Origin of the sequence: Paraburkholderia sp. RL17-337-BIB-A (assembly GCF_046025895.1) — a bacterium.
In the GTDB taxonomy this organism is placed as follows: domain Bacteria; phylum Pseudomonadota; class Gammaproteobacteria; order Burkholderiales; family Burkholderiaceae; genus Paraburkholderia; species Paraburkholderia fungorum_C.
Genome location: NZ_JARESY010000002.1, coordinates 3,337,255 through 3,452,597 on the forward strand (window position 1 = coordinate 3,337,255; position 115,343 = coordinate 3,452,597).

Here is a 115,343-nt window from a genome sequence, read left to right on the forward strand (position 1 = left end):
TGCCTCGCCTTAGGGGCCGACTCACCCTACGCCGATGAACGTTGCGTAGGAAACCTTGGGCTTACGGCGAGGGGGCCTTTCACCCCCTTTATCGCTACTCATGTCAGCATTCGCACTTCCGATACCTCCAGCGCACTTTTCAATGCACCTTCGCAGGCTTACGGAACGCTCTCCTACCATGCACATAAATGTGCATCCGCAGCTTCGGTATATTGCTTAGCCCCGTTACATCTTCCGCGCAGGACGACTCGATCAGTGAGCTATTACGCTTTCTTTAAAGGATGGCTGCTTCTAAGCCAACCTCCTGACTGTTTTAGCCTTCCCACTTCGTTTCCCACTTAGCAATATTTGGGGACCTTAGCTGGCGGTCTGGGTTGTTTCCCTCTTGACACCGGACGTTAGCACCCGATGTCTGTCTCCCGTGATTGCACTCTTCGGTATTCGGAGTTTGCTATGGCGTAGTAATCCGCAATGGACCCCACAACCATGACAGTGCTCTACCCCCGAAGGTGATACACGAGGCACTACCTAAATAGTTTTCGGAGAGAACCAGCTATTTCCAGGTTTGTTTAGCCTTTCACCCCTATCCACAGCTCATCCCCTAACTTTTCAACGTTAGTGGGTTCGGACCTCCAGTACGTGTTACCGCACCTTCATCCTGGCCATGGATAGATCACCTGGTTTCGGGTCTACACCCAGCGACTGAACGCCCTGTTCGGACTCGCTTTCGCTACGCCTGCCCTAATCGGTTAAGCTTGCCACTGAATGTAAGTCGCTGACCCATTATACAAAAGGTACGCCGTCACCCCTTACGAGGCTCCGACTGTTTGTATGCATGCGGTTTCAGGATCTATTTCACTCCCCTCCCGGGGTTCTTTTCGCCTTTCCCTCACGGTACTGGTTCACTATCGGTCGATCACGAGTATTTAGCCTTGGAGGATGGTCCCCCCATCTTCAGACAGGATTTCACGTGTCCCGCCCTACTTGTCGTACACCCAGTTCTTCCTCGCTGTTTTCGTCTACAGGGCTATCACCTGCTATGGCGGCACTTTCCAGAGCCTTCGACTAACAATGAAGATAAAGAGTACAGGCTGATCCCATTTCGCTCGCCACTACTCTGGGAATCTCGGTTGATTTCTTTTCCTGCGGTTACTTAGATGTTTCAGTTCACCGCGTTCGCTTCTCGTGACCTATGTATTCAGTCACGGATACCTCAAAAGAGGTGGGTTTCCCCATTCGGACATCGACGGATCAAAGCTCGTTTGCCAGCTCCCCGTCGCTTTTCGCAGGCTACCGCGTCCTTCATCGCCTGTGATCGCCAAGGCATCCACCACATGCACTTGTTCGCTTGACCCTATAACGGGTGTGTCTCAACACCGATCCGAAGATCCATGCCTCGCCACAATCGCTACAGGTTGAGTATTCGTGTTGCGCCGTATTCCAAGGCAATCTTTCGATTACCTTTTCATACATTGATACAATCACAACCCTGATTCACCTACTCAACCACCCATCTCTAAGTGATCTTTCGTGAATCTCTTTACTACTTCTTCCTGATTGTTAAAGAACGACAGCCGATATGATGGTCGCTATGACCACCTATCACTCTGACTGGCTCAATCGCCAATGCCTGTTTCACTACACCGCAAACCTCTTGCAAGGTCCGCCGCAGTAAAACCGGCATTGAAGATTGGTGGAGGATGACGGGATCGAACCGACGACCCCCTGCTTGCAAAGCAGGTGCTCTCCCAGCTGAGCTAATCCCCCAGTCACACACAGATATTGCTATCTGTATTGATGCCCCAGGGGTTTCAGTCATTAGCGCAGCCACCGCAGAAACAGTGGTGGGTCTGGATGGATTCGAACCATCGACCCCCGCCTTATCAAGACGGTGCTCTAACCAACTGAGCTACAGACCCCTGAGTCTGTCTTTTTCACAGCCGATAAGCGTGAGCGCTCAACGCATTGACACGTTAGCTCGAGAAAGGAGGTGATCCAGCCGCACCTTCCGATACGGCTACCTTGTTACGACTTCACCCCAGTCATGAATCCTACCGTGGTGACCGTCCTCCTTGCGGTTAGACTAGCCACTTCTGGTAAAACCCACTCCCATGGTGTGACGGGCGGTGTGTACAAGACCCGGGAACGTATTCACCGCGGCATGCTGATCCGCGATTACTAGCGATTCCAGCTTCACGCACTCGAGTTGCAGAGTGCGATCCGGACTACGATCGGTTTTCTGGGATTGGCTCCCCCTCGCGGGTTGGCGACCCTCTGTTCCGACCATTGTATGACGTGTGAAGCCCTACCCATAAGGGCCATGAGGACTTGACGTCATCCCCACCTTCCTCCGGTTTGTCACCGGCAGTCTCCCTAGAGTGCTCTTGCGTAGCAACTAGGGACAAGGGTTGCGCTCGTTGCGGGACTTAACCCAACATCTCACGACACGAGCTGACGACAGCCATGCAGCACCTGTGTTATGGCTCCCTTTCGGGCACTCCCACCTCTCAGCAGGATTCCATACATGTCAAGGGTAGGTAAGGTTTTTCGCGTTGCATCGAATTAATCCACATCATCCACCGCTTGTGCGGGTCCCCGTCAATTCCTTTGAGTTTTAATCTTGCGACCGTACTCCCCAGGCGGTCAACTTCACGCGTTAGCTACGTTACCAAGTCAATGAAGACCCGACAACTAGTTGACATCGTTTAGGGCGTGGACTACCAGGGTATCTAATCCTGTTTGCTCCCCACGCTTTCGTGCATGAGCGTCAGTATTGGCCCAGGGGGCTGCCTTCGCCATCGGTATTCCTCCACATCTCTACGCATTTCACTGCTACACGTGGAATTCTACCCCCCTCTGCCATACTCTAGCCCGCCAGTCACAAATGCAGTTCCCAGGTTAAGCCCGGGGATTTCACATCTGTCTTAGCGGACCGCCTGCGCACGCTTTACGCCCAGTAATTCCGATTAACGCTTGCACCCTACGTATTACCGCGGCTGCTGGCACGTAGTTAGCCGGTGCTTATTCTTCCGGTACCGTCATCCCCCCGGGGTATTAACCCAGAGGTTTTCTTTCCGGACAAAAGTGCTTTACAACCCGAAGGCCTTCTTCACACACGCGGCATTGCTGGATCAGGCTTGCGCCCATTGTCCAAAATTCCCCACTGCTGCCTCCCGTAGGAGTCTGGGCCGTGTCTCAGTCCCAGTGTGGCTGGTCGTCCTCTCAGACCAGCTACAGATCGTCGCCTTGGTAGGCCTTTACCCCACCAACTAGCTAATCTGCCATCGGCCGCCCCTGTAGCGGGAGGTCCTAAGATCCCCCCCTTTCCTCCGTAGAGCGTATGCGGTATTAATCCGGCTTTCGCCGGGCTATCCCCCACTACAGGACACGTTCCGATGTATTACTCACCCGTTCGCCACTCGCCACCAGGGTTGCCCCCGTGCTGCCGTTCGACTTGCATGTGTAAGGCATGCCGCCAGCGTTCAATCTGAGCCAGGATCAAACTCTTCAGTTCAAACCTGTTACTGTTTTTCGGTTCTGTTACGAACCGGTCGCTCACTCAACGTACTGACGAATGATCCCCCTGCCGGCGTGTTTCCACCCCAGCAGGAAAACCTTCCTTTCATTACTGTGTGAGACTTGATACTTTCGCTTCCAGCAAACCCCGAAGAGCTCACTGCGCGTCGCGCATCAAGCGCCCACACTTATCGGCTGTTAATTTTTAAAGATCGAGTCCGCATTCACCACCGGAACCGCACCGCGCGCTGTTGGTATCAAGCTTCAACACCACAACCACCCGGTACCGCTTCGTTCTGCGTCGCTGCATCAGCAGCAGAGAAACGAGATTATGGAGAACGGTCGACGGGTCGTCAACCCCCTTTTGTGAATTTTCTTTTGACCAAGTGCGATTTGACGCCAAAACATGCGCCCCGCTATATGTAGCAAGATGTAGCAAGATCGACGGAAAGTCATCCGGCCGTGCGAGAGTGGCCGACATAGCCTATAGTAAAGAGCCTGCATACGCGCACGACGAGCAGTTGAAGTGCTGCCTTCTGCCCCCACCTGAACCTATGGATGACAGGCGACGAAGGGACCCTGCGACAAGAGCGCATGACAAATTGGTGTGCTCATAATGCGCGCGAAGGCGCAAGCTCGTATATAATGCGAGCCGCGCGAATTTCGCACATTTCTATCGGCCCGCTTCGCGCGGGCTCATCTTTTTTGCTCCCCAGAGCACAGTCAAACAACCGCGTTGAGTCACTCAGGTGATGTTGAGCCATGCTCGAAACGCCTGACGGTAGCGTCTTGCGTCTCATAGCGAAGCCTCTAGAGGAGAATACGTGAACCCTTTTGATCGCGAAGATTCGCAACACGAAACTGCCGGATACGCCACCAAAGCGCCCGCTGGCCGTACAGCCAAGGGCAAAGGCGCTGGCAAAGCGATCCCCGTAGCGGCCGAACTGCCGCCGCAACAGGCCGAAGAGCGCCAGCGCCAGATGCGAGCGCTGATCCAGCTGGGTAAGGAGCAAGGCTACCTGACCCACGCGCAGATCAACGACCACCTGCCTGACAACTTCGCGCAGACAGCGGCGATCGACAGCATCGTCAGCGCCTTCAACGACATGGGCGTGCAGGTCTACGAGCAGGCTCCGGATGCGGAAACCCTGCTGCTCAACTCGAACGCCCCCGCCGTGGTGTCGGACGATCAGGCAGACGAGGAAACCGAAGTCGCGTTGTCGACGGTCGATTCGGAATTCGGTCGTACAACCGACCCCGTGCGCATGTATATGCGCGAAATGGGCGCAACCGAGCTGCTGACCCGCGCGGGCGAAATCGCGATTGCGAAGCGCATCGAAGACGGTCTTCACGAAATGGTGCAGGCGATTGCCGCCTGCCCGCTCGCGATCTCCGCCATTCTGGCGAGCGCCCAACAGGTCGCTGACGGCGAATTGCGCATTGACGAACTGGTCGACGGTCTGAACGAAGACAACCTCGCAGCGGAAGACGCCGCCGCCGGTGCGGACGCCGTAGCGGACATCGACGCCGACGCGGCCGACGACGACAGCGAAGACGAAGACGACGACGACGACGCCGGTCCGGCCGACTCCTCGGCGGCGGACGAAGCGCGCCTGAAGCAGCTCACGAGCGATTGCCTCGAAATTTTCGCCCAGGTCGGCATCCTGTCCGACCAGATGAACGCCTCGCACACGCGCGGCGACGTCAGCTCGAAGGCTTATCAGCGCGCCCGCGAAGAGATCCAGCAGCACCTTGCGAAGATCCGCTTCACGGCCCGTACCATCGACCGCCTGTGCGGCGACGTGCAAAGCCAGGTCGCGCAGGTTCGCGCGATCGAGCGCAACATTCTGCAAATCGTCGTGACAAAGAGCGGCATGCCCCGCGAGCAGTTCATTGAATCGTTCAAGGGTCACGAAGCCGATCTCGGCTGGACGGAGCGCGCGGCGCGCGGCTCGTCGTCGTTCGGCGCGGCGCTCGAGCGTCATCTGCCGGCGATCCAGTCGGAACAGCAAAAGCTGATCGACATCGAGGCCACCGTTTCGCTGCCGCTCAAGCATCTGAAGGAAATCAACCGTCAGATGGTCGCGGCCGAGTCGAAGATGCGCAAGGCCAAGAGCGAGATGATCGAGGCGAATCTGCGTCTCGTGATCTCGATCGCGAAGAAGTATGTGAACCGCGGCATGTTGTTCCTCGACCTGATTCAGGAAGGCAACATCGGTCTGATGAAGGCGGTGGACAAGTTCGAATACCGCCGCGGCTGGAAGTTTTCGACCTACGCAACGTGGTGGGTTCGCCAGGCTGTGACGCGCTCGCTCGCCGATCAGGCGCGCACGATCCGCGTGCCGGTGCACATGATCGAAACGATCAACAAGCTCAACCGCATTTCGCGCGAGATCTTGCAGCAGACCGGTCAGGAAGCCCATCCCTCGGTGCTGGCCGAACGCATGGAACTGTCGGAAGAGAAGGTGCGTGGCATTCTGAAGATCGCCAAGCAGCCGGTCTCGATGGAAACGCCGGTCGGCGACGACGGCGACGCCACGCTCGGCGACATGATCGAAGATTCGGCGGCTTCCTCGCCGGCCGACGCAGCGATGCAGGCCGACTTGCGCGCCGCCATCGACGACGCGCTCGACTCGCTATCGCCGCGCGAAGCGAAGGTGCTGCGTATGCGTTACGGCATCAACACGAAGTCGGACCACACGCTCGAAGAAGTCGGCAAGCAGTTCGACGTGACGCGCGAGCGGATTCGTCAGATCGAAAGCAAGGCCATGCGTAAGCTGATGCATCCGAGCCGCGCCGATCGTCTGAAGTCGTTCCTCGACCGCTAAGCAAGCGGTGCGCTTGTCGTGCGCCATGCACGACAAGCGCATTCCCTCTCCCCCTCTCAAGCAAGCAACGAGATGATCCCGTCAAGGGATGATTCCCGCTGCCAGCCAACGCCCAGCCGCGTAGAACGCATTGCGCTCTTCCTGGCGCGGATTCGAACGTTCGAGACCCAGCGTACCGTACGCAAACGACTTGACCGCCGAGACGCCGGTTGTCGATGCGCCTTCTGCTGAATCGCTTACCTCATCGCTCTGCGCCTTATCTCCCTCTTGCGGCACCTTCGGCGGAGATTGGGAAGGCCTCGTGCTGCCTCACTCGATCGCCATCCCCACGCAATCACTCGAACAAGCCGGCCCTAACGCACGCGGGCTGCGTAACTTTCGCCTGTAACGCTCCCCGCAATTGCCGGTTGGCCGCCCAGCTACCCATGGCCGTACGCGTTCGACGCGCCTGCCAGCGATGACCAATGGGAACGCCCATCCCAACACGCGAACGCCGCTACGCGCCCGCGCAAACCATCCAGACCACGGGCATAGTCGTTGCGGCGCTCCGAGTACACTTTTTACGAGGAGCACATCATGACTACGCTCGATCCCCAAGGGCTCGCATCCGCGGGCACGCAAGGCGCAAACATCGTGGGAACAGGTATTGGCGACGGCCCCGGACCGGACGTCATGGCCGCGTCGACACTCGATGGCAACAAGGTGATGTCGTCCGACGGCGAACATGTCGGCAAGATCTCCGACATCATGCTCGACGTGCGCGGCGGACGCGTCGCTTATGCGGTGCTATCCAGCGGCGGCTTTCTCGGTATGGGCGATACGCTCCACGCCATTCCATGGAGCGCGCTCACGCTCGACACGGACGAAAAATGCTTCGTGCTCGACGCAGCCGCCGAGCACATCAAGAACGCACCCGGCTTCGATAAGGATAACTGGCCTTCCATGGCGGACAGCGAATGGGGCACCTCGGTGCACGAGTATTACAACCGACCACCCTATTGGAGCGCGACGCGAGACGTCGTGGAGGGTCGCGGGCTGGATTCCGACCTTTGATCCTTTCAACTCACCGCAAAACACCATAAAACACCGGGCGTGACGCGACGGGCGCTGTCGGCAACGACAACGCCCATCGCAACGTCAGCCCTTCTCTCGTTCCGCTCAGGTCTTGTCGCCCACCGAACGGCTTCCCACTGCATCGAGCTTGCTCTGCAATGCCTGCTTGCGCGCAGCGATCTTCTTTCCAAGTCCGACGAGATCGCATTTCGTGCGCCGCAACTCCGGGAACAACGCTTCCTCCTCCTCTTCGACGTGGTGCTGAACCATCTCGGACATCACCTTGAAGGTCGCATCAAACCCTTTATCGCCGGCCTTGAGCGTCTCGAACTTTGCGATCAGCGTCTTGACCAGAAAATGCTCGACATAAGCTTCGTCGACGTCGAGTTTGTCGTCGTCCGGCAAGGCTTCCTGCGCGGCCGGATACAGCAATTCCTCTTCGATGATCGCGTGCATGGTCAGCTCTTCGCACGCACGCTGCGCCAGTGCCGCTTTTGCTTCCAGATCGTCGTCGCCGGCTTTCTTGAATGCTTCGAAGAGTTTTTCCACTGCGCGGTGATCGGCTTCGAGCAACGCCAATGCGTCGCTTGCGCCCGTCCCTTGAGCGGTGGATTTTGCAATGGTTTCAGCTGGTGTCATGTCGTCTCTCCCTTTTAGTCGAATCAAATGTCTGTCGCCACTTCCACGTGCGCGTGTCCTATGTGTTGCGGACGGCTCCGGCAACAAAAAAAGCCGGAGCGCCCGTCTGGCACTTCGAAGTCCGCAGGCGAAAAGCACCGAGTCGTGCTGACAGCACTGGCGCAAGGACCATACCGACTCCTTTTTGCGCGCAATGGCGCGCCACGGCAGCTGCAAACACCGCACGGGACGCGCGCGAACCTGCCGTGAACGCCAGCCGTCAAACCTCAACCGTCAGACGGTCGCCTGACCCGCGCCCAGATCGGCGCCGGTGGTCGGATCGCTCGACGTATCGGACGCCGTACGCGACGCCATCGCCTGCAACACGTCGATGTCCTTTTTCGATATCTTCACCGTCGCCGTGCCATCGCCGCCGTCCACCGCGGGTGTCGGCGAGTCCTCAAACTGCCATTCGGGTCCCTCGTTCCACGGTCCGCGCGGCGCGCCATCTGCTTCCGACATCTTGTAATAGACATGGGTGAACTCCGGCATGCCGGGCATGCTTGCCTTGCGGGAAGTTGGGCTGAATCGAATGCAGCGCCTTTTCGAACGACAGTTGATGCGCAATTTCGCGCGTCATCAAAAACCCGAGCGCTTCCTTGATGCCGGCGTCGTCGGTCACGTTCATCAGACGTTCGTAGACGATCTTGGCGCGCGCTTCGGCGGCGATATTCGAGCGCAGATCGGCGGTCGGCTCGCCGATCGTGTCGATGTATGCGGCGCTCCACGGCACGCCGGCCGAATTGGTCAGCGCTGGTCCGCCGCCGTATAGCAGCGCGGTGGTGTGCGAATCGTTACCGCCGCCGGTCAGCGAGCGATAGAGTTCCGCTTCCGACTCGGCCGCTTCGGCAAGTTGCCCCTTGGCGCCCTTGTTCAGCATGGCGACAATCGAGCCGATGATCTCCAGATGGCTGAGTTCTTCGGTCGCGATATCGAACAGCAGATCCTTGCGGCCCGCGTCATCTTCGCCGACTGCCTGGGTGAAGTAGCGGCACGCCGCAGCGAGTTCGCCTTGCGGACCGCCGAATTGTTCAAGCAGCAGATTCGCCAGACCGGGATTCGGTGCGGCAACGCGGACGGTGTATTGCAGACGCTTGTTATGAACGAACATGATGTTCCCTTGGGAAGTGGAGATCAGTTAAGCCAGAGGACACAAGCACGCCGATCCGAACGGCGAACGATCGAGGCGTCGCGCCGGCTGGACGGGAAGAAACCGTGATTCATGGCCTGCCGCATGGCAGTTCCGGACAGCGAAGCGGAAACACGCCGCAGCGTACCCGTGAAACGGGCGTCCGGATCTCAGAGCGAAGCTCTGGCTTGAGCGAGGCAGGAGGCCTCGCGAGAAAAAGAGAAAGCACCCACCTGGTTCAGCATGGGGTGTGCCTGAGGCGGTTCTCTTTGCCCTGACGCAGAGGGTCGTGAGGGCTCTTATCCACACAAATTGTCCATAAGGCTGTGGATATCCTGCGCAAGACTCACGCAAGTCGTTGAGCGCATTGAGATATCACCCTCTGCTCGCACCAGGCACGCAAGCGCCGGACAACGGACTTTCGAACGACGTCAAGGTCGCTTGCGGCCAGGTCCGCGCGAGAATGGCGTCGAAAAGTGAGACCGGTTTGCGCGGACGCCTTCTCTCGATGGAAAATCGATGCCGATTGCGGCCATCGTCCAGGCGGGCAGTAAACGATATCTACGCACTACACATTGCGTTTTCCGCATCTCCTCGAACGCGCACCGCTAAACCACGTTCTTCTCCACGATCGGCCGGTTCTCAAGCACACGCGTGAAGCTCAACGAACCGAGATCGAGCGTTGTGTAACGGCCATGCAGAATCAATTCGCTAATGCCACGGCCCGTTGCCGGACCTTGCTGCAAACCGTGCCCGCTGAAACCATTGGCAAAAATGCAGTTATCGACATGCGGGTGATAGCCGATGATCGCGTTCTGATCGAGCACGTTGTATTCGTAGTAGCCGGACCAGCAGTTTTGCACGCGCAGTGCTTCGAATTGCGGCACGCGATGCGCGAGCGTCGGCCAGATCACGTCGTCGAATAGTGCGTGATCGACTTCGTCGAGCGGCAAATCGTCGGGGTCGTTATCCGCCGACGGCGACGTACCGCAGATGAACGATTGGCCTTCGGGCCGGAAATACACGCCGCTCGGATCGATCAGCAACGGACAATGGTCGAGCCGCGCGGGCGACGTGACATTGAAAATGCTACGGCGTCGTGCGAACACCGGAAGGTCGATGCCGGCCATCTGCGCGACCTTGCGTGACCAGGCGCCTGCGGCGTTCACCACGACGTCGCATGCGTAGCTCTCGCCATTCGCGCTCTGCACTTGCGTGACGTGGTTACCGTCGCGATGCAGCGCGGTAACGTCGGCGGCAACATAGCATGCGCCGAGCGCCTGGGCTTTCTTGCGCAGCGCCTGCACGAGGCCATAGCCGTCGAACCAACCCTCACCGCTTTCGCCATAAGCACCGGCGGCAAGGTCTTCCGTATTGAGCCAGGGAAAGCGCGCTCGTAATGCCGCTTTGTCGAGCAGACTGATATCGGCGCCAAGGCTCTTTTGCAGCGCGTGATTCTCACGCAGCGTCGTTTCGCCGGCAGACGTGGCGAGAAAAAGATAGCCGCCCTCGTGCAGATCGATCGACGGTTTCGCGCCGTCGAGTTCGAGCCGCTCACCGATCGAGCGCAGAAACTCGATGCCAAAGAGCGACATCTGAATGGAAAGCGGCGTAGAGAATTGCTGGCGAATGGATGCCGCCGACAATGCCGACGACGAACGCGCATAAGTCGGATCGCGCTCGATCACCGTGACGCTGACTGTCGGATCGGACAGCCGCAGGAAGTACGCAATCGAGCTGCCGATCACCCCACCGCCGACGATCACGACTTTGGAACTCACGTCTTACTCCACGAGTAGCGTGGCCGCTCAGAAACGGCGGGCGGCGCAAACGGATTGCCGAAAGAGAGTGTGAACAGCGGCGCGTGAATGCGCCGCTGCTTTCTGCTGAAATGCTCTACCGCTTCAATGCGTTACTACTTAACGAATCAGCCGATATTGAAGTCGATGCCCTGCGCAAGCGGCAGCGCCGACGAATAGTTGACCGTGTTGGTCGCGCGACGCATGTAGGCCTTCCACGCATCCGAACCCGATTCACGGCCGCCGCCGGTTTCCTTCTCGCCACCGAACGCGCCGCCAATTTCCGCGCCACTCGGTCCGATGTTCACGTTCGCGATACCGCAGTCGCTGCCGGAGTCGGACAGGAAGCGTTCGGCTTCGCGCAGATCGGTTGTGAACACGCACGACGACAAGCCGTGCACTGCCGCATTGTTCGCCTCGACCGCATCCGCGAAATCCGAATAGCGCAGCACGTAGAGAATCGGGGCGAAGGTTTCCTTCAGCACGACTGCAGTTTGCGACGGCATTTCAACGATGGCCGGACGCACGTAGTAACCGCCTTCATGGCCCGTTACTTCGACGCGCTCGCCGCCGAACACCTTGCCGCCTTCGGCCGTAGCCTGTTGCAGCGCTTCCTGCATGCGGGCGTACGCTTGCTTGTCGATCAGCGGGCCCATCAGCGTGCCCTTTTCGAGCGGATTGCCGATCGGCACCTTGCTGTACAACTGCTTCAGACGTTCGATGGTTTTGTCATACACGCTCTCGTGCACAAACAGACGCCGCAGCGACGTGCAACGCTGCCCCGCCGTGCCGACTGCCGAGAACAGGATGCCGCGCATCGCGAGTTCGTGATCCGCGGTTTGCGCGACGATACCCGCATTGTTGCCGCCGAGTTCGAGCAGCGAGCGGCCGAAGCGTTTCGCCACTTCAACGCCGACCGTGCGGCCCATTTCCGTGCTGCCCGTGGCGCTGACGATCGACGCACGCGGGTCGGCCACCAGCTTCGCGCCGACGTCGCGGCCGCCGTTGATCAGCGCGGTCAGGCCGGCCGGCGCGTCGCCGAACTCCTTCAGTGCCTCGCTGAGAATCTGGTTGACGGCGAGCGCGGTAAGCGGCGTCTTTTCCGACGGTTTCCAGATCACCGCGTTGCCGCACACCAGCGCGAGCGCCGCATTCCATGACCACACCGCTGCCGGAAAATTGAACGCCGAGATGACGACGCACGTACCCATGGGATGCCAGGTTTCAGCCATACGATGGCCCGGGCGCTCGGAGGCGATCGTCAGACCATACAACTGGCGCGACAGGCCAACCGCGAAGTCGCAGATGTCGATCATTTCCTGCACTTCACCCATGCCTTCCTGCAGGATCTTGCCGGTTTCGAGCGTGATGATGCTGCCGAGCGCCTGTTTCTTCTCACGCAGACGGTTGCCGAGCAGACGCACCACTTCGCCACGGCGCGGCGCCGGGACGTTGCGCCAGGCCGCGTACGCTTCTTTTGCATTCGTGAGGGCCGCGTCGACTTCCGCCACCGTGTTGCTGGCCACACGGCCGATGAGTTCGCCGGTAATCGGCGAATGAACCGCGATGTCGCCGGCTTGCGCCGCGTGGGCGATACCGAGGTCGGTGAGGATGGTGGAAGCGTCCATGAGAATCCCTTTAATTTCCGATGCGAAACAAGAGTAAGTTCGGAAACTATACACGCGGGATTTTCTAGCGGCAAGGGTATTTGCCCGGGGCTGGGTGGCGGACCAGGGTGGAAGGGCTTGTGAGCTTGGTGTGCTGCGGGGAATGGTTGGCGTCAGGCGTGCTGCGGGCCGTTGCCGCGGAGGCGCCGGCGGGGCACCGTAGCTCGCTGGCTCGTTTCTTATTGGAAATTATTGGCTTTGGCTCCGGCTCCGGCCTTGGCCTTCTCGGCTTCGGCTTGGGCTAGCACTCCGCCAACGGCGGACGCGATTCAACCCCGCCGCGCTGCTCAAACGCCGGCGACCAGCCTGTCCACCAGCACGCGAGCGAACGGCGGCAAGTCCTTCACGCTGCGCACGCAGATCTTCAGCTTGCGCTCGGCCCACGCGTCTTTAAGGCCGACGATCGCGATCTGCATCGTCTTCTTGTGCCGCAGCGCGACCGATTCCGGCACGATGCCGATGCCCACGCCCGCTTCGATCATCCGGCATGCCGCCTCGAAGTTGCCCACCTGGATGCGCAGCTTCAGACGCGCGCCGAGTGCATCGGCAGCGCTGGTGATGAACGCGTGGATCGCGCCCGACGTGGGCAGGCCCACGAAATTGGCGTCGAGTAATTGCGCGAAATCGACCGAGGATAGTTTCGCCAGCGCGTGATCGCGCGACGTCACGAGCACCAGGCGGTCGTCGCGATACGGCAGCATTTCCAGATGTTCCGCGTGAACGTTGCCCGCGACGATACCGATATCCGTCGCGCTATCCGCCACGCCCTTCACGATTTCGCCGCTCAGCACTTCGCAGATCGATATTGACGTCCGGATGATCCATACCCACAGCAAATTGGTTGACTTCAGCAGAAACCTTATTCGATTGCTCATAGCTCCGTTCTCTCAAGAGTTGGAGCCTCCACTAACTTCGGGGCGGCTCAATGCCTTAGCGACTATATTTCGGCACGCCGGAAATCCTTTCGATGTTATCAAATATTATTTTCGGAGTTCTTTCAAAAACAGGCTATTCGACCGGGTCAGCAAATGAATAATGAAAGATGGTTGTCGAGATAAGTTTCTGCGCAGAAACCTGGATGAACTCAAACCCGACGCCAGCCGGGCAGATGGCAGGTGAAAGAAAGATTACTGCAGTACTTTGTCCCGTCTCATTGAAACCGGGATCAAATGAAATTTAACTCGTACTTATGACCAGATATTACTTGGTGGATATTTACCGAGAGATTACGCAAAGACAATTTTTGTGGCCCATTCACAACAGCGTGGTGGCGATGTCGAGGGGAATGAGTGGCTTGCTCAATATATTTTGATATTGTCTCGGCACTCCTGGTTGACAGAAAAAACCCGCGCAGAGACCAGGAAGACACGATGTAATTTTTAATCATTGGAGATCAATATGAAAAAGTCGCTTCTCGCTTTTGCAGCGCTGAGTACGTTCGCAGGCGTTGCTAATGCTCAAAGCAACGTGACTCTTTACGGCATTATTGACGAAGGCATCAACGTCACAACTAATTCTAATGGGCAGCATCTATACAATCTCTCCAGTGGAGAACTTCAAGGGTCACGCTGGGGCGTGCGCGGCACCGAAGATCTCGGCGGCGGCTTGAAAGCGATTTTTGATCTGGAAAACGGTTTTGACATCAATAGCGGCAAGCTTGGTCAAGGCGGTCTGATGTTCGGGCGGCAAGCTTTCGTCGGTCTGTCGAGTCGGCTCGGTTCGGTCACTCTGGGTCGGCAATACGACTCGATCGTCGACTACGTGGGTCCGCTGGAAGTCGGCGATCAATGGGGCGGGTACATTGCTGCTCACCCGGGAGACCTGGACAACTTCAACAACGCATATCGCACCAACAACACGGTTAAGTACACCAGCGCAAACTATAACGGCCTGACGTTTGGCGGCACATATAGCTTTGGTGGTGTTGCGGGCAGCATCACGTCGAACCAGATATGGTCGTTGGGTGCCGGCTATAACAACGGTCCTCTCGTGCTCGGCGCGGCGTATTTGAATGCGCGTACTCCTGCTGCATCGGGTGGCCTGTTCAATAATGGCGGCGCGGTCGCGGCAGCGTCGGCTGCCGTCACGACATCGATTTACAGCGGCTTCGCTTCGGCGAATACCTATCAGGTGATCGGTGCCGGCGGCGCATATACGTTCGGTGCAGCGACGATCGGTGCGACGTACTCGAACATCCGGTTCGATGATCTGGGCGCGAGCTCAGCTTCTCCGTTCAAGGGGCAATCGGTTTCGTTCAACAACGCGGAAGTCAACTTCAAGTATCAGTTGACCCCAGCATTCCTGGTTGGCGTAGCGTACGACTACACGCGTGGCGCGCAGATTAACGGTGCTTCGCGCGCTCAGTATCACCAGGCTGCGCTTGGCGTAGATTACTTCCTGTCGAAGCGCACCGATGTGTATGTGACAGGTGTGTACCAGCATGCTCTTGGCGAAACGCTGAATGCAGCAGGTCAGACGGTTGCCGCAACCGCAAACATCGATCAGCTGAGCCCGTCGTCGAACCAGAACCAGTTCACCGGTCGCATTGGGATTCGCACGAAGTTCTAACGTCCCAGGTAGTAAAAGCAAGTCAACGAAGGTTCAAGAGGTGCTTGCGCACCTCTTCTTTACTTCATCCGGCCATGAGAATCGCATTTATCCCAGAGCACGGTACGCTGGACAGGGGAAGCGAGCAATGTTTGCCCTCCAGTGCGGACGATCATCGGGAGTTCAAAACGGCGTCATCCCTGTTTCGAAGTTTGAAAGAGTCGCGTTGGAACCTTGTCGTGGCGGGCTGGGATCTGCCCGACGTCAAAGGGGACGATTTACTGCGCTGGATGCGGGCTACTTTTAGCGATTCTCCACCCGTCGTCTTTCTTACGAGCCACGATGCTGCGGTGGACATTGTCAATTCTCTCGATCAAGGCGCAGTCGATTACATACTTGCGCCTGTGGAACCATTGGTGTTGCGTGCAAGGCTGGGCGCGATCTTGAGGCTGCTTTCGTCCACCCACGATGGCCTCGTGAAAGAGGGAGAAGAGGGCCGTTATCAGGACACTCCACCGACTGTACGATTCGGCCGCTATGTATTCCATCAGCGGCATCATTACGTGGACATTCAGGGTGAAAAAGTGATGCTTCGTCCAAAGGAGTATGCGTTGGCGATGCTTCTCTTTGAGAACATTGGGAAGACTCTCAGCAGAGAGTCGATACATATGAAGCTCTGGGAGACAATGGACAATTTTCCGACGAGGACGCTCGACACGCATCTTTCCAGACTACGGGCAAAACTCAAATTGGTTGGTGGAAATGGGTTCGACATCTCTCAAATCCGGGGCGTAGGTTATCGATTGGAGTCCTGCTGAGAGCGAAATGAAGAACGGGAGGCGGGTATGTCGCGCAATTCGTCTTTGCGCTGTGGCGCGCCGTTTTTCCGGAATCAGCCAGATTTAAACTAGTCGCGATCACGATCGCCCTTCAACAGCGTGAGTCGTGTCTGCCCATCGAGCGTGAAGTGGGTACCGAAGCGGACCAGCCCTGCCTGACAAAGCCGGCATTTCATCGTAAAGCTCAGCAACATACCCGGTTCGGTGTCTTCAATATCGATGTCGATCGATTCCAGGCGCGGCTCGTATTTCAGCAGCGTCGTCTCGATCGCCTCCTTGAGCTTGTGCGCGGACGACGGCAAATGGCGATAGATTTCCGACAGGTCGTCAAGTCCGTAATCGGGAAGGTGGACGAGCCCGTTACGACGGCTGTTCAGGATGCGCTGGATATTGTCCTGCACTGAGAAGAAGGTCTGCGTTGCGGGATCGAAGTCATCGACCGCCGAGCCGTTTGCGAAATGACCTGTCACCGCCTCGAAGAGACCGGGCCCACCGCGGGTCATGCCTCTTCCTCAACTATGCTGTCAAACTCCACCGCAATGCCGCTTTCCTCGGTGAACGACAGCGTGATTCCACGCGGCAATTGCTGCGCGGCAACGCGCACGAGCAATTCGCGCGACAGGACCGGCAGGATCTGCTGATCGAGCAGACTGTCGATATTGCGCGCGCCGGAGTCGGGCAATTGGCACGCGCGCACAAGTTCGCGTACCAGCGAGTCGTCGCCTATGAGCGGTATGCCAAACCGGCGCTCGATCCGCTGTGCCACCTTGTCGAGTTTCATCCGCACGATCGACGTCAATGCGGCGGCCGAAAGCGGCCGATATACGACAGTCTGGAAGCGCGCGAGCAACGCCGGCTGGAAGTGCTCGACCAGCAGCGGTCGAATCGTTTCCATCAGCATCGAAGTGATGATGTCGCCGCCTGCCTCTGCGACGGCGTCCGTGGCGGCCATGATCTGTTCGCTGCCGAGATTCGAGGTCATCAGAATCACGGTGTTGCGGAAGTCGATCACGCGGCCTTCACCGTCGCGCATCAAGCCTCGGTCGAACACCTGGTAGAACAGGTTCAGCACATCTCGATGCGCCTTTTCGACCTCATCCAGAAGAACCACGCTGTAGGGGCGCTGGCGCACGGCTTCCGTCAACACGCCCCCCACCCCGTATCCGACATAACCCGGCGGAGCGCCCTTCAGCTGCGAGACCGTGTGCGCTTCCTTGTACTCGGACAAGTTGATGGTGATCAGCGCGCGCTCGCCGCCGAACATCAGGTCGGCCAGCGCGCGAGCCGTTTCCGTCTTGCCCACGCCGGATGGTCCCACCAGCAAAAACACGCCGAGCGGCGCTTCCTCTGACTTGAGGCCGGCTTTGGCGGCGCGCAGACTCTTGCCGAGCGCGGCAAGCGCGTCTTCCTGACCCACCACGACGCGGCCGAGGCGCGTCTCGAGCGCGAGCAGCGTCGCGAGTTCGTCCTCCAGCAAACTGCCGACCGGCACGCCGGTCCAATCGGCGATCACATGAGCCACCGCTGCTTCGTCCACTTCCGCCTGAATCAGCGCGTCGGGGCCGTGTCCGGCCAGGACTTCGTGAACGACGCGGATCGATTGTTGCAGGTCGCGACGTACGCTTTCGTCCGCGGCCGCATGCCATTGTTCACGCAGCCTTTGCAGCGTGGCGACGGCGTCTTTCTGTTCGGCGAACGTCGATTCAAGTGCATCGAGTTCGACCTTGAGATGGGCGAGGCGAAGGTCGATCGCGAGCAGCCGTTCGCCAACATCCGCGGAGGTGGCGGCATGATCCTCGACCAATGCCCCACGTTCGACCAGGAGCGCAGCCTGTTCAGCGTGACATGCGGAGATCGCGACGGGTGTGGCTTCCGAACTCATACGCACGCGCGCCGCGGCGGTATCGAGCAGGTCGACAGCCTTGTCGGGCAACTGGCGCCCCGTCAGGTAGCGACGCGAGAGATCCACCGCGGCCGCGACCGCCGCGTCGGTGATGTGCACGCCGTGGTGCGTCGCGTAACGCGCCTTCAAGCCGCGCAACATCAGGCATGCGCTGTCATTGTCGGGTTCATCCACCTTGACCATCTGGAAGCGCCGTTCGAGCGCTGCATCGCGCTCGAAGTACTGCTTGTATTCGGACCAGGTGGTCGCGGCGATCGTCCGCAGTTCGCCGCGCGCCAGCGCCGGCTTGAGCAGGTTCGCGGCATCCGCGCCGCCTGCGGTGTTGCCCGCGCCAATCAGCGTATGAGCTTCGTCGATAAATAGCAGGATCGGTGTCGGCGACCGTTGTACGGCTTCGATCACATTTTTCAGACGCTGCTCGAATTCGCCTTTGACACCCGCGCCAGCCTGCAGCAGGCCGAGGTCGAGCGTTAGCACGCTGACGTCGCGGAGCACCGGCGGCACGTCGCCGTCGGCGATCTTCAGCGCGAGTCCTTCAACCAGCGCAGTCTTGCCGACGCCCGGCTCGCCGACGAGGATCGGATTGTTCTTACGACGGCGCGCGAGGATGTCGACCATCTGCCGGATTTCCACATCCCGGCCGAAAACCGGATCGATTCTGCCGTCACGCGCTTTCTGGGTGATGTCGATGGTGAAACGTTGCAGCGCGTCAGATGCCGGTTGCCCGGGTAAGGTTGCACGTGCCCCGGCTGCCGACAATGAAGGTTGATCGCCGAATGCGCCGTGAGACGCGGTTTCGTGCATCGCGGAATCGGCCATGGCATTGCCGGGCACTCCACCCACTCTGTGAGGCGCAGTATCGATATCGCCGTCCGGATGTAGGGAAACACTCGCCGCTTCTACCGAAATCCTGTCGAGCGCGGGCATCAAGCGTCCGATCTGCGCAGCCGACACGGAGAGCAGCGGCCAGGCATCCGGCGCGCGTAACAGATGCGGCGCGTCGGCGAGCGCTGCCAGCAGATGCGCCGACCGGATCGACGTGGCGCCCGTTTCAAGCGAGGCACACAGCCACGCTGCTTCCAGCCATTGGCCGAGCCGATGGGACAGGCCCGGTTTGCCGCGCAACGCGTGCGGAAGCCGGTCGATCGCGCTGAGCAGGCCGTTCCAGATGCCGTCCGCGTCGAGTTCATAGTGGCGCACGATCGCCACGAGATCGCCTTCTCCCAACTCCAGTAGTTTGATCAACCAGTGTTCGATTTCAACATCGCGATGGGCGCGCGTCTCGCACAGACTCGCGGCTTCGGCGAGCGCGCGGGCGCAATGATCGTTGAGGCGGCGCAGCAAGGGGGAAAGGTCTCGAGTGTTCATGGCAACGGAAAAGCAGGCGCGATACAGACAGAAAGGCGCACGAACCAAAGTGAGGACGGTCCGTGCGTTAAAAGAGACGCCCTCCGGGAGACGTGAAGAGGCGCCGTGACGATCCTTTTATGAACGTTCGTTCCAGCTATCGGCGTGGATGATGTTGCCGTCCTTGTACGCCCAGGTGATTTTCTCGTAACGCAGTTCGACGTCTTCCAGATGGTTGTGCTTCTCATAGGCCGGGTTCTTGATGTCCAGCATCTTCGGCTTGACCGCCACGACCTTCACGTTGTCGAGCTTCGTGTTGAAGTATTCCTTTTCCTTGCCTGCGTCGTCGATCTTGTACCACTTGATCTCGATGGACTTGAGCGTCTGACCGCTCGTCACCGCCTTGTACAAATACCAACTGCTGCTGGAATATTTCACCTTCCCGGAAAAATTCATGTTCGTGGACCTCATCGGTCTCGACATGCCGGCGATCCCTCTGGCTGCGGAATACTTCGACGTCGAGGTGGTCCTGGCGAAACCGTACCCGGACGACGCACGCTTCTCCGCCGACAACGTGCGCCTCTACTGCACGCCCATCATCAATCTGTTCGCGCTGCAAGCGGACCCGATCACGGCGTCGCAGCATGAGACGGAATATCGCGTACACGCGCTTGAACAACGGGGCGATCACGTCGACATCTATTCGGTCGAGAGCGTGCGGGGTTTCGAAGCGGGCACGGGCCAACGCTTCGAATATGCACCGTTCGCCGCATTCCGTCATCGCGGCGGCATGTTGCGGCATGAAATGCCGGAACGGTATTTCCATACGCGTACGCGACGCGGGCCATCCGGACGCTTCGACACCTGGATCGTCCTGGGTGGTCATGCTTGGGAACAGCAGGCCACGCTAACGCAGGAAACGCTGTCGCTGTCCGTCACCGGCACGAACGGCATGTTGCCGCGCAAAGGCTTGCGCGACGCGGGGATCAACCGTATGCGCGGCGGCTTCACCAACATCGGTGCGGTGCGCAACCTGACCGCGCCGACGCTGCCCGTGTACCCACCCACCGGTGACCGCTTCCAGTGGCGCGTGCTGTCGCATCTCGCGCCGAACTACCTGTCGCTGCTCAATGCGGAAATCTTGCGCGGGAGCCTCGCGCTGTACGACTGGACTCAGGGAGAACTCAACAAGCGCAGGATTGACGCAATCACCGACGTACAACACCGGCTATTGCAAAAGCTCGTCAAGGGCGGCCTGCAACGTGGCGTCGAGATCGAAGTGACGCTCGACAGCGCCGCATTCGCCGGCGACGGCGATATCGAACTGTTCGGCGGGATGCTGAACCGCTTTCTTGCGCTGTACGCGACGCTGAACCTGTTCACGAAACTGGTGATCGTGTCACAGCCCACTGGACGTCGCATGGAATGGCCCGATACGAAAGGCGAAGGAGCACCGTTTTGAACGGACCGCAATGGAAGGCCGCGGAGCAAGCGCTCGCGCTGGCGTTTGCAAACTACGCCGACCGGTCGCTGCTGCCGGCGTTGCTCGTCGACGCGACACGGATGAATTTTTTCCGCTTCTGCGAGCTGATCGAACTGGCCGCACCCGATCGGCCGCCCATCGGCACGACCGATTCGCCGGCGTCGGAGCCGGTGCGCTTTCGCTCGCGGGCGCGACTCGGCTTTCCGAATCGTGAGATCGATGCGGTCGAATACGACCTCGATCATCCGGCGATGCCGCCCGTCGTACGCACGACTTTTCTCGGACTGTACGGTGTCGATGCACGCATGCCTTCGTACTTTGTCGACGAAGTCGCGCAGAATCGCGAAGGTGCCGAATCGATGTCGGCATTCCTCGACATCTTCCATCACCGGGTGGTCACGCAGTATTACCGCGTGTGGCGCAAGTACCGATATCCCGCTGGTTTCAGGAACGACGGAACCGATGAAATCTCGCGCTATTTGCTGAGTTTCGCCGGCCTCGGCATCGCTTCAACTGAGCCCGCCGCGGTCGGCTCACAAGAACTTCCTTCGGGCCTGGGCACGCGCAAGCTGCTGTCGATGCTGGGACTCGCAAGCCAGAAGACGCGCACGGCCGAAGGTCTGATTGGCGTGTTGCAACACGCGGTGCCGGACGCGCGAATCACGGTGGAGGAGTTCTACCCGGTATGGATCAGTGCGGCCGATTATCCGCGGACTCCGCTAGGTGAGGCATGTCTGCTTGGCCGTGGATTTTTCGACCGCGCAAACGCGGTGCGGATCGTCATCACCCCGCAAACACGCGAATCGGTACTCGGGCTGATGCCCGGGCGGGCAAATCACAGTGAGGTGATGGCGTTGCTGCGTTTTTACCTGGGATACGAAGCGCGGGCACGACTCGAAATGCATGTGGCTCCCGAGTTGATGCCGGCGCAGGCGCTGAATTCAAATCAGGTCAGTCTCGGTTATACGAGCCAACTCCCGCGGCCTCGTATGGAGGATCCGCCTGCCCCGGTTACGCGAGTGCAACTGGGCACGTGGACGGGAAGCAGCGACCGGCACGCCGCTCGACAATATTCGATGCACTGATGCACTGATGCACTGATGCACTGATGCACTGATGCACTGATGCACTGATGCAGCGAATTATGAACATGGACACGAAAAAAGGATCGACAGAATGATGCGGGTATTTCGAATCGGCGCCACGGCGTTGATCATTCTTGCCGTCGCAGGTTGCGGCGCAGGGCAGGCTGTGAAAGACGGCACGGTGGACGCTGCGAAATGGGCGTTCACGACGCAGATCAAGATGATGAACGTGGATCTTGTCAGCCGGTCTTCATTGAACCCAAACGGCGGTGGCCAATCGCTGTCGACCGTCGTGCGGATCTATCAACTGAAAACATCACCGACGTTCCAGCAGCTCGGCTACGCGCAACTACAAACGAACGATGTCGAAGCGTTGAAGGCCGATCTGCTGGCAACGACGGATGTGGTGCTCCGTCCAGATGCAAGCGCGAGCATCAGCGAACCGATGAACAGCGATGCGGAGTATGTCGGCGTTGTCGCGTTTTTCCGGAACGCCGGCAAGGATTCGGCGTGGAAGCTGATCATTCCCAAAAAGCTCTGGAAGAAGACCGACCCGGTGAAGATCGAGGTGCGGGGCAGCACATTGCAATTGGTGGGCGCGACGGCAGGCACGACCAGGCAAAACGCGCCGCGGCAGAGCCTTCCGAATCCGCCTAAGCCAAAGCCGGCTACGACGACGGAGTACGGGACGCAATCGGGTTGAACTCGGGTTGAACTCGGGTGCGCCCGCCTTTCCCTCGGTTTCAGATCGAAGGGAAGGACTTACCGTTGCACGGCGTCTTCGAGATCGAGAATCACCGCGTCCGCGCCCGCTACCTGTGCTTCCTCGAAGCGCTCCGGCCGGTTGCCCGGCACGAACAGATACGAACGTGGCAATCGTGCGCTCATGCTGCCACCGTTGCGCTAGCCTCAGTACCGAACACCGCTTCGACGCACGCCTGTCCGGCGATTTTCCATGCGTTGCCAAGCAAGGCTGCCGCCTCGCCTTCGGTCGCCGCCCCGGAAAACGCTGCCAATCGATGCAGCTTGGTCGCGATTTCATCACGCGACAACGTATTGCCGAGGTCTCCCTTCGGTTCGTCGACCCGGCCCTTGAACATGGCCGTCGGTCGTCGTGACCGTCACCTTGCCGATCCAGCGCGCGGGATGCTGTCGAAGTCGAGTTGAGCTGCGAAGGTCGCAAGCGTAAGGCTGGGATGATCGGTCATGATTAGGTAGCTTTAGGGTCGCGTGTCAGGTTTGTTCAGACCGCCGGCGCGGCACGAGCCGCACACCGGACGCGAAGGCAACGAGGGCAAAGAAGGCCGTTCAGATCGTGCCGGCTTTGCGCAGCGCGTCGATCCGAGCGCTGTCGTAACCGAGTTCACGCAAGATCGCGTCGGACTGTTCGCCGAGCGCGGGCACGGGATCCATGCGCGGATCGAAATCCGTCGGCAATCCTGGCGGCAATAACGCGGGCACCGTACCCGCCGACGTACCGATTTCGCGCCAGCGCTCACGGGCCTTCAACTGGGGATGCGCCCACACGTCGCTCAACGTATTCATCTGCGCGTTGGCGATCCCTGCATGATCGAGCCGCTCGATCACTTGCGCTGCCGTCAATTCGGCAAACGCCGCGACGATCACCTCACGCAACGCCTCACGCGCTGAGGTGCGTTTCGAATTCGACGCAAAGCGCTCATCGGTGGCGAGGTCGGGTTGCATGAGCACCTGCTCGCAGAAGAGCTTCCATTCGCGCTCGTTTTGCAGACCGAGCATGACCGTCTTGCCGTCGCCGGCGGGAAACGGCCCATACGGATAGATCGTTGCGTGCGCCGCGCCGGAGAGCGCGGGCGGTTGTTGGCCATCCATCGCGTAGTACAGCGGATAGCCCATCCATTCGACCATGCTCTCCAGCATCGACACATCGATGCGGCAACCGCGCCCCGTGCGGCCACGCAACAACAGCGCGCTGAGAATGTTCGAATACGCGTACATGCCGGCCGCAATATCCGCAATCGAGCAACCCGCTTTAGCCGGCGCACCTGGCGAACCGGTGACCGAAAGAAAGCCGGCTTCACTCTGGATCAACAGGTCGTAGGCTTTCTTGTCGCGGTACGGGCCATCCGCGCCATAGCCGGAAATATCGCAGACGATCAGCTTCGGATATTTCTTGCTCAACGTGTCATAACCGAGCCCGAGCCGATCCGCCGCGCCGGGCGCGAGATTCTGCACCAGTACGTCGGCATCGGCGACCAACGCTTCGAGAATCTCCGTTGCGGCAGGCTGCTTCAAATCGAGCGCGAGGCTTTCTTTCGAGCGATTGGTCCAGACGAAGTGCGACGACAGGCCATGCACGCGCTCATCGTAGCCACGCGCAAAATCGCCGACGTGAGGACGCTCGATCTTGATCACGCGCGCGCCGAGATCGGCGAGTTGGCGCGTACAGAACGGCGCGGCGATGGCGTGTTCGAGTGTGATGACCTTGATACCGTCGAGTGGTCTCATGTTTATTCCGGCCCGGAAATCAGAACGAACGCGGCAAGCCGAGAATATGCTCGGCCACGTACGACAGAATCAGATTGGTGGAAATCGGCGCAACCTGGTAAAGACGCGTCTCACGGAATTTGCGTTCGACGTCGTATTCGCAGGCAAAGCCGAAGCCGCCGTGGAATTGCAAACATGCGTTGGCCGCTTCCCACGAAGCATCGGCGGCGAGCAGTTTTGCCATGTTCGCCTGCGCGCCGCACGGTTCATGCGCATCGAAACGCCGCGCTGCTTCGAAGCGCATCAGGCTGGCTGCTTCGACGTTGATGAACGAGCGCGCGATCGGGAACTGCACCCCCTGGTTCTGACCGATGGGCCGGCCGAACACGATGCGTTCTTTCGCATACTCGGTGACCTTGTCGACAAACCAGTAACCGTCGCCGATACATTCCGCAGCGATCAGCGTGCGCTCTGCGTTCAAACCGTCGAGGATGTACTTGAAGCCCTGCCCTTCCTCGCCGATCAGATTCTCGGCGGGAATTTCGAGGTTGTCGAAGAACAGTTCGTTGGTCTCGTGATTGACCATGTTCAGAATCGGCTGCACGGTCATGCCGTGGCCGATCGCCTCGCGCAAGTCGACGATAAAGATCGACATGCCCTCCGATTTCTTCTTCACATCCGCGAGCGGTGTGGTGCGTGCCAACAGAATCATCAGGTCCGAATGCTGGACGCGCGAGATCCACACTTTCTGGCCGTTGATCACATAGCGGTCGCCGCGCCGCTCGGCGGTGGTTTTGATCCTGGTGGTATCCGTGCCGGTACTCGGCTCGGTCACGCCCATCGATTGCAGCCGCAGGTCGCCGCTCGCGATCCGCGGCAGGTACTTGTGCTTCTGTTCTTCCGAACCGTGGCGCAGCAGTGTGCCCATGTTGTACATCTGGCCGTGACATGCGCCCGAGTTGCCGCCAGCGCGATTGATCTCTTCCATGATCACCGACGCTTCCGTAAGCCCCAGCCCCGAGCCGCCGAAGTCCTGCGGAATCAGCGCGGCGAGCCAGCCGGCTTTGGTCAAGGCATCGACGAATGCTTCGGGGTAGCCGCGGGCTTCGTCGATCTTGCGGAAATACTCGCCGGAAAACTGCTGGCATAAATCGCGCACTGCTTCGCGAATGTCCTGGAACGAATCCTGTTGCGTGGTTTGCATAGTCGAATCTCTTGGCGTTCTTGGCGTTCTTGGCGTTCTTGGCGTTCTTGGCGTTCTTGGCGTTCCTAGTGTTCCTGGTGTTCAGGCGAGTGCTGCTGTGGCGCGCATGGTCAGATAGCCTTCGTGGTCTTTGGCCCACAGGTCGATGGTCTTGCCGTCGGCGGCGGGTTTGCCGCATACCGTGAACGGCTGCCCCGCGAAGGTAGGACGCAGCGCCTTGAACGCGAAGCTTTGCAGCGTCGCATTGGGCTGTTCGCGGCGCACCAGATCGACCAGAAGGGTGGCGATCAGCGGACCATGAACGATCAGGCCGGGATAGCCTTCCACCTCGGTCACGTACGGGTAGTCGTAATGAATGCGATGGCCGTTGAAGGTCAGCGCGGAGTAGCGGAACAGCATGACGGCATCGGCGTCGATGGTGCGCCGCCAGGTTTCGCCTTCGGGCGCGAGCGCCGGTTGTGGCGGACGTGCCCCCTCTTGCGGCGCGTCGCGATAGACGATGTCGTGCTCTTCTTCGAGCTTCAGTTCGCCGCCGGCTTCGATCGCGTGCTGCACCGTCACGAACACGAGACGGCCCGAGCGGCCGGTTTTGTCCTCGATATTGGCGATGGTCGACGTGCGTCTCGCATGCTCGCCGACTTTGAGCGGCGCATGAAACGTGAGACGGCCACCGGCCCACATGCGACGCGGCAACGGCACCGGCGGCAGAAAACCGCCGCGCTTCGGATGGCCGTCGGGTCCGACCTCGGACATCGGCGCAATCGGCAGAAAGTATAGCCAGTGCCACAGCGGCGGGACCGTATCGTTGCTTTCTTCCCGGTCGAGCGTGGCGGCCATCGCCGTCAGCGGAAACGCGGTGATGTCGTCTTCGGTCACCGTCTCCTTGTCGAGCCAGTCATCGAGTTTCTGCGGGGAGGCAGACATGGGCAAAGTCTCCAGGTACGCGTATTGAGCTAAATAGGGTCTTACTATGAACCCGGCGGCGGGTTTCGCGAAGTTTGTATTTTCGAAGCGTGCCTTTGCTTTTGCTTAAGACGGCTGGAACGCCCGCGCGATGGGTTAAAGCGGCGCGGCCGGGCGGAGAATTGGTGAGCAAGAGTCGGAGTGCGTGGGCAGAGGCACGTGTTTACACTGAGTCATCGCTTGCTGATTGGCTTATGGAGGTTATTCATGAATACGGTTGCGAAGGATCCGCGCTCGCAGTCACTGGAATTGGGGTTGGGATTTGCGCCGGAGCTGGAGCCGGAGCCGGCGACTGAAGCCGCGGCTGAGGCCGAGCCGAAACCGCAACGCGCCGCAGCGCCGGGTGCGGCAGCCGGCCCGCTCGAGCGGCGCGTCGACGCGATCGACTGGTTCGGTGTCGAAGAAGAGCTGAACGGCTATGGCTGCGCGATGCTGCGCAATCTGCTCAGTGCGCAGGAATGCGACGCGCTGACCGCGCTATATCCGCACGAAGCGCTGTATCGCAGCCGCGTCGTGATGGCCCGGCATGGCTTCGGTCGTGGTGAATACAAATACTTTGCGTATCCCCTGCCACCGCTGATTGCGGAATTGCGCACGGAGCTCTATCCGCGCCTTGCGCCGGTCGCGAATCGCTGGAATGAAGTGATGAATATCGATGTGCGTTATCCGGCCGCGCACGGCGAATTTATCGCGCGCTGCCACGCCGCCGGCCAACTGCGCCCGACTCCGTTGATTCTTCAATACGCCACCGACGACTACAACTGCCTGCATCAGGATCTGTACGGCGAGCACGTGTTCCCGCTTCAGGTCGCGATTCTGCTGTCCGAGCCGGGCGAGGATTTTACGGGTGGCGAGTTCGTGATGACGGAGCAGCGTCCGCGGATGCAGTCGCGCACGGAAGTCGTACCGCTTCGCAAGGGCGACGCGGTCGTGTTTGCGGTTCATCACCGGCCGGTGCAAGGCACGCGCGGCGTGTACCGGGTGAATCTAAGGCATGGCGTGAGCCGCTTGCGGTCGGGACATCGGCATACGCTGGGGGTGATTTTTCATGATGCTAGTTGAAGTGGGCTGATTCAGGTTGCGCCGTTGCATGCTCGCGGCAGAGCGTCACCCTCGCCGGTCGCCGCACGGCTACGGCGCCTGCCCCACCATTGTCCTTGTTCTCTCCAGGTACGGCGCTGCGGCTGCCACCCTCGCCGGTAGCGGCACGGCTGCGGCGCCCGCCCCACCATTGTCCTTGTTCTCTCGAGGTCCACCTCTGCGGCTACTACCCTCGCCGCTTGCGGCACTGCTGCGGCGCCGCAAAAATTCGACAACCGCAATTTTGACCCGGTATCATTCGGGAAAACCCGAACCCACCAGACACGCTGCGCCACCCGTTGCAGCGCGTCCGGCGTGCCGGTTCGCGTGTTATCGCCCGTCGTCGGACGGGGCTTTCAGCCGGTGATCCCGGCATGGCAGCCCAGTTCGGCGATACGAAGGTGGCGGGCTCGCAGTCCGCCCTGTCGCGATCGGCCAAAAGCCGGTGGCGGCCATTTAGCCTGGATATCATCGATCATGATTGCTGCCGCGTTTTCGCGTGTCGCCGACCGCCTGCTGGTTGCGGATCCGGGTCTCGTGCGTCTCCACACCGCGCTACGCGTTGCCCTTGCCTGCCTGCTGACCGGCATTGCCAGCATCGCGTGGACCGTCTTTCATCACCAACCGGTTACCCTCGCCGCGCCCGGCATCCTCTTTGCGATGGTGGCGCCGCTGTTCGTGCGTGATGCGCGACGGCCTGCATGGTTCGTCACACTCTTCTGCCTTTATCTCTGCGCCTGTGCGTGCTTTGCCGTGGCGAGCGTACTAAGCAGCTATCCGCTCGCCGGGGATGCGGGCTTCCTCGTCGTGATGTTCGTCGGCATGCTGTGTCAGGCATGCGGTCCGCGCGCGTTGGGTTGCGCGATGCTGGGCGTGGTGTGTTTTTACCTTGGGCTGTATCTGCATCCTTCGTCCTTGCACCTTGTGCAGTCGCTTTCGCTGTCCTTGTTCGGTCCGCTGATGGTCGTGCTGGTCGGCCGTGTGATCGTGCCAATGCGGGCGATTGCCAGCTTCCGGCTTGCCATTCATACCGTGACGTTGCGCGCGTCGCGTGTACTCGCCGCGCCGAGCGTGGTGCATCTTTCGGCGCTGAATGAAGCCGCGCTCTCGCTTGAAGAGCAGTTGACGTTGCTGAATCCGCCGGACGCCGAGACCATTCGGGAGCGAATCGTCGAAGTGGAAGTGGCAGCTGGCCAGCATGCGTTTGCTTCGGCTCCGGCACACAGCGGCATGCACGCGAGTGGAGATGTGTTGCGTCAGGCCATTACCCGGCTCAAAGAACTCGGGCATCGAGGCGATACGCGACGCGCTTCGCCTTTTCTGCCCGGCGGCGCTGTTGCGCTTTCCGCAGCCCAACGCTTCGCCGATCTACGCACCAAGCTCTGCTGGCTACCCGCCACGCGTGCCACGACGGCTGCATTTCTCGCGATGCTGGTCGGCCACTCGCTGTCTCCCGAGCGCTGGTTCTGGGCGGTCATCACGACCTTCGTGGTGTTTCTCGGCACACGGTCCCGCGCCGACACGATCTATCGCGGCGCGCAACGCCTGATAGGGACGTTAGCCGGCGCGTTCGTCAGTGTGTTGCTGGTTGCGCCACTGCACGACTCGCCGATGCTGCTTGTTGCTGCGATGGTGTTGTGCTTGTTCGGTTGGGCTTACTACATCCTGAGTGCTTATGCGCCGGGGGTGTTTTTCATTACAGTGCTCGTCGGCCTCGTGTATGGCGAGTTGGGTTTCGCGATGGGGCCATTGGTCGCGTTGCGGATCGAAGAAGTGCTGGTCGGTTGTCTCGTGTCGTTTGCAGTTGCGATTTTGATGATGCCGCTGGCGGCGACCCGGCATGTCGAGGCGAGACTCGGGGCTGTGCTGGGGGCGTTGCGCGGGGTGGTGAGGCTTGCAGCTTCCGCAGTGCAAACGCCTGAGACGGCGCCGGCCATGCGCAAACTCGATCGCGCCTGGCATGACTTGCGGATCGCGTTGAAGCCGCTGCAGACGCAGCGCGTGGTGGTGTGGAATCCCGATGTCGAAATGGCTACCGGTTCGTTGCTTTGCTGTTTGCATTGGGCGCGAGTGTTGAGTGATTCTTCGCCGTGTCGTCCGTCGTCGGGCGATGTAGCGCTGAATGCGGCGGAGGTTGGTGCTGCGCATGTGGAATCGATTGTGGCTCGGCTGGATTCGTTGATCGCGCGGTATCACGGTGGGGTGGCGGGTTCAGTGGCTGGCGAGTTGGATGGGCGTCAGTCGGTGACTTCTGCTGTTGAAGCTACCGTTGAAGCTACCGTTGAAGTTGATCCGGCGAAGGCATCGGCACTCGCTCAGCTAGACGGCGCCGTCGCACAGTTGTTTGAGCGGCTGACGCAGCCGGTTGCCGAAACGCGACGGATGTTCAATTGGGCGCTTCGGGGGAGGAGTGCGTAGGTAGCGATGGGGGTTGGGGTTTGTTTGTCCGCGGCGTTGGAGAACTATTGCTTCCGAGAACTTATCGACGGGCCGTTCTGGCGATTGCGTCTTGTGCCGTATCGACGAGGCGAAGCGGACGGACGCGACGCGCACGTTGCCACCATGAATTGGGGTGGGCACGACCGCTATTACCGACCGGGCACGCCGCCCATCGCCTTGAATTGCGCGTAACTGATCATCTGAAAATGCTCGTGGCCGGTCAATTTCAAAATCATCTTTGAGTCGTCGGGCGGAATTTCTCCGAACATCTGGTAGTGAGATGCGAGCGTGCTCACGTAGTTCACGGTTGGCACGATTGAGTGGATACGCGTATAACCGCCGGTTTGCACGGCGTTCCAGAATAGCCTGTCGCCGACGATGCTTTCGCGCGCGTCCTTGAAGAGCCACGCCGCACATGCGGGAAAGGCAGTGCGCGTGAGGAAATAACAATTGGTGTCGATGAAATCGACGCCGTTGGACTCTTTACAGATGCCAAGCATACGGCCTTCGGCAGTGAAAATATTCCGAGCCGCCGTGATCACTTGCCCACCCGTCTCCTCGACGATCATGCGCATCGTTTCGACGTGGTTTGGTTCATACCAGTTGTCGGCGTCGAGAAAACAAATCGCATCAAATCCGTTGGCGGCCGCGCAAGCGGCACCTACACCACGAGGTGTATCCCCGTAGTCGGCGTGATTGGGAATCTTGATGTGGACCACACCCGCCCAGCTATCCACTTCGGAGACGGGAAATCCATCTGCGATCATAAAGTGCGTCACGTCACCTAGCTGCGCAAGGACGCTTTCGTGACATCTTCGTAAGACGTGAGGCGGCTCTTTGTAGTAGGCGCTAATGACGGCGACTCGCATGAGGGTTCTTTGTGACTAGGTGGAGCGGCCGATTATATATATCGGCAGCCCACTCAAGACTATCTCAATTATTGGCCGTTCGAAGCACGATCACGCATTAACGCAAGCACCGTCATCGGGTGAGTCGTACTGGCGGCTACGCCACGCGTCGCATCCCGTCTGCTTTGCTGCGTCAATTGTTCCGGGAAATTGCCGGGCATCCGGCAGGCACCGGCGTGCGCGCCGCCGGACAATCGTGATAGGGGACAGTTGCACCTCGCCTTCGAGTAGCAGCCGAGGCGCTATGACCAAACGTCAGCCGGCCATACCATTCAACCTCTGACCAGCTATTGTCCTGACGGCCTCTCGATGGGCTCTTGCGTAACGGTCATGTATTGTTTGATTTCAGGCTGACCCAGCGCAATCGCATTGAGCATTGCGACTCCGAGCCGACGCGCGAATTCGTCGTCAAGCCTGAAATCGAAATCGTCTAGAAGGATCGGTACTGCGAATACTCCCGCCAAGATCGGGGTCAGCCTGGCTAGCTCAACTAATTTCACGGTCAGGCATTGACTCTCCTGGTCGTAGTTCAGAACAGCGCAACGCAGCGGATCAATCGCAATCAATATCCTCTGCACTGTTCGGCTCGTCGATTGGATGTTGCGTGACGTTCAGGCGTTGTCTGATGTCAGGTCGGCCCATTGCGATTACATTGAGCATTGCGACTCCAAGCTGTCGTGCCAATTCGTCGTCAAACTCGAACTCCTCTTCGTCCAAAAAAATGGTACTGCCATTTTTCCGGCGACGAGTGGCGCCAAACTTGCCGAATCCACTGCCTGCATTATCAATTAACAAGGATCGTCGGTGTAGGTCAGAACCACGGAATACGGCGGATGCTTAGCCATCAGTATCCTCTGCATTTTTGTCGATCGGCCCTTCTGTGAACGTCATGTACCGCGTGATGTCAGGCTGACCCAGCGCAATCGTATTGAGCATTCCAACTCCAAGCTGTCGCGCAAATTCGTCGTCCAGTTTGAAATCTTCTTCATCAGCCATCACCACGCCCATTCTCCCTGCAACGAGCGGGGCGAGCCGGTTTGGATCAATGGTATGCACAATTAGTTGCTGCAAATCTTCGTTGTAGGTCAGAACCACAGAATACGGCGGATGTTTAGCCATTAGAGACCTCTGCATGCTTGGTATCTTTCGAATGCTTTCTGCCTGCACAGCGCGAGTAAGCGCTTATTCCTCGGGCCCGCAAGTGTGGTGCACACGTCCTGATCGTACTCGAATAGGTCATGACATTTACTCTCGCGATCTTCTCGCCCGCCACACTTTACCATTCCACCGTCGCCACTTCCGGCTCCGAAGAGAGCGCCGTAAAGCATCGACCTCTTCGCAGAGCCGGTCAGATCCGGCACAAGAGCAGGGTAAGGAACCTGCGACTGATCGCTCAGCATCAGCTCCGTTGTCTCGCCCCACGCTGGCAGTGTATCGCTCAGTTCACTACCGAAAAGTTTCGCTGCGAACTGTGCCTTCCACGCCATATAACATTCAACGCACATATCGGGAACGAAGGCTCCGGCATCGGCCTTGATTCCCGTGAGCGTTGGCGGTGGCGCAACTGGGTCATTGCCCAACTCCCAGTTGGTCAGCCACACTCCTAGCTCAGTGTCACTGATCGGCTGCCACCACGCGCCGTTAGTCGAGACCTTCGCTGAACGTGAGGATACTGTGCCATTCGCAGCATACTGATAGTCGACTGCCAGTACGCGGGAGAGTCCGCCATTTACCGGACTCGCCGGTTCGTTGTACTGAAACGAAGATACGCGACCGCGCTCGTCGTAAGCGATGCTCGCCTGACCGCTGTTGCCCGCTATCTGTGTTGCGCGGTTCGCGGCGTTACGCTCGAGCGTTCGCATTGCCCAACCCGACACAGCATCCTTCGTCGTGGCGATGTTGCCTTTTATGTCGTAGGTATAGGTCCAGTCCTCAAGCTTCTTCCCGTCCTGGATGACTGTGGCCGACAGGAGACGCCCCCCGCCGTCGTAACGAGCGCCGACCGTCATCTTGCTGCCCGTCCCGGCCGCCTACATCCCCTGTTCGCCTGTCAGGTCAGTCGTTTGCAACTCCGCGTAACCTGTGGCGTTCCCTTGCGCGTCATAGACGAACGCACGGATCTTGCCCGGCGTTGCGACGAGATGCGGACGCAACGAACTGGCATCGGCGTACTCAATCGTCGTAACGGTCCTATTTCCGGCAACTGTCGCAATTGCCTTCGTTGGCCGGTTCGCGCTGTCCCAGGTGTACTGGACACCACCATCGGGTGTCTGCCTCTGCTTCAGATTCCCTGCCGCATCCCACGTCCTCGATACCGCACCGGCTGGCGTAGTAATTGACCGGGGACGCAACGTATCTCCGACATCAAAAGCGTAAGTGCTGATACCGGACATGTCGCTGAGCGTCGTCGTGCCGGAAAGATAGCTAAGCGATACATTCCGTGTCGTGTCCGGATGAGTGACAGAAATTGCACGTCCGCTGGAATCGTACGTCCACGTTGCAACCCGCGAGCCGGATTCGTCCTTTACACCGGTCAATGCGTTTGGAAAGCGGGCATCCTCATACAGATACTGACGAACGTGGTCATAGGGTGCAGTTACCGAAGCAAGATTGCCCTTTTCCGTCGTACGCATAGTCCGTGGGCATTCCCAAAGGATCGACCAGCTCAACGATACGGTTGCTACTGTCGTATTCAAATCGAATTGATGTCGCTGCTGCCGGTGTTACGTTATCAGCGGGCCACTGGGCGATGACTGACAGCCGCTGCATGCCGTCATAGAAAACCTTGCGGATCACACCCGTGCGGGTTGTTTCGGAATAGAACTTACCGTTGGTATCCGAGTAGGCTTCCGTCGTACCAAGCAGTTCGTCCTTCAGGTAGAAGTACCCGTCGCCAGCTTTCGTCAGGGAAAGACCAGCGGTTCCCGGCACGGCCCACGCTCCGCCAATCCACTTGAACGTCAGAGGTTGCCCGTTACCACGATAAGCAGCGATTTTCGGCGTGCTCGCATTAACCGCCGACAGATCGAGCCTTCGCTGCCAGTTGTTGACCCAGTAGCCGCCCATCGCAGTCTGCGTTTTGTCGTAGGGCTTCGAAAGATAGGTGCGCCTGAAGACGAGTGGAGACGTGTCGCCGCTTGCAAAGTCAACTTCAGAAAGCGTGACGATGCCGTTCGCTGGAAACACCGGGTCTGCCACCGGGCAGGAGTCGTCAACCGGAGTTTCGGTTGCGTTGCACCACTGCTCAATCAGGGCGAGGTCGTTGACACAGGCGTAGTTGCCCATGCCGCCTGGCGTATTGCTAGTCACGTCAGACTTGCAGCTTTTTGAACCGGGCGTAGCGCCAGATTTTGAGTAAAGAGTGAAGCAATCGTCCGCGTTGGCGGCAAATGCGACCACGAGCAGCATGAAAGCTGCAAGCAGGCGTGCCGCCATGCCCGCTGATCCCTCAGTGAGTCTTTTTCTTTTCATAGTCATCCTTATTAGTTGTACTTGTTTGAAACTCAAGCACCCTATAAGGAAGGCTCCGTCGCGGGAATCCGACAAATCCTAAACTTACGACTTCCTTGGCCTCTCACACCGAGGCTCTCGATACGGTCAGAACAATCCCTGAGAAATCACGAAAGACCATGTAGTCGATCAACAAGTAGCGACGACGGCAACGAGAAAAATAGACGCAGAAAAGCCCTCGCGACTAATCCAGTCACGAAAAATTTCTGTGCAAAATCAGATGGAGGCTAAAAGGCCGCATCGGGCCGAGAAGAAAAGAGACTGTGAGTCCCCATGAAAACGAAGCTATGCGTCAGCGGCTAGCGTTTGAGCGAACACCAAGGAGTTATCCCCGGTTTTTGTTCGCAAGGCTGTGGATAACGTTCCGACAACAACCCTAAGTATTTGATCTGCCTACATTCCTGCACGCTGCGCGCGATAACACCGCCCCTTCACCCCGCAGCGATCTCAAACCATGCACCATGCGTCCGCTCACGATCGAGCACCCGCGACTCCGCGTGCCCATCAGCGCGCAGCGCAACCCCAAACACCCCTTCCCCGCGCGTGGCAAGTTGCCGACGCAACGCCGCGCCTTCGGTGGCGACACTCGCGGCATCGACACGCACAGGGCTCAACAACACAACCGACGTGTCGCCAACCGAAACCGTCGCCGACACCGCCCCGAGCCCCGGCAAAGCCACCACCCGCGTCTCCTGCTCGCTCACCCCGAGCAACGCCCTATACCGCTGCAAACTTACCTTCAGATCCTCCACCGCGACCGTCAAACTCGCCACCCCTCGCACGCCGTTCGCATGTTCACGCACCGCGCCCTCCGCGACACGCAGTTCACGCGGCGTGACATCCCCGCACAGGAACGGCAAATCACTGGTCCGCGGCCGGCCAGTCTGCCACTCCAGCCGCGCGCCATCGGGACGCACACGACCACCCGCCTGCGGGCCGTCGTATTGCAATCCGCGCCCGTGCGCCGCATCGATCACAGCACCCACACTCGACGGCAGCAACGCGTAGTCGACAAAGCCATCGCCATGACGCTGCCCCACGTCCCACCAGCGACGCTGCGGCGCCGGCTGCAAGAAAGCGATCAGCTCGATGTAACTGCCGTCGGCGAAACCGATCAGCGCGTTGTGCGTCACGCCGTCGGCGTGCGTGCCGCCTTGCTGCACGGTGAAACCGAGCGCGGTGAAATCTTCAATGGTCTCCGTCAGGTCGTGGACGCGAATAACGATGTGATCGAGTAACAGGCTCATGGCGCAAGTGTCACGGATGTCGTGGATGTCGTGATTGATCAGATAGTTCAAAGGACACCGTGACACCTACTTCTGCACAACCGTTGCCTTGCTCTCAAGCAACGCCCACTTGTCGTTCTTCACCACCACGTTGATGTTCTTCACACCGATCACACGACGCGTCACCGGATCGAAATTAGCCTTGCCGAACACGACGCTCGGAATATCGTGCAGCTTCGGCAGCGCATCGCGCACGGCTTTGCGGTCGGGGCCACCAGCACGCAGCGCATAGGCCGCGATGATGACGGCGTCGTACGCATAGGCATTGAATGCGTCCGGCTCGCGATGATATTTCGCCTCGAAGCGTTTGACGAAGCTCTGTACCTCAGGCCCGGATTCGCCAGGGAAGAAACTAGTGTTGGTTGCCACGCCGTTCACGGCCGGACCGCCGAGTTCGAGGAATTTCGGCGAATACACCGAACTGGCTGCGGCGATCGGCAGGTTGATGCCGCTCGTGCGCGCCTGGCGGGCGATCTGCGCGCCATCCGAGTAGTACGAGATCAGCACGATGCCGTCGGGGTTGGCAGCGCTCACGCGCACCAGCGTCGCGCGGAAATCTTTCTCGGCCGGCTGATAGCCTTCGGCCGCAACGACTTGCGCGCCGCGTTCGTTGGCGGCTTTGACGAAGACGTCTTTGCTGGTGCGTCCCCAGTCGGTGTTCAGATAGAGCACGGCGACACGCTTGAGGCCGAGCGTCTTCACGGCGAGGTCGGCGAGCAGCGGCTGGGCGTCGGCCTGGCTGACGGACGGACTCCAGATATAGTCGCCGCCTTTGGTGAAGTCAGGATGCGAGTTGGTAAAGCCGAGTTGCACGAGGCCGGCATGCTGATAAATCGGCGAGGCGGCCATTGAAGCGGGACTTGAGAAGTCGCCGAGTTCGATCAGGATGTGCGGATCGTTGACGAATTTTTGCGCGATCGTGATGGATTGGCGTGGGTCGCTCTGGCTGTCCTCGAAGACATAGTTCAGCGGGCGGCCGTTGATGCCATTGTGGCTGTTGATTTCATCCAGCGCGAGATCGAAGCCGGCCTTCCACTGAGCGCCGTACTGAGCGTTCTGGCCGGTAAGCGGGCCGCTGACGCCGATCAGGATCGGCTCGCCCGAAGGTGGCGCGGCGATTGCCGTTGACGTCGTGATTGCCGATGCGGCCAGCAGCAGAACTGCCGCGATATGAATGGCCCACGATGGGCGCAGGCTTGACGTGTTCGACATGGCTCCAGCCTCGATATGCATGAGATTGGAGTGAGTGTCGGATGTGTCCCGGCTTCGGGCAACCAAGCGATTCACATATCGTTATGCGGCCGGGGAACTTGTCCACAGAAAATGTTCGCAAGCCTGTGGATAACATTCTGGCAAGCGCGCCAAGTACTTGATGTATTGGGCTTCTCTCGTACTGCACGTCGGCGTGACCGCTGGCGCGGTCGCGCCTTTGCATCGGGCGTAATCGGACTTCACCGCGGCGTTCGCGGCCGCTCTTCATCAAAAAGTAAGCGCCTTCGTCGCGGCCTTCACGGCCGCGCCTCTCACATCAAAGGTAAGCGGACTTCGCCGCGCTGCGGTTCGCGGGCGCCAGCAGCTTGCTCCGCTCGACTATTGCGCCGAACAGCAACCCAATGGTCGTCCACATAACCACCTGCATCCCGATTGCCGCGACGCGAAACTTCCACAACAGCACCGCCGGGAAAGCCGCGGGCACTTCGTTGATCACCGGCATCGACAACTGCACGGCAGCAATGATCACGACAAACACCGCAGCAGCCACAATCGAGCCATTCCACGCGCCCAACGTCAGCGCCATCCGACGCCGCACCTTCAGCGAAAACACCATCGCGGCCACCGAGATCGCAATCATCAGAAAGAACAAGCCCGTCCGCATCCCGATCGTCTCGGGGTCACCCACCGAAGGGGGATTCGCCGGGTATTTAATGTTCGGGACGATGACCAGTGTGATAAACGCGCCAAGCGCCAGCCACGCAGACAACGCGCGGGCACTCAACGCACCAACGCGGCCATACGCAAACGCGAACACCAATGAGAACAGCCCGCCGAAGGCGGCGCCGTACGTCACCACGCCGGTCAACAATCCGAGCCCCGCTTGTGTACCGCGGCTCACCAGCTCGGGTTCGGGCGCTTCGCCTTTGGCGGCGTCGGCCTTTTCCTCGAAGGAAATCGCCTGATCCACCTGCGGCTCGCCCACCACTCTGGCGAAGCCGAACGTGAGCAATCCCGCGGCGATGCCCGCAAGCATGCCGCGTACCAACAATTTACCAACCATGTTCGACTCCGTTAGTGACAGGGAAAGCCGAGCAGATGGCGGCCGTCGTGCACGAATTCATGCACATACATGCCAGGCACGAGCGACGTGGCGCCTTCTTCGGCCCCAACGAAATAGATCGCGAGCAACAGCAGCAAGCCGCCGAACACGACCCAAGGCAGCAACTCACGCAGCGGAATCGGCGTGGGTTGAGCGACGGGCTGGGTCGCGGAATCGAAAACAGCGTTGGACATAATGGACATCTCCTGGGGGTAACGCGCCCCGATAGTCGATTGAAGAGGAATGGTGCGAAGCTCAGGTCTGGCTTTCGGCTTGTGAATGCCGATTACAGTGGCGCGACCGCGCCGGGCTCTCACCGGCTTCCGTGCTTCGCAGTGCCGCTATTCTACGCGCTAAACTTGACGTCCCGGCTACGCAGAGCATGCGCCTCATGCGTCTTACTTTAGTCTGGGCTCCACGGAAATCAACTGAATGGATACAAGGCTGTTACTGATCAGCCACGCAGCGACCGCGGCGATGCGCGCGGGCCGCTTCCCCGCCGACGATCCGCTCGACGCACGCGGCCTCGCCGAAGCAGGCGCCGCGCGTGGGCGCCTGTCGATTCCGGAGGATGCGGCGGCTTTCGTCAGCCCTTCGGTTTGCGCGCGCGAAACGGCCTCGGCCTTGGGTCTCGGCGCGGCGGTCCACGAGGGACTAGCGGATATCGACTACGGTCTATGGCATGGCCGCCGCCTCGCCGATCTCGCCATCGAAGCGCCGCAAGATCTCACCGCATGGACACACGATCCCGACGCCGTCGCGCACGGCGGCGAGTCCTTCAGTCGGCTCGTGAAACGGATAGGACAGTGGCTCGATGCGTTGGACGAAGAAGCGCGCGATACGCAAAATGTCGTAGCCGTCACGCACGCACCGGTGATCCGAGCCGCCATCGTTCGTGCACTCGGGGCGTCGCCGCAGGTGTTTTCGCGCATCGAGATCGCGCCGCTTTCGATGGTCGAGTTGCGACGCACGCGACGCGGTTGGACATGGTGGCCGGCGTCGCAATAACAGTCGCCGAAGTCTCCCCTTTGCCGGGGAAAGTACGATGACAATAGATAAATGGGCCAGATGGGTATGGCGCGCCGCGCACGCACAACCCATTCGAACCCGCATGGGCTGACTTATTTCCCCGATACAACCAACCTCAGCTTGTTCGAATCAGCCCGCGTCAACGCAATATCAGTCCGCTTGGCCCGCGTCCCGAGATAAAAATGCTGACGTCCCGGCGAATTCTGGTCATGCGTCGCGTCCGGCAAACACGACGCGATGTCCGCCGCGACAGCCTGCAATGCATCCGCACTGGAACCGGCGTCATGGTGCGGCGTCCACGTACATTGGTAATTGCCACCGCTCGCTGAACATTGCGCGTCGTCGCCATAGGGTTGCGCGACGCCCTTGCCATCGTCCGGCGTCAGCGAGGCCAAACCGTCCGGGGCCGCCGCGACGATTCGTTTGAGCGATGCGCACGGGCTAGGCGCATCGTCGGCATTCGCGCTGCACGGCAGCAACGCGCTCAGCGATACAGCGGCAATCGCGGCGGCGAGCATTCTGGTCTTGTTCATGTCGGCGCAGTCCTTCGAAAGGTGGCTCACAGATGGCATTAGCGCGACAGCACGCTTCGTGCCCACGCATACCGACAACTAACGCCTTCGTCGGCGAAGTCCATTGCCCTGCATAGCCCGTTTTTGCGCCGCGCATCATTGCTCGCATCCTTTGGTGTCGAACATCGCCGACAGGGCGCAGACCGACGTCAGCATGCGCGCACCGTTGTGGCCCACGCCCGGCACGATATGAAAGCTCTGCTTCAGGCCTTCCGGATGACGCGACTGGATATAGCGGTGATACGCTTCGGCACGCGCCACACGCTGCGGACCCTGCGCTTCGGCGGCACAGGTTTTGTCGAGCGCGCTTTGCTGCGGATCGTCGTCCGCGCCGCCGACCAGGTAGTCGATCCGGCGCGACGCATAAGTCGCTTCGAGTTGCGCGGGCGTACGGTCGTCGAGATAAGACGGCCGATTATCCATGCCGTATTTCCATTGATTGAAGTCGGCGCACTGCGCGGCATCGAACGGCGCCGCCAGCCCTTGCGCATTCGGCCGTTGCGCGTCGAAATACGCATACGTCGACGGACTCGCCACCACATAGCGCACGTCGATGCCTTCAGCGGTCAGCACGGCGACGTTACGCGCCGCCACCGCGTAACGTTGCACCACCTGCCCGCCGCCCGAATGCCCGGCGAACACGACATGCCGCAGATTTGGAAACAGCTTGCGATCCGCGAGGCGCGTCACGATCGCGTCCAGCACCTCGTACGAGCTGATGGCCAGCGGCGCCTGCGCTGCTTCGCCGCCCAACCACGCGTTGCCGGTCCAGCGCAGCAGATCGGCCGGTTCGTCATGCACGCGCAAGTCGAGCGTGGCGAGAAATTGCGGCGCGATCAGGAGCGTGCTGTCCGCGTCCGCGTGGGCGGCCTCGCGTGCATTCTGCGCGGTGCGAAAGTACACGTCCGCGTTGCGCAGTTTGCCGTGAATCACGATCACCGCACGTGTCACCTGCGGCTGTGCGACGTTCCAATCCTTCGACAGATACAGCGGAAACTCAGCTTGCCCTTGCGGCGTGACGATCGTGAACCGCGTATCCGAGACCGTCGCCACCGGCTTCAGATGCGGCCCGTAGGCGTGCACCGCGAAGGCCGGTTGCGTGAGCAAGGCCAGCATTGCAGCCCCCGCTATTGCGCACCCCACCGCCCGACGCCGGGAAAGATTAAATGTCATTCAGCTTGCTCCTGATCACCGTGCACTGCCTTGAACGCAGCGCATCGTCAAATCCGTCGTTGAAAGCCCAAAACTCAGAACCGGTGGCGAATGCCGAGCGTCACGCCGGTCTGGCGGAAACCGGTAAAGCCGCTTTGGCACAGCCAGACCGGCGCGCGTAGGCATACAAATTGCGTTCGATCCGGACCGGCTCGGAAGACAACACCCTCATCGACGCAGACGCTACGCCATGCCCAACATACCTGCTGCCGCTTCGCCGGCCCGCCTCTCCTCCGGAATCGAAGGTATCGACGACATTCTCGGAGGCGGCTTCACCCCCCACCGCATGTACCTTGTCGAAGGCGCGCCCGGCACAGGTAAAACTACCCTTGCGTTGCAATTCTTACTCAAGGGCGTGGCAGAAGGCCAAGTGGGCTTGTACATCACGCTGTCCGAGACACGCGCCGAGTTGATCTCGGTCGCGGACAGCCACGGCTGGGACCTCAGCCGGTTCACGATTCTTGAACTGCTGTCCGACGAAGGCCTCGATCCGCGCTACGAGCAAACGGTGTTGCACCCGGCCGAAGTCGAGCTCGGCGAGACCGTGCGCAACGTCATCGAGCAAGTCGACGAACTCAAGCCCGCGCGCATCGTGCTCGACAGTCTCTCCGAGTTACGTCTGTTGTCGCAAAACCCGTTGCGTTATCGCCGGCAGATTCTCGCGCTCAAGCGCTATTTCGCCACCCGCGAATGCACGGTGCTGCTACTCGACGACAATTCGTCGGACCCCGGCGATGTCCAGTTGCACAGCATCGCGCATGGCGTGATCGCCCTCGACAATCTCGTGCACGACTACGGCGGCAACCGGCGGCGCATGCGCGTCGCCAAGATGCGCGGCATCAAGTTCCGCGAGGGCTATCACGACTTCACGCTCGACACCGGCGGCATCCACGTTTATCCCCGGCTGGTAGCGGCCGAGCATCACGCGGCGTTCAAGACCGACGTGCTCAGCACCGGCACGGATGGCCTCGACGCGCTGCTCGGCGGCGGCCTGATTCCCGGCACCAACGCGCTGATGATCGGCCCATCGGGTGTCGGCAAAACCACCACGGTGGTGTCGTGCCTGATCGCGGCGCTCGAACGTGGCGAGCGCTGCGTCTACTACGTGTTCGACGAAACCCTCACCACGCTGATGATCCGCTGCGCGACGCTCGGCATGTACCTCGCGCCGCACGTCGAAAGCGGCTTGCTGACGCTGCGCCAGATCGATCCGGCAGAAATCTCGCCCGGCGAATTCGCGAGCGACGTGCGCGACTCGGTCGAAAAGAAAGGCGTGAAGTACGTCGCCATCGACAGTCTGAACGCCTATCTCCAGGCCATGCCCGGTGAGCGCTATCTGCTGCTGCAGATGCATGAATTGCTCGGCTATCTGAACCAGCAAGGCGTCGTCACGATGCTGGTGCTCGGTCAGCACGGCATCATCGGCGAAGTGCAGAACGATCTCGACATCAGCTATTTGAGCGACGTGGTCGTGCTGTTCCGCTATTTCGAACATCATGGCGAAGTACTGACGGCCGTGACCGCCGTGAAGAGCCGTGCCAACGCGCACGAACGCTCGATCCGCCAGTTCCGGCTCGGCCGCGGCGGCGTGGAAGTCGGCGAGGCATTGCGCGACTTCGAAGGCGTGCTCTCCGGCCTGCCTGCCTATCGCGGCAGCACCGCCCTGCTAGGCGCGCAGGATCGTCTCATCGACACGTCCCGGCAGTAACGATATGGAGCAACGCGTCCTTATCCTGGCGCCGTTTGGCCGCGACGCCGATGTGATTGCCGAAGTCCTGCAGAAGGACGCCCGTACCTCCGTTGCATGCCGTGACGCCAATGTCCTCGCCGAAGCGCTGGGCATCGGCGCGGGCAGCGCGCTGATCGCCGAGGAAGCCCTCGCGGACGGCCATGCATCGCGTCTGTTCGACTGGCTCGAACAACAGCCGGCGTGGTCCGACTTCCCCTTCATTCTGCTCGCCGCCAATCGCGTCGGACGCCGTTCGGCTCGCAGCCTCGAAGTGCTCGAGCGGCTCGGCAACGTAGTGGTCCTCGAGCGCCCGCTGAACTCGGAAACGCTGCGGCGCGCGGTAGGCTCGGCGCTGCGGGCGCGCTCGCGGCAGTACGAGTCGCGCCGCCATCTGGCCGAGCTGATCGAGGCGCAAGAGGCGCTAGTGCAACTCAACGATTCGCTGGAGAGCCGCATCGCCGAGCGCACGCACGAGCTCGCGTCCGCCAACAACCGGCTGATGATGGAGATTCACGAGCGCGCCAAAGTGCAGGCCGTGCTGGTGCAATCGCAGAAGATGGAAGCACTCGGGCAGCTCACCGGCGGCATCGCGCACGACTTCAACAACCTGCTGAACGTCATCATGGTCAACTCGGAGTTGATCGCGCGGGTGGGCAGCGACGATCGCATTCGCGCCATGGCTGCCACCGTCAAACGTGCAACCGAGCGAGGCGCGAAACTGACGGGGCAGTTGTTGACCTTCTCGCGCAACAGCAATCTCGATCTGAAAGCGGTGGACGTGGTGACCTTGCTGCAAGGCATGCGCGACATCATCACCGTGTCGCTCGGCTCGAGCATCCGTTACACCACCGAATTCGATTGCGAGGAAATGTGGACCCATGCCGACGCCAATCAGCTCGAACTGGCCATCCTCAATCTGACGATCAATGCGCGCGACGCGATGCCCAATGGCGGTCAGCTCGCCATTCACGTGAAAGAGCGCACAGCCCCCGATCAAACGCTCGAGGAGGGCCGGTATATCGTGCTCGAAGTCGCCGACACCGGCTCGGGGATCGCCCCCGACGTGGTCTCGCGCGTGTTCGATCCATTCTTCACGACCAAGCCGATCGGCAAAGGCACGGGCCTTGGCTTGAGCCAGGTCTACGGCATCGCGCGGCAAGCCGGCGGCACCGCACGTCTCTTTAGCGAAGAGCGTGTGGGCACCACGGTGGAGATCTGGCTGCCGTTGCGCGAGCGCGTGACCTCGCAGACCGAAGCGGTATCCGACGTCGAGGAGAATGCGGTCGGCGTGAAGCGCGTGCTGGTCGTCGAAGACGACGGCGAAGTGCGAGCAATGCTGGTCGAGTGTTTGCGCATGCTCGGCTACACCGTGACCGAAGCCGCTGACGGACAGGCCGGGCTGAATCGATTGCAAGACGACAACCCCGACCTGCTGGTGGTCGACTTCGCGATGCCCGGCATGAACGGCATCGACGTGATCGCCGCGGCGCGCAAGATGCGCGAGGACCTGCCGGTGATCCTCGCGACCGGTTATGCGGACGTGGACATTTCCGGCCTCGCCGTCAAGCGTTGCACGATCTTGCGCAAACCCTTCCAGCTCGACGACCTGGCGCGTACCGTCAGGCTCGGCCTCGCAGCCTGAAAAGAAGCCGCGGGGGCGGCCTTTAGTGCACGCAGTCTGAAGCTCGCCTTGGACTGTAGCGGGCGCCCCCCCCCCCCCCCGCTACAGCCACTACACATAGCGCGTCTTCACAAATATTCGCAATTCAATAGTTTGCTAACGAATATTTTGGAAATACAATATCGGCCATGACGAATCTCGATGCCTTGCGCCGCACCGTCAGCAGCACGTTGGTCGTCGCCGCCAGAAAATGGCGGCGCACGAGCCACGGCGTGCTCGCGGCCTTCAACGTCTCCGAAGCGTGCGCCACGCCGCTGCTCACCGCCAGCCGTCTCGGCGAAGCGGTGCGGCAGGTCACGCTGGCCGAATACATCGGTATTGAAGGGCCATCGCTGGTGCGGCTGCTCGATCAGTTGTGCGCGGCCGGCCTGATGCGCCGTGACGAAGATCCGGAGGACCGGCGCGCCAAGACGGTGGTGCTCACCGATGAAGGCCGCGCCGTCACGGCAAAAATGGAAGAAGAGCTCGTTACGCTGCGGGCACAAGCGTTGAAAGGTATCTCGCGCAGCGATCTCGAAGCGACCTTGCGCGTGCTGAAGGCTTTCACGGCCGAGGCAGCGCCACCGCACAATGGCGGGGATTCCGAGTAACGGTTTATGGTCTATCCCTCCATTCGCGACTGGTTGTTCTCCGTCAAGACTTTTGCGGCGGCGATGATCGCGCTCTACATCGGTCTCGCGCTCGAGTTGCCGCGCCCCTACTGGGCGATGGCCACCGTCTACATCGTGTCGAATCCGTTTGTCGGCGCGACCCGCTCCAAGGCGCTCTATCGTGCGCTCGGCACTGCGCTCGGCGCCTCGGCCGCGGTGCTGCTGGTGCCGCCGTTCGTCGAATCGCCGTATCTGTTCAGCGTGATCGTCGCGTTATGGACCGGCACGCTGCTGTATCTGGCGGTGGCCGACCGTACCGCGCGCAGCTACGTCTTTATGCTGGCGGCCTACACCATGCCGATCATCGCGTTGCCTTCGGTGACCAATCCTGCCGGTGTGTTCGATCTGGCGATCAGCCGCACCGAAGAGATCACACTCGGCATCGTGTGCGCGAGCATCGTCGGCAGTGCGCTGTTTCCCAGCCGGCTCGCGCCCACCATCATCGAGCGGACCGACGCGTGGTTTCGCGACGCCGCGTTCTATACGACCGAAACGCTCTCCGGGCGCATTGCCGGCGCGGCGATTTCGGGGGCCCGCCAGCGGATCGCGGTCACGATCAACGGGCTGGAACTGCTGCTGAGCCAGCTCGCTTACGATCACACCCGGCCGGACATTCTGGCCCGTACTCATGAGCTGCGCGGGCGCATGCAGTTGCTGCTGCCCATGACGTCGGCGCTGGCCGATCCGCTGATCGCGCTCTACAACAGCGGCCGGCAGACATGGCCCGAGGGCCTCGAAGCCTTGCTCAACGACGTCATCAAGTGGTTCGAGGCGCCGCTGCCCGCAGCCAGCCGCGGCATCCACCCCGACCTCGCCGCCGACGCGCTGCGCGCGCGCATCGCGGCGATGCAGCCGCCGCCGGCCGCGCTCGCGAACTGGGACAGCGCGCTGCTTTCGAATGCGCTGTGGCGCATGAAACAGGTGATCGACGTCTGGCAGGACTGCCGCTCGCTGCGCATCATCATCACGCGCGAAGAAGGCTCGTGGCGCCCCCGCTTTCGCCATTGGCGGCTGGGCGGCACCGAGCGCTTCTTCGACCGCGGCATCATGTTGTTTTCGGCGGCTTCCGCGGGTGCCGCGGTGATCATTGCGTGCAGCCTGTGGATCAGTTCCGGCTGGGCAGACGGCGCCAGTGCGGTGACGCTCGCGGCGGTGGCCTGCTGCTTCTTCGCCGCGCTCGACGAGCCCGCGCCCATGGTGTTCAGGTTCTTCGTCGCCACGGCGATCGCCGTAGTGGCCGCCGGCATCTATCTGTTCGTCGTGCTGCCGCACGTGCATGATTTCGCGATGCTGGTCATCCTGTTCGCCGCGCCGTTCATTCTGGTGGGCACCTTGATGCCGCGCCCGCAGTTCAACCTGGTCACGGTGCTGGTGGCCGTCAACACCGCCACCTTCATCAGCATTCAGGACGCCTACTCGGCCGACTTCCTGATCTTCATGAACAGCAATCTCGCGGGCCTCGCCGGCTTGCTCTATGCCTATCTGTGGACTCGCGTGACGCGGCCGTTCGGTGCCGAACTCGCGGCCTCGCGGCTATTGCGCTCGAGTTGGGCCGACGTGGCGCTGACCGCCTCCACCCGCACGATCGACGACCCGCGCAATCTCGCCGCGCGCATGCTCGACCGCCTGATGCAGCTGATCCCGCGTCTTGCCGCCACGGACGACCATCGCCATCCGTCGATCGAAAGCTTCCGCGATCTGCGCATTGCTTTCAATGCACTGGATTTACGCCGCTTGACCGCCAAACTCGGCGGCGATGCGCCGGCCGCGATCGCGCATGTGCTTGAAGACGTGCAGCAATACTTCGAATCGTGTGTCGATCTGCGGGTGCGCCAACCGGTGCCGCAAAGCTTGATGTCGTCGATCGATGCAGCCGTGGCGCGCGTCACGGCCCAAGGGCTCGCCAATGCCGACGCACCGAGCGCGACCTCGGCAACCTCGGCGCGCCGATTGCGCGACGCGCTGCATGCCCTGGTCGGCTTGCGTCTTTCGCTGTTTCCGGCCACGCTGCTCATACCCACGCCGCCCGAGCCGGAAGCCGCTGCCTGATGCGCCCGTCCCGCCATCCCATCCATCCCTTTGCCCATTTCCGCGATGATCGGTGAAATCGATATCTTCGGCGTGTTCGTGCCGGCCGTGCTCGTGCTGATGTTGATCGCCTATCTGATCAACCTGGGCATCCGCACGGTGCTCGCACGCGTCGGCTTTTACCGCTTCGTCTGGCACCGTTCCATTTTCGATCTCGGCATCTATGTGCTGGTGCTGGGCCTTGTCGTTGTCGTTTCGCACAGACTAATAACGTGAAAAAAACCTGGTTCTCCGTCGGTCAAATTCTGCTGACCCTGATCGTCGTTGTGGTGGCAGCCTTCGTGCTGTGGAAACTGGTCGCCTATTACATGTTCGCGCCGTGGACCCGCGATGGCCACGTGCGCGCCGACGTGATCCAGGTCGCGCCGGATATCTCAGGTCTGATTTCATCGGTCGAGGTAGCCGATAACCAGCAGGTCAAGCAAGGCCAGGTGCTGTTCGTGATCGATCAGGCCCGCTATGCGCTCGCACTGCGCCAGGCGCAGGCCACCGCGCAGCAGCGCCGCGCCACCCTCGACCAGGCGCGCCGCGAAGATGCGCGTAATCGCCAGCTCGGCAACCTCGTTGCGGCGGAAGTCTCGGAAGAAAGCCGCTCGCGTGTCGAAACGGCGGAGGCCGCACTCGCCGATGCGAACGTCGCGATCGATACCGCCAGGCTCAATCTGCAACGCACCACGATCGTGAGTCCGGTGGACGGTTATCTGAACGACCGCGCGCCGCGTACCGGCGAGTTCGTCTCCGCGGGGCACGCGGTGCTGGCGGTGGTGGATATGCATTCGTTCCGCGTCGACGGGTATTTCGAAGAAACCAAGATGCGCGGCATCGACATCGGCCAGCGAGTCGATATTCAGGTAATGGGCGAGCCGACTGTACTGCGTGGTCATGTGCAAAGCATCGTCGCGGGGATTGAAGACCGCGACCGCACGCAAGGGTCGAATCTGCTGCCGAATGTGAATCCCGCCTTTAGCTGGGTGCGGCTCGCGCAGCGGATTCCGGTGCGCGTGGCGCTCGACGAGGTGCCCACCGACTTTCGTCTGATCGCCGGCCGCACGGCGACGGTGTCGGTGCGCGAGCTGTCGCCGACCGGTAAGCCACGTCCGGCTGCGGGGGCTTCGGGCGCGGTGGATTCGTCGGCGGCTTCGGCTTCGGCTTCGGCTTCGGCTTCGGCTTCGGCTTCGGCTTCGGCTTCGGCTTCGGCTTCGGCTTCGGCTTCGGCTTCGGCTTCGGCTTCGGCTTCGGCGGCGGCGGCGGCTTCGGCTACGTCTGCTGTTCCGGCGGTCTCAGCTGCTTCGGCTACGCAGCCGGCATCTGCTGCCGTCATGTCGGGCGCATCGCAATGAAGCTGTCGCGTGCCCTGCCCTTATTGCCGCGGCTGCCGTTGTTGCCGCTGTTGCCATTAGCCGTGGCGCTCAACGGCTGCGTGAACGTCGGCCCGGATTACTCCCTGCCGAAGCAGGCTCTGGTCAACGCGCCCCTCGCCAATGCGCCGATCGAAGGCGCCGATGCCAAACTGACCACTCGGCAGGACGTGCCCGCGATCTGGTGGAAGCTCTATGACGATCCGGTACTGAACAGCCTCGTCGACGAAGCGCTGCAATCGAATACCGACTTACGCGTCGCGGCGGCCAACCTCGCGCGTTCGCGTGAAGCGCTCGGCGTCGCGCAGGCGCAAGGCGGCTTCTCCGGCAAGACGTCGGCGGCCTTCGAGCGGGCTCAGGAATCGGCCGAACAGTATCTGCTGTTCAACAAACTGCCGGTCGCTAACGAAGGCGACATCGGCATCAGCATCTCGTACGAAATCGATCTGTTCGGCAAGCTGCGGCGGGGTGTCGAAGCAGCGGCGGCCGATACGGAATCCGTGCAGGCGGCCGGCGATCTCGCGCGGATCACGGTAGTGGCCGACGTGGTGCGCTCTTACGTCGAACAATGCTCAGCCGCCGAGGAACTCCGAATCGCGCAACAGTCGCTGGCGTTGCAAAAGCAACGCGTGGACGTGTCGCGCCGATTGCGCGACGCGGGCCGCGGCAATCAGCCTGACGTGACACGCGGGCAGACTCAAGTCGATACCTTGTCGGCGGATATCCCACGCTATACGGCGCGCCGCCAGATCGCGCAATACCGGCTCGCGGCACTGCTGGCGCGCGCACCGTCCGATTTGCCACCGGCCGTGCTGGCCTGCAACACGCTGCCGCAAGTCCGTCAGCCGATCCCGGTCGGTGACGGCGCCGCGCTGCTCAAGCGCCGCCCGGACGTGCGCGAGGCCGAACGCCAACTGGCGGCGTCGACGGCGCGCATCGGCGTTGCAACCGGCGCGCTATATCCGACGGTGAGCATCGGGGCATCGGCGGGTTTGACCGGGATTCTCGAGGACCTCGGCACGTCACCGACGGCCCGTTGGGCCTTCGGTCCATTAATCAGTTGGACCTTTCCGAGCAATGGCGCGCGTGGCCGGGTCCGCGAAGCGGCGGCGTCGAGCAACGTGGCGCTGGCGAAGTTCGACGGCGTGGTGCTGACCGCGCTGCGCGAAACCGAGACCAACCTCGCGACCTATGCGTCGGATTCAGCCCGCGCCGATGCTCTGCGTGCCGCGTTGAAATCGGCCACGGAGTCGGCGGATGAAACGCATCGGCTGTATCAAGCGGGACGCGAGTCGTTCATTTCGGATCTCGACGCGACGCGCACGCTGACTTCGACGAAGTCGCAGGTCGCGGCCGCGGAAGGTCAGGTGGCGATCGATCAGGTCAATCTGTTCCTCGCGCTTGGCGGTGGGTGGGAGATCGATGCGCAGACGGCGCCGGGGGCTGCGGGGCCTGGAGCTGCGACCCCCACTGCTGCCGCGGCGGCTAAGGTCGTGCCATCGGCGGCCACTAAAGCGCCCTGACAGGGTTTCATCGACTCGGGTGGGGTCTTGGATGGCCGCTGCAATGCCAATCCAGTGCTCGGGGATATCGCTGCTTTGGAAGGCGCCGTTTTCGGGCAGGTGGGCGGCAAACCGGCGATGGCCTGAACCCTTCCGCCTCGCCTCATCCGGGTAAATCACTATCACCGGAAAGCTTTCTTTTACCTTTCAACTCAGGTTAAATACGAGCCTCAACACCACGTTATGGGGTCACGTATGTCGCATTTTCTGCAAGGCGCAGCCACACTGGGTGGATGTATCGGCGTTTTCACGGTAGTCGTCGCGGTCGTGGAGATGCTGGCGAATTGAGTTCGCCTGGTGCCTGATTGGCTCGTGATTGACGTGATTGCCGCGTGATTGGCGAGTGACCGGCTTACGCGGGCGCCTGTGCCCGCCGCAGCGTTTTTCAGCCCCTAAACAGGCCGCCGCTTCGCAGCCGCCTGGTGAATCGCCGCCCGCACCCTCGGATACGTGCCGCAACGGCACACGATGTTGGACATCGCCGCGTCGATGTCCGCATCGGTGGGATCAGGCTTCTGCTTGAGCAGCGCGCAGGCGGCCATCAACTGCGCGCTCTGGCAATAACCGCACTGCACCACGTCGAGATCGATCCACGCCGCTTTTAGCGCCTGCGCTTCGGCGCCCTGCACGCCTTCGATGGTCGTGATCTTCTGCGAGTGCAAGCTCGACATGGGCGTCTGGCAGGCAAGACCCGCCTTGCCGTCCAGATGGATCGTGCATGCGCCGCAAATGCCCACGCCGCAGCCGAACTTGGTGCCGGTCATGCCGAGGTCGCAGCGCAGCACCCACAGAAGCGGCATGTCCGGTTCGGCTTGCACGGCCACCGCCCGGCCGTTGATGTTCAGCGATCCCATGCTTGTCTCCGTCAATCCGATGCGTTTCATGCAAGCCTCAACGGCAATGCGCGCAAGCGCTGACCGGTCAGCGCGAATATCGCGTTGGCCACCGCCGGCGCGACCGGCGGCACGCCCAGTTCGCCGACGCCTTGCGGGTGCATCTGGCTCGGCATGATGTCGGTTTCGATCACCGGGCAATCGTTCATCCGCACGACGGGGAAGTCGACGAAGTTCTGCTGCGTCACCTGTCCGGCGTTGATGGTGATTTTGTCCTGCAACGCTGTCGAGAGGCCAAACACGATGCCGCTCTCCATCTGCTGACGAATCAGGTTCGGATTCACCGGCAGTCCGCAGTCGATCACGCAGACCACCCGATGCACGCGAATCTGTTTATTCGGACCGACCGATACCTCCGCCACTTGCGCGACGACACTGCCGAACGCTTCGTGCAGCGCAACGCCACGCGCCTGCTTGCTGCCGTCGGCGCGGTGAGCCATTGGACGGCCCCAATCCGATAGCGCGGCAACGCGCCTTAACACGGCCAGGTGACGCGGATGCTGCGCGAGCAGCGACGCGCGAAACGCAATCGGGTCCTGACCGGTGGCTACGGCGAGTTCGTCGGTAAAACCCTCGGTGAAAAACGCCTGATGCGAATGGCCGACCGATCGCCAGAATCCAATCGGCACCGGCAATTCGACGATCTTGTGTGCCACGCGCGCGGTGGGCCATTCGTAGGGCTGATCGAACGCGCCTTCGCAGGTAGTCTTGTCGATCGGAATACGGGGCGCGCCGTAGTAACGCGCGAGCGCGTCCGGCACGATCGCCTGACTCGCGGACGTGGCATGCCACGCGACCAGCTTGCCGTCCTTGTCGAAACCGGCCTTCAATCGCGATACGCACGCCGGACGATAAAAATCATGAGTGAAGTCCTCCGCACGCGACCAGATTGTTTGCACCGGGCGACCACCGCCCTCGCGCGCAATCGCCGCGGCTTGCGCGATGAAATCGAGTTCGAGACGGCGCCCGAAAGCACCGCCGAGCAGTTGCGTTTGCACGTCGACCTTGTCGGTGTCGATGTCCAGCACCTTCGCCACGTGCAGCCGCGCGAGGGCCGGCATTTGCGTCGAGACCCAGACGGTGGCCGCGCCGTCCGCCACCTGGACCGTGCAATTCACCGGTTCGACCGCGCCGTGCGCGAGATACGGTGCGTGATACTCGGCGGTGAGGGTTCGCGCCGCGCCGCTCAATGCGGCGTCGGCGTCACCGCGATGGTAGTAGGCGTGGCCGTCGCTGCTGTCCAGCATTTGCGCGAGGTGGGCGTCGACATCCGCGCTCGATAGCGTGGCCGCGGGACCGTTGTTCCACACTACGTTGACGGCGCTGACCGCGTTCATCGCGCGGAACGGGTTGTCCGCGATAACCGCGACGGCGCCGCTGCCGCCGGCGTAGGGCGGTAACGCGAACGCCTTGATAAAACCCGGCATTCTGGTGGCGGGCGTGGCGTCGAAATGCGCCACCGTGCCGCCCAGTGTCGGACACATCACCACGCTCGCATAGATGAGACGGTCGGGCAGCGCGTCGATGCCAAACCGGGCAGTCCCGTTGATTTTCGACGCGGCTTCGATGCGTCGCATCGGCTTGCCGATCAGTTTGAAGTCCGCAGGATCTTTCAGCGCGACCTTGCGCGGCAGTGGTTGTTGCGCGGCCAACGTGGAGAGTTCGCCGAAGCTCACCCTGTGGCCTGATGTGTGCAGTACGTAGCCGCCTTCCGTTCGGCATTCGCCGGGCGGCACCTTCCATTGACCGGCCGCCGCGCCGACCAGCATCGCGCGCGCCGAGGCACCGGCTTCGCGCATCGGCGTCCATAGATCGTTCATGCTCGATGAACCGCCCGTCATCATCGTGCCGGCGTCGCGCACTAGCTTGCGGGTCAGCCAGACCGTGGCGCGCTTGACCGTGCTGTCGTCGTCCGGACGAAACGGCAGATCGTCGATGATGTTCTGCACGCTGTTGTAGATCTTGTCGATCGGCGAGTTTTCCACTCGAACGTGCGACCAGTCGGCATCCAGTTCCTCGGCCAGCAGCATCGCGAGGCCGGTGTGGATACCCTGGCCCATTTCCGCTTTGCACATCATGATCGTGACGCTGTTGTCGGCGGCGATTTTGACCCAGCCGTTGAGCGCGAGCTGGCTGCCTTCGGCCGGCAGCGGCGTGGCGGTGGTCAGGCGCTGGCCCGGCGGCAACACCGACCAGCCGACCAGCAACGCGCCGAGCGCGCCGGCGCCGCCTAGCAGGAAGGTTCTGCGCTTTAACATCGTATGACTCGATCAGCTTGCACGATGGCGGGGAAGCTGTGGAAGCGCGGCGCACGCTCGGGATTAGTACTTCAGAACACTAATAAGACGGGCGAGCGGGGGTGCAACTGAAATTCGGATGTTTAAGTCATTCAGTGCCATAGGGGCAGATGAGCGCTGAAGAAGGTGGAAGCGCCCGCGCATGCCGTGTGATGTTCCATTAAATGCCATCCGACGAGCAGCGACACGCTGCAATGCAACCTCGCCAATCCACGGTTGGACAAGATGCGACGTATTCCCCTGAGGGTGCCATTGTTGATCGATCGCAAATGGAGCCGCTATACAACCCTCACGGTCCACGCGGTCGGGATATAAACAACGGCTTCCCGGAGTGTCCGATTTCCCCATTCATACAAATTTTTGTATAATCTCATGATCGATGCGAAACCATTGAGGTTCTGCGGCAGCGCACTGGACGACTTGCGCGAATTCTCGCTCTCGGCTCGACGTGACGCGGGCCACCAACTCGATCAAGTCCAGCGCGGTCGGGATCCCGACGACTGGAAACCAGTGAACACGATAGGCCAAGGGGTGCGGGAAATCCGAATTCGAGACGCGAACGGCGCATTCCGTATCATTTACGTGGCCAAGTTCGCCGAGGCGGTTTACGTGCTTCATTGTTTTCAGAAAAAGACTCAGAAAACCAGCAAAGCAGATCTGGATCTAGCCACCCAGCGCTATCGCGACTTGAAAGGCATTAAGCCATGAGCAATCAAACATATTCGAGCGTCTGGGACGCCATCGAAGACACGCCCGAACAGGCGCAAAACATGAAGCTTCGTTCGGTGCTGATGATGGCACTCAAGGACCATATCACCCGTGCCGGAATGAGCCAGGCAGAGGCCGCCAGGCACTTCTGCGTCACCCAGCCACGTGTGTCCGATCTCATGCGCGGCAAGATCAATCTGTTCGCGCTCGATGCATTGGTCAATATGGCGGCAGCGGCAAACATGCGTATCGAGATGCGCGTGTCGGACACCCCTGCGAAGCGCAGTGCCGGCACCGCGAGCGTGAAGACCGTAGCGCGCAAAAAGCCTGCAACACCAGTCAAAAAACCGGTAGCGCCAAAGAAGCCCGCGGCTAAAGCACCAGCGCGACGCAGTAAGAGTGACGCAGCAGCTATCGCGCACCTCCGTTGACCGGCGACTCAATCGGAGCGAGCTATAAAGCTGTAATGCGGCCTTGTCCGTCGAGGCCGCATCACTGTCACGACATACTCCGGTGCTAAACGCACCCTGAAATCATCCGTTCTCCCGAATCATCTCAATCAACGCCCGCAGTCCCGCCGGCACATGGCGCCGCCCCGGATAGTAGAGACACAGCCCGTCGAACGGCGGCGTCCAGTCTTCCAGCACGCGCTGCAGCGTACCCGCCTTCAGGTCCGCAGCCACGTTCCATTCGGTCATATACGCCAACCCGAAGCCCTCGCGGGCCGCCTGCATCACCAGCAAAGGTTCATCGAGCGTCAGCGTGCCCTGCACATCCACGCTGCTCGCCTCGCCACGCCGCTCGAATTCCCAGTGATAAATGCGCCCGCTCGGCATGCGCAGCCGGATACAACGGTGCGCGCGCAGATCGTCGGGCGTGCGCGGCTTGGGATGATCGGCGAAATAAGCTGGACTCCCAACTACTGCAAAGCGCTGCGGTTCGTTGAACGGGACCGCGATCATGTCCTGCGGCACGGACTCAGCGAGACGAATGCCGGCGTCAAAGCCTTCCACCACGATGTCGATCATGCGCCCCTCCGTGACGAGATCAAGCTTCATCTCCGGATAGCGGCGCAGGTAGTCCAGCAATAAGGGCATGACCTGCCGCGCCGCGCCTGTCGAGGTGTTGATGCGCAGCGTACCCGCAGGTGTGTCGCGATAGCTGCCGGCCTGCTCGATGGCCACGCGTATCGTCGATAGCGCGGGCGCCACGCTGTCGACGAATTGCGCGCCCGCTTCGGATAACGACACGCTGCGCGTCGTGCGATTGAACAGCCGCACCCCGATGCGCGCCTCCAAGGCCGCGACCGCATGGCTGAGCGCCGACGTCGACACGCCCAGTTCCGTCGCCGCCGCGCGAAAGCTGCGATGGCGCGCCACCGCCAGCACGCCTTCCAGTTCGCTCAAACCGGGCGTTTTCATTATCCCATCCTGTTCAATGAATCATCCTTGATTATATGGCTAGTCAACCTAATCCCTTGAGCCTATCTTTGATGCAACACGACTTTCTGGCCAGGAGCTTTCATGCAGCAAATCGACAAGGTGTATATCGACGGCGGGTTCGTCACGCCGCACGGCGAGGAGTGGTTCGAGCTGTTCAATCCGGCTAAGGAGACGGTCATCGGCAAGGTGCGTCTCGCCGACGCAGAAGACGCGCGCCGCGCCATTGCCGCCGCCAAACGCGCCTTCCCGCAGTTTTCGCGCACGAGCAAAGAGGAGCGCATCACGCTGCTCGAACGCATGCACGACGCGGTTCACGCAAGAGAGGACGAGCTCTTCGAAGCGATCGTCGACGAATATGGCGCACCGGTTTCACGTGCGCGCTGGATGGCGAAGTATCCGGCCGACGTGATTGCGAACGTCGTCACGGTGCTGCGAACCTACGATTTCACGCGGCGCGCCGGCACGGCCGACGTCGTCATGCAACCGCTTGGCGTCGCCGGACTGATCACGCCGTGGAATAGCAATGGCGGCTTCATTTGCGGAAAACTGGCGGCGGCCGTGGCGGCCGGCTGCACGGCCGTGATCAAACCGAGCGAGATGAGCGCGATCCAGACGCGGATCGTTACCGAGGCATTGCACGAAGCCGGTTTGCCGGCTGGCGCATTCAACATTGTCACGGGCCGCGGCGAAACCGTCGGCGCGGAAATCAGCGCGCATCCCGATGTGGCGAAGATTTCCTTCACCGGATCGACGGCTGTCGGCAAGACGATTCTGCGCACCGGCGCCGAGACATTGAAGCGTGTCACGTTGGAGTTGGGCGGCAAATCGCCGGTGCTTATCCTCGACGACGCCGATTTCGCTGAAGCGGTGCCCCTGGCGCTCCAGGCCGGTTTTATGAACAGCGGCCAGGCATGTATTGCCGGCACGCGCATTCTGGTCCCGCAAAGCCGCCTCGCGGAATTTGAAGAGCGGGTGCGGGGCGAAGTCGCTCGCACGCAAGCCGGTGATCCGCGCGATCCAGTTACGCAGATCGGCCCGATGGTCAGCCGCAAACAGTGGGAACGCGTGCAGCGCTATATCCGCACTGGCATCGACGAAGGTGCGCGCCTGATTGCCGGTGGCGAAGGCCGTCCCGAAGGACTGGAGCGCGGCTGGTTCGTGCGGCCCACCGTGTTTAGTGGCGTCAACAACGACATGACGATTGCCCGCGAGGAGATTTTTGGGCCGGTGCTGTCGATCATTGCGTATCGCGATACCGAGGAGGCGATCGCGATCGCCAATGACACAAGCTACGGGCTGCAAGCTTACGTACTCTCAGCCGATGCGGCGCGAGCTCGCGCAGTGGCCACTCGCATCGACGCGGGGCGCGTGCTGGTCAATACGTTGGCACACGAACCGGCTGCACCGTTCGGCGGCTTCAAGCAATCGGGCATCGGCAGGGAATACGGTACGTTCGGGCTGGAGGCCTTCATGGAGCCGAAGTCGCTTCTCGGTGTGAACTGACAACGGGTCTTTGAAAGCGCTGGGTTGCTCCGCAGGCGGTGCGTCGGCATTTGCACGACGCATCGCCAGATATCTCACCGCCGGTTCGACCCCGACACGACATCGATCCACACAGCCAGCACCAGAATGCTGCCCTTCACGATCATCTGCCAGTAAGCGTCGACGTCGAGCATCGACATGCCGTTGTCCAGGCTCGCCATCACCAGTGCGCCGATCAACGCACCGTAGACCGTTCCGGAACCGCCACGCATCGAGGTCCCGCCGATAAAGCACGCAGCGATCGCATCGAGTTCGCCCATCGATCCCGCCGACGGCGAACCGGCCGCGAGCCGCGCCGTATTGACGATCCCGGCGAACGCGCACATCAGTCCCATCAATGCGAAGATGGCGAGCTTCACGCGATTGGTATTCACGCCGGAGAGCCGCGTTGCTTCCAGATTGGAACCTACCGCATAGATGCGCCGCCCGAAAACGGTCTGTGTGGCGATCCACGTGAAAATACCCAGCAGCGCGAGCAGCAGCAGAACCGGTACGGGAATCCCGCCATAACGATCGAGCGTGGCGACAAACGCGGCCAGAATCACGCCGGCACCGATAACCTTCATGACGTCCTGCCATACCGGCACCACGCGCAACTTATAACGCTCGCGGTTGCGCCGTTGGCGCAGCGTCAGAAACGCCAGCACCACAAATAGCACGACAGCGAGCGAGTCGCCCGCGAGGCGCGGCAAATACCCTTGGCCGACGAACACAAAGCCGTCGGAAACCGGCGCAATCGTCGAACCGCCCGTGACGCCGAGCAGAATGCCGCGATACGCGAGCATGCCGCCCAGGCCGACAATGAACGAAGGTACTCGCCGATACGTCGACCACCATCCGTTGAACATGCCGACAAGTACGCCGAGCAGCATCACCACCGGCACGGTGACGCCGATCGGCCAATGCCGGTTCACATCGAGAATCGCCGCCACGCCGCCGAGCAAACCAAGCAACGATCCGACCGACAGATCGATCTCGCCTGCGATGATCACGAACACCATGCCGCACGCGAGCATGCCGGTAATCGACATCTGCCGCAGCAGATTCGACAGATTGCGCGGCGTGACAAACGCACCGTGCGTCAGAAAAGAAAAGAAAATCCAGATCGCGGCCACGGCGATCAGCAACGCGAGAATCTTGTAGCGCGCGAACAGTTGCTGAATGCGCTGCGTGCCACCGAATGCGCCTCGCGGCGCGGCGCCTTCTGCGGATTGGGAAGTGACGTCGGGAGTCATGCGGCACTCGCTTCGGTTGGTGCGCTCGGGTTCAGGGATCGCTGCACAGGACGGATCGCGGCGCTGAGAATGTCCTCTTGCGTGAGACCGTCGTTGACGAAATCGCCACGCAATTCGCCTTCGCCGATCACCAGCACGCGATCGCTAATGCCGAGTACTTCGGGCAATTCGGACGACACCATCACGATCGACATACCGCGCTGGGCCAGTTGAAAAATCAGTTTGTAGATTTCGTATTTCGCACCGACGTCGACACCGCGAGTCGGTTCGTCGAGGATCAGCACTTTTGGGTCGGTCAACAGCATGCGCGTGAGCACAGCCTTCTGCTGATTGCCGCCCGACAAGCTCGCGATCGACAACATTGGATGCGCCGCGCGCACTGAAAGCCGCTTCATCTCCGTGTGAATCGTGTCGAGTTCGGCGGCCGAATCGATCCGGCCACCCTTCGCGAAGCGTTGCAACACAGCAAGCGTGATGTTGTGACCGACGCTCAGACCCGGCACGATGCCATGGCGCTTGCGATCTTCCGGCACCATACCGATACCGGCGCGAATCGCATCCACGGGCGCGCGGATCTTCAATGGCTTGCCTTCCATCACCACCGCCGCTTCGCTCACACCGGGATACGCGCCGAAGATCGCCTGCATCAGCTCCGTGCGTCCTGCGCCCACCAAACCCGCAACGCCGAGAATCTCGCCGCGCCGCAGCGCAAACGACACGTCGTTCACCCGCTTGCGGCGTGAATTGTTGAAATCGAAACAGGTCACGTGGCGCGCTTCGAAGATCACGTCGCCGATGGGATGAGGTTCGCGCGGAAACAGGTTCTTGATCTCGCGGCCCACCATCAAGGAAATGATGCGGTCCGTGGTCAGGGCACGCATCGGCTCGGTTGCGACATGGCGGCCGTCGCGAATCACGCTGATCGTGTCGCACACGGCCGCTACTTCGTCGAGCTTGTGCGAGATATACACGCAGGCGACACCGCGTCGCTTCAGATCGCGCACGATATCCAGCAGAATATGGATCTCCATAGCGGTCAACGACGACGACGGTTCATCGAGGATCAACAGTTTCGCGCGCTTGTTCAGCGCCTTCGCGATCTCGATCAATTGCTGGTGACCGCCGCCGTAATTCATCACCGGCTGCGCGGAGTTGATGCCGCTTATGCCGAGTTCGCGCAGCAGTTCATCGGCGCGCTGATACATCGCGGCGTAATTCATTCTGCCGCCGGGCAGCGTGATTTCATTGCCGAGAAAGATATTCTCCGCAACCGAGAGCTCGGGCACCAGCATCAACTCCTGGTGGATGATGATGATGCCCGCGCGTTCCGTGTCCCTGATGCTCGCGGCCTTCAGCGGTTCACCTTCCCAGATGATTTCGCCATCCCAGGTACCGTGGGGATAGACGCCGGACAGCACTTTCATCAGCGTCGATTTGCCTGCGCCGTTTTCTCCGCACAAGCCCACGCACTCGCCTGGGGCCACCGTCAGGTCGATGCCGTCCAGCGCCTTCACGCCGGAAAACGTCTTGACGATGCCGCGCATCGTCAGTAATGGTTGGGTCATTCGCTATGCCTCGCTGCAAGGCGCGCGGTGACGCCGGTGTGCCTGACGCGTATCAGGCACACCAGCTTTTACCGCACACACGTTACGCTCATTGGCTCGCGAGCTGGGCCTGGGTGTAGAAGCCGTCCTGGACGACCACGTCGACATTGCTCTTAGTAAGTAATGTAGGTTGCAGTAGCACTGTGTCGACCTTTTTCTTGCCGTTGTCGTACTGGGCATTAAAGGCCGGCTTCTCGCCCTTCGCAAGTGCGACGGAGAGCTTTGCCGCTTCGCCGGCGATCAGTTTCAGCGGCTTGTACACGGTCATCGTCTGCGTGCCGGCGATCACACGTTTCACTGCGGCCAGATCCGCGTCCTGGCCCGACACCGGCACCTTGCCCGCCATGTGTTGCGCAGCGAGCGCCTGGATCGCACCGCCCGCGGTGCCGTCGTTCGAGGCAACGATTGCATCGATCTTGTTGTTGTTCGCCGTGAGCGCGTCTTCAGTGATGCGCAGCGCCGTCGACGCGCTCCACTCCGGCACCCATTGCTGACCGACCACCTTGATGTCGCCCTTATCCATTGCGGGCTTCAACACTTTGAGCTGACCTTCGCGCAGCATCTTCGCGTTGTTGTCGGTCGGTGCGCCGCCGAGCAGGAAGTAATTGCCCTTCGGTTGCGCGTTGTAGACGCCTTGGGCCTGCAGTTCGCCGACCTTCTCGTTGTCGAACGAGATGTAGGCGTCTACATCGGCATCGAGAATCAGGCGGTCATACGAAACGACCTTGATGCCCGCTTTTTTGGCTTCGGCGACCACATTGCCGAGCGTCTTCGAATTGAACGGCACGATCACGATCACGTCCACGCCGCGCGAGATCAGGTTTTCGATTTGCGAAATCTGTCGCTCTTCGCTCGCATCGGCGGATTGAACCGATACTTTGGCTCCAAGCTTTTCTGCTGCGGCAACGAAATAGTCACGATCGCGCGACCAGCGCTCGACACGCAGATCGTCGATACAGAAACCAATTTCGGGGTGGTCCTTGCTCGCATGCGCCAGCGGCGCGACAAGCGACAGGCTGGCGAGCATCGCTCCACACACGAGCGAACTCAGTACAGTACGACGCGTTGCGAATTTCATGTCTCACTCCTCGTTCTGATAGCCGGAATACCGGATTGGACGGTCTGTGCTGCGAGCCACAGAACCGGACAAGCGACAACCCAACGCTTCTTGTTTCGCGCGGTCGACGTGGCCGCGCGATTTTTATGTTTTACTGCGTGCCCTGTTTGGGGGTTACTTCGTCACGGCCTTTTAGCGCTTGCTGTAAATCGCCTGATTCACAACGTTTTCCAACTGCTCCTGCCGCCCGCTCGCATGCTGCGGATTCAAACCACGGGTCAATGCATCCGTGGCCAGCGTGGAGAGCGAATAGTCGCCCGCCAGGATCTTGCGGCCGAATTCCGACTCCCAGCCCGCGTAACGCTGACGTTTGAACTGCTCGAGCCTGTCGTTTTCGATCAGCGTCGCGGCGCGCTCGACGGCGAGTGCCAGATTATCGATTGCCCCGATGTGGCCGAAAAACAGATCTTCCGCATCGACGCTCTGCCGCCGCACCTTGGCGTCGAAATTCATCCCGCCGGTCGTGAAGCCGCCGTGTTTGAGAATTTCGTAGAAGGCCAGCGTCAATTCTTCGACGCTGTTTGGAAACTGGTCCGTATCCCAGCCGTTTTGCTGATCGCCACGATTCGCGTCGACGCTGCCGAAAATGCCCAGCGCGTAGGCGGTCGCGATCTCGTGATGAAACGAGTGGCCGGCAAGGGTCGCGTGATTGGCCTCGATGTTCACGCGAATCTCTTTCTCCAGCCCGTATTGCAACAGGAAACCGTGTACGGTCGCCACGTCGTAGTCGTATTGATGCTTGGTCGGCTCCTGCGGCTTCGGTTCGATCAGCAAGGCGCCGTTGAAACCGATCTTGTGCTTGTGCTCGACTACCATGTGCAGGAACCGGGCAAGCTGATCCCGTTCGCGCACGAGGTCGGTATTGAGCAGCGTGTCGTAGCCTTCCCGGCCGCCCCACAACACATAGTTTTCGCCGCCGAGCCGTTGTGTTGCGTCGAGCGCGTGACGAACCTGCGTGGCGGCAAACGCGAAAATTTCCGGATCGGGACTGGTCGCCGCGCCCGCGGCGTAACGCGGATGCGAGAACAGATTGGCCGTGCCCCACAATAGTTTGATGCCGGTATCCTGCTGCTTGCGCGCCAGATAGTCGGCGATACGCGTGAAGTTCTCGCTATAGTCCTTCAGGCTACTGCCTTCCGGTGCGACATCGGTATCGTGAAACGTGTAGTACGGGGTACCAAGCTTCGAGAAGAACTCGAATGCCGAGTCGGCCTTTTGTTGCGCCCGCTCCATGGCGCCGCCGGCTTGTTGCCACGGACGCCGAAACGTCCCTTGCCCGAAGATATCCACGCCCGGCCAGACGAACGTATGCCAGTAGCACACGGCGATACGCAGGTGTTCTTCGAGTGTCTTGCCGAGCACGCGTTTGCTCTTGTCGTAATGGCGATACGCAAGCGGGTTATCCGATTGCGGGCCTTCATAGCGGATCTCTGGAATGTGTTCGAAGTAGGACATCAGCGTCTCCTGTGTGTCGACCTGAGTTAGCGCTTTAGTGCTTACCCAGGTCCTATGCTGCACTGCAACCCGTGCGACATCGCCGGGCCGTCGACAAGGTGACGCCATGCTGCCGCTTGCTGGAGGCATCGGCAATTGCGAAATTGCGCAGCGTGCTTAACGTTTCTTACTGCCCATGCGTTTGTTTCACACCGGCGCGAACTTCGGGGCCTAGAATAACCAGACGCTTAAAAAACGGTGCCGCCTTCCGCGCGCACCCTACAGGAGACGAAGGCGCCGCGAGTCCTGACGATCCGCACGCCGCCCACTGCCATGACCCGTCCGCAAACACCACAGACGACCCATCGGATCGCGCTGCTGTTCAACGCGAACAAGGTGTATGACCGCGAGATCATCACCGGCATCGGCAATTACCTGCTGTCGACGCGCGTGGCGTGGGATCTCTTCCTCGAAGAAGATTTCCGCTGCCGGTTGATGGGTATCGAGCGTTTCGACGGCGACGGCATCATTGCGGATTTCGACGATCCCGCTGTGGGCGAAGCGCTGCGTGATTGCGCGCTGCCGGTGGTGGCGGTCGGTTCGTCGTTTGAAGATCCGGCGCACTATCCTCCGGACTTGCCCTATATCGCGACCGATAACAGCAAGCTCGTTTCGCTTGCCTACACCCATCTGATCGGCGCGGGGCTCGAGCACTTCGCGTTGTATAGCCTGCCGCAAGCGCAGGAAAATCGCTGGGCGCAGCAACGTGAGTTGGCATTCGCTCATCTGCGTAGCGCGGACGGCCACAGCGCCGAGCAGATCGGCACCGAGATCTATCGCGGACTGTCGACCAGCGCGCCGTCGTGGAATCAGGCAACCGAGCAGCTCACCGCGTGGTTGAGCCAATTGCCCAAGCCGGTCGGCATCATCGCCGTTACCGACGCCCGCGCGCGGCATCTACTGCAGGCCTGTCTGATCGCGGGTATTCCTGTACCCGAGGAAGTAGCAATCATCGGCATCGACAACGATCCGCTCACGCGCACGCTCACCCGCATTCCGCTTTCCTCCGTGATTCAAGGCACCGAAGAAATGGGCCGCACCGCCGCTCACTTGCTGCATCAAATGCTGCATGGCGCGCGTTTTCCGGGGCGGCGCATTCTCGTGCCGCCGGTTGGCATCAACGTGCTCGAATCGACCCGACACCAGCCGCTAGCGAGTCCGTATGTGATGCGCGCGCGGCACTTCATCCGCCAGTACGCTTGCCAGGGTATTCGCACCGAACAGGTTGCCGATTACGTGGGTGTGTCGCGTTCGTCGCTCGAAGAGTATTTCCGGCGCGAACGGCAGTGCACCGTGCATCAGGAAATCCTGCGACACAAACTCGACGTCGCGAAGGCGCTGCTTGCGAAACGCGATGCGTCGAGCGCCGAGGTGGCGATCCGTTGTGGCTTCACGTCGCTGCAATACATGTACGCGGTATTTCGCCGCGAACTCGGTTGTACGCCGCGCGAGTACCAGGAACGCGCGAATTCCACGGCAACGCCCGGCTGAGCATGCCTTTCATCTATTTTATCGACCGACGACATGATCAGCATTGCACCGCTTTCTTCTGAGCCCTGGGGCACACTGCCCGGCGGCGATCCTGTGCGGCTCTTCACGCTGCGCAATGCGCACGGCATGAAAGTCGCCGTTAGCGACCTGGGCGCGACGCTGGTCTCCTGGCATGCGCCGGACCGCGCGGGACGTCTCGGCGACATTCTGCTCGGCCACGACACGGCCGCCGAATATGTTGCGGCCACAACCTACATGGGCGGACTGATCGGCCGGTGGGCGAACCGCATTGCCGATGCGCGCTTCACCCTCGACGGCATCGAGTACACACTCGATCGCAACGAAGGCACGAATCTGCTGCATGGCGGCACGCAGGGTTTTAATCGCACAATGTGGGACGCCAGCGAAGACAATGGCGCGCTAGTCATGCGTCTGGAATCGCCCGAAGGTGACGCCGGGTTTCCGGGCAACGTCACGGTGCAAGTACGCTATACGCTCGACGACGACGGTACCTTGACGATCGCCTATGAAGCCATCACGGACGCAGCGACACCGCTCAATTTGACGAGTCATCCGTACTTCAACCTCACGGGGCGCCGCGGCGCGGATATCCGCGGACACGTGTTGTCGATCGACGCCGACCGGTTCTTCGAAGTGGATGCGTCGATGATTCCTTGCGAGCTTGCCGAAGTGGCGGGCAACGCGTTCGACTTCCGGCAAAGCGCACCGATCGGCGCGCGGCTCGATTGGCCGCACGCGCAGCTTGCGAGGGCCGGCGGCTTCGATCACTGCTATATGCTGCGTGACGTGCCTGATGCCGCGATGACCGGTGGCGCCACGCAGATGCGCCAGGTGGCATGTGCGTACGACCCCGGCAGCGGGCGTGAATTGACCGTCTCGACCGATCAGCCCGGCTTACAGTTCTATACCGGCAATTTCCTGAATGGCGATACGGGACGCGGCGGCATTGCATACCAGCAGCACGCCGGACTCTGCCTCGAAGCGGGTGGCTTTCCAAATCAAGTCAATATGGCTGAGCAGGAACAGGTCATCGTGCGGCCCGGCAACGCATACCAGCAGCGAACGGCGTATCGGGTTGGGATACGTTCTGGAGTCTGAAGTAATTCTTCATATCTTACGGATGGCATTACATAACGCCGACTTATCATTTGTCGCAAGACTGAATTACGGGTTTAGGGGTTTGCCCTGGATCCCCCGCTTCCTAGAATTGCGGTACCGGCACCGAGCACATGTCGCGGCGCCGAACAAAACAATTCTCGAAGGAAAGCATCATGAAATCGCTGATCAAAGCAGTCGCGCTAGTTGTTGTTCTCGCAGCCCCGGTGGCTGCGTTCGCACAGTCCGAGCAACCGTTGACCCGCGCGGAGGTCAAGGCGCAGCTGGTTCAGATTGAGCAGGCCGGCTACAACCCCGCAATTGCAACTGATGCGACCTACCCCGCGGACATTCAGGCCGCTGAAGCACGTGTAGCCGCTGAGCATGACACTACCGGCTACGGTTCCCCGGCAAACGGGTCGTCGCAAACCGGCACTCCGGTTCGGCCCATGTCAATGGACAGTCAGTAACACGCAACCGCTATCTGCTGTTGCCTATCGTGGCGTCGTTCGATGCGAACCGTGCTGGTTCAGGCACGCGCTCGCATGAACGTATTCCACTGTGCATGACCATGACGGCTCAGTGCCGCCGCAACACCGCCGCTGTTTAGTCGAACCCCGATCGGGACTCGCGTCAGGCGTTGACGACCTTGAACACCGATACCGCGGTCTGCAGCTGTCCCGTCTGATCCGCCAATGAATTGGTCGCTGCGGTCGCCTGCTCCACCAGTGCTGCGTTTTGCTGCGTGACCTCGTCCATCTGATCGATCGCCCGGCGCACCTGTTCAATGCCCGCGCTCTGTTCGCTCGATGCGGCCGATATTTCGGTGATCACCGCTGTCACACGCCGGATTGCGCTAACGACTTCAGCCATGGACTGTCCCGCACGGTCTGCCGTGCTCGAGCCGCTCAAAGCCGTGCCCGCGGACGCGTCGATGATTGCGCGCGTCTCTTTGGCAGCGGCGGCGCAACGCTGCGCGAGCATACGTACTTCACTTGCCACAACCGCGAAACCGCGCCCTTGCTCACCCGCGCGGGCCGCCTCCACCGCTGCATTCAACGCCAGAATGTTGGTCTGGAACGCGATGCTTTCGATTGTGCCGACAATGTCGCCGACATGTTTCGATTGCTCGCCGATTGTATGCATGCTCGCGACAAGGTCAGCCACAAAGGCGCTACTGCGATCCGTGAGTTCGGAGGCATTCTGTGCCAGCAAGCTCGCCTCATGCGCGTGCTCCGCATTCTGTTTCACCGTGGCAGTCAGTTGTTCCATGCTGGACGCGGTTTGCTCCAGCGAGGCGGCTTGTTCCTCGGTACGCGCCGACAGATTGTTATTGCCGGTTGCCAGCTCACGCGAAGCGACATCGATTGCGTTCGCGCTCTGCCGCACCAATCCCACTGCCGTTGCGAGGCTCCGCTGCATTCGATTCATACCCGCCAGCAGACTACCGTCGTGAATAAGCGAACCGTCCACGTGAACCGACAAGTCGCCCGCGGCGATTTGCTCGACAATTCCTGCTGCATAAGCCGGTTCGCCGCCAAGACTACGCTTGATGTTGCGAATGATCACGAGCATCACCGTGGAAACAACCCCGCCAATACACGCGAGTAGCACCAGATAACCGATCAGATCTGCCCTGAACGCAGCGTCGATATCCGATAAAAACACCCCTGATCCAACGTACCAGCCCCACGGCTGATAAACACCTGCATAGCTTACTTTTGGAACCCGCGCGCCCGTATCGGGCGCCACGCCGAAATAGTCCACGTAACCGCCGCCATCGGCCGCGACTTTGGCTAACTCGAGGTAATACTTCTTGCCGGTAGGATCAGCGCGCTCGCCAACGTTCTGGCCAATGAGCGACTTGACCGATGCATTACCAATTGCCAGAACGACCGGGCGGGAATCAAACACGAACAGATAGCCGTCCTTTCCATATCTGATCGATGCTAGTTCCGCCAGTGCTGCGCTTTGCGCCTGTTCAAGTGACATGGAGTGATCGGTGACTTTCGCTCCGTAAGTCTGCACAACACTGAGTGCGCTTTGAACGACGTTTCTTACACCGACCTGTCGCTCTTCCAGCATCGACCGCCGGCTTTGCAGCGCTGCCCAACCCCCCAGCACGAACAGCCCGACCCACATGATAATTAATGCGGTCCATAGTTTTCCAGCTACTCCCAGCCGCCCCATCTTCTTTTCCCCCAGTGAGTTTTCCCGTTCGTGTATTAACGGCCGTCTTATGGGAAAACTTAATAACTATTCTTGCTCGTCACTGCCTTGATTCAAAAGAATTGGGGTGCTGCATCGGCATGTGAATCTAACGGACAAACGCCTGCAGCGACATCGAACGTGTCGCATTCTTGTTGTTGCATTGGCTGCGTGCCTGGATCTCGCGGCGGGGCGTTGTTCGTCAATAAACACGCCCCGCCGCGAATGGACCACTCCTTATTGATCGACAACGAACCCGTCGAAATGCGGCCGCATGGAGATAGGCTTGGACAACGGCGGCCGGATGCGCTGAGCGTCGGGCAACAGCGCCATGCCGAGACCCGGTCCCGTCGGAATATCGACGAAACCATCCTTGGGCAACGGCACCTTGTCGACAATGTTCGTTCCCAAATGCTCTGGACGCGATTCGAAGATGCCCGCTTCGAACCCGGTCGCGTATTCCTGTATTGCAAAGTTCGGAATGGCTGCATCCAGTTGCAGGCAGGCGGCAAGGCCAATTGGCGACAACGGATTATGCGGCACCACCTGGACATGATGCGCCTCAGCCATCGCGGCCACCTTGCGTGCGCCGGTAATGCCGCCGCACAGACACAGGTCCACGCGCGCGTATTCCATGCCACCGCGAGCCATCAATGCCTGAAATTCGTAAATAGTCGAGAAGCGCTCGCCCGTTGCGATTGGAATGTGGATCTTCTCAGCCACGCGCGCCATTGCGTCCGGGCCTTCGGGGCGAATGGGATCTTCGATGAACATCGGATGCGTGTCTTCAATACCGCGTGCAAACACGATCGCCTCGGCCGGCGTCAAGCGCCGATGCAACTCGATCAGAAGATCCACACGATCGCCTACCACTTCGCGCATGCGGTGCACGTTATCGATGGCGTCGCGCATCTTCTTGATATGCGTCTTGAAATAGACGTGATCGTTGCCTTCGTCGAGGAACGGGTTCAGGTGACCGAATGCAGTGAAGCCCGCTTCCATTTTCGCCTTGCACTCCACGAGCATCTTTTCGATGTTGCTCTCGTAGATATGCCCGTAGATACGCGCTTTTGTACGGACCGGTCCACCCAGCAACTCGTAGATCGGCGCGTTCAGCGCGCGGCCCTTGATGTCCCATAAGGCGATGTCGATGGCCGAAATGGCCGCGTTGATTGCAAGCCCCTGGAAGTAGCTGAAGCGATGCATCACGTTCCAGTGATGCTCGATCTCAAACGCGTTTTTACCGACAAGGTATTCGCCGAAACGCCGGATTGCCGCACCGGATGCTTCAATATGTCCCCAAGCGCCGGCCTCGCCATATCCTGTGATGCCTTCATCTGTGTCCACACGGACGAACATGAACTGACCGACGTGCAGCGGTTCCACCTTGGTGATTTTCATTGATACTCCTGACTGATAAAACAAATGGTTCTAATGCGAGGCCTGAATGCTTTCTGCGTGAGGCAATACAGTTTCAGCGCTGGCAGGATCGTCATCGAGAGACCGGCCGCGCGTCTCGGGTCCCATGAAGACCGAGAACGCAGTGATCACGCCGAGGCGACTACATACCAGGCTACGTACCGGGGCGACCCATGCCCGGCCGCGAGGAGTGCGACTGCGATCATCGGCGCGATGCCGCCCGAGATTGGCGAGGTCACTTCGCGTGCGAGCGAAAAGCCGGTGTAACGCACTCGCGACGGGAACATTTCGGCGAGCCACGGACTTTGAGCCGAGGTCATCATTGTCTTCGCGATGGACGAGACGAGGAACAATCCCGCGTAGATCCAGACCAGTTCGCCGGTTTGGAGCATGCTGAAGAACGGGAAAATGGATAGGCCCGAGATCAGTGCGCCGCCCATGTAAACAGCTTTGCGGCCGACCTTGTCCGACACCCAGCCAAACAACGGTACGGTAACGAACTGCAGCGCCGTACTGACCATGAGCGCTGTCACGATCACGTCGCGCGCCATGTGCAGTTGCTGCGTGAAGTAGACAATCACGAACGACTCGTAAATGTAGGCGAGCGAGTTGTCGCCCAGACGCGCGCCCCAGGCGCACAGCATGGGCCTCATCGACGTTCTGAAGACTTCCTTGACGGGCGCTTTGACGGTCGCGTTCTTCTTCTGCATCTGCAGGAACACCGGCGTCTCTTTGAGCGAGCTGCGCAGTACGAGACCTAAGGCCACCACCACGGCGCTCAACAGGAATGGAATACGCCAGCCCCACTCTTCGAATGCGCCCTTGGAAAGACTCGAGGAAAGGTGAAACGTCGCAAGCGACATGAGCAGCCCGAGCGCAACGCCGATATACGGCATCGAGCCATACAGCCCGCGGCGTTTGGGCGGCGCATTTTCTATCACCATGAGCACGGCGCCCGCATATTCGGCACCAGAGCCCAGCCCCTGCAGCGCCCGCAGCACGCACAGCAACAGCGGCGCCCACGCGCCGATCATGGCGTAGGTGGGCAACAATCCCATTAGCGTGGTCGAGCCGCCCATGAGCACCAGCGTGATTATCAGCACCTTTTTGCGTCCAAGGCGATCCCCCATCCGCCCGAAAAGCAAGCTGCCCGCGGGCCGGACGAAAAAGCCGATCGCAAAGCTCGCATAGGCCAGCAACGTGCCTGTGAGGTGATCGTAGGAGGGAAAGAAAAGTTTGTTGAACAGCGTCGCCGCGGCGGTCGCGTAGAGGTAATAGTCGTACCACTCCATGGCGGTACCGACTATTGCGCTCAATATTGCGTTTCGGATGGCGCGCCTGACTTCGGATGTTTGATGGACTGCACTCTGCAAAGGTCACCTCTGTTCTATTTATTGGATGAGCCACGCGCGCCTGCGCATCGACGATCATCCCTTTGACAAGGACCGCAACTGGTCTTCTCTCGCAGCCATCACCCTCTGGCCCCTCGCGGGATTGGACTTTCCAAGCATCACATCTTTGGGAAACGTTTCCGGAAACGTTTCCCAAAGATAGGTGATGTAAACTAAGATGTCAAGATCAAGAGGAAACAATGAGTAAGAACACGTCGGGCACTACGCGCGGACGATCTGGCATCAAGGCGGTGGCCGAGCTTGCCGGCGTCGGCATCGCGTCGGTTTCACGCGTGCTATCCGGACAGCCCGGATCGAGCCCGCAATTGACGAAGCGGGTGCTCGATGCTGCCCGGCAGCTCGGTTATGCACCCAATGCGCTCGCGCAAGGCCTACGCCGCCGTACTACACGCTCAATCGGCTTCGTCGGATCGGACATTACCAATCCACTGATTGCCTCAATCGTGAGCGGTGCGGAAAGTGTGCTGAGTCTGGCGGGTTTTTCAGTTCTTTTGACCAATTCAGGCGGCATTCCGAGCGTGGACGCGGAGCGCATCGAAGTGCTGTTGCAGCGTCAAGTCGATGGACTGATCGTCCTGCCTGCTCTCGAAGATGATCCCGGTACACTCGCCGCGCTGCGCAATACGCAGACGCCGATAGTGCTGATCGATCGAACCTTACCCGCGGACATTCCCGCGCATTACGTGCTGTCGGACCATTACCGTGGCGTCGGTGATGCCGGCCGATATCTATTGGCAGCGGGACATCGGCGTATAGGACTTGTTGTGGGCCGGGACGTGCGGCCAACAAGGGAACGAGTCCGCGCGGTAGAAGACGCATATGATGCGTCGGGTATCGCGCGTGACCTGCTGGTGCACCGCGGAACACTGTCGCCGGAGCATGGGGAAGAGGCGTTGGAGGAAATGCTTTCTGACGCCGTTCCTCCTGGCGCAGTCATTCTTGGGGGCAATCAATTGCTCGAGGGTGCGCTGCGCGTGGTGCACCGTCGCGGTTTGCAGCTTGGGAAGGACCTGTCCCTTGTGTGCTGTGACGACGTTCCGCTTGGCCGTTTCCATCAGCCTCCTATCGCAACGGTCATGCGTGACTCGGCGCTGCTGGGCAAGCGGGCGGCGGAATTGTTGCTCGCGCAACCAGAAACGCCGGGCGCGAACGAGCCTGTCTGTCTTCCAACCTGGTTTGAACCGCGCGCAAGTTGCGGTCCGCCAGCAACGGCTACTTCGGACACCAATCGAAAACGTACTGCCCGATAGTGAGAAACGGCCTGGTTCGGGAAGGCTTTCTTCCCGGGCTCGTGCCGAACTCATTCCACCGAATCCATTCCCGATTGCTGGTAGTTCTGAATGCCCACCTTGTCGATCAGCGCCAGATTGGTCTCAAGCCAGTCGATATGCTCCTCGGTATCGTCGAGGATATGAACAAGAATCTCGCGTGAGACGAAGTCGCGCACCGTCTCGCAGTACGCGATGGCTTCCTTGCAGGTGCTCTGCGACATCTTTTCCAGCTTGAGATCGCACTCAAGGATTTCTGTCGTTTCCTCGCCGATCAGCAGCTTGTGCAGATCTTGCAAATTAGGTAGGCCATCCAGCATGAAAATGCGCTCGATCAGCAGATCGGCATGCTTCATTTCGCCGATCGACTCATCGTACTCATGTTTGGCGAGACTTTTCAGGCCCCAGTGGCCATACATTCTCGCGTGTAGAAAGTACTGATTGATCGCGGTCAGCTCATTCTTCAGTTGCGCGTTCAAGTATTCGAGAACCTTGGCATCTCCTTGCATATAGCCTCCCAAATTAGCTACGCCACGCCTCGAATGCGGTGCAGGCGGCGCTCAAACATCCCCACGTGTGGTCCTGTTTTTTGGTGCGCAGCAGCACGCCGCGCATGTGCTAGATACGTTAGCGCAGCATAGTGCATACCTCAGTGGACACTACGAATGAGAATTGAAATCGTTTTCGGATGGTCCGTCGCTTAAAGCGAAGTCGTCGTCGCATCGCCCTTTACGTTGCGAATACCTCGGCGCACGCATGACGGACCCGTTCAATAACCGTAGGCCATTTTCCCGCCCAGAAGTTGGCGAGACAGGCGAATCGTATGGGGATACCAGGGAGAGTCGGTGTGTTCGTGCATCCAGCGCGCGTCACCGATCGAAGGTGCCACGATACTTCTCGTCGGCATCCGAACGGGTGTTGATTTCGACGAGTACGCCACCCGGTACTTCACAGAAGAATCGCGAGCCCCGTTCATGCTTGAACACGCCGGTTTTCATCACGACATCCGCTGCAATCATCCGTTCGTAAAGCGCGCGAACCGCATCGAGGGTCGCCAGTTCGAAGCCGATGTGAAAGTTGTTGGGCCACTCGACCGGATGGTCGGCGGCGTCATCGATCACGATGTCGAACCCGGGTCGTTTCAGAAGCCAGCTCGCGCCACGCGCGGCGATGGTGCAGCCTAAATGTTCCTCGAAGAAGGTCGCCGTGGCGCCCACATCGGACGAGGGGAAGCTCATGTGATTGAGCTTCATGGTGGTGGTGATGTCGGTGGTCATGTCGATCTCCGTTAATGCGGACCGCTTGTTGCGTTCCGTACGGAGAATATTATGAGTAAAAGCTCGCATTCAATACTCGCATCGCCGCGCTCGCGCCGATCGCCGCTCAGGCCCGTACTACGGGCGTTTCAGCCTGGGCGGCGCTTGCTTGCGGGCGGCCTGCTCGCGTTTGCCCACCGGTTGCGGCGCTTAATCAATTCGTCGACGTCATCGTCGCACCTCATTGCATCGCCAATGACAGATGCTCCCCAGCGAGCGATTCCAGAAAGTCACGCGCGTCAAAGGCTTCGCCGGCGGTAAGCACACCCGTCCCGTTGACTAACCCGCCGATGACTCGCCGTGCCGCTTCAACCACCAGCGGCGCACTAATCGCATAGATATCCTGACCGCTTGCCGACGAACGACGTTCGATGCCTCCCGAGCGCGCGACCACCTCGACCAGAAAGGTTTGCGAGGAGCGTCCAGTCTCGTCGACCGCGACCGGCGACGACAGGTCCGGGTCCGAGAGACCTTTAACTGCCGCGACCGTCATGTACGAGCGTATCTCGGGTGTCTTCAGATGGTGCGTAATCGTCACCGTATCCGCCATCGTGAATTCCCCGACGACCGGTTGCGTTCCGAGCGGGGCACGGAACGTCCATTCGGTAATCGGCGCTGTGTCCGTGCGGAACGCCATGTGCCCATTCGTGAAGACAATTCGCCGCCCATCTCTACGCTGCCTCGAAACCTGACCCGCGGCCCGCGTGCCGGGCGTCGGCTTCCAGTTGCTGAGCCCATAAGCGATGGAGATTTCGTCCGCGGACGCCCAATCGCCCATTGCCGCCGTGGCAAGAAGATCGCCCAAGCCGCCGAAGAATGCCATGGCCGGCACGATCACGATGCCCGCGTCCCGCGCTCGTTCAGCGTAATGCCCGAACGTATCCAGATTGGCCTCTATCTCGGCGGCGACATCCAGATACGGAAGCCGCGCTCGCAACGCAGCTTCGATCACGGGCGCAGACGTACTGGCGAAGGGGCCGGCGCAATTGATGACAGCAGCCGCACCCGCAAGCGCCCGGTCGAGCGAATCCGGGTCATCTATCGACGCAGGTCGAATGTCCAGCCCAGGATAAGCGGCCCCGAGGGCGTTCAGCTTGCTGGCATCGCGCCCGGAAAGGATCGGCCTCCAGCCGCGCCTGACCAGTTCCGACACCACGAAGCGGCCGGTATGGCCATAGGCGCCGAACACGGCCACGGTTTGATTTGACGTCATTGCAGACCTCCAGTTGGTTTGTCAGGGTGTTTCTTCGAACGGCGGGATAGCAGTTCTCGTGAAGCAACAACGCTACAGACCTGTATGTTTTTCGAAGAATAAGATACAGATCTGTAGCGTGTCAAGAGATAACCTGGTAAAGTAATCAGGACGCAAAAGTTTCCGTCTCTCAAGAGGACTCGCCATGAGCAGAGGCACACCCACCACAGCAAAAGAAGCCGGAACCGCCAGTTCCGCCAGCGTTCGGGACCGCATACTCGACACCGCTGCTGATCTGTTCTACCAGGAAGGCGTCAGAGCCGTCGGCGTCGATCTCGTCGTCGAACGGTCAGGGGTTGCGAAGACCAGTCTCTATCGGCACTTCACGACGAAGGACGAGCTCGTTGCCGCGGTGCTTGAGCGGGATGACGCGGACTATTGGATCGCCTGGGACAAGACCGCGACGCGCCACCGGGCCGCGCCCAGAGATGAACTCAGGGCTCACCTGCAGTGGATCGCTCGTGACATCGCTGCACCGAAATACCGCGGCTGCCCATTTATCAACGTGGCAACCGAGTTTCCGGCGCCGGATCATCCGGCGCGGGCGGTGGCCCTCAGGCATAAGGCCGAGTTGCGCCGCCGTCTCGGTGCGCTCGCGAAGCAAATCGGCGTTGCCAGGCCGGATAGCCTGGCCAATCAGATCGCACTTCTTATTGACGGCGCCTACGTTTGCGGACAGCTTGCCAGGGAGACGGCGCAAGCGCTCGTGCCGGCGGCGCTAGCCCTGATTTCGGTTGCCGACAAACCTGGCTGATCCGGGAGGACCGCCATACTTTGGGTCAGCCGCTTTTGGTCAGAACCGGCTTGCCCCACGCATGCCTCTCGTGGGAAATAAAACTCGTCGAGTGACAAGACGATTGACAGAAAGGCCGCGCCGCGCCAACTTTGCAAGGCGTCCTCATCTGCGTATTTGCATCCGCGAAGCAGACGAACCATAGACGGGCGCCCACCCATAACGGAGACAGGCCATGCAAACGAAGCACACCGCCCGAAAACTCGGCGGCATCGGTTTCTCGTTGGTCGTTGCACCAGTACTTATCATGCTGTCGCTAAGTGGTTGCGGCGACAACAATGTCAACTCACCCACGGCGACGCCCCTCAGTTGCGCCCAGCTTGCAGGCAAGACCGTGCCGGCGTCTTCCATCGGCTTGCCCACTACCGGCGCGACCGTGACCGCAGCAACCACCATGCCCGCTGCGGGCAGCGGCGCGCAGGCGACGGGAGAATATTGCCTGGTGAGCGGCGCGATCAATCCTGTGAATCCGGCGGCGCCCCAAATCAAATTCCAGATTGCCATGCCCACCGTCTGGAACAACAAAATCATGATGTTCGGTGGCGGCGGCTATGACGGTACGATTCCTGCGCCGACCGGAAACGTGCCGGCCGGCCCTACGACGCAACTCACCCCGCTCGGGCGCGGTTACGCGACCTTCGCGAGCGATTCGGGGCATCAGGCCAACGCGCTGGGCAGCGAAGACGGTTCGTTCGGCGTCAACGACGAAGCCGTGCAGAACTTCTCCGGCGACGCGCTGAAAAAGACCCGCGACGCCGCCGTCTATCTGATCGACGCCCGCTATGGGGTCAAGGCGCCGAAGCGCGCCTACTTCGCGGGCGGATCGTCCGGCGGCCGCGAAGCGCTTGCTGTGGTGCAACGCTGGCCACAAGACTGGGACGGCTCGATCGTCCTCTATCCGGCATGGGCCGCCGCCAGTCTCGACCTTCAGTTCGGCCGCATCACACGCGCGCTCGCGGCACCCGGCGCCTATCTGGATCAGGCCAAGCGCAAAGTCCTGCTCAACGCGGTGCTAGCTACCTGCGACACGCTCGATGGTGTCGCCGACGGCCTGATCAGCAACGTTGCAGCCTGCAACGTCACGTTCAATCCCTCTACGGCGACGGTCAACGGCACCGCGTTACGTTGCGCCGGCGGCACGGACACGGGCGACACCTGTCTATCGGACGCGCAGATCGCCGCGCTCAACGTGTACAACACGCCGATCACCTTCGGTTACTCGCTGGCCAGTGGCGAAACGCAGTATCCCGGCTTCAACGTTTACGGCGCGGACCTTGGCGTCGCGAATGCATCAGCCTTGCAACCCACGGTCACGACGCTCGCGCTGGGCACGTCGCAACCGGCCTCGCCGATGCCCACGACCGCCCCTTATCTCAGCGTGTTCTGGGATCAATGGATCCGCTACTTTGTGACGCGTAACCCCAACGCCAACTCGCTGAGCGTCGACCCGCAGAATCCGGGCAGTCTGCAAGCGCGTATCAGTCAATTGACGGGGTTGCAGGACGTCAACAAGACCGATCTGTCGGCGTTCAACGCGAAAGGCGGCAAGATCCTGATGGCGCACGGCATGGCCGACGCGCTCGTTAGCACGCGCTCCAGTGAACAGTACTATCAGCGTTTGCAAGCGACCATGGGCGCGTCAGCGGTGGCCAACTTCGTGCGCTTCTACGAGATTCCCGGCTATGGGCATGCGGTCAGCACGGTGTACAACGCAGCATGGGACTCGCTCACGACCTTGGAAAACTGGGTCGAAAAAGGCGTGACACCGCCTGCGCAGACCGTCGCGGATACGGCGGGTGTGCCGGGACGTACCCGGCCGCTTTGCGAATTTCCGAGCTTCCCGCGGTATAACGGTTCCGGCGATATGAACGTTGCGTCGAGTTTCACCTGCGCAACGCAGTGATCTAGCGAGCAATCCGGGTTTGCCTCGCTACCCATCACGCGAGGCAAACGCTCTGGCATTGTGCTTAAAGGCCGACGTCCGGCAGCGCCGGCCGCGTTGCGAGCGCCTTTTCTACGATGCGCTTGACCTCGTCCAGCGTCTCGCCTTGCAGCGCGAGGCGCGGCGGCCGGGTGACCGCGCTACCGCGACCGAGCAGCGCCTCGCAGAGCTTGATGCACTGCACGAGGTCGGGACGCGCATCGAGATGCAACAGCGGCATGAACCAGCGATACAGCGCCAGCGCTTCATCAAAGCGCTTCTGCTTCGCGAGGCGGAACAATGTTTCCCCTTCCTTCGGGAAGGCATTGGACATACCCGACACCCAACCCTGGGCACCCACCGCGATACTTTCCACGACCACGTCGTCGAGTCCCGCGAACAGCACGAAGCGGTCGCCGACCGCATTGCGCAGATCGATAAAACGCCGCGTATCGCCCGACGAGTCCTTGAAGCACACGATGTTCTCGCAGTCCTGCAAAGCGACCAGCACGTCCGGCGTGACGTCGTTCTTGTAGATCGGCGGGTTGTTGTAAATCATCACCGGCAGATCGGTGCCGGTGGCGACCGCGCGGAAATGGGCGGCGGTCTCGTGCGGCGTGGCTGAATAGACGAGAGCCGGCATGACCATCACGCCGTCGACACCGACGCGTGCGGCTTCGCGCACCGTCTGGCGCGCGAAGTCAGTGGTGAACTCGGCGACGCCGGCAATCACCGGTACCTTGCCGCCGGCCGCGTCGCGAGCGGCTTCGATCACCGCCATCTTCTCAGCGGTGCTGAGCGACGTATTCTCACCGACCGTGCCGCAGACCACGAGGCCCGACACGCCGTCCTTGACCAGGTTGCTGACCACACGATGCGTCGCATCGACATCGAGCGAAAAATCCGGCTTGAACTGGGTGCTGACGGCGGGAAACACCCCGCTCCATTGGATAGCGTTGCGGCTCACGGTACAAATCTCCTTCGTAAAGGTCGGTCATGCCGACACATGTTGAATATGTGAATGAGTATCGGGTTTTATCCGGGTCGGGGCTTGGGGTTTTTCGCGCGCGAAAGAGATGAAATCTGCACAGTCGAAACTCAGCTCGGATCGGGAAGCACCAGGTCGGGCACGCATGTCAGAAGGTCGATTGGAGGAAAAATTACACGTCGGACCCGACTTGCAGCAGCGTTTCAATGCGCACCGGCGAGAACGGCGGACGCGACATCTCCTCACCGCTGTGCTGCCAGCCAAAACAGAACGCGGCTGCGGCACCGCATACTTTTCCCTGGCATGGACCCATGCCGCAACGCGTGTGCAGTTTCGCGTCGCGCCATGAAGTGTGCTGCGCCATCTCCCGATAGGGCACGTCCTCGCAGCGGCAAAACAGCGTGTCCGGTGTCGGGAGCGTGCGCAGGCGCGGGTTCAATTCGAATGCCTCGTGCATGTGCTCGGCAAAGCGCCGATAGCGCGCCCGTTCGGCAAAAAACGGCCGAGCGCGCTCAGACTCGCCGACGGCCGCCAGCGCGGCAATCTTGCCCTCCACCGCCGACAACTCCATGCCCCCCACACCCGTGCATTCGCCCGCGGCGAACACGGCCGGCACCGAGGTGGCCTGCCATTCATCCACCGCAATCGCGTCCACCTGCCCTTGCGTGTCGACGCGGCATCCTAGCGCGGCCGCGATTGCGGTATTCGGCAGTAGGCCATACGCACAGGCGAGGCGATCGCAGGCAATCAACCGGTCGCTGCCCGCTTGGGCGACGCGCACCTCACGCACACCTGCGTCGCCGGTCGCTTCGCTGACATACGCGTCGAGCAGATATGGCGTCCTCCAGAGGCCGGCACGCATACGCGCCGCCTGCAACAATTTGGCCGGCGTTCGGACCAGCGAGCGGGCAAAGCGCCCCACCGACGCCGAGGAGGCCTGCTCGACCAGCGCGACGACGTGCGCGCCCTGCACACGTGCCGTCGTGGCGGCGGCCCACAGCAGCGGACCGCTGCCGGCGATCACAATGCGCTCGCCTCTCACTGGTGTGCCGCCCTTGATCAGCGCCTGCAACCCTCCCGCACCCGTGACGCCTGGCAAGGTCCAACCAGGAAACGGCAGAAAGCGTTCACGTGCACCGGTCGCGACGATCAGTTTGCGATAACCGATCGTCAACGCGCGTCCATCGCGCTCGGCGAGCAGGGTGTGTGCCGATAGCGCCTGCACGATGCGCGCGCCGCTCAACAACGCTACGTTCTGACGCGCGCCCAGGTCTTCGAGCAAGGCACGCGCCGTTCCGCTCGCCGGATACTGCGGCCCTTGTCGCCAGATCTGTCCGCCTGGCAACGCGTTATCGTCGACGACGCCTACCGTTGCATCATGCATCGACGCGGTCTGCGCGGCGCTGAGTCCGGCGGGGCCGGCGCCAATCACGAGCACGTCGACGTTCATCATGCCGCTCCTGCGGTTATTACCGACATACCTGCTGCACAGATCGTCTGGCAGGCGAGCCGATGACGTACGCCGTCGATCGTGACCCGGCACTCCTGGCAAATACCCATCCCGCAGAGTGGCCCGCGCAACTCGCCGCTAACCGAGCGGCGTGTCACTGCCATCGTGTCCCTATGAGCGATGGCGATAGCGGCGGCCACCGTGCAGCCGTTTGTCACCCTGACGTGCTGTCCGTCGATGTCGAGTGTGATCGGCTCATGCATAGACGCTCCCCGAGTGGGTAAACCGTGCGGGCAGATAAGGGTTTGCGTCGAACGGCGCCGGTTGGCCCAGCATCTGCGACGCGATCAGCTTCGCCGTACCGAGCGCGGTGGTCACGCCTAATCCCTCATGTCCAACCGCAAGCCACGTCGCTGGATGCATTACGTCGTCTGCAAAGAATCCGGCCGGGCCGATCAACGGCAAACCGTCGCTGGATGCCGGACGAAAACCGGTCCACGCACGAATGGCATTCAGGCCGGCCAGTTCCGGCAAGTAGTCGACTGCACGCTGTAGCATGCGCGTGAGAATCGCCGGTTCGACCTTCGGATCGACGCTGTCGAACTGACGCGACGAGCCGATCAGCAACTGGCCAGTTGGACGCGGCTGCACGTTGAAAGCGACCGATGTGCCGCTCTGGTTGTGCGCGCTCTTCATGTAACCCAATTCGAGGATTTGATGCCGGATCGTGCCGGGGTAGCGATCGGTAATCAGCAGATGGCCTTTCTTTGCCTGCAACGGCAAGCTCGGCAACAGTGTCGCCGCCTGCAAGCCGTTGGCCAGCAGCACGGCGCCGGCGGCGATGAGCCCACCGTCCGCGAGACGCACGCCTTCACGTTCGACGCCAATTACTTCGGTATCCAGACGTTTCACGATCCGTCCGGCAACAGGTTGCGCGAGCAACCAGGCCGCAACGGCCGGCGCGTAGACCACCGCGTCGTCAGGCACGATCATGCCGCCGCGCAGGTCGTGCCGCAACGCGGGCTCGGCCTCGCGCACTTGCTGCGCGTCGAGTGTCGCGCAATCAATGCCCTGCTGCCGCAGCGCGCGTTGGCGGCTTTGCGCCAGCGCGAACTCCTCGTCGTCGGCGGCAACCCATAGCGTGCCGCTGCGCACAAACGCATGGCGCACATCGAGGCGCGGCGCCAGCGCGAGCCACAGCGCGCGCGAATAGGCGCTGAGCACGAACTCGGCAGGCGAATCGTCCATCACCACGAGGTGGCCCATGCCGGCCGCCGTCGCGCCACCGCCAACGCCCGCACGATCGACCACCAGCACGTCGAGGCCCTGCAATGCCAGCTCGTAGGCACAAGCCGCACCGACGATACCCGCCCCAATCACCACGACGTCCGGCTGACCGTTCGACCGCTTCATGACGCGCGGATGCCCCAGGCGAAAGGATCGTCGTCGGAAAAGACCAGCCTGGATTCCGCATTGACATGCGCGGTGCCCCGGATGCGCGGCCGGATCTGCCCTGCGGGCAGGGCCGGATCCGCGTCGTAGTGCGCCTCGAACACGCTGCCGATAATGCTCTCCTGGCGCCACAGCGCGCCCGGCGCCAGCACGCCGTCCGCCGCGAGACAGGCGAGCTTGGCGCTCGTGCCGGTGCCGCACGGCGAGCGGTCATAGGCCTTGCCCGGACACAGTACGAAATTGCGGCTATCGATGCGGGGCCGATCTGAATCGGCGAACAGTTCGATGTGATCGATCAGCGCACCGCCTTCGCCGGTGATACCGTTGGCTTCCAGCGCGCCTCTGATTGCCCAGGTGGCGTCCGTCAATGCGTCGATGCGGCTGTGATCCAGCATCTGCCCATGATCGGACACGAGGAAAAACCAGTTCCCGCCCCACGCGATATCACCGTGCACGCGACCAAGGCCGGGCACATCGAGCGGCACCGCATGACGATAGCGATACGCCGGCACGTTGCGCACAGTGACGCTGCGATCGGCATGCAGTTCAGCTTCGACGACACCCACTGGCGTCTCGATCCGGTGCACACCCGGCTCGATCCGGCCCAAATGGGCCAGCGAGACCACGAGGCCGATCGTGCCGTGCCCGCACATGCCAAGAAAGCCGACGTTGTTGAAGAAGATGACGCCCGCCGAACAAGCCGGATCATGCGGCTCGCACAGCAGCGCGCCGACCATGACGTCGGAGCCGCGCGGCTCGTTGACGACGCCCGCGCGGACGCGGTCGAAATCACGCTGGAACACGGCAAGGCGTTCCTGCAACGGTCCATGACCCAGTTCGGGGCCGCCGGAAATCACCAGGCGGGTGGGTTCACCGCCGGTGTGGGAGTCGATTGCGGTCAGTGTTTTCATGGCAGCCATCGTAGGCCTTGGCGCTCCGTGCTGTCTTGCGCTATCGCCCCGGTTTCGATGACGATTTCGGCATAGCGCGGGCACTGACCGCATATCAATCTCGACGCGTCACGTTTCCGATGAGAAAAGTTGCTCGATGGTCGGACGAAACGCTCGCCAACCAGGGCGGCACCAGCCAAATGTTATTATCGGAAACATCGATCGCCCCTAACAGCGTGCATTTGAAGCAGCAAGCCCCATGGACACCCACCTCACCAAATCCGCCGATCAATCGATAACCGACCTCGGCCGGCGCGTGCGCGCTGCCCGCCAGGCGCAGGACTTGACGCTGGAAACCGCGAGCCGCCTCTGTGGCGTCTCGCGTTCCACCCTCTCCAAAGTCGAAAACGGCCTGATGTCGCCCACTTTCGACGTCCTGCAGAAAATCGTCCTCGGCTTGAAGATCGAAATCGGTGAGCTATTCGGTTCGACGCCCAAAGTCAGCGCGAGCGGCCGCCGCGCGTTGACGCGTAAAAACGAGGGCCAACGCCACGCCTATCGCGGCTATCAGATGGAGTTGCTCGCCACCGACCTCGCGCACAAAGCGATGTTGCCGTTCCGCATCCGCATCTCGGCGCACACGCTCGACGCGTTCGACGATTGGGGCCGTCACGAAGGCGAAGAATTTTTGTACGTGATCAGCGGCAGCGTGTGCCTCTATTCCGAGTTGTACGCACCGACGCATCTGAACGCCGGCGACAGCTTGTACTTCGACAGCCGCACCGGCCATGCCGCGGTATCCACCAGCGACGAAGACGCCGAAGTGTTGTGGATGGCGACCAGCGCTGATATTCCGCAGACACTGGCCACCGTTGAATCGGCGAAGAAATAGCGGAGGCGTCTGCGCGGCGCCGCAACTCAACTCAACGCAAAAAAAGCGGAAGTCAACGCCAATGGTCGCGGCACAGTCAACGCCAATGGCGACGTCATCTCCCCAGCCCGTTAACGACGCGCCGCCAACGCCCTTTGCGCCAGTTGCGCGATATGCATCGCGTGTTGCCCGGTTCCCTGTTGGATCTGCTCACGACAACTGAAACCATTCGTCAGCACGATCGTTTCCGCATTCGCCGCGGCAGCAGCGCGCACAGCTGGAAACAGCCTGTCTTCGCCGATCTTCTCCGAAAGCGCGTGATGCTCGTCGTTAAAGCCGAACGATCCCGCCATCCCGCAGCATCCCGTATCGAGCAACGTCCACTTCACCCCGAGCTTCTTCAGCAGCGCGGTATCGCCCTGCATGCCGAACAGTGCCTTCTGATGACAATGCCCATGCACGACCACGTCGGCTGCAAGGGTCGGCCACTCGAACGGCTGACGTGCGACGAAATCGGAAAACAGAAAAGTCTGCGCCGACAACTGCTTCGCCAAAACATGACCGGGGAATTGTTTCAACAACTCATCCTTGAATACCGATAAGCAACCCGGCTCGAGCCCGACCAGTGGCACACCGGCGGCAATATCGTCCCCGAGGTCATCGAGAATCGTGGTCAGCAATTCGCGCGCACGCTCCAGCAAACCGAAGTCATACAGCGGACGACCACAGCACAAACGATTCTTCGGCAGCACGACATGCCAACCCATTTGCGTCAGCACATCGGCTGCGGCCTGCGCGATCTCAGGCGTGAAGTGGTCGTTGAACGTATCGACCCACAGGATGACTTTCCTGACCTCATCGCCAGAGTGAGCAGCACGCGCAGCCTGAGGCGCGCGCCGCGCGATCTGCCGGTACGTCTGTCCAGCAAACTTCGGCAATTCACGCGCTTGCGCCACCCCGGCAAGCCACTTGCCAACCGCGGCCAACCCCGGCGCCGACGTCATAAAATTCGTCAGCCGCGGAAACCTCGCCGCCCACGGCGCCCACTCACCAATCCGCCCCATGAACAGCGCCTGACGTGGCCGGCGATTCGTCTCGTAGTAATGCGCAAGAAATTCCGCCTTGTATGAAGCCATATCCGTATGCGTCGGGCAATCGGATTTGCAGCCCTTACATGCCAGGCACGTATCGAGCGCTTCTTTCACTTCGCGGCTTTGCCAGCCATCGGCAATCACGTCGCCTTGCAGCATTTCCCAGAACAGATGCGCGCGGCCACGCGTCGAATACTTCTCTTCACGCGTCGCGCGATAGCTCGGGCACATCGTGCCGCCTTCGAGCGAGCGGCATTTGCCCATGCCGATGCATCGTTCCATTTCGCGCTGAAAGCCGTCGCCTTCCTGGCTGGCAAACGTGAGCCTGGTTTGCAGGGTCACCGGCTTGTACTCCGGACCCATGCGCAGGTTTTCATCGGCGCGATAGGCGTGCACGACCTTGCCGGGATTCAGTCGATTGGCCGGGTCCCAGATCGCCTTGAACTGCTCCATCGCGTGCATCAGTTCAGCGCCGTACATGATCGGCAGGAACTCGGCTTTAGCCTGGCCGTCGCCATGTTCGCCCGAGAGCGAGCCACCGAATTCGACCACCAGTTCCGCTGCCTCGCGCAGAAACTTGCGCCACGTCGCGACGCCTGCAACGCTGCGCAGATCGAAGGTAATGCGCGCGTGCACGCAGCCATCGCCGAAATGGCCGTACAGGCTCGTCTCGTAGCCGTAACGATCCACCAAAGCCTGAAACGCGCGCAGATAATCGCCAAGGCGCATGGGATCGACCGCCGCATCTTCCCAGCCGACCACCGGATCGGGCATGTCCGAATCCACTGACAACGCCACCGCCGACGCTCCCGTTTCGCGGATCGACCACACCTTCGCCTGCAACGCGCGATCTTCGACGAGTATCGCCGAGACATTCGGCCCCGCTTCACCCGACAGGAAATACGCCGCAGCAGTTTCCGCCTGACGTACCGCATCCTCGTGCGTGTCCGCGCCGAACTCGAGCACGACCCATGCATCGCCTTCCGGCAGCAGCGCGATCTCGTCCTTCTTCAAACCGCGCGCCTGCAAGCCGCGGATGATCGCGCGGTCGAGTCCCTCGATCGCGATCGGAGCACAGCGCATGAAATGCGGCACGGCGTCCGCCGCGGTGTAGATATCGGTGAAGCCGACCACGACGATCACGCGTTTGGCCGGACTCTTCACGAGCCGCACTTTCGCCTGCAAGGTCACGGCGCACGTGCCCTCGGTGCCGACCAGCGCACGCGCGACGTTAAAGCCGTTTTCCGGCAGCAGTTGATCGAGGTTGAAGCCCGACACGCGCCGCTTGATCCGCGGGAATTTCGCGCGGATCTGATCGGCGTAGGTGTCGCGCAGTTGCTTGAGCGCTGCGTAGATTTCGCCCTGACGGCCGCCTGCTGTGATGATGCGTTCGAGTTCGTCGTCCGAAGTAGGGCCGACCCAGAAACGCGCGCCGTCGAAGGTCGCGATTTCCAGCGCTTCGACGTTTTCGACCGTCTTGCCGGCCATCACCGAATGCGCGCCGCACGAGTTGTTGCCGATCATGCCGCCGAGCGTGCAGCGGCTGTGCGTCGCGGGATCGGGTGCGAAGGTGAGGCCGTGCGCCTCGGCGGCGTCGCGCAAGGTGTCGCACACCACGCCCGGTTCGACGATCGCCACACGCGCTACAGGATCGACCGAGACGACGCGGTTCACATACTTGCTTGCGTCGGCCACCACCGCGACATTCACGCATTGGCCGTTCTGCGAGGTGCCGCCGCCGCGCGGGAGAAAGGGCACGTCATTGCGACGGCAGGCAGCGAGCGTTTCCAACAGATCGTCGACGTCCGACGGCACCACCACGGCGAGCGGGACTTGCCGGTAGTTCGACGCATCCGCGGCATACAGCGCCTTCGAGCCCTGATCGAAACGCACTTCGCCGCGCACATTGCGGCGCAGGTCGGCTTCGAGCGTCTGCATGACGGCAGCGGTACTCGAAAAGGGCGCGGCGATGCGCGGCTTTCTTGACGTGCTATCAGCCGCGTCGCTCAACAGAGCATTCACACCCGCGCCTTGTTCTTCCTCTAATGACGTTCCCACTGCATTCCTCATGTCTCGTGTCCAACGCCCGCGCGGCCCGAACGCGAACGCTCGACTTCCGGCTTCATCGGACGACCCTTCGCCTTTTCGTCGCCGGAGAGTGCGAACATGTCCGCGACGCGATCGGAGGCGTTGCCCTCGGGCGCGATCCGCGCCATTTCCGCCGACTCCTTCAACAACACTTCGTAATCGGTTTCGCGTGGCGTCTCGTGCTGACGCGCAAACGCGCCGACAATCACCGGCAGCAACGCGTGTGCCGCAGTAAGCCGTCAGCCGTCAGCCGTCAGCCGTCAGCCGTCAGCCGTCAGCCGTCAGCGGCAAATGCTAAGCGCCGGCTTGCTCGCGTGCCTGCGCCAACGCGCTCAAATTGCCTTCGCCAAAGCCATGATGCCCTTGCCGCTGCACGATCTCGAAGAATATCTCGCCGGCGCCGCGTCGCACGAAGGTCTGAAAGAACAGCATCGGCACGCCATTGGCGGCGATCTCGCCATCCACCAGAACATGCGTGCGCTTGAGCCGCTCGACATCGAGCCCATGACCCGGCAGGCGCGCACCGAGTTGCTCGTAATAGCGCGGCGGCGGCTCGACAAATTCGACGCCATTCGCCAGCAGCTGCTCGACGCATGCAAAGATGTCGTCCGTGGCAAGCGCAATGTGCTGCACGCCTTCGCCCGGATGATCCGGCAGATACTCGTGCATCAGATTCGTGCGGCGCGTGCCCTCTTCATACAAAGGCACGCGGATCGCGCCGCACGGCGACACCATCACGCGCGATTCCGCCGACACATGCCAGTTCGCGTGCAGTTCGTGAATCTCGCGGAAGTTGAGCAGGTCGCGATAGAAGTCGAGCCACTCCTGCATGCGGCCCTCGCCGACCGTTTGTGTCAGATGATCGACCGCGATCAGACCAGTGCCCGCGTGATTCAGATCGGCCTGCGCGGTGTCGATCTCGATCGGACGGAAGTCGATGTCGAAGATCGAGATGTCGCCGAGACCGCCGCGCTGGCCACCGCGGCCGCGCCAACGGTCGACGAAATAGATGTGCGAATCGCCAATGCCCTGAATCGCTGGAATCAGCAGTTCGCCGGCACCGAGGCGTTCGCCTTCGAACGCCCACGCGCCGAGTTCGATCGCGCGGTCGAAGGCGCGCTGCGCGTTGGCCACGCGAATCCCGATCGCGCAGATGCCGGCGCCGTATTCCTCCGCGTAGCGCTCGGCGAACGAATCCGGCTCCGCGTTGATCAGGAAGTGCATCTCACCCTGGCGATACAGCGTGACGTCCTTGCTGATATGGCGCGCAATCGCCTTGAACCCGAGTTTCGTAAAGGTCTCGCCGAGCGCCTTCGGCTCGCGCGAGGCGAACTCCACGAATTCGAGGCCGGCGGTGCCGAGCGGATTGTGCTCAGGCGCCGACACGGCGCGCAACGCGGCGTCTGGAGCGGGCAAGTCGCTGGGCATGGCAATCTCCTTGTACAGTCTTTCGTACGCTGTTGCGCGTGTTCGTGATGTTTCTGCTGCTCGGTGCGTGCCGTCAATCACTCGTAGTGTGACACCGCTTGCGTGGTGTGCCGCAGCAACGTGGCGCGCGACGGCTTTCGCACCGTGTTTGTACACCGGGTAGCAGGGCGTTCGCAACCTTCATTTTGTACCGGATGGTTCACGCGCGGTATGTGATGTTGCAGCGTGGGTCTTTAGAGTTTCTGCCTTCTGCCGCTATGTCGGCTACGACACCGCTACTGCGCTGCGCGGCAAGCGTCAGACCTTCGGCGTGCTGCCGCGGCCACGTTTCGATGCACCTTTGGCCACAGGCTTGCCGGCAGCCGCCGCCATGCGCTGCCGCGCAACCTCGCGCACGGCATCAATGAACGCCCGGCCCACCGCCGACGGCTGCGTGTCCGAGCGCCGGATCAGTCCCACAGGCTCGCCCGTCCCAGCGAACGGCAACGGCAAACGCACCAGCATTCCGTGCGCCAGCTCATATTCGACTGCGCTCAGCGGCACGAACCACACCGCGTCATTCTCGAGCGTCAACGCGCGCCCCGTCGACACCGACAGCACCTCGATAAACCCGGACAACGGGGGCACGCCCCACGCGCTCAACAGGCTCTCAGCCGATTGCCGGATCAGCGTGCCGAACGGCGGCAGAACCACCGGAAAATCATCCAGCGACGTGGCCGGCAAGCCCGCCCCCAACGCCAACGGATGCCCGGCGCGGACCACGGCAATCAACGGCTCGCTGAAGAGCTGTTCGAAACTCAGCCCGACCATCCTTTCCGGGTCCGCCAGACGCCCGATCGCGAATTCGATCGTGCCGGCCTTCAGGCGTTCGAGCAATTCGGGGTTGGCGCCAGTGGCAAGGCGCACGATCACGCGCGGCCAAAGCGCGGCAAACCGCTTCAACACTGGCGGCACCAAGGCCGCCGCGACGGTCGGCAGTATGCCGATCTCAAGCGTGGCGGCGGCTGCGCCTTCCGCGCGCGCCAACAGGTCGACGCCCTGCCGCAACGCGCTGACACAGGCGCTCGCGTGCGGCATGAAGAGCTGCCCCTCGCGGGTCGGCACTGCACCGTGACGGCCGCGCTCGAACAGCTTCACACCGAGAATTGTTTCCAGTTCAGCAACCGTCTTGGAGACCGCGGGCTGCGTGATGGACAGGCTTTCTGCCGCCCGCTGCACACCGCCGAACTGGGCGACGGCCAGAAAGCACTGGAGATGACGGAATTTGACGCGGCTGTCCGCGAGGCTGCGTTGCATAACGGCAGGTTATACGAAAAGGGCGAAAACGTCATTTTGCATAACCGGCCAGTTTAGATAAAGTCGCTCCATAGGCTGTATCTCACAATTCCTCGAAGGAGACACTGATGGACGAGTCCTTTCTCTCCGCACGCGATTTCGCGTCCCACCCCGCTTACGTCTATCCCGGCTACGGTTCTTCGGTCAAACGCGGCCCAACGCGCCCGTTGATTCCGTTGAAGGAGAAACTGCGCGACCAGCGCGTGCCGGTCTATGGCACGGAAGACCTCGGCGCGCTCGATCACGATCTGACGCGCAATGCGGTGCGCAATGGCGAGCCGCTTGGCGAACGCATCATCGTGACCGGCCGCGTGCTCGACGAAGGCGGCCGTCCGGTGCGCAATACGTTAGTCGAGATCTGGCAAGCCAATGCTGCCGGCCGCTACGTGCACAAGGCCGATCAGCACGACGCCCCGCTCGACCCGAACTTCCTCGGCGCCGGCCGCTGCATTACCGACAACGAAGGCCGTTACCGCTTTCTGACGATCAAACCGGGGGCCTATCCTTGGGGCAATCACCCGAACGCATGGCGTCCGAATCACATTCATTTCTCGCTGTTCGGCGACCATTTCGGCTCGCGCCTCGTCACGCAGATGTACTTCCCGGGTGATCCGCTACTGGCCTTCGACCCGATTTTCCAAGGCACGCCGGAGCGCGCACGCGACCGCCTGATTGCAAACTTCTCGCTCGATACGACGCAAGAGGCCTATGCGCTCGGCTACGACTTCGACATCGTGCTGCGCGGCCGCAACGAAACCCCGATGGAGCGCTAAGCCATGACGACCCTCAAGCAAACGCCTTCGCAAACGGTTGGACCGTATTTCGCCTACGGTCTGTGTCCGCAGCAATACGACTTCGACTTCAAGAGCCTGTTCACGCCGGTTCTGGCCGACCGTGAAGCGGCTGGCGAGCACATCACGATTGTCGGCCAGGTATTCGACGGCGACGGCAAGGTGATCGGCGATGCCATGCTGGAAGTGTCGCAAGTGGACGCGCAAGGCCACTACCCGGAATCGCGCGAGGAAATCCTGAAGACAGGTTTCCGCGGCTTCGCCCGCGTCGGCACGGGGACGGACCCGCAAAAGCGCTTTGTAGTCGAAACAGTGAAACCCGGCCGCGCCAGCCCGGACGAAGCGCCGCACTTGAATGTCATCGTGACGATGCGCGGCATGCTGCTGCACACCTTCACGCGCGTCTATTTCGAGGACGAAGCCGCGGCTAACGAACGGGATGCCGTGCTGGCAGCGGTTCCGGCGGACCGGCGCGGCACGCTGATCGCGCGCCGCGAACCGGATACGGCCAATGTGTACCGGTTCGATATCTACATGCAGGGCGACAAGGAAACCGTCTTTTTCGACCTTTGACGCGGATTTTCTATACTTTCATATAGCTTTCACATACACTGGAGATGATCCGTCTAGCGACTGGATCGCGAAACTCCGAGTAGGTTAAGCCCGCCCCGCGCGGGCTTTTTTTTGGTTTTCGCGTCTGCGCGTCAAAATCGTTCATTTCAATGAACACCGCAGACGGCTGCGGAATCTCGTCATGTCGGCGGTGGTCAGTTTGGATATCGAAGCAATCGGCATGACCCGGTCAGCCTGTCCTTCATCCAGCGAGGTACCAAGCCGCGCTCAGCAACGGAAATGGTCGATGTTCTGTCCGGCGTAGATGGCGCGCGCGAGCCAATCCGGCTTATCGCCATGACCGTCCCACGTATTACCGAAGGCATCGCGATACATCACGACCGGGATCGCGGCTTTGTCGGCTTCGATTGAATCGGCTAGCGCTTCCATCGTAATGCCGTATTCGTCCATGCGTCGGCGGATCCACACGATCAGGCGCTCACGCGCATTCCCGTCGAGGTCGAACAGCCGTTGTTCTTCTCGCTCTTTCATAACGTACCGGTTTCGCGGCTGATTGTGCTCGCGTTGGCAAAACAAAGGCTTCGCTAAACAACGCGAAGCCTATGCCTGAATCAGATGGGTTGAGTGCAAATCGAACTCACGATGCCTCTCCCGATGCGGGACAACTTGCATCTGGAGATCATGCCCGGTAAATCCGGGATTTCAGGGGAATTCGACGGCAAACAATTCGGTCGCGCTCGTGATCGGCCTCGGTGCTGCAAGGCTGCTTCAGCGTATGGAAAGCGATTCTAGCATCCAATTTCCGCTGCTTGCAGCAACTGATTGTTTGCCCGCCATGAGGGGCTTTCCTGGTTGTTCTGTTTGCGTTCGGCAGGGTCTATTCAATTCTTAAAGGTTCTATTAGCGCTGAGCTGGTGTGAGGCAATGCTAATAACCCAATAGCAAAGCAGGGGAATGGAAGCGCTGTAGAATGACAGCAGGCAGCGCCAGGAAGGCAAAAAGAACAAACCCGCGCCCTCTCATGCCATGTTTAACCGACCCGCATCACCGCCCGCAGGAGACTCAAGAATGCCCGCGTCGACAGCCATCATCACAATTCTGGCCGCACTACTGCTCGGTGCCATGAGCCCTGGACCCAGCTTCGTCATCGTTGCCCGCAATTCAATCGGACTCTCGCGCGGCGACGGCCTCGCAACGGCGGTCGGCATGGGCATTGGCGGCGTGTTCTTCAGCGGGATCGCCTTGCTCGGTCTGTACACCTTGCTAGCGACTGTGGAGTGGCTGTATGTCGGTTTGAAAGTGGCCGGTGGACTTTATCTGATCTACCTTGCGTCGAAGATCTGGCGCGGTGCGGCCAAACCACTCGCGTTCGATGCCACGCAAGCGGCCGCCACCAATGTGCGCAAATCCTTCTGGATTGGTTTGAGCACGCAACTCAGCAATCCGAAAACAGCGGTCTACTACGGCAGTATCTTCGCCGCCCTGCTCCCGCAACATCCGCCGCTGTGGTGTTACTTTGCATTGCCCCCCGCGATCTTCGCCATCGAAGCCGGCTGGTACACCGTGGTCGCCTTGTGCTTTTCGAGCAAACGGCCGCGTGAAATTTATCTGCGGTGGAAGGTCTGGATCGATCGCGTCGCCGCAAGCGCAGTGACCGCGCTTGGATTGCGCCTGATCCTGACGGCACATAAAGTGGGCATCTGAAACAGCAACCCGCTTGCGCGGCATATCGTGTCGTGCCACGAGACACGACATGCCGGTGACGAGGGTCGTATCGCCATGCACTCGGCCCGAGCAACATAAAGCCCGCAACAAAACAGTTACAAGATAAGTGTTGACGCTGATAGGCCCCGGCGGTTACTGTGGCACCCGAAGTTCAAGAAGTTCGATTGCTGTTCATCAATGTCTCGCTCCTCAGCGGTATTCGTTGTCCTCTCCCTCCTTGACGCTTCACGCGCTCCTCAACAGAGCAAATATTTCTATTTTTACCTCAAGGATTCTTCATGGATACCGGTACCGTTAAGTGGTTCAACGACAGCAAAGGCTTTGGCTTCATCACCCCGGACAAGGGCGGCGACGACCTGTTCGCGCACTTCTCCGAAATCAGCGGCGACGGCTTCAAGACGCTCGCTGAAAATCAGAAGGTGAGCTTCGAAACGAAGCAAGGCCCGAAGGGTCTGCAAGCGGCTAACATCAAGCCGATGTAAGTTTGAAAGGCTCGGTGTCCGGCAACGGACATCGGGCTGCAGCGACATCCTCGCGGAGCTTTGTCTCCCACAGTTGGCGCGATCGCTTTTTAGTTGCATGTATTTCAAAAGCAGCTAGCTCAAGCGCCAGACGCCTCGTTGCACCTCATTCTCCCCTCTGGCTTCAACGCCCTTTTTAGCTTTCCGACTGCGTTTGGATTCGGCTCGCAATGGCTTGAATCGGCTCGTCCGCGTAACCCGTACAACGGTTCGCACGGCAGGCGCGCACTCGAATATTATTAAAATACAAAATGCAAAACAAACATATTCATCATTACAACGGCTATGCCGTCAAACCCTCGGCGCATCGTTTGCCCGACGGTAGCTTTTCATCCAACCTGTTGCTCGAACGCGCTGACAGCGCGCGTGCCGAAGGGCGCTACCAGTTCTATTCGCTCGACTACTTCACGAACGAAGAACAGGCACTGCAGCACTCGGCACGCTGGGCACGCCACTGGGTCGACACGCGCGGTTAAGCGCGAGTCGAATCTGATGCGCGTCGGGATACCGGCGCTTGCATCATTCAGCACCATATAGCGCGCCATTGGGTGCGCTATACAATTGCGCGCGATCTATTTGGTTCCTTCCGCCTTGATCCGCGCGCGCAATTCGAACTTCTGAATTTTTCCCGTCGACGTCTTCGGCAATTCGCCGAAACGCACTGCCTTGGGCAACTTGTATCCCGCAAGGAACAGCCGGCAGTGCGCGATGATCTCTTCTGCGCTCACCTGAGCGCCCTCCTTGAGCTCGATGAAGGCGCACGGTACTTCGCCCCATTTCGGATCGGCCATCGCCACCACGGCGGCAACCGACACCGCAGGATGACGGTACAACGTGTCTTCGACCTCGATGCTCGAGATGTTTTCGCCACCCGAAATGATGATGTCCTTGCTGCGATCGCGAATGCGAATATAGCCGTCAGGCATCCGCACGCCCAAATCACCGGTGTGGAACCAGCCGCCGCGGAAGGCTGTTTCCGTGGCGCGCTCGTTCTTCAGATAGCCTTTCATGCAGATGTTGCCGCGGAACATGATCTCGCCGAGCGTCTCGCCGTCGTCAGGCACGGGCGCGAGCGTGTCCGGGTCGAGCACCGTTACGGCTGCCTGCAGGTGATAGCGCACGCCTTGCCGCGCGTTCATTTCAGCGCGAGCGCTGTCGTCGAGCGTTTCCCATACCTCCTGTTTCGCGCAGACCGCGGCCGGGCCGTAGGTCTCGGTGAGTCCGTACACATGCGTCAGATCGAAGCCGATCTCCTTCATCTTGGCGATCACTGCCGGCGCGGGCGCGGCGCCTGCCACCATCGTCGACACCCGATGCGTGATGCCCTCACGCCACTCGGCCGGCGCATTGGCGAGCGCGCTTTGCACGATCGGCGCGCCGCAATAGTGCGTGATGCCTTCGCGGCGAATCAGATCGAACACCGTCTTCGCGTCGAATTTACGCAGACAGACGTTGACGCCGGCACGCGCGGCGACGGTCCATGGGAAACACCAGCCGTTGCAATGAAAGAGCGGCAAGGTCCACAGGTAGACCGCATGCCTGGGCATATCCCATTCGAGGATATTGCTCAGCGCATTCAGATAGGCGCCGCGATGGTGGTAGACCACGCCCTTCGGATCGCCCGTCGTGCCCGAGGTGTAGTTCAGCGCGATGGCGTCCCACTCGTCGGCTGGCAGGGTCCACGCGAATTCAGGGTCGCCGGATTGCAGGAACGCTTCGTAGTCGGTCGCGCGGATGAACTTGCCGGCGTCGGCGGGCATTGCGTCCGCCACGCTGATCACGCGTAACTCGGGGAATTCCAGCGCCGCGCGGTGCGCCAATTCGCTGTACTCCGTATCCACGATCAACGCCTTCGCCTCGCCATGGCGCAGCATGAACAGCAGCGACGAGACGTCAAGGCGCGTGTTCAGCGTATTGAGCACTGCGCCGGCCATCGGCACGCCGAAGTGTGCTTCTATCATCGGAGGAATATTCGGCAGCAAGGCAGCCACCGTGTCGCCGCGTTCGATGCCGGCACGCTGCAACGCGCTGGCCAAACGTCGCGCGCGCTCATAGGTTTCGCGCCAGTTACGGCGAATCTCCCCATGGACGACCGCCAGCCGCTCACCGTAGACTTCCGCCGCGCGTGCGATGAAATCGATGGGCGTCAGCGGGACATAATTGGCCTCGCGCCGCTCAAGGCCTTCTTCGAACATGTGCTTCATCGTTGTCTCCTGAGGCGCTGGCCGCGCCGTCGCTTTTTCTGATTGATGCATCTAGCCTAGCAATTGTCATGGTGAACTGTCTCTCATTCAAATGACAGAGTGGCGCGCCCTGGCTCTCCTCAACCGCAGGGGGCTCCGGGCTGTGGGCTGTGGGCTGTGGGCTGTGGGCTGTGGGCTGTGGGCTGTGGGCTGTGGGCTGTGGGCTGTGGGCTGTGGGCTGGCTGCAGGCTAACCATCAGCTCGCCGTGGTTCCCCACGATCTTCTCCAGATTTGGTTCCACTTTTCCTCAATTTTCCCCGCCGTTTCCCGTTTTCAGCGACCGCCTCATACCGGATTCGCACTCCTGGAAGGAATTTCGGATGCCGGAATAGAGAATCCGGCGCAAAGGCCGTTATGCCGACTATGCAACGCAGATTGCAGCTCCTTCCTAGTCCAAGTTCAACGTACTGCCGAGGGCAGCGGCAATCGCTATACGTTCGTGGCGCTGGCTGTGTATGCGTTGTCGAAAACGTACCGAGGTCTACGGTACGGGCGATTTCGACAAGGTATCGGGTGCTGCCTCGGTCGAATTGCCGGGCAAGAGCAACCAGACCGGCGTTGCACTCGGTCTGCGTACGATTTTCTAAGCCACGTACGTCCCATAGATTCATCAAAGCGCGCGACATCTGGCATTCACGCCGAATGTCGTCCACCAATGTGGCGCGCCCATAAAAAAAAGGTGCCGCGAACGGCACCTTTTCTGCAACAACCAGCTTCTGCTGAAGCTTAGAAGCGGTGACGCAGACCGACCGTAGCAGCCGTCTGGTTCTTCGACGACGACGGCAATTGCGTGTTGTCGCCGCTGTAGATCGAAGCGACACCGCCGTCGCCCATTGCGTGCTGGTACACGGCTTGAGCGTAGACGTCCGTACGACGCGACAGCGAGTAGTCAGCTTGCAGGCCGATCTGGTGGTAGCGCACCGACGCCGAACCGCCGTCTGCAGCAACGCCGTAGCCCTTGCCATCCGTGAACGTGTAAGCAACGCCCAGGCCCAGAGCCGGGGTCAGGTTGTACTTGCCGTTGACTTCGTAGTTGTTAGCGCGCAGCGATTGTTGCGTGCCAACGACGTTGTCGATACGCGACTGCGTCCATGCAGCACCGACGGTTGCCGGGCCGAACGAGTACGAAGCAGCTGCACCGAATTCCCGCTGACGGAAGTTGCCGGCCAAGCCCAGGATCGAGCCGTCCGAAGCACCGCCGTTGCTTGCCGTGCCTGCTGCGTTCGTTGCACCCGGGTTGTTCTGCTGTGCGTAAGCAGCGCCGAGGTGCAGGCCTTGCCACTGGTATGCAGCACCAACGCTGTATTCGCGGTTGTTTGCGAATGCGCCAGCCTGGTTCGAGAAGCCGTACGTGCCGCCGAACGTGAAGCCAGCGTAGTTAGCGCTCGAGTACTTGATCGAGTTGTTGACTGCGTAGCCGCCGTTCGTGTTCAGGTTGTCGTTGTTGAACGGGTGAGCGAAGTACGTACCGCCCCAGCTGCCCGTTGCGGTCAGCGGTGCCAGGTAGTCTTGTGCCGCATCGTATTGACGACCCAGCGTGACCGTACCGAATTGTGCGCTCGACAGACCGACGAACGCTTGACGGTTGAACATGCCGTTGTTGTTAGCGAACTTGCCGTTGTTGATGTTGAAGCCGCTTTCCAACGTGAAGATTGCCTTCAGACCGCCGCCCAGATCTTCCGAACCACGCAGACCGAACATGCTTTGGTTGATGCCACCGCTACCCGCTGCCCACTTTGCGTTGCCGTGACCGACGCCGTTGGCAGGGGCAACGTTGCTGGTGTACGTCAGGCCTGCGTCCAGCAGACCATACAGGGTCACGCTGCTTTGTGCGTGAGCGACGGAAGCGAACGATGCGGCAACCGCGACGACGATGAGACTCTTTTTCATGCTGGGACTCCAGTTCGATAAATTTACGCGGGGAGCGGGACCTGCCTCGGCAGCGCATGCTTCACTCGCTGCCGCCCTGTTGGCCGAATCGTTTCGGATCGGCCGGGCACCCTAGAACGAAGCGTGAGTGTAGGGGGACACCCTGGTAGGGACGCCGGTGATTTACGCAACAGGATTTTTCATAATTCGCAACAATCCAATCCTCAAAGACATTAAGTCTTTGTTTTTTAGGCATTTATCGCAAAATCAGCGCGATGGCACGTCAGCTCTCGACAAAATTTATTTGCAACATATCAATATCAAAGTTGTGCGTATGCAACAGCGTTTAATATATGCGTCGTAATCGGGTCGGAACGTTTGAAAACTGAGAAACGTCTGATTGCTCGAAAATCAGGCGATTGCAATGCGCCATTTCGACGCGGACTAGATTTGTTTCAGAAAAGTGGGAACTTAATTGAGTTAACGCAGTCGTCGGATTTAATCATTCGATCGCCGCGCAATAGAATCTTTGCATTAGCCGTGGTTAAAGACGAGGACGAATGGCTGCATGCTTTATTTCAAGTTACGGCGCCCGGATACAACGATTCATCCGATGCCGCCCTCATCGCCCTCCTCGACCGCCTAGGGCAGCCGATCGGCGAGCCGAGCCCGGGCTCCATGTGAACGGCGGCCCCAACAAAAAACCGCCGTCCGGCGGTTTTATGGAGTCCAGTTGTAGCTTTTGCCAACAGAGCGCTCGTTTCGCAAAGGCAATCCCGCGGGGAAGAGGATGCCTTCAACACGGGCGCTGCCCGGAGGTAAGTTGCGGCGCCGACCGCCGCGTGACAAAAACCCGCGCTGAAAGCGGACGGCATCCATCGAACAGCCTTCCGTAATCATTTAACGGCACAGGCGTGCGTTTTTTCACACGGAGTTTCCCCTACTTCCCGTTCGTTGGCCGCTGTGAAGCGGTCTGCGGCGGGCGGAACGCCTCGTCCTCAGGAGCAGCCCCTGGCGCCAGCGGATCGGTTTCCGGCGGGGTGCCAGGCAACGGGCGCCGCTGCTCTCCGGGTTCGTCGAGCGGTTGGTTGGCAGGATCCGCCACGGGATCGATGGTGGGATCGGTTTGCATGATAGGCGTCCTGTAGATGGGAAGATGTCCCACCTTGCCGAGGCGCAACGCCTATTCCCGAGGACGCGCGTCGCGCGCGACGAGTCCGTTCGCCGCATGAGAGCGCCTGGGCTCGCGCGGTTGTGGCCCGCCTCCCCCAGGCTGTAGGAATTGCCCTCTTGCGCCGCGAAACTTTCAATGTCCGTCGATGCGGCGTCGCCTATGCCCTGGATGACCCGCGATCAACGGCGATCGCCCCTGGAGCGCAGCACTTCGTCGACGGCCCCCGTCAGAAACGGCTCCAGGCCGAATAGCCATGCAAAACAGAAGGTGACGCGCGCGAATGCATTGACCGGCCTCTGCGGCGGGCTCCCCTCAGCGTCTTCTATCGGCGCGGCAAGCACCGGTTGCGGCTGGGCGAAATCATGAGCGGTGTGGTCGGGTCGCATAGTGGTTCTCATTATTGATGTGGCTTGGAAGCCGAGCCTACGCAAACGACGTGCCACGCACGCGGAGCGGACTTCTAAGTGTCAGTTGCCGAGATTAGCGACATGCCGCAGGCGAGTCTGTGCGCCTTACCTCGAAGAACATGCTGTACTGGCCCACGATCCGGATATTGTAAATAGCAGGAAGAAGGCGATTAGACCGCGGAGATTTTGCCGCAGTGACGGATAAAGCGAACCGCGATATCGCCGACGGATAACGCGACGCCTAATACGTGTGTTTGAACGAGAGAGGATGAATGCGGAATGTCGTTTAAGCCGCTTAAGGCTGCGACAAAAGTGTTTCTAACAAGCCGAGCCGGAAACGGCAAAGCCGGATTAATAACACAGCGGAAGTGACATATTGCCGCATCATAAAGGTTTCTCACCACCAAACAAAAAGGGTTCCGAAAACTCGGAACCCTTCTTTACAACTATGGTGGGCCGGGTCGGATTCGAACCGACGGTGTCCTTTCGGAGGCGGATTATGAGTCCGCTGCCTGCAACCAGCACGGCGTCCGGCCCAAGAAAAAGACCCGGTCATGAAGGCCGGGCCAATTCGTTGATTGGCCGACATACTACACGAAAAAAGAGCCCCCGCAACCGCTTCGCTTAAAACGAAACAACCGGGAGGCCCCCTTCAAACCGCTACATCATTTCCCACGACCCGCCAGCCTGGATCAATTCCCTTCGAGGAACGACTTCAGCTTGTCCGAGCGACTCGGGTGACGCAGCTTGCGCAGCGCCTTTGCCTCGATCTGACGGATCCGTTCACGCGTCACATCGAACTGCTTACCGACTTCTTCGAGCGTGTGATCGGTGCTCATCTCGATACCGAAACGCATACGCAGCACCTTCGCTTCGCGCGGTGTCAGCGAGTCGAGCACGTCTTTCACGACATCGCGCATGCTGGCGTGCAAGGCTGCATCAGCCGGCGCCACCGTGTTGGTATCTTCGATGAAGTCGCCCAGATGCGAATCGTCGTCGTCACCGATCGGCGTTTCCATCGAGATCGGCTCCTTCGCGATCTTCATGATCTTGCGGATCTTGTCTTCCGGCATTTCCATCTTCTCGGCCAGCGTTGCCGGATCCGGCTCGAGACCGGTTTCCTGCAAGATCTGACGCGAGATGCGGTTCATCTTGTTGATCGTTTCGATCATATGAACCGGAATCCGGATCGTACGCGCCTGGTCAGCAATCGAACGCGTGATGGCCTGACGAATCCACCACGTGGCATACGTGGAGAACTTGTAGCCGCGACGGTATTCGAACTTGTCCACCGCCTTCATCAGGCCGATATTGCCTTCCTGAATCAGGTCGAGGAACTGCAGACCACGGTTCGTATACTTCTTCGCGATCGAGATCACGAGACGCAAGTTTGCCTCAGTCATTTCGCGTTTGGCCTGACGCGCCTTCAGTTCGCCGGCCGCCATCTGACGGTTGGTTTCCTTCAGGTCCTTCAGCGGCAGTACGACGCGCGCCTGCAGATCCAACAGACGTTGCTGCTGTTCGCGAATGGCCGGAATGTTACGCGTGAGAATCCCGCTATACGCGTGCCCCTCACCGACGATCTTGTCGGCCCACTCGAGGTCCGTTTCGCTGCCCGGGAAACGCGCGATGAATTCCGCGCGCGGCATACCGCACTTGTCGACCACCGTATGCAGAATCTGACGCTCGACCTGACGCACTTCGTCCACTTGTGCACGCAACGTGTCACACAGACGCTCGACGGTACGCGCGGTAAAGCGGATCGTCATCAGTTCGTTCTGGATCGTTTCCTGCGCCTTCAGATACGACTTGGACTTGTAGCCTTCCTTTTCGAACGCGCGACGCATCTTGTCGAACCATTCGCTGATCATGGCGAACTTCTCGAGCGACGCACGCTTCAACGCTTCCATCTGCGCTGCGTTGGCCGTGGCTTGCGCCGTGCCGTCGTCTTCTTCCTCGTCGTCCGCGTCCTCTTCCTCGACTTCCTCGTCTTCGCTTTCGATCGCTTCCGCTTCCTGCGCCGAGAAGCCGTCCGCATCTTCCGCGTTGGCGTCGATCAGGCCGTCGACCAGTTCGTCGATACGGATTTCCTCGTTCGCGACACGCTCAGCCATGGCCAGAATGTCGGCGATCGTGGTCGGGCACGCGGAGATCGCCATCACCATGTGCTTGAGGCCGTCTTCGATCCGCTTGGCGATTTCGATTTCGCCTTCGCGCGTGAGCAGCTCGACCGTACCCATTTCGCGCATGTACATGCGGACCGGGTCGGTGGTGCGGCCGAATTCGGAGTCGACGGTGGAAAGCGCGACTTCCGCTTCCTCTTCCACTTCGTCGTCTGATGAAGCAGCGGGCGCGTTGTCGTTCAACAGCAGCGTTTCAGCGTCCGGCGCCTGCTCGTACACAGCCACGCCCATGTCATTGAACGTGCTGATAATGCCTTCAATCGCCTCGGTCTCGGTGAAGTTGTCCGGGAGGTGGTCGTTGATTTCCGCGTACGTGAGGAAGCCGCGCTCCTTGCCGAGCTTGATCAGCGCGCGCAGTTTGGAGCGGCGCTCTTCGAGTTCCTCGACCGTGCCCGGCTGCGACGACGCGAACGCGTCTTTCAACAGCGCTTTTTCCTTAGCACGACGATCGCGAGCCTTGACCTTTTCCACCTTGCCCGGAACGGCAGCAGGGGTTTCTTCGCTTTGGGTTGCGTCGTCATCGACGGGTGTTTCGTTCAGCTTTTTCGTCATGGAGTTCGTCGTACCGGCTGTAGTCTCGACTCGCGGCTGTTGGACAACAGCCGGTTGAACCGTGGATACTGGAGTCTCACGCTCTACCGCATCGTCCTGCGCGGCAGGCGCTTCCCTTGCGCTTCTGACACCCGGCCCTTTTGTGGCCGGCGGTGGTACAGCTTTCGCCGCCCTGACCGGCTCCGCTCGCGCAGCGGAAGTGGTCGAGGGTTTCTTCCCGGCAGCAGGTGTGACGCTCGTGGCAGACGTTTTTCTGGAGGAAGAAGCTAATTTGGCCTCGGTGACCTTTCTGGTCGGTTCGTTCGAACCTGTGCCTGGTGCTTTTTTTCCGCCTGGTGTCTTTGCCATCGCAATCGCCTTTTCGCCTTTGCTAGGAAAACCATTGAAAAAACAAACCGCTAGAAACCTTTTATTATAGCACTCCGGCTTTCGCCACCTTGCTTACAGCCCGAGCTGGCGCTTCATCTCAGCCCGCTTCTGATTCAGGCTCGTCAACTCCGCGAACTCCTCCGGCGTGTGCCGGGATTGCCGCGAAAGCTGCTCGAGACGATCGCAGTAAGCGTCGTACCGCATCTTCAGAATCGCCGCTTTCAGCTCCTCTCCGACGATCCGTTCCTGCTCGCGCCGCTCCTCGATGACGGTCGCGTCCTCCGGGTCCTTCAGGAGTAAATCCCGGACGTTTTCATCATAGTCTAGAATTTTGCGAAAGATTTCCTCGAAAGTTGGGGCATTCGCGCCGTTTCTCAATAGGTCGGACAGCAACTGAAACTCCGCCGAATCGCCCAGTGCGCGTGCATGCGTCGTCACTTCCTCGAACAGCTCGCCGTGCCGCGTCACACTCAGAAGCGCCTGTTCGGCTTCCTCGTCGAGGACCGCCACCGTGCGCGGATACATCACCAGATTGCGCAGCGTCTTCTCTTCGATCCCGGTCACGCTACGCCGGTCTTTGCGGGCGGGCGCGGAACGGGCAGCCGCTGCGATCCGGGCGTCGACTTCGCATAACGCGGCGACTTCGTCGAACGGCACGTCGAGCCGGTCGGCGAACATATGCATGATCTGCGCGCGCAACGCATTCGCCGGCAGTTGCTGCAGCAGGGGCTTCGCGTCGAACAGCGCGCGGGCCCGGCCTTCCGGCTGGTCCAGCTCCTTGCCGGTCAGCACCTCGTTCAGCATGAACTGCGACAGCGGCATGGCACGCTCGACCTGATCGGCGAACGCCTCCGTGCCGAATTCGCGCACATAGCTGTCCGGATCGTGCTCGGACGGCAAAAACAGGAAGCGAATGGTCCGGTTATCCGCCGCATGCGGCAAACAGGCATCCAATGCACGGCGAGCGGCGCGGCGCCCGGCCGAATCGCCGTCGAAACTGAAGATGACCGTATCGGTCTGCCGCATCAGTTTCTGCACATGAATCGGCGTGCAGGCCGTGCCGAGCGTGGCCACCGCGTTCTGGAACCCCAATTGGGCCAGCGCGACCACGTCCATATACCCTTCCACCACCAGCACGTAATGCTGTTCGCGAATCGCCAGACGCGCCTCGAACAGCCCGTACAGCTCGCTGCCTTTGTTAAATAGCGGCGTTTCGGGTGAATTCAAATATTTCGGCTCGCCGCCGTCCAGCACGCGGCCGCCGAAACCGATCACCTGCCCTTTGACATTGCGGATCGGGAACATGATCCGCTCGCGAAAGCGGTCGTAGCGGCGGTTCTGACCCTGCGCATCCGACTTTTCGCTAACGATCACGAGACCCGATTCGACCAGCGCGTCGTCCCGATAGTTGGGGAACGCGGGCTCGAGGTTCTGCCAGCCGTCCGGTGCGTAGCCGAGGCCGAAGCGGGCGGCGATCTCGCCAGTCAGGCCGCGCTTCTTCAGATACTGGATCGCCACCGGCGCGCCGCGCAGCTGCTTGCGGTAGAAATCGCACGCGGTCTGCATGACATCGGATAGCGCCGTGGTGACCGCCTTGGACGCCGCCGGCGAATACCCGCCAGAACCGCCGCCATATCCCGGCGAAGGCTCGTTCGGCACGGTTAATCCGACCGATTGCGCGAGTTCGTTGACCGCCTCCGGGAACGTGGAACCGACATGCTCCATCAAGAAGCCAATAGCCGTACCATGCGCGCCGCAGCCGAAGCAGTGATAGAACTGCTTAGTCGGACTAACCGTAAACGAAGGGCTTTTCTCGTTGTGAAACGGGCACAGCCCCATGAAGTTCGCGCCGCCCTTTTTCAACTGCACAAACCGGCCGACCACGTCGACGATATCGACGCGGTTGAGCAGGTCCTGCAGGAATGACGGTGGAATCACAGTGAATGACGCTACCTAAAAAGCTCAAGACTGCGCTCGCTGCTGGACAACAGCGGGCGCAGACCGGAAATACAGGAATTACTTCGCGAGCGCGGCTTTGACTTGCGCCGAAACAGCGGTCATGTCGGCACGGCCGGCCAGCTTCGGCTTGAGCACGCCCATCACCTTGCCCATGTCCTGCGGGCCGGCAGCGCCGGTTTGCGCGACCGCGGCCTGAACTTCGGCAACGATCTCGGCTTCGGACATCTGCGCCGGCATATAGGCGGACAGGATGGCCAGTTCGGCCTTTTCCTTGTCGGCGAGATCCGTGCGGCCAGCGCCTTCGAACTGGCTGATCGAGTCTTTGCGCTGCTTGATCATCTTGTCGATGACGGCGGTGATCGCCGTGTCGTCAAGGGTGACGCGTTCGTCGACTTCGCGTTGCTTGACCGCGGCAAGCAGCAAGCGGATCGTGCCGAGACGCTCGGTCTCACGCGCGCGCATGGCTGCTTTCATATCGTCGTTGATCTGGTCCTTGAGACTCATCACTCACCTGAATACGTTGAAATTTAAAAACCGGCCGCTAATGAAGCAACACGCCAAACCAATCCGCCAGGTTCGCACGCGGCATCCAACACAAACGCCCGCTTGGGACTGCTTCCTCAAGCGGGTTGGCGCAATTTTGCGTTGTGGATGCGACCCTGCCGGCTGGCCCGAAGGGCCGTATTTTCCGTGACGGCACCTGCTGTGCCTTCACCGGTTGGATGTCGCCGCTCCCTTCGACGGAAACCGCGGCAACGCCAGAATCAGTAGAACTTCCTTGGCAGCATCTGGCTACGCAGACGCTTGAAATGACGCTTCACCGCAGCCGCCTTCTTGCGCTTGCGCTCGGCCGTAGGCTTTTCGTAAAACTCTCGAGCGCGAAGTTCCGTCAGCAACCCGTTTTTCTCCATCGTGCGCTTGAAGGGGCGCATGGCGACTTCAAACGGCTCGTTGTCTTTTACGCGGATGATCGTCATTTTTCAATAACGGAACTTTGTAAAGGTTCAGGAGTATAGCAGAGCTTTCTCACAAAGCTAACGCGCCGTCAAGCCCCCAAAACGTAATCCGCGGCCGCCTGGCCAGCCGCCACGCCGGAAGCCCACGCCCATTGAAAATTGTAGCCGCCGAGCCAGCCGGTCACGTCGACCGCTTCGCCGATGAAGTACAAGCCCGGCGTGCGGGCGCTCATCATCGTCGCCGACGAGAGGTCGCGCGTGTCGATACCACCGCGCGTGACTTCGGCCTTGCGATAGCCTTCGGTACCGCTCGGGGTGAGCGTCCAGCGCGACAAAGCCTCTCCGACGCGGCGCAGCGTTTTGTCGGGCAGATCGGCGACGCGTGCTTCGGCGGGAATCTGGTGGGTTTCCAGCCAGACATGAGCGAGCCGTTGCGGCACCCATTCCGAAAGCAGATTGGCGATCTGGCGCCTGGTGCCGGTTTTGGCCTCCAGCAAGGCCGTCGTGGCGTCCTGCTCGGGCAGCAGATTGATGTGAATCGGCTCGCCCGGATGCCAGTAGCTCGAAATCTGTAGCACGCCGGGGCCCGACAGGCCGCGATGCGTGAGCAGCAGGTCTTCGTTGAATTCGGCGCTGGTCTTTTTATTGCCGGTCGTCAGTTGCACTTCGAGCGACACGCCGGAGAGCGCCGAGAACGGCTCCCAGTCAGCCGGAGCGAAGGTCAGCGGAACGAGCGCGGGGCGCGTGTCGATCAGCTTGTGGCCGAATTGCTTGGCGAGGCGGTAGGCAAAATCGGTAGCGCCAATCTTGGGAATCGACAGGCCGCCGGTCGCCACCACGAGCGCGCGGGCCGTGATCGGGCCCGAGTGGGTGTCCAGCGTAAATCGTCCTTCGACGTCATGCCGCACCTGCTCAACCGCAAGCGGCGTGCGCCACGCAATGCGGCCCACGTCACACTCTCTCTTCAGTACATTGATGACCGCGTCGCTCGATTGGTCGCAAAACAGCTGCCCCTTGTGCTTCTCGTGCCACGTCACGTGATGGCGCTTGAGCAGCGCCATGAAGTCACGCGGCGTATAGCGTGCCAGCGCCGAGCGGCAAAAGTGGGGATTGGCCGACAGATAGTTGGCCGGCCCGGCATACAGATTCGTGAAGTTGCAGCGGCCGCCGCCGGAAATGCGGATTTTCTCCGCGAGGCGCTGCGAGTGGTCGATCAGCACCACGCGACGGCCGAGTTGCCCGGCCACGGCCGCGCACATCATACCGGCTGCGCCTGCGCCAATCACTGCGATATCGAAGGATTCCATGGGGCCGCATTGTACCCGTGCGCCCGCGGCCCCCCGCCCGCGCTGCTATACTTTCAGGCTTGCCTCTTCACTTTTGGGCGCCTCGGTGTCTTCACTCGCGCGCCTGCTCAAGCGACCCATCATGCTCGTTCTCGGCATCGAAAGCTCCTGCGACGAAACCGGTCTCGCGCTCTACGACACAGAGCGCGGCCTGCTCGCGCACGCGCTGCATTCGCAAATTGCGATGCATCGGGAGTATGGCGGCGTGGTGCCGGAACTGGCGTCGCGCGATCACATCCGCCGGGCGCTGCCGCTGCTCGAAGAGGTGATGGAGCGCGCCGGCACGGTGCGCGGCGATATCGACGCAATCGCCTATACGCAAGGCCCTGGCCTCGCGGGCGCGCTGCTGGTCGGCGCGAGCGTCGCCAATTCGCTGGCCATGGCGTGGGACAAGCCAACCATCGGCATTCACCATCTCGAAGGGCACTTGCTGTCGCCGCTACTGGTGGACGAGCCGCCGCCGTTTCCGTTCGTGGCGCTGCTGGTGTCGGGCGGCCATACGCAGTTGATGCGCGTGACGGACGTGGGCGTCTACGAGACGCTCGGCGAAACGCTGGACGACGCCGCCGGCGAAGCCTTCGACAAAACCGCCAAGCTGCTCGGCCTCGGCTATCCCGGCGGCCCGGAAGTATCGCGGATGGCCGAATTCGGCACGCCCGGCGCAGTGGTTCTGCCGCGTCCGATGTTGCATTCCGGCGACCTCGATTTCAGCTTCAGCGGCCTGAAGACCGCGGTCCTCACGCATGCCAGGAAGCTCGGCGGCGCGAATATCTGCGAGCAGGCGAAAGCCGATCTGGCACGCGGGTTCGTGGATGCGGCCGTGGAAGTGCTGGCGGCAAAATCGCTGGCCGCGCTCAAACGGACCAAGCTCAACCGGCTGGTCGTCGCGGGCGGTGTCGGCGCGAACCGGCAACTGCGCGAGGCGCTTTCAGCTGCAGCGAAGAAACGCAATTTCTTCGTGCACTACCCGGACTTGTCGCTGTGTACGGACAACGGCGCGATGATTGCGTTGGCCGGCGCATTGCGGCTGCAACGCTGGCCCGATCAATCGGCCAAAGATTACGCCTTCACGGTGAAGCCGCGCTGGGATCTGACTTCCCTGGCACGCTGAACTTCAGCGACGTGAGGGCGTAAAAAAGCCGCCCGGAAGAGCGGCTTTCTCATTCAAGCAACGAAACGCGCGACTCAGGCCGCCCGCTTATCCCGCTCGATCACTGCGTACGCGCTGTGATTGTGAATCGATTCGAAGTTCTCAGCTTCGAGCACATAAGCGACGATGCGCTCGTCCTCGTTCAGACGCTGTGCGACATCGCGCACCAGATCTTCGACGAACTTTGGATTCTCGTAAGCACGTTCGGTGACGAACTTCTCGTCCGGACGCTTGAGCAAGCCCCAGAGTTCGCACGAGGCTTCTTCTTCAGCGATACGAACCAGTTCTTCCACTGCCACGTCGCTCGCCAGTTCGGCGTTGATCGTGACGTGCGAACGCTGGTTGTGCGCGCCGTACTGCGAAATCTTCTTCGAGCACGGGCACAGGCTCGTGACCGGCACCAGTACCTTCAGAAACAGACGCGTCGCGCCATGGCGAGTCTCGCCCGTCAACGTCACTTCATAGTCGAGCAGACTTTGCACGCCCGACACTGGCGCGGTCTTGTTCACGAAGTACGGGAACGATACCTCGATGCGACCCGCCTGAGCCTCGAGCTTTTCGAGCATCGCGGCGAGCATGGTGCGGAACGTGGCCGCCTCGAGCGGCGCCTTGTTCTCTTCAAGCAACGCGACGAAGCGCGACATATGCGTGCCCTTCTGATCGGCGGGCAGATGCACATCGAGATTCCATGTGCCGACCGTGGGCTGCACTTCGCCGCCTTGCGTGCGCACTGTCAATGGATGGCGCACGGCCTTGACGCCGACGCGTTGAATCGGAATCTGACGCGTATCGAGCGTGCTCTGCACGTCGGGCATCACAAAGGCGGGATTCATCTGGTTCATATTCTTGTCCTTTCAAGAAACCGCCGGGCGGCCCCAGGTTTTTCGCTCCGCGGGAAGTCCCCCCGAAGGAAATCTCGCGCCCCGCAGGAAATCCCCTGGGGGATTGCCCCGTCAGGGGCCGTCGCGAAGCAGCAGGTTTAGGGGTTCTCAGCGACCGCGCGGATCAGGCTGCGCAACGGCAAACGCCGGCCCCTGCCGGCGCTGGATGATGGACCCGAAGGTCCATCGATTCAAGTTAGAGATTGCTATGGCCGCTATCACCGTGGCGAAGCGCACGGCAGAGCAGCTGGACGACTCAGCAATCGGCGCAGAGTCAAGTGACGCAAGTAAGCGAAGCTATCAAGCGCCACAAACAAGCGACTCAACTACGCGACGCGCTTCACCGAGGAATGACCAGCGACCGTGCCGCCGGAAAGAAAGCGCTCACGAATCGACTTGGCGATGCCCGCTGCGTCCAGACCGCAGGCGGCGAGCAGCTTGGCCGGATCCCCATGATCGATGAAGCGATCCGGAAGGCCCAATTGTAGTACGGGTCGCATAACCCCACTCTCAAGCAGGGCTTCGACGCAAGCAGAACCCGCACCGCCCATCACGCAACCTTCTTCGACTGTGACGATGGCGTCGTGCGTTTCGGCCAGTTGGCGGACCAGTTCGGCGTCCAACGGCTTCACGAAGCGCATGTTCGCCACCGTGGCGTCCAGTTGCTCAGCAGCCGCCAGCGACGGTGCGACCATCGTGCCGAACGCCAGGATCGCAATCCGCCTGCCGACCGGTTGCGACGTCTCGCGACGGATCTCGCCCTTGCCGAGCGGCAGCGCCGTCATCTGCTTGACAGTTGCGACACCCGTGCCGGCGCCGCGCGGATAGCGCACCGCCGTCGGGTTCGGCTGCTGCAATGCGGTGTACAGCATCTGACGGCATTCGTTTTCGTCCGATGCCGCCATCACCGTCATGTTCGGGATGCAGCGCAGGAACGCCAGATCATATGCGCCCGCGTGCGTGGCGCCGTCCGCGCCGACCAGACCCGCGCGGTCGATTGCGAACACCACCGGCAGGTTTTGCAGCGCGACATCGTGGATCAGTTGGTCATAAGCGCGTTGCAGGAAGGTCGAATAGATCGCGACCACCGGCTTCATGCCGTCCGCAGCCAGACCGCCGGCAAACGTCACCGCGTGCTGCTCGGCAATGCCGACGTCGAAGTAGCGATCCGGGTAGCGCTTCTCGAACTCGACCATGCCCGAGCCTTCACGCATAGCCGGCGTGATACCGACCACGCGCGCGTCCAGTTCGGCCGCGTCGCACAACCATTCGCCGAACACTTGCGTGTAGGTTTTCTTCGACGGCGTGGTGGCCGGCTTGATGCCTTCAGCCGGGTTGAACTTGCCCGGGCCGTGGTACAGCACCGGGTCGGCTTCGGCCAGCTTGTAGCCCTGGCCCTTCTTCGTCACGACGTGCAGGAATTGCGGACCACGCAGTTCCTTGATGTTCTGCAGTGTCGGGATCAGCGAATCCAGGTCGTGACCGTCGATCGGGCCGATGTAGTTGAAACCGAACTCTTCGAACAGCGTGGCCGGCACGATCATGCCCTTGGCGTGTTCCTCGAGCTTGCGCGCCAGATCGAGCATAGGCGGTGCAACGCGCAACACGCGCTCGACGCCCGCACGCGCGGCAGCGTAGAAGCGGCCCGACATCAGGCGCGCCAGGTGACGATTCAGCGCGCCAACCGGCGGCGAAATCGACATGTCGTTATCGTTCAGGATGACCAGCAGCGGCACGTCGTCTTCGACGCCGGCGTTGTTCATCGCCTCGAAGGCCATGCCGGCCGTCATCGCGCCGTCGCCGATCACCGCGATGCCCATGCGGTTCTCGCCCTGCAGCTTGCTGGCGACCGCCATGCCTAGCGCGGCCGAGATCGAGGTGCTGGAGTGCGCGGTGCCGAAGGTGTCGTATTCCGACTCGTCGCGCTTCGGAAAGCCCGAGATGCCGCCGAGCTGACGCAGCGTGTGCATCTGGTCGCGGCGGCCCGTCAGGATCTTGTGCGGATAGGTTTGATGGCCGACGTCCCACACGATCCGGTCACGTGGCGTGTCAAACACATAGTGCAAAGCAATGGTCAACTCGACCGTGCCGAGGTTGGACGAAAGATGGCCGCCCGTCTGCGATACGCTGTCGAGCACAAAGGCACGCAACTCGTCGGCAAGCGGTTGCAATTGGCGGCGATCGAGGCGGCGCAAGGCTGCCGGGTCGTCGATGGTTTTCAGCAAGTCGTACATCGTCGTTCCATTGTAGGAAAACTTACGCGCCCGCACTTCATACATGCACCTCGAATCAGCGATGCAAGGCGGCGGGCTTTCGCGTTTAGCTAACCCGGTTCACCACCAGGTCAGCCAGTTCGGCAAGACGCTGCGCGCGCGCGCCGAACGGCGCAATCGCAGCGTGGGCGTCGCTGCGCAGTTGCGCTGCGAGCGCCCGCGACGCATCTAGCCCAATAATCGACACGTAGGTCGGCTTGCCGTCCTTCGCGTCTTTACCTGCCGTCTTGCCGAGCGTCGCGGAATCGGTCGTGACATCGAGAATATCGTCGACGACCTGAAACGCGAGACCGACAGCGGCCGAATACACGTCGAGCGAACGCATGGCGTCCGCACCCGGCGTTTCGCCCGCCAGCGCGCCCATGCGCACCGCGGCACGCAGCAAGGCGCCGGTTTTCATCCGGTGCATGGTTTCCAGTTGTGCGCGCGTCAGCGTATGGCCGACGCTCGCCAGGTCGATCGCCTGACCGCCGCACATGCCGATCGAGCCGCTCGCCAAGGCCAGTTCGCGTACGAGCGACGCCTGTTGCGCCGGCGCCAGCACGTCCGACGTCAGCGCGACGAACGCCTGCGATTGCAGCGCGTCGCCCACCAGCAATGCCGTAGCTTCGTCATATTTGACGTGTACCGTGGGCTTGCCGCGACGCAACGCGTCGTCGTCCATGCAGGGCATGTCGTCGTGCACGAGCGAATACACGTGGATCATTTCCAGCGCCGCCGCTGCCGCATCCAGGCACTCGGCGCGCGCGCCGGTCAGCTCGCCGGCCGCGTGGCACAGCAACGGGCGCACCCGCTTGCCGCCGCCCAGCACCGCGTAACGCATGGCCTCATGCAGTTTGGCCGGCTCGGTCGCTTCCGTGGGCAGGTAGTGTTCCAGTGCCGCTTCGACGCGCTCGAGCACCGAGCGTGTCCATTGTTCGAATGTCATAGGTCGTCCCCGCTTTCAGTAGCGGCTGTGCCTGCGCTATTCATAGGCAGCGGCTTGAGCGTCTCGCCGTCGAGCACGCGCACCTGCTGCTCGACCTTTTCGAGCTGCTGCTGGCAAAACGCCACGAGCGCCGCACCGCGCCGGTAGGCGCCTAGTGACTCCTCGAGGCTGAGATTGCCGCTTTCCATGCGCGCGACCAGCCCTTCCAGCTCCGCCTGGGCGGCCTCGTAGTTCTCGGGCAACGGCGTGGTATCGACGCCTTCAGCAGGCGCAGCAGCAGTATCTTTCGACGCGGTCTTCGCCATGAATAGTCGCAAAATTAAAACAAGTCGAACATTCTACGGCAAAAGAGACATTTCCGATCCGCCCACCAACCTATACCCCGCCTTTGCCCTGTGCGCCGCACTAGCAGTCTCGCAGAAAAAAATCGATCGGTCTGCGGCGAAAAACGTGAACTTCCTTGACATTTTTGACCCAAATCAGGCACTTAAGCGCCCCAAGGAAGGGGAAACGGGTATAATCGCGGGCTCCCTAAATCGAATCTTCGATGGTTGGGTTGTTCACTGCTTTCACGTCTTCATCGGGAGTGGGAATGTCCAATCTGAGCAATGCATTGCAGTTGCGGTCTGTTCACAGCCAGCTGCCAGTCACGGCTTACTTTGACGAAGCGCTCCTAACGCGCGAAATCGACACCCTTTTCAAGAAAGGTCCTCGCTACATCGGCCACGATCTCATGGTGCCCGAAGCGGGAAATTATTTTGCTTTGCCGAGCGAGAGCGAAGGGCGCGTGCTCGTCCGTAACCCGCAGTCGCAAGTCGAACTGCTGTCGAACGTGTGCCGCCACCGGCAAGCCATCATGCTCAACGGCCGCGGCCAGACGGAGAACATCGTCTGCCCCCTGCATCGCTGGACGTACGACCTGAACGGCCAGCTCCTCGGTGCACCTCATTTTGCGGATAACCCCTGCCTGAATCTCGGCGCCACGTCGCTGCAGAACTGGCAAGGTCTGCTGTTCGAAGCGCAGGGGCGCGACGTCGCGCGCGATCTGGCAAGGCTGGGCACCAAACAACACTTTGATTTCTCGGGCTTTATGTTCGATCACGTCGAGGTGCACGAGTGCAACTACAACTGGAAGACCTTTATCGAGGTCTATCTGGAGGACTACCACGTCGCGCCATTCCATCCGGGCCTCGGCAGCTTCGTCAATTGCGATGATCTGACGTGGGAATTCGGCGAGTGGTACAGCGTGCAGACGGTCGGCGTTCACAAGGATCTGGAGCAGCCGGGCAGTCCAACCTACCGCAAATGGCACGACGAAGTGCTGCGCTTCCGCGGCGGCAATCCGCCCGATTTCGGCGCGATCTGGATGGTGTACTACCCCGGCATCATGATCGAGTGGTATCCACACGTGCTGGTGGTGTCGTGGCTGATTCCGCGTGGCCCGCAGAAAACCACCAATGTGGTGGAGTTCTATTACCCTGAGGAAATTGCGCTGTTCGAACGCGAGTTCGTTGAAGCAGAACGCGCCGCCTATATGGAAACGGCCCGCGAAGACGACGAGATCGCCGAGCGCATGGACGCAGGGCGTCGCGCGCTGATGGAACGCGGCGAATCTCAGGTCGGCCCGTATCAGAGCCCGATGGAAGACGGCATGCAGCATTTCCACGAGTTCTTGCGGCGCGAACTCGGCGCGATCTGATCCGCGCGGTCCGCGCGTGCTCCCTTCATGCTCCGCATCCATCGGCGTTTGAGCAGATCCCTGCGTGAGTTGTGCACGAGCCGCAGCAAAGCGTGGAAAGACGGGCTTCGGCCCGTCTTTTTTGTTTAGACTAACAACATCGCCCGGTCATCCGCCCGCCGCGCCAAGCCGCCGGACCGGAGCCGCAATCGCCCGCATCGAGGAGACGTCATGCCGCACACTCACTACACCACACTCATCTCCGCGACAAACCTCGCGGAGCGGCTGGCCGCCGCGCCGGGCAGCGTGTTCGTCATCGATTGCCGTTTCGATCTGGCCGACACCGAGGCGGGCGAGAAAGCCTATCTGGCCGGGCATCTGCCGGGCGCACATTATCTGAACCTCGATCGCGACCTGTCAGGACCGAAGACCGGCCACAATGGCCGCCATCCGCTGCCGGACCGTGCGCGGCTGGTGGAGACGCTGGAGTCGCGGGGGCTCAAGCAGGGTCAACAGGTGGTCGCTTATGACGCGCAGGGCGGCATGTACGCCGCGCGCGCATGGTGGTTGCTGCGCTGGCTCGGCCATGAAGCGGTCGCGCTACTCGACGGTGGCTTGCAAGCCTGGCAGGCCGCCGGTTACCCACTGACGCAAGACGTCCCGGCGCAGAACACCGGCGACTTCAAAGCAGGCGCGCCGCTGTCCGTCACGGTCGACGCGCAGACGGTCGAACGCAATCTCGGCACCAAAGAGCACGTCGTGGTGGACGCGCGCGCGAACGATCGCTATCGCGGCGAGAACGAAACGTTGGATCGCGTCGGCGGCCATATTCCTGGCGCGCTCAATCGATTCTTCAAGGACAACCTCACCGCCGACGGCCGCTACAAACCCGCTCACACGCTGCGCGAGGAATTCCATGCGTTGCTGGGCGACACGCCGCCGGAACACGTCGTGCTGCAATGCGGCTCGGGCGTGACGGCATGCGTAAACGCGCTCGCGATGGAGATCGCCGGCATGCATGGCGCGGCGCTATATGCGGGATCGTGGAGTGAATGGAGTTCTGATCCGAAGCGGCCGATTGCGACGGGACCGAATCCTTAAGCCGATACGTGGAGCGGTACGATTAGCGAAAAAGGCCGTGGCCGCTCAAAAAGCAGCCACGGCCTTTCTCCATTCATCCGACCGAGCGCGTCGGCACACCCTTATGGTTCGTCAACGACGGTCGAACACGCCCGGCCAGGCACAGGAGTGACTCAAGCCACCCCATGCTGCTTGAACCACACCAGCACACGGCGCCAGCCGTCTTCGGCATCGGCCTTTTTATAACTCGGACGATAGTCCGCGAAAAACGCATGGCCCGCGTCGTCATATACGACGAATTGCGAACTGCGCCCTGCCTGCGGACCCTGCGCGATGGCCTGCTTCATCTGCTCGAGCGAGGCTTGGGGAATGCTCTGATCCTGCAAGCCATACAGCCCTAGCACCGGCGCATGCAGATCAGCCACGCGATCGAGCGGGTTCGCCGGCGTCGTCGCACTGTGATCGCCGCCGACTCGGCCATACCATGCCGCCGCCGCCTTCAGCCGGGGATTGTGCTCGGCATACAGCAACGCGATGCGTCCTCCCCAGCAGAAGCCATTCACGCCCAGCCGGTCGAGATCGCCGCCGTGCTCGCCCGCCCACGCGACGGTGGCGTCGAGATCGCCCAACGCCTGCTTGTCCGGCACCTTATCGAGAATCTGGGCGCTGATCTGCTGGACGGTCGGCAGCACCATGGGATCGCCCTCGCGGACGAACAGATCCGGCGCGATCGCCAGATAACCGAGCTTGGCAAAGCGCCGGCACACGTCGGCGATATGCTCATGCACGCCGAATGCCTCATGGATCACGATGATCACCGGCAGATGCGTCTTACCCTTGGGCTGCGCGCGATACGCCGGCACGAGCGTGTCGCCCGAACGCACGGCGACCTCACCGGCTTCAAGACCGTCGCTATCGGTATGGATGGTTTGCGCCGACACCGGTAGCACGGCCGCGGCGAAACCGGTGCCGAGCACGGCTTTGATGAAAGTACGTCGATTGAATGGAACGTGCGGGACCAGGCTGTCGATGTCAGGTTTCAGCATGCGGCGCTCCTCGAATGTAGGTTGGAGGCAACAGGATACGCTTCACCCGCATCCTGTTGCACATGCAACCTTCTCGAGCAGTTGAGCGTCAGTGCAGCTTGACGCGCGGCAGCGTGGTGCGCCGCAACCAGTGCGCGAAGGTGTCGAGCACCATCCGCGCGTAACCGTGCAGCGCGGCGATATGCAGCCGGTACAGCGACATGTACATGAAGCGCGCAAACAGCCCTTCGATCAGCATATTGCCGCCGATCACGCCGCCCATCAGGTTGCCGACCGCGCTGAAATGCCCGAGCGACACCAGCGATCCGAAGTCGCGATAGGTAAATTCCGGCAGCGGTTTGTTGTCGAGCCTCGCGGCAAGCGCCTTCATCAGAAAGCTCGCCTGCTGGTGAGCCGCTTGCGCACGCGGCGGTACATTGCGCTCGTTGCCCGGCCACGGGCACGCCGCGCAATCACCGAGCGCGAAGACGTTATCGTCGATTTCGGTTTGCAGCGTGCGGCGCACGATGAGCTGCCCCAGACGATTGACCGGCAGGCCGTCGAGCTCACTCAGAACCGCGGGCGCCTTGATGCCCGCCGCCCACACCGTCAGATCGGCGCGCACGGTTTTACCGCTGGCCGTGCGAATCATGCCGGGCGCGACCTCGGCCACGGTCTCGCCGGTCATCAGCTTCACGCCGAGCTTGGTGAGCAGTTCGGCGGTGGCCGTCGACACACGCTCCTGCAAGGCCGGCAAAATGCGCGGCCCCGCCTCGATCAGCACGATGCCGACGTCATGCCGCGGATCGAGCTTATGCAAGCCGTACGCGGACAGCACCTGCGCCGTATTGCGCAACTCCGCCGAGAGCTCGACGCCGGTCGCACCGCCACCGACGATCGCCACCTGGATGCGCGGCTCAGTAGAGGTCGACGACGTACCCGGCCCCGATTCGACCGGTTCATGCACCTGATGCTCCGCGCGCATACAGGCCGCAATCAAGCGCTTGCGGAAGCGCTCCGCCTGGCTGACCGTATCGAGCGCCAGGGAGAACTCCGGCGCGCCCTTCACGCCAAAGAACGCCGTGGTGCTGCCGATCGCGATGATCAGCGTGTCGTATTCGAGTTCGCGCGCGGGCAGCAGTTCAGCCCCATCGTCGTCGAGCACGGTGCCGAGCGTGAGACGTTTGTTCGCGCGATCGAGACCGGTCAGCTCGCCCTGCTGAAACTCAAAGCCATGCCAGCGGGCTTGCGCCGCATATTCGAGTTCCTGGGTGAACGGGTCCATGCTGCCGGCTGCCACTTCATGCAGCAGCGGCTTCCAGATATGGGTTGGATTACGGTCGACGAGCGTGACTTGCGCGCGCACACCGCCTTTGTTCTTGTGGGGTGCATAGCGGTCGCCTAAGCGCGTCGCCAGTTCCAGTCCCCCCGCGCCCCCGCCAACGACGATAAAACGATGCATGGAACTCTCCGTATTTGCCGATGGGTTATGCGTCGTGATAGCGCGCATCAAACATGAAGCGCGCGCCGTCTGTCCTATCGATTGTCCGCGAGCGGCACGGGTTGTCACAAGCCATCAATACGCATATGTGACCTGCGTGCGACGTTATCGC

The 115,343-nt window shown here is 61.0% G+C and carries 94 protein-coding genes, 3 tRNA genes, 2 rRNA genes, 8 pseudogenes and 1 riboswitch (1 of these 108 running past the window's edge); of the genes and pseudogenes, 37 read left to right on the top strand and 70 right to left on the bottom strand.

The features are described from left to right. The 4 genes from P0D84_RS35530 to P0D84_RS35545 form a co-directional block, all read right to left on the bottom strand. Positions 1–1,354: ribosomal RNA gene (locus P0D84_RS35530) — 23S ribosomal RNA — on the bottom strand; it reaches 1,525 nt to the left of the window's first position. A 337-nt stretch (positions 1,355–1,691) separates the two neighbouring features. Continuing rightward, a tRNA-Ala gene (locus P0D84_RS35535) sits at positions 1,692–1,767 on the bottom strand. Between the two features lie 75 nt (positions 1,768–1,842). Further along, positions 1,843–1,919, bottom strand: a tRNA-Ile gene (locus P0D84_RS35540). 64 nt (positions 1,920–1,983) lie between these two features. Continuing rightward, positions 1,984–3,514: ribosomal RNA gene (locus tag P0D84_RS35545) — 16S ribosomal RNA — on the bottom strand. Together the 16S and 23S rRNA genes with 2 tRNA genes alongside form the textbook arrangement of a ribosomal RNA operon. An 826-nt stretch (positions 3,515–4,340) precedes the next feature. Between P0D84_RS35545 and rpoD (P0D84_RS35550) the strand changes: the two genes are divergently transcribed. Beyond that, a complete protein-coding gene (rpoD, locus tag P0D84_RS35550) occupies positions 4,341–6,344 on the top strand; it encodes an RNA polymerase sigma factor RpoD (protein ID WP_408344800.1) in 2,004 nt (667 codons plus the stop codon). An 81-nt stretch (positions 6,345–6,425) separates the two neighbouring features. Here rpoD (P0D84_RS35550) and P0D84_RS35555 read toward each other — a convergent pair whose 3' ends face one another. Continuing rightward, positions 6,426–6,620: a hypothetical protein gene (locus P0D84_RS35555; protein ID WP_408344803.1), complete on the bottom strand. Its 195-nt coding sequence runs from the start codon at positions 6,618–6,620 to the stop codon at positions 6,426–6,428. A gap of 300 nt (positions 6,621–6,920) precedes the next feature. Here P0D84_RS35555 and P0D84_RS35560 point away from each other — a divergent pair, with 300 nt between their 5' ends. Beyond that, positions 6,921–7,397 carry a PRC-barrel domain-containing protein gene (locus tag P0D84_RS35560; RefSeq protein ID WP_408344806.1) on the top strand — a complete coding sequence of 159 codons (477 nt, stop codon included), beginning with the start codon at positions 6,921–6,923 and terminating at the stop codon, positions 7,395–7,397. Positions 7,398–7,502: 105 nt separating this feature from the next. On the opposite strand, the gene P0D84_RS35565 is transcribed toward P0D84_RS35560, so the two are convergent. From P0D84_RS35565 to P0D84_RS35585, 5 genes and pseudogenes are all read right to left on the bottom strand, one after another. Then, complete coding sequence (locus tag P0D84_RS35565; protein WP_408344810.1) at positions 7,503–8,036, bottom strand: hemerythrin domain-containing protein; 534 nt, start codon at positions 8,034–8,036, stop codon at positions 7,503–7,505. 273 nt (positions 8,037–8,309) lie between these two features. After that, positions 8,310–9,186, bottom strand: a pseudogene (locus tag P0D84_RS35570) (manganese catalase family protein). Between the two features lie 626 nt (positions 9,187–9,812). Further along, positions 9,813–10,985, bottom strand: coding sequence for an NAD(P)/FAD-dependent oxidoreductase (locus tag P0D84_RS35575; protein WP_408344813.1), 1,173 nt, complete (start codon positions 10,983–10,985; stop codon positions 9,813–9,815). A gap of 146 nt (positions 10,986–11,131) precedes the next feature. Further along, on the bottom strand, positions 11,132–12,631 hold the full coding sequence (gene amaB, locus P0D84_RS35580; RefSeq protein WP_408344816.1) for an L-piperidine-6-carboxylate dehydrogenase: 1,500 nt from the start codon (positions 12,629–12,631) through the stop codon (positions 11,132–11,134). A 326-nt stretch (positions 12,632–12,957) separates the two neighbouring features. Beyond that, positions 12,958–13,545 (bottom strand): LysR substrate-binding domain-containing protein, encoded by a 588-nt coding sequence (locus P0D84_RS35585; RefSeq protein WP_459252220.1) that lies wholly within the window; start codon positions 13,543–13,545, stop codon positions 12,958–12,960. Between the two features lie 523 nt (positions 13,546–14,068). On the opposite strand from P0D84_RS35585, the gene P0D84_RS35590 reads away from it, so the two are divergent. Then, complete coding sequence (locus tag P0D84_RS35590; RefSeq protein WP_408344819.1) at positions 14,069–15,238, top strand: porin; 1,170 nt, start codon at positions 14,069–14,071, stop codon at positions 15,236–15,238. Positions 15,239–15,282: 44 nt separating this feature from the next. After that, the gene (locus P0D84_RS35595; protein WP_408344822.1) at positions 15,283–16,035 is read left to right on the top strand and encodes a response regulator transcription factor; all 753 of its coding nucleotides are present in this window, start codon (positions 15,283–15,285) and stop codon (positions 16,033–16,035) included. A gap of 89 nt (positions 16,036–16,124) precedes the next feature. Here P0D84_RS35595 and tssE read toward each other — a convergent pair whose 3' ends face one another. From tssE to tssD, 3 genes and pseudogenes are all read right to left on the bottom strand, one after another. After that, complete coding sequence (tssE, locus tag P0D84_RS35600; protein ID WP_408344825.1) at positions 16,125–16,559, bottom strand: type VI secretion system baseplate subunit TssE; 435 nt, start codon at positions 16,557–16,559, stop codon at positions 16,125–16,127. After that, positions 16,556–19,327: a type VI secretion system ATPase TssH gene (gene tssH / locus P0D84_RS35605; protein WP_408344828.1), complete on the bottom strand. Its 2,772-nt coding sequence runs from the start codon at positions 19,325–19,327 to the stop codon at positions 16,556–16,558. Before tssH ends, tssE begins: the two co-directional genes overlap by 4 nt. Positions 19,328–19,444: 117 nt before the next feature. Next, positions 19,445–19,732 (bottom strand): annotated as a pseudogene (tssD, locus tag P0D84_RS35610) (type VI secretion system tube protein TssD); the annotation flags it as partial. Here tssD and tssF point away from each other — a divergent pair. The 3 genes and pseudogenes from tssF to tssJ all read left to right on the top strand — a co-directional run. Next, positions 19,719–20,768: pseudogene (tssF, locus tag P0D84_RS35615) on the top strand (type VI secretion system baseplate subunit TssF); the annotation flags it as partial. The pseudogenes tssD and tssF overlap by 14 nt on opposite strands. 101 nt (positions 20,769–20,869) lie before the next feature. Further along, on the top strand, positions 20,870–21,874 hold the full coding sequence (gene tssG / locus P0D84_RS35620; protein WP_408346299.1) for a type VI secretion system baseplate subunit TssG: 1,005 nt from the start codon (positions 20,870–20,872) through the stop codon (positions 21,872–21,874). A gap of 91 nt (positions 21,875–21,965) precedes the next feature. Continuing rightward, a complete protein-coding gene (gene tssJ, locus P0D84_RS35625; protein WP_408344831.1) occupies positions 21,966–22,577 on the top strand; it encodes a type VI secretion system lipoprotein TssJ in 612 nt (203 codons plus the stop codon). Between the two features lie 65 nt (positions 22,578–22,642). Here tssJ and P0D84_RS35630 read toward each other — a convergent pair. The 5 genes and pseudogenes from P0D84_RS35630 to P0D84_RS35650 form a co-directional block, all read right to left on the bottom strand. Continuing rightward, positions 22,643–22,762, bottom strand: a pseudogene (locus P0D84_RS35630) (aldolase/citrate lyase family protein); the annotation flags it as partial. Beyond that, a pseudogene (locus tag P0D84_RS35635) lies at positions 22,759–23,023 on the bottom strand (MmgE/PrpD family protein); the annotation flags it as partial. The pseudogenes P0D84_RS35630 and P0D84_RS35635, both read right to left, overlap by 4 nt. Before the next feature lie 159 nt (positions 23,024–23,182). After that, positions 23,183–24,361, bottom strand: coding sequence for a CaiB/BaiF CoA transferase family protein (locus P0D84_RS35640; RefSeq protein WP_408344834.1), 1,179 nt, complete (start codon positions 24,359–24,361; stop codon positions 23,183–23,185). 19 nt (positions 24,362–24,380) lie between these two features. Continuing rightward, positions 24,381–25,544 (bottom strand): acyl-CoA dehydrogenase family protein, encoded by a 1,164-nt coding sequence (locus P0D84_RS35645; RefSeq protein ID WP_408344837.1) that lies wholly within the window; start codon positions 25,542–25,544, stop codon positions 24,381–24,383. Between the two features lie 81 nt (positions 25,545–25,625). Next, positions 25,626–26,468 carry an HTD2 family dehydratase gene (locus P0D84_RS35650; protein ID WP_408344840.1) on the bottom strand — a complete coding sequence of 281 codons (843 nt, stop codon included), beginning with the start codon at positions 26,466–26,468 and terminating at the stop codon, positions 25,626–25,628. A gap of 246 nt (positions 26,469–26,714) precedes the next feature. On the opposite strand from P0D84_RS35650, the gene P0D84_RS35655 reads away from it, so the two are divergent. Both P0D84_RS35655 and P0D84_RS35660 read left to right on the top strand, forming a co-directional pair. Further along, positions 26,715–27,569, top strand: a complete 855-nt coding sequence (locus P0D84_RS35655; protein ID WP_408344843.1) for a 2OG-Fe(II) oxygenase — start codon at positions 26,715–26,717, stop codon at positions 27,567–27,569. A gap of 495 nt (positions 27,570–28,064) precedes the next feature. Continuing rightward, positions 28,065–30,005 (top strand): FUSC family protein, encoded by a 1,941-nt coding sequence (locus P0D84_RS35660; protein ID WP_408344846.1) that lies wholly within the window; start codon positions 28,065–28,067, stop codon positions 30,003–30,005. Between the two features lie 170 nt (positions 30,006–30,175). On the opposite strand, the gene P0D84_RS35665 is transcribed toward P0D84_RS35660, so the two are convergent. The 11 genes from P0D84_RS35665 to P0D84_RS35715 form a co-directional block, all read right to left on the bottom strand. Beyond that, positions 30,176–30,895, bottom strand: coding sequence for a glycosyltransferase (locus tag P0D84_RS35665; protein ID WP_408344849.1), 720 nt, complete (start codon positions 30,893–30,895; stop codon positions 30,176–30,178). A 326-nt stretch (positions 30,896–31,221) separates the two neighbouring features. Next, complete coding sequence (locus P0D84_RS35670) at positions 31,222–31,500, bottom strand: hypothetical protein (protein ID WP_408344852.1); 279 nt, start codon at positions 31,498–31,500, stop codon at positions 31,222–31,224. Next, on the bottom strand, positions 31,487–31,729 hold the full coding sequence (locus P0D84_RS35675) for a hypothetical protein (protein ID WP_408344855.1): 243 nt from the start codon (positions 31,727–31,729) through the stop codon (positions 31,487–31,489). The genes P0D84_RS35670 and P0D84_RS35675 overlap by 14 nt, the downstream gene beginning before the upstream one ends. A 42-nt stretch (positions 31,730–31,771) precedes the next feature. Continuing rightward, positions 31,772–32,053: a hypothetical protein gene (locus tag P0D84_RS35680; protein ID WP_408344858.1), complete on the bottom strand. Its 282-nt coding sequence runs from the start codon at positions 32,051–32,053 to the stop codon at positions 31,772–31,774. Continuing rightward, positions 32,053–32,943: a hypothetical protein gene (locus tag P0D84_RS35685; RefSeq protein WP_408344861.1), complete on the bottom strand. Its 891-nt coding sequence runs from the start codon at positions 32,941–32,943 to the stop codon at positions 32,053–32,055. Before P0D84_RS35685 ends, P0D84_RS35680 begins: the two co-directional genes overlap by 1 nt. Positions 32,944–32,964: 21 nt before the next feature. After that, entirely contained in the window at positions 32,965–33,567 is a 603-nt protein-coding gene (locus P0D84_RS35690) for a hypothetical protein (RefSeq protein ID WP_408344864.1), read from the bottom strand. Beyond that, positions 33,518–34,405 (bottom strand): DUF6531 domain-containing protein, encoded by an 888-nt coding sequence (locus P0D84_RS35695; protein ID WP_408344867.1) that lies wholly within the window; start codon positions 34,403–34,405, stop codon positions 33,518–33,520. The genes P0D84_RS35690 and P0D84_RS35695 overlap by 50 nt, the downstream gene beginning before the upstream one ends. A gap of 470 nt (positions 34,406–34,875) precedes the next feature. Further along, positions 34,876–35,691, bottom strand: coding sequence for a VOC family protein (locus P0D84_RS35700; RefSeq protein WP_408346302.1), 816 nt, complete (start codon positions 35,689–35,691; stop codon positions 34,876–34,878). Positions 35,692–35,757: 66 nt separating this feature from the next. Continuing rightward, the gene (locus P0D84_RS35705; RefSeq protein WP_408344870.1) at positions 35,758–36,942 is read right to left on the bottom strand and encodes an ABC transporter substrate-binding protein; all 1,185 of its coding nucleotides are present in this window, start codon (positions 36,940–36,942) and stop codon (positions 35,758–35,760) included. Positions 36,943–37,258: 316 nt separating this feature from the next. Then, on the bottom strand, positions 37,259–38,005 hold the full coding sequence (locus tag P0D84_RS35710) for a CbtA family protein (RefSeq protein WP_408344873.1): 747 nt from the start codon (positions 38,003–38,005) through the stop codon (positions 37,259–37,261). Between the two features lie 11 nt (positions 38,006–38,016). Then, positions 38,017–38,238, bottom strand: coding sequence for a CbtB domain-containing protein (locus P0D84_RS35715; RefSeq protein WP_120348989.1), 222 nt, complete (start codon positions 38,236–38,238; stop codon positions 38,017–38,019). Positions 38,239–38,291: 53 nt separating this feature from the next. Further along, positions 38,292–38,379, bottom strand: a riboswitch (adenosylcobalamin (AdoCbl) riboswitch). Positions 38,380–38,476: 97 nt separating this feature from the next. Here P0D84_RS35715 and P0D84_RS35720 point away from each other — a divergent pair. Continuing rightward, on the top strand, positions 38,477–39,052 hold the full coding sequence (locus tag P0D84_RS35720; protein WP_408344876.1) for a histidine phosphatase family protein: 576 nt from the start codon (positions 38,477–38,479) through the stop codon (positions 39,050–39,052). A 113-nt stretch (positions 39,053–39,165) separates the two neighbouring features. Here P0D84_RS35720 and P0D84_RS35725 read toward each other — a convergent pair whose 3' ends face one another. Continuing rightward, positions 39,166–39,606 (bottom strand): hypothetical protein, encoded by a 441-nt coding sequence (locus P0D84_RS35725; protein ID WP_408344879.1) that lies wholly within the window; start codon positions 39,604–39,606, stop codon positions 39,166–39,168. A gap of 135 nt (positions 39,607–39,741) precedes the next feature. Continuing rightward, the gene (locus tag P0D84_RS35730; RefSeq protein WP_408344882.1) at positions 39,742–40,818 is read right to left on the bottom strand and encodes an alpha/beta hydrolase; all 1,077 of its coding nucleotides are present in this window, start codon (positions 40,816–40,818) and stop codon (positions 39,742–39,744) included. 229 nt (positions 40,819–41,047) lie between these two features. Here P0D84_RS35730 and P0D84_RS35735 point away from each other — a divergent pair, with 229 nt between their 5' ends. The 7 genes from P0D84_RS35735 (at position 41,048) to P0D84_RS35765 (ending at position 49,886) form a co-directional block, all read left to right on the top strand. Further along, a complete protein-coding gene (locus tag P0D84_RS35735; RefSeq protein ID WP_408344885.1) occupies positions 41,048–42,565 on the top strand; it encodes an ATPase domain-containing protein in 1,518 nt (505 codons plus the stop codon). 4 nt (positions 42,566–42,569) lie between these two features. Further along, a complete protein-coding gene (locus P0D84_RS35740; protein ID WP_408344888.1) occupies positions 42,570–44,228 on the top strand; it encodes an ATP-binding protein in 1,659 nt (552 codons plus the stop codon). A gap of 167 nt (positions 44,229–44,395) precedes the next feature. Then, positions 44,396–44,857, top strand: a complete 462-nt coding sequence (locus P0D84_RS35745) for a MarR family winged helix-turn-helix transcriptional regulator (protein ID WP_408344891.1) — start codon at positions 44,396–44,398, stop codon at positions 44,855–44,857. A gap of 6 nt (positions 44,858–44,863) precedes the next feature. Next, a complete protein-coding gene (locus P0D84_RS35750) occupies positions 44,864–46,966 on the top strand; it encodes an FUSC family protein (protein ID WP_408344894.1) in 2,103 nt (700 codons plus the stop codon). 45 nt (positions 46,967–47,011) lie between these two features. After that, complete coding sequence (locus P0D84_RS35755; RefSeq protein WP_323045610.1) at positions 47,012–47,221, top strand: DUF1656 domain-containing protein; 210 nt, start codon at positions 47,012–47,014, stop codon at positions 47,219–47,221. Beyond that, on the top strand, positions 47,218–48,345 hold the full coding sequence (locus P0D84_RS35760) for an efflux RND transporter periplasmic adaptor subunit (RefSeq protein ID WP_408344899.1): 1,128 nt from the start codon (positions 47,218–47,220) through the stop codon (positions 48,343–48,345). Before P0D84_RS35755 ends, P0D84_RS35760 begins: the two co-directional genes overlap by 4 nt. Continuing rightward, positions 48,342–49,886 (top strand): efflux transporter outer membrane subunit, encoded by a 1,545-nt coding sequence (locus P0D84_RS35765; protein ID WP_408344902.1) that lies wholly within the window; start codon positions 48,342–48,344, stop codon positions 49,884–49,886. The genes P0D84_RS35760 and P0D84_RS35765 overlap by 4 nt, the downstream gene beginning before the upstream one ends. A gap of 431 nt (positions 49,887–50,317) precedes the next feature. Here P0D84_RS35765 and P0D84_RS35770 read toward each other — a convergent pair whose 3' ends face one another. Next, the gene (locus tag P0D84_RS35770) at positions 50,318–50,779 is read right to left on the bottom strand and encodes a (2Fe-2S)-binding protein (protein WP_408344905.1); all 462 of its coding nucleotides are present in this window, start codon (positions 50,777–50,779) and stop codon (positions 50,318–50,320) included. A 26-nt stretch (positions 50,780–50,805) separates the two neighbouring features. Beyond that, a complete protein-coding gene (locus P0D84_RS35775; RefSeq protein WP_408344908.1) occupies positions 50,806–53,076 on the bottom strand; it encodes a xanthine dehydrogenase family protein molybdopterin-binding subunit in 2,271 nt (756 codons plus the stop codon). Between the two features lie 411 nt (positions 53,077–53,487). Between P0D84_RS35775 and P0D84_RS35780 the strand changes: the two genes are divergently transcribed. Next, positions 53,488–53,823 carry a type II toxin-antitoxin system RelE/ParE family toxin gene (locus P0D84_RS35780; protein ID WP_408344911.1) on the top strand — a complete coding sequence of 112 codons (336 nt, stop codon included), beginning with the start codon at positions 53,488–53,490 and terminating at the stop codon, positions 53,821–53,823. Further along, positions 53,820–54,092 (top strand): annotated as a pseudogene (locus tag P0D84_RS35785) (helix-turn-helix domain-containing protein); the annotation flags it as partial. The gene P0D84_RS35780 and the pseudogene P0D84_RS35785, both read left to right, overlap by 4 nt. A 264-nt stretch (positions 54,093–54,356) precedes the next feature. Here P0D84_RS35785 and P0D84_RS35790 read toward each other — a convergent pair. Continuing rightward, the gene (locus P0D84_RS35790; RefSeq protein WP_408344914.1) at positions 54,357–55,244 is read right to left on the bottom strand and encodes a LysR family transcriptional regulator; all 888 of its coding nucleotides are present in this window, start codon (positions 55,242–55,244) and stop codon (positions 54,357–54,359) included. Between the two features lie 102 nt (positions 55,245–55,346). Between P0D84_RS35790 and P0D84_RS35795 the strand changes: the two genes are divergently transcribed. Further along, on the top strand, positions 55,347–56,768 hold the full coding sequence (locus P0D84_RS35795) for an aldehyde dehydrogenase family protein (RefSeq protein WP_408344917.1): 1,422 nt from the start codon (positions 55,347–55,349) through the stop codon (positions 56,766–56,768). A gap of 74 nt (positions 56,769–56,842) precedes the next feature. Here P0D84_RS35795 and P0D84_RS35800 read toward each other — a convergent pair whose 3' ends face one another. The 4 genes from P0D84_RS35800 to xylA form a co-directional block, all read right to left on the bottom strand. Then, on the bottom strand, positions 56,843–58,042 hold the full coding sequence (locus P0D84_RS35800) for a sugar ABC transporter permease (RefSeq protein WP_408344920.1): 1,200 nt from the start codon (positions 58,040–58,042) through the stop codon (positions 56,843–56,845). Then, positions 58,039–59,607, bottom strand: coding sequence for a D-xylose ABC transporter ATP-binding protein (xylG, locus tag P0D84_RS35805; RefSeq protein ID WP_408344923.1), 1,569 nt, complete (start codon positions 59,605–59,607; stop codon positions 58,039–58,041). Before xylG ends, P0D84_RS35800 begins: the two co-directional genes overlap by 4 nt. Before the next feature lie 88 nt (positions 59,608–59,695). Next, positions 59,696–60,724: a D-xylose ABC transporter substrate-binding protein gene (gene xylF, locus P0D84_RS35810; RefSeq protein ID WP_408344926.1), complete on the bottom strand. Its 1,029-nt coding sequence runs from the start codon at positions 60,722–60,724 to the stop codon at positions 59,696–59,698. Between the two features lie 171 nt (positions 60,725–60,895). After that, positions 60,896–62,218: a xylose isomerase gene (xylA, locus tag P0D84_RS35815; RefSeq protein ID WP_408344929.1), complete on the bottom strand. Its 1,323-nt coding sequence runs from the start codon at positions 62,216–62,218 to the stop codon at positions 60,896–60,898. Positions 62,219–62,530: 312 nt separating this feature from the next. On the opposite strand from xylA, the gene P0D84_RS35820 reads away from it, so the two are divergent. The 3 genes from P0D84_RS35820 to P0D84_RS35830 all read left to right on the top strand — a co-directional run bounded on the left by P0D84_RS35820 (position 62,531) and on the right by P0D84_RS35830 (position 65,334). Beyond that, positions 62,531–63,748, top strand: a complete 1,218-nt coding sequence (locus P0D84_RS35820; RefSeq protein WP_408344932.1) for a XylR family transcriptional regulator — start codon at positions 62,531–62,533, stop codon at positions 63,746–63,748. 33 nt (positions 63,749–63,781) lie between these two features. Continuing rightward, positions 63,782–64,867 carry an aldose epimerase family protein gene (locus tag P0D84_RS35825; RefSeq protein ID WP_408344935.1) on the top strand — a complete coding sequence of 362 codons (1,086 nt, stop codon included), beginning with the start codon at positions 63,782–63,784 and terminating at the stop codon, positions 64,865–64,867. Positions 64,868–65,040: 173 nt separating this feature from the next. After that, positions 65,041–65,334, top strand: coding sequence for a DUF4148 domain-containing protein (locus P0D84_RS35830; RefSeq protein ID WP_408344938.1), 294 nt, complete (start codon positions 65,041–65,043; stop codon positions 65,332–65,334). A gap of 163 nt (positions 65,335–65,497) precedes the next feature. On the opposite strand, the gene P0D84_RS35835 is transcribed toward P0D84_RS35830, so the two are convergent. The 3 genes from P0D84_RS35835 to P0D84_RS35845 all read right to left on the bottom strand — a co-directional run bounded on the left by P0D84_RS35835 (position 65,498) and on the right by P0D84_RS35845 (position 69,807). Further along, positions 65,498–67,054 (bottom strand): methyl-accepting chemotaxis protein, encoded by a 1,557-nt coding sequence (locus P0D84_RS35835; protein WP_408344941.1) that lies wholly within the window; start codon positions 67,052–67,054, stop codon positions 65,498–65,500. Positions 67,055–67,309: 255 nt separating this feature from the next. Beyond that, on the bottom strand, positions 67,310–68,473 hold the full coding sequence (locus tag P0D84_RS35840) for a mandelate racemase/muconate lactonizing enzyme family protein (RefSeq protein WP_408344944.1): 1,164 nt from the start codon (positions 68,471–68,473) through the stop codon (positions 67,310–67,312). 146 nt (positions 68,474–68,619) lie between these two features. Continuing rightward, positions 68,620–69,807: an MFS transporter gene (locus tag P0D84_RS35845; protein WP_408344947.1), complete on the bottom strand. Its 1,188-nt coding sequence runs from the start codon at positions 69,805–69,807 to the stop codon at positions 68,620–68,622. Between the two features lie 275 nt (positions 69,808–70,082). Here P0D84_RS35845 and P0D84_RS35850 point away from each other — a divergent pair, with 275 nt between their 5' ends. Beyond that, positions 70,083–71,153: a LacI family DNA-binding transcriptional regulator gene (locus tag P0D84_RS35850; protein ID WP_408344950.1), complete on the top strand. Its 1,071-nt coding sequence runs from the start codon at positions 70,083–70,085 to the stop codon at positions 71,151–71,153. Between the two features lie 50 nt (positions 71,154–71,203). Here P0D84_RS35850 and bfr read toward each other — a convergent pair whose 3' ends face one another. From bfr to P0D84_RS35865, 3 genes are all read right to left on the bottom strand, one after another. Beyond that, positions 71,204–71,680, bottom strand: a complete 477-nt coding sequence (bfr, locus tag P0D84_RS35855) for a bacterioferritin (protein ID WP_408344954.1) — start codon at positions 71,678–71,680, stop codon at positions 71,204–71,206. Positions 71,681–72,040: 360 nt separating this feature from the next. Beyond that, on the bottom strand, positions 72,041–72,448 hold the full coding sequence (locus tag P0D84_RS35860; protein ID WP_408344957.1) for a VOC family protein: 408 nt from the start codon (positions 72,446–72,448) through the stop codon (positions 72,041–72,043). Positions 72,449–72,668: 220 nt separating this feature from the next. Further along, complete coding sequence (locus P0D84_RS35865; RefSeq protein WP_408344959.1) at positions 72,669–73,700, bottom strand: saccharopine dehydrogenase family protein; 1,032 nt, start codon at positions 73,698–73,700, stop codon at positions 72,669–72,671. A 184-nt stretch (positions 73,701–73,884) separates the two neighbouring features. On the opposite strand from P0D84_RS35865, the gene P0D84_RS35870 reads away from it, so the two are divergent. Together P0D84_RS35870 and P0D84_RS35875 are read left to right on the top strand one after the other, a co-directional pair. Further along, complete coding sequence (locus tag P0D84_RS35870; RefSeq protein WP_408344961.1) at positions 73,885–74,493, top strand: TetR/AcrR family transcriptional regulator; 609 nt, start codon at positions 73,885–73,887, stop codon at positions 74,491–74,493. 214 nt (positions 74,494–74,707) lie between these two features. Beyond that, positions 74,708–76,435: a tannase/feruloyl esterase family alpha/beta hydrolase gene (locus tag P0D84_RS35875; protein WP_408344964.1), complete on the top strand. Its 1,728-nt coding sequence runs from the start codon at positions 74,708–74,710 to the stop codon at positions 76,433–76,435. Positions 76,436–76,499: 64 nt separating this feature from the next. Here P0D84_RS35875 and P0D84_RS35880 read toward each other — a convergent pair whose 3' ends face one another. The 5 genes from P0D84_RS35880 to P0D84_RS35900 form a co-directional block, all read right to left on the bottom strand. Further along, on the bottom strand, positions 76,500–77,420 hold the full coding sequence (locus P0D84_RS35880) for a dihydrodipicolinate synthase family protein (protein ID WP_408344967.1): 921 nt from the start codon (positions 77,418–77,420) through the stop codon (positions 76,500–76,502). A 193-nt stretch (positions 77,421–77,613) separates the two neighbouring features. Continuing rightward, the gene (locus tag P0D84_RS35885) at positions 77,614–78,891 is read right to left on the bottom strand and encodes an FAD-dependent oxidoreductase (RefSeq protein ID WP_408346305.1); all 1,278 of its coding nucleotides are present in this window, start codon (positions 78,889–78,891) and stop codon (positions 77,614–77,616) included. Further along, the gene (locus P0D84_RS35890) at positions 78,891–79,154 is read right to left on the bottom strand and encodes a 2Fe-2S iron-sulfur cluster-binding protein (protein ID WP_408344970.1); all 264 of its coding nucleotides are present in this window, start codon (positions 79,152–79,154) and stop codon (positions 78,891–78,893) included. The genes P0D84_RS35885 and P0D84_RS35890 overlap by 1 nt, the downstream gene beginning before the upstream one ends. Then, positions 79,147–80,304, bottom strand: a complete 1,158-nt coding sequence (locus P0D84_RS35895; RefSeq protein WP_408344973.1) for an NAD(P)/FAD-dependent oxidoreductase — start codon at positions 80,302–80,304, stop codon at positions 79,147–79,149. Before P0D84_RS35895 ends, P0D84_RS35890 begins: the two co-directional genes overlap by 8 nt. Beyond that, entirely contained in the window at positions 80,301–81,263 is a 963-nt protein-coding gene (locus P0D84_RS35900) for a 4-hydroxyproline epimerase (protein WP_408344976.1), read from the bottom strand. The genes P0D84_RS35895 and P0D84_RS35900 overlap by 4 nt, the downstream gene beginning before the upstream one ends. Before the next feature lie 229 nt (positions 81,264–81,492). Here P0D84_RS35900 and P0D84_RS35905 point away from each other — a divergent pair, with 229 nt between their 5' ends. Next, entirely contained in the window at positions 81,493–82,125 is a 633-nt protein-coding gene (locus P0D84_RS35905) for a helix-turn-helix domain-containing protein (RefSeq protein WP_408344979.1), read from the top strand. 110 nt (positions 82,126–82,235) lie between these two features. Here P0D84_RS35905 and P0D84_RS35910 read toward each other — a convergent pair whose 3' ends face one another. The 4 genes and pseudogenes from P0D84_RS35910 to pcaQ form a co-directional block, all read right to left on the bottom strand. Then, a complete protein-coding gene (locus tag P0D84_RS35910; protein ID WP_408344982.1) occupies positions 82,236–85,253 on the bottom strand; it encodes an FAD-binding and (Fe-S)-binding domain-containing protein in 3,018 nt (1,005 codons plus the stop codon). 32 nt (positions 85,254–85,285) lie between these two features. Next, positions 85,286–85,519, bottom strand: a pseudogene (locus tag P0D84_RS35915) (DUF1338 domain-containing protein); the annotation flags it as partial. 58 nt (positions 85,520–85,577) lie between these two features. Next, positions 85,578–86,711 carry a 4-hydroxyphenylpyruvate dioxygenase family protein gene (locus P0D84_RS35920; RefSeq protein WP_408344985.1) on the bottom strand — a complete coding sequence of 378 codons (1,134 nt, stop codon included), beginning with the start codon at positions 86,709–86,711 and terminating at the stop codon, positions 85,578–85,580. A 297-nt stretch (positions 86,712–87,008) separates the two neighbouring features. Next, complete coding sequence (pcaQ, locus tag P0D84_RS35925; protein ID WP_408344988.1) at positions 87,009–88,007, bottom strand: pca operon transcription factor PcaQ; 999 nt, start codon at positions 88,005–88,007, stop codon at positions 87,009–87,011. 107 nt (positions 88,008–88,114) lie between these two features. On the opposite strand from pcaQ, the gene pcaH reads away from it, so the two are divergent. Next, entirely contained in the window at positions 88,115–88,819 is a 705-nt protein-coding gene (gene pcaH, locus P0D84_RS35930; protein WP_408344991.1) for a protocatechuate 3,4-dioxygenase subunit beta, read from the top strand. A 3-nt stretch (positions 88,820–88,822) separates the two neighbouring features. Beyond that, on the top strand, positions 88,823–89,410 hold the full coding sequence (gene pcaG / locus P0D84_RS35935) for a protocatechuate 3,4-dioxygenase subunit alpha (protein WP_408344994.1): 588 nt from the start codon (positions 88,823–88,825) through the stop codon (positions 89,408–89,410). 267 nt (positions 89,411–89,677) lie between these two features. Here the strand turns inward: pcaG and P0D84_RS35940 are convergent, their stop codons facing one another. Continuing rightward, complete coding sequence (locus tag P0D84_RS35940) at positions 89,678–89,941, bottom strand: H-NS family nucleoid-associated regulatory protein (protein ID WP_408344997.1); 264 nt, start codon at positions 89,939–89,941, stop codon at positions 89,678–89,680. A 537-nt stretch (positions 89,942–90,478) separates the two neighbouring features. On the opposite strand from P0D84_RS35940, the gene P0D84_RS35945 reads away from it, so the two are divergent. The 3 genes from P0D84_RS35945 (at position 90,479) to P0D84_RS35955 (ending at position 92,132) form a co-directional block, all read left to right on the top strand. Next, positions 90,479–91,114, top strand: a complete 636-nt coding sequence (locus tag P0D84_RS35945; protein WP_408345000.1) for a LysE family translocator — start codon at positions 90,479–90,481, stop codon at positions 91,112–91,114. Between the two features lie 299 nt (positions 91,115–91,413). Next, positions 91,414–91,617 carry a cold-shock protein gene (locus tag P0D84_RS35950; RefSeq protein WP_007178877.1) on the top strand — a complete coding sequence of 68 codons (204 nt, stop codon included), beginning with the start codon at positions 91,414–91,416 and terminating at the stop codon, positions 91,615–91,617. A 290-nt stretch (positions 91,618–91,907) separates the two neighbouring features. Continuing rightward, the gene (locus P0D84_RS35955) at positions 91,908–92,132 is read left to right on the top strand and encodes a hypothetical protein (RefSeq protein WP_323047770.1); all 225 of its coding nucleotides are present in this window, start codon (positions 91,908–91,910) and stop codon (positions 92,130–92,132) included. 96 nt (positions 92,133–92,228) lie between these two features. Here P0D84_RS35955 and P0D84_RS35960 read toward each other — a convergent pair whose 3' ends face one another. Continuing rightward, positions 92,229–93,860, bottom strand: a complete 1,632-nt coding sequence (locus P0D84_RS35960; protein WP_408345004.1) for an acyl-CoA synthetase — start codon at positions 93,858–93,860, stop codon at positions 92,229–92,231. 458 nt (positions 93,861–94,318) lie between these two features. Here P0D84_RS35960 and P0D84_RS35965 point away from each other — a divergent pair. After that, positions 94,319–94,487, top strand: a pseudogene (locus tag P0D84_RS35965) (porin); the annotation flags it as partial. Between the two features lie 139 nt (positions 94,488–94,626). On the opposite strand, the gene P0D84_RS35970 reads toward P0D84_RS35965, so the two are convergent. Next, positions 94,627–95,790 carry a porin gene (locus P0D84_RS35970; RefSeq protein WP_408345007.1) on the bottom strand — a complete coding sequence of 388 codons (1,164 nt, stop codon included), beginning with the start codon at positions 95,788–95,790 and terminating at the stop codon, positions 94,627–94,629. Between the two features lie 357 nt (positions 95,791–96,147). Here P0D84_RS35970 and P0D84_RS35975 point away from each other — a divergent pair, with 357 nt between their 5' ends. Further along, entirely contained in the window at positions 96,148–96,453 is a 306-nt protein-coding gene (locus P0D84_RS35975; protein ID WP_408345010.1) for a hypothetical protein, read from the top strand. A 256-nt stretch (positions 96,454–96,709) separates the two neighbouring features. Here the strand turns inward: P0D84_RS35975 and P0D84_RS35980 are convergent, their stop codons facing one another. The 8 genes from P0D84_RS35980 to P0D84_RS36015 form a co-directional block, all read right to left on the bottom strand. Then, positions 96,710–96,901, bottom strand: coding sequence for a hypothetical protein (locus P0D84_RS35980; RefSeq protein ID WP_408345013.1), 192 nt, complete (start codon positions 96,899–96,901; stop codon positions 96,710–96,712). Positions 96,902–97,122: 221 nt separating this feature from the next. Beyond that, positions 97,123–97,329 carry a hypothetical protein gene (locus P0D84_RS35985; RefSeq protein WP_408345016.1) on the bottom strand — a complete coding sequence of 69 codons (207 nt, stop codon included), beginning with the start codon at positions 97,327–97,329 and terminating at the stop codon, positions 97,123–97,125. Between the two features lie 470 nt (positions 97,330–97,799). Beyond that, a tRNA-Ile gene (locus P0D84_RS35990) sits at positions 97,800–97,887 on the bottom strand. Between the two features lie 155 nt (positions 97,888–98,042). After that, positions 98,043–100,433, bottom strand: a complete 2,391-nt coding sequence (gene rpoD, locus P0D84_RS35995; RefSeq protein ID WP_408345019.1) for an RNA polymerase sigma factor RpoD — start codon at positions 100,431–100,433, stop codon at positions 98,043–98,045. Between the two features lie 93 nt (positions 100,434–100,526). Next, a complete protein-coding gene (gene dnaG / locus P0D84_RS36000; protein ID WP_408345022.1) occupies positions 100,527–102,392 on the bottom strand; it encodes a DNA primase in 1,866 nt (621 codons plus the stop codon). Between the two features lie 78 nt (positions 102,393–102,470). After that, entirely contained in the window at positions 102,471–102,917 is a 447-nt protein-coding gene (locus P0D84_RS36005) for a GatB/YqeY domain-containing protein (protein WP_408345025.1), read from the bottom strand. A 260-nt stretch (positions 102,918–103,177) separates the two neighbouring features. After that, a complete protein-coding gene (gene rpsU / locus P0D84_RS36010; RefSeq protein ID WP_408345028.1) occupies positions 103,178–103,390 on the bottom strand; it encodes a 30S ribosomal protein S21 in 213 nt (70 codons plus the stop codon). Positions 103,391–103,458: 68 nt separating this feature from the next. Next, entirely contained in the window at positions 103,459–104,676 is a 1,218-nt protein-coding gene (locus P0D84_RS36015) for a BaiN/RdsA family NAD(P)/FAD-dependent oxidoreductase (protein WP_408345030.1), read from the bottom strand. Positions 104,677–104,797: 121 nt separating this feature from the next. Here P0D84_RS36015 and tsaD point away from each other — a divergent pair, with 121 nt between their 5' ends. Further along, a complete protein-coding gene (gene tsaD / locus P0D84_RS36020) occupies positions 104,798–105,826 on the top strand; it encodes a tRNA (adenosine(37)-N6)-threonylcarbamoyltransferase complex transferase subunit TsaD (protein ID WP_408346308.1) in 1,029 nt (342 codons plus the stop codon). A gap of 74 nt (positions 105,827–105,900) precedes the next feature. Here the strand turns inward: tsaD and folE2 are convergent, their stop codons facing one another. From folE2 to P0D84_RS36040, 4 genes are all read right to left on the bottom strand, one after another. Next, positions 105,901–106,707: a GTP cyclohydrolase FolE2 gene (folE2, locus tag P0D84_RS36025; protein WP_408345033.1), complete on the bottom strand. Its 807-nt coding sequence runs from the start codon at positions 106,705–106,707 to the stop codon at positions 105,901–105,903. 365 nt (positions 106,708–107,072) lie between these two features. Then, on the bottom strand, positions 107,073–108,980 hold the full coding sequence (gene dxs, locus P0D84_RS36030) for a 1-deoxy-D-xylulose-5-phosphate synthase (protein ID WP_408345036.1): 1,908 nt from the start codon (positions 108,978–108,980) through the stop codon (positions 107,073–107,075). An 85-nt stretch (positions 108,981–109,065) separates the two neighbouring features. Next, on the bottom strand, positions 109,066–109,947 hold the full coding sequence (locus P0D84_RS36035) for a polyprenyl synthetase family protein (RefSeq protein ID WP_408345039.1): 882 nt from the start codon (positions 109,945–109,947) through the stop codon (positions 109,066–109,068). Further along, positions 109,944–110,252, bottom strand: a complete 309-nt coding sequence (locus tag P0D84_RS36040; protein ID WP_179739329.1) for an exodeoxyribonuclease VII small subunit — start codon at positions 110,250–110,252, stop codon at positions 109,944–109,946. Before P0D84_RS36040 ends, P0D84_RS36035 begins: the two co-directional genes overlap by 4 nt. Before the next feature lie 287 nt (positions 110,253–110,539). Here P0D84_RS36040 and P0D84_RS36045 point away from each other — a divergent pair, with 287 nt between their 5' ends. Next, positions 110,540–111,646, top strand: a complete 1,107-nt coding sequence (locus P0D84_RS36045) for an aromatic ring-hydroxylating oxygenase subunit alpha (protein ID WP_408345043.1) — start codon at positions 110,540–110,542, stop codon at positions 111,644–111,646. A 210-nt stretch (positions 111,647–111,856) separates the two neighbouring features. Continuing rightward, positions 111,857–112,726 (top strand): sulfurtransferase, encoded by an 870-nt coding sequence (locus P0D84_RS36050; RefSeq protein WP_408345046.1) that lies wholly within the window; start codon positions 111,857–111,859, stop codon positions 112,724–112,726. A 152-nt stretch (positions 112,727–112,878) separates the two neighbouring features. On the opposite strand, the gene P0D84_RS36055 is transcribed toward P0D84_RS36050, so the two are convergent. Together P0D84_RS36055 and P0D84_RS36060 are read right to left on the bottom strand one after the other, a co-directional pair. After that, a complete protein-coding gene (locus P0D84_RS36055) occupies positions 112,879–113,751 on the bottom strand; it encodes a dienelactone hydrolase family protein (RefSeq protein WP_408345049.1) in 873 nt (290 codons plus the stop codon). Positions 113,752–113,839: 88 nt separating this feature from the next. Beyond that, positions 113,840–115,192, bottom strand: a complete 1,353-nt coding sequence (locus tag P0D84_RS36060; RefSeq protein WP_408345052.1) for an NAD(P)/FAD-dependent oxidoreductase — start codon at positions 115,190–115,192, stop codon at positions 113,840–113,842. Between the last annotated feature and the right edge of the window lie 151 nt (positions 115,193–115,343).

Bases quoted from the DNA above. Each gene is read 5' to 3' on its own strand.
- P0D84_RS35800 (WP_408344920.1), bottom strand. From the start codon at position 58,042: ATGACTCCCGACGTCACTTCCCAATCCGCAGAAGGCGCCGCGCCGCGA.
- P0D84_RS36015 (WP_408345030.1), bottom strand. From the start codon at position 104,676: ATGGAATCCTTCGATATCGCAGTGATTGGCGCAGGCGCAGCCGGTATG.
- P0D84_RS35585 (WP_459252220.1), bottom strand. From the start codon at position 13,545: ATGAGCAATCGAATAAGGTTTCTGCTGAAGTCAACCAATTTGCTGTGG.
- P0D84_RS35645 (WP_408344837.1), bottom strand. From the start codon at position 25,544: ATGCAAACCACGCAACAGGATTCGTTCCAGGACATTCGCGAAGCAGTG.
- P0D84_RS35665 (WP_408344849.1), bottom strand. From the start codon at position 30,895: ATGCGAGTCGCCGTCATTAGCGCCTACTACAAAGAGCCGCCTCACGTC.
- P0D84_RS35740 (WP_408344888.1), top strand. From the start codon at position 42,570: ATGGAGCAACGCGTCCTTATCCTGGCGCCGTTTGGCCGCGACGCCGAT.
- P0D84_RS35770 (WP_408344905.1), bottom strand. From the start codon at position 50,779: ATGGGATCGCTGAACATCAACGGCCGGGCGGTGGCCGTGCAAGCCGAA.
- P0D84_RS36045 (WP_408345043.1), top strand. From the start codon at position 110,540: ATGTCCAATCTGAGCAATGCATTGCAGTTGCGGTCTGTTCACAGCCAG.
- P0D84_RS35725 (WP_408344879.1), bottom strand. From the start codon at position 39,606: ATGAACAAGACCAGAATGCTCGCCGCCGCGATTGCCGCTGTATCGCTG.
- P0D84_RS36035 (WP_408345039.1), bottom strand. From the start codon at position 109,947: ATGACATTCGAACAATGGACACGCTCGGTGCTCGAGCGCGTCGAAGCG.
- P0D84_RS35790 (WP_408344914.1), bottom strand. From the start codon at position 55,244: ATGAAAACGCCCGGTTTGAGCGAACTGGAAGGCGTGCTGGCGGTGGCG.
- P0D84_RS35765 (WP_408344902.1), top strand. From the start codon at position 48,342: ATGAAGCTGTCGCGTGCCCTGCCCTTATTGCCGCGGCTGCCGTTGTTG.
- P0D84_RS35895 (WP_408344973.1), bottom strand. From the start codon at position 80,304: ATGAAGCGGTCGAACGGTCAGCCGGACGTCGTGGTGATTGGGGCGGGT.
- P0D84_RS36005 (WP_408345025.1), bottom strand. From the start codon at position 102,917: ATGAGTCTCAAGGACCAGATCAACGACGATATGAAAGCAGCCATGCGC.
- tssH (WP_408344828.1), bottom strand. From the start codon at position 19,327: ATGAACACTCGAGACCTTTCCCCCTTGCTGCGCCGCCTCAACGATCAT.
- P0D84_RS35775 (WP_408344908.1), bottom strand. From the start codon at position 53,076: ATGTTAAAGCGCAGAACCTTCCTGCTAGGCGGCGCCGGCGCGCTCGGC.
- P0D84_RS35890 (WP_408344970.1), bottom strand. From the start codon at position 79,154: ATGCATGAGCCGATCACACTCGACATCGACGGACAGCACGTCAGGGTG.
- xylA (WP_408344929.1), bottom strand. From the start codon at position 62,218: ATGTCCTACTTCGAACACATTCCAGAGATCCGCTATGAAGGCCCGCAA.
- P0D84_RS35780 (WP_408344911.1), top strand. From the start codon at position 53,488: ATGATCGATGCGAAACCATTGAGGTTCTGCGGCAGCGCACTGGACGAC.
- P0D84_RS35985 (WP_408345016.1), bottom strand. From the start codon at position 97,329: ATGCGACCCGACCACACCGCTCATGATTTCGCCCAGCCGCAACCGGTG.
- P0D84_RS35695 (WP_408344867.1), bottom strand. From the start codon at position 34,405: ATGAAAAGAAAAAGACTCACTGAGGGATCAGCGGGCATGGCGGCACGC.
- P0D84_RS35960 (WP_408345004.1), bottom strand. From the start codon at position 93,860: ATGAAGCACATGTTCGAAGAAGGCCTTGAGCGGCGCGAGGCCAATTAT.
- dxs (WP_408345036.1), bottom strand. From the start codon at position 108,980: ATGTACGACTTGCTGAAAACCATCGACGACCCGGCAGCCTTGCGCCGC.
- P0D84_RS35870 (WP_408344961.1), top strand. From the start codon at position 73,885: ATGAGCAGAGGCACACCCACCACAGCAAAAGAAGCCGGAACCGCCAGT.
- rpsU (WP_408345028.1), bottom strand. From the start codon at position 103,390: ATGACGATCATCCGCGTAAAAGACAACGAGCCGTTTGAAGTCGCCATG.
- tssE (WP_408344825.1), bottom strand. From the start codon at position 16,559: ATGACCCGCGGTGGGCCCGGTCTCTTCGAGGCGGTGACAGGTCATTTC.
- P0D84_RS35690 (WP_408344864.1), bottom strand. From the start codon at position 33,567: ATGCGTACGACGGAAAAGGGCAATCTTGCTTCGGTAACTGCACCCTAT.
- P0D84_RS35835 (WP_408344941.1), bottom strand. From the start codon at position 67,054: ATGGGGCGGCTGGGAGTAGCTGGAAAACTATGGACCGCATTAATTATC.
- folE2 (WP_408345033.1), bottom strand. From the start codon at position 106,707: ATGAACCAGATGAATCCCGCCTTTGTGATGCCCGACGTGCAGAGCACG.
- rpoD (WP_408345019.1), bottom strand. From the start codon at position 100,433: ATGGCAAAGACACCAGGCGGAAAAAAAGCACCAGGCACAGGTTCGAAC.
- P0D84_RS35980 (WP_408345013.1), bottom strand. From the start codon at position 96,901: ATGCAAACCGATCCCACCATCGATCCCGTGGCGGATCCTGCCAACCAA.
- P0D84_RS35795 (WP_408344917.1), top strand. From the start codon at position 55,347: ATGCAGCAAATCGACAAGGTGTATATCGACGGCGGGTTCGTCACGCCG.
- P0D84_RS35840 (WP_408344944.1), bottom strand. From the start codon at position 68,473: ATGAAAATCACCAAGGTGGAACCGCTGCACGTCGGTCAGTTCATGTTC.
- xylF (WP_408344926.1), bottom strand. From the start codon at position 60,724: ATGAAATTCGCAACGCGTCGTACTGTACTGAGTTCGCTCGTGTGTGGA.
- tssJ (WP_408344831.1), top strand. From the start codon at position 21,966: ATGATGCGGGTATTTCGAATCGGCGCCACGGCGTTGATCATTCTTGCC.
- P0D84_RS36060 (WP_408345052.1), bottom strand. From the start codon at position 115,192: ATGCATCGTTTTATCGTCGTTGGCGGGGGCGCGGGGGGACTGGAACTG.
- pcaQ (WP_408344988.1), bottom strand. From the start codon at position 88,007: ATGCAACGCAGCCTCGCGGACAGCCGCGTCAAATTCCGTCATCTCCAG.
- P0D84_RS35700 (WP_408346302.1), bottom strand. From the start codon at position 35,691: ATGAGCCTGTTACTCGATCACATCGTTATTCGCGTCCACGACCTGACG.
- P0D84_RS35755 (WP_323045610.1), top strand. From the start codon at position 47,012: ATGATCGGTGAAATCGATATCTTCGGCGTGTTCGTGCCGGCCGTGCTC.
- P0D84_RS35955 (WP_323047770.1), top strand. From the start codon at position 91,908: ATGCAAAACAAACATATTCATCATTACAACGGCTATGCCGTCAAACCC.
- P0D84_RS35905 (WP_408344979.1), top strand. From the start codon at position 81,493: ATGGACACCCACCTCACCAAATCCGCCGATCAATCGATAACCGACCTC.
- P0D84_RS35820 (WP_408344932.1), top strand. From the start codon at position 62,531: ATGACCCGTCCGCAAACACCACAGACGACCCATCGGATCGCGCTGCTG.
- P0D84_RS35590 (WP_408344819.1), top strand. From the start codon at position 14,069: ATGAAAAAGTCGCTTCTCGCTTTTGCAGCGCTGAGTACGTTCGCAGGC.
- P0D84_RS35945 (WP_408345000.1), top strand. From the start codon at position 90,479: ATGCCCGCGTCGACAGCCATCATCACAATTCTGGCCGCACTACTGCTC.
- pcaH (WP_408344991.1), top strand. From the start codon at position 88,115: ATGGACGAGTCCTTTCTCTCCGCACGCGATTTCGCGTCCCACCCCGCT.
- P0D84_RS35565 (WP_408344810.1), bottom strand. From the start codon at position 8,036: ATGACACCAGCTGAAACCATTGCAAAATCCACCGCTCAAGGGACGGGC.
- P0D84_RS35715 (WP_120348989.1), bottom strand. From the start codon at position 38,238: ATGTCCAACGCTGTTTTCGATTCCGCGACCCAGCCCGTCGCTCAACCC.
- P0D84_RS35640 (WP_408344834.1), bottom strand. From the start codon at position 24,361: ATGAGACCACTCGACGGTATCAAGGTCATCACACTCGAACACGCCATC.
- P0D84_RS35970 (WP_408345007.1), bottom strand. From the start codon at position 95,790: ATGAAAAAGAGTCTCATCGTCGTCGCGGTTGCCGCATCGTTCGCTTCC.
- P0D84_RS35865 (WP_408344959.1), bottom strand. From the start codon at position 73,700: ATGACGTCAAATCAAACCGTGGCCGTGTTCGGCGCCTATGGCCATACC.
- P0D84_RS35660 (WP_408344846.1), top strand. From the start codon at position 28,065: ATGATTGCTGCCGCGTTTTCGCGTGTCGCCGACCGCCTGCTGGTTGCG.
- P0D84_RS35825 (WP_408344935.1), top strand. From the start codon at position 63,782: ATGATCAGCATTGCACCGCTTTCTTCTGAGCCCTGGGGCACACTGCCC.
- bfr (WP_408344954.1), bottom strand. From the start codon at position 71,680: ATGCAAGGAGATGCCAAGGTTCTCGAATACTTGAACGCGCAACTGAAG.
- P0D84_RS35655 (WP_408344843.1), top strand. From the start codon at position 26,715: ATGAATACGGTTGCGAAGGATCCGCGCTCGCAGTCACTGGAATTGGGG.
- P0D84_RS35705 (WP_408344870.1), bottom strand. From the start codon at position 36,942: ATGTCGAACACGTCAAGCCTGCGCCCATCGTGGGCCATTCATATCGCG.
- P0D84_RS35750 (WP_408344894.1), top strand. From the start codon at position 44,864: ATGGTCTATCCCTCCATTCGCGACTGGTTGTTCTCCGTCAAGACTTTT.
- P0D84_RS35710 (WP_408344873.1), bottom strand. From the start codon at position 38,005: ATGGTTGGTAAATTGTTGGTACGCGGCATGCTTGCGGGCATCGCCGCG.
- P0D84_RS35950 (WP_007178877.1), top strand. From the start codon at position 91,414: ATGGATACCGGTACCGTTAAGTGGTTCAACGACAGCAAAGGCTTTGGC.
- P0D84_RS35720 (WP_408344876.1), top strand. From the start codon at position 38,477: ATGGATACAAGGCTGTTACTGATCAGCCACGCAGCGACCGCGGCGATG.
- P0D84_RS35875 (WP_408344964.1), top strand. From the start codon at position 74,708: ATGCAAACGAAGCACACCGCCCGAAAACTCGGCGGCATCGGTTTCTCG.
- P0D84_RS35920 (WP_408344985.1), bottom strand. From the start codon at position 86,711: ATGCCCAGCGACTTGCCCGCTCCAGACGCCGCGTTGCGCGCCGTGTCG.
- P0D84_RS35830 (WP_408344938.1), top strand. From the start codon at position 65,041: ATGAAATCGCTGATCAAAGCAGTCGCGCTAGTTGTTGTTCTCGCAGCC.
- P0D84_RS35850 (WP_408344950.1), top strand. From the start codon at position 70,083: ATGAGTAAGAACACGTCGGGCACTACGCGCGGACGATCTGGCATCAAG.
- P0D84_RS35885 (WP_408346305.1), bottom strand. From the start codon at position 78,891: ATGAACGTCGACGTGCTCGTGATTGGCGCCGGCCCCGCCGGACTCAGC.
- P0D84_RS36050 (WP_408345046.1), top strand. From the start codon at position 111,857: ATGCCGCACACTCACTACACCACACTCATCTCCGCGACAAACCTCGCG.
- P0D84_RS35730 (WP_408344882.1), bottom strand. From the start codon at position 40,818: ATGACATTTAATCTTTCCCGGCGTCGGGCGGTGGGGTGCGCAATAGCG.
- xylG (WP_408344923.1), bottom strand. From the start codon at position 59,607: ATGACCCAACCATTACTGACGATGCGCGGCATCGTCAAGACGTTTTCC.
- tsaD (WP_408346308.1), top strand. From the start codon at position 104,798: ATGCTCGTTCTCGGCATCGAAAGCTCCTGCGACGAAACCGGTCTCGCG.
- P0D84_RS35860 (WP_408344957.1), bottom strand. From the start codon at position 72,448: ATGACCACCGACATCACCACCACCATGAAGCTCAATCACATGAGCTTC.
- P0D84_RS35735 (WP_408344885.1), top strand. From the start codon at position 41,048: ATGCCCAACATACCTGCTGCCGCTTCGCCGGCCCGCCTCTCCTCCGGA.
- P0D84_RS35940 (WP_408344997.1), bottom strand. From the start codon at position 89,941: ATGAAAGAGCGAGAAGAACAACGGCTGTTCGACCTCGACGGGAATGCG.
- P0D84_RS35745 (WP_408344891.1), top strand. From the start codon at position 44,396: ATGACGAATCTCGATGCCTTGCGCCGCACCGTCAGCAGCACGTTGGTC.
- P0D84_RS36055 (WP_408345049.1), bottom strand. From the start codon at position 113,751: ATGCTGAAACCTGACATCGACAGCCTGGTCCCGCACGTTCCATTCAAT.
- tssG (WP_408346299.1), top strand. From the start codon at position 20,870: ATGAATTTTTTCCGCTTCTGCGAGCTGATCGAACTGGCCGCACCCGAT.
- P0D84_RS36040 (WP_179739329.1), bottom strand. From the start codon at position 110,252: ATGGCGAAGACCGCGTCGAAAGATACTGCTGCTGCGCCTGCTGAAGGC.
- P0D84_RS35650 (WP_408344840.1), bottom strand. From the start codon at position 26,468: ATGTCTGCCTCCCCGCAGAAACTCGATGACTGGCTCGACAAGGAGACG.
- P0D84_RS35685 (WP_408344861.1), bottom strand. From the start codon at position 32,943: ATGACGGTCGGCGCTCGTTACGACGGCGGGGGGCGTCTCCTGTCGGCC.
- P0D84_RS35900 (WP_408344976.1), bottom strand. From the start codon at position 81,263: ATGGCTGCCATGAAAACACTGACCGCAATCGACTCCCACACCGGCGGT.
- P0D84_RS35680 (WP_408344858.1), bottom strand. From the start codon at position 32,053: ATGGCTAAACATCCGCCGTATTCTGTGGTTCTGACCTACAACGAAGAT.
- P0D84_RS35560 (WP_408344806.1), top strand. From the start codon at position 6,921: ATGACTACGCTCGATCCCCAAGGGCTCGCATCCGCGGGCACGCAAGGC.
- pcaG (WP_408344994.1), top strand. From the start codon at position 88,823: ATGACGACCCTCAAGCAAACGCCTTCGCAAACGGTTGGACCGTATTTC.
- amaB (WP_408344816.1), bottom strand. From the start codon at position 12,631: ATGGACGCTTCCACCATCCTCACCGACCTCGGTATCGCCCACGCGGCG.